Source organism: Chitinophaga oryzae (assembly GCF_012516375.2).
GTDB classification, from domain to species: domain Bacteria; phylum Bacteroidota; class Bacteroidia; order Chitinophagales; family Chitinophagaceae; genus Chitinophaga; species Chitinophaga oryzae.
This window is the reverse complement of record NZ_CP051204.2, coordinates 2,536,566-2,651,908: the sequence shown is the minus strand read 5'-3', so window position 1 is coordinate 2,651,908 and position 115,343 is coordinate 2,536,566. Positions and strand designations below refer to the sequence as shown.

98 protein-coding genes (2 of these 98 cut by a window edge) are annotated in these 115,343 nt (G+C 52.1%); 39 read left to right on the top strand and 59 right to left on the bottom strand.

Annotation, left to right across the window (positions count from 1 at the left end; genetic code table 11):
* The 14 genes from nuoF to HF324_RS11085 form a co-directional block, all read right to left on the bottom strand.
* A protein-coding gene (gene nuoF / locus HF324_RS11150) for an NADH-quinone oxidoreductase subunit NuoF (RefSeq protein ID WP_168802536.1) crosses the window boundary here: on the bottom strand, positions 1–9 show its 5' portion. The gene continues 1,272 nt to the left of window position 1, outside the view; the window shows 9 of its 1,281 coding nt (coding positions 1–9); its start codon is at positions 7–9; its stop codon lies beyond the left edge, outside the window.
* A gap of 17 nt (positions 10–26) precedes the next feature.
* On the bottom strand, positions 27–491 hold the full coding sequence (gene nuoE / locus HF324_RS11145; RefSeq protein ID WP_168859798.1) for an NADH-quinone oxidoreductase subunit NuoE: 465 nt from the start codon (positions 489–491) through the stop codon (positions 27–29).
* A 190-nt stretch (positions 492–681) separates the two neighbouring features.
* Entirely contained in the window at positions 682–2,427 is a 1,746-nt protein-coding gene (gene nuoC, locus HF324_RS11140) for an NADH-quinone oxidoreductase subunit C/D (RefSeq protein ID WP_168802534.1), read from the bottom strand.
* 92 nt (positions 2,428–2,519) lie between these two features.
* Entirely contained in the window at positions 2,520–3,158 is a 639-nt protein-coding gene (locus tag HF324_RS11135) for an NADH-quinone oxidoreductase subunit B (RefSeq protein ID WP_168802533.1), read from the bottom strand.
* Between the two features lie 46 nt (positions 3,159–3,204).
* Positions 3,205–3,681, bottom strand: a complete 477-nt coding sequence (locus HF324_RS11130) for an NADH-quinone oxidoreductase subunit A (protein ID WP_220100724.1) — start codon at positions 3,679–3,681, stop codon at positions 3,205–3,207.
* A 225-nt stretch (positions 3,682–3,906) separates the two neighbouring features.
* Entirely contained in the window at positions 3,907–4,350 is a 444-nt protein-coding gene (locus HF324_RS11125) for a CBS domain-containing protein (RefSeq protein ID WP_168802532.1), read from the bottom strand.
* Between the two features lie 376 nt (positions 4,351–4,726).
* Positions 4,727–6,535: a glycoside hydrolase family 35 protein gene (locus tag HF324_RS11120; RefSeq protein WP_168859797.1), complete on the bottom strand. Its 1,809-nt coding sequence runs from the start codon at positions 6,533–6,535 to the stop codon at positions 4,727–4,729.
* A 112-nt stretch (positions 6,536–6,647) separates the two neighbouring features.
* Entirely contained in the window at positions 6,648–8,345 is a 1,698-nt protein-coding gene (locus HF324_RS11115) for a GMC oxidoreductase (protein ID WP_192023246.1), read from the bottom strand.
* Between the two features lie 124 nt (positions 8,346–8,469).
* Positions 8,470–10,167 carry a GMC oxidoreductase gene (locus HF324_RS11110; protein ID WP_168802530.1) on the bottom strand — a complete coding sequence of 566 codons (1,698 nt, stop codon included), beginning with the start codon at positions 10,165–10,167 and terminating at the stop codon, positions 8,470–8,472.
* Between the two features lie 76 nt (positions 10,168–10,243).
* On the bottom strand, positions 10,244–10,819 hold the full coding sequence (locus HF324_RS11105) for a gluconate 2-dehydrogenase subunit 3 family protein (protein ID WP_168802529.1): 576 nt from the start codon (positions 10,817–10,819) through the stop codon (positions 10,244–10,246).
* 180 nt (positions 10,820–10,999) lie between these two features.
* Complete coding sequence (locus HF324_RS11100) at positions 11,000–11,749, bottom strand: L,D-transpeptidase family protein (protein ID WP_168859796.1); 750 nt, start codon at positions 11,747–11,749, stop codon at positions 11,000–11,002.
* A gap of 274 nt (positions 11,750–12,023) precedes the next feature.
* On the bottom strand, positions 12,024–12,842 hold the full coding sequence (locus HF324_RS11095; protein ID WP_168859795.1) for a hypothetical protein: 819 nt from the start codon (positions 12,840–12,842) through the stop codon (positions 12,024–12,026).
* A 409-nt stretch (positions 12,843–13,251) separates the two neighbouring features.
* Positions 13,252–14,379, bottom strand: coding sequence for a 4-hydroxyphenylpyruvate dioxygenase (gene hppD / locus HF324_RS11090; RefSeq protein WP_168802526.1), 1,128 nt, complete (start codon positions 14,377–14,379; stop codon positions 13,252–13,254).
* 73 nt (positions 14,380–14,452) lie between these two features.
* Positions 14,453–15,610: a homogentisate 1,2-dioxygenase gene (locus tag HF324_RS11085; protein WP_168802525.1), complete on the bottom strand. Its 1,158-nt coding sequence runs from the start codon at positions 15,608–15,610 to the stop codon at positions 14,453–14,455.
* Between the two features lie 480 nt (positions 15,611–16,090).
* On the opposite strand from HF324_RS11085, the gene HF324_RS11080 reads away from it, so the two are divergent.
* From HF324_RS11080 to rpe, 6 genes are all read left to right on the top strand, one after another.
* Positions 16,091–16,750 carry a hypothetical protein gene (locus tag HF324_RS11080; protein ID WP_168802524.1) on the top strand — a complete coding sequence of 220 codons (660 nt, stop codon included), beginning with the start codon at positions 16,091–16,093 and terminating at the stop codon, positions 16,748–16,750.
* Positions 16,751–17,381: 631 nt separating this feature from the next.
* Positions 17,382–19,826: a bifunctional aspartate kinase/homoserine dehydrogenase I gene (gene thrA / locus HF324_RS11075; RefSeq protein ID WP_168859794.1), complete on the top strand. Its 2,445-nt coding sequence runs from the start codon at positions 17,382–17,384 to the stop codon at positions 19,824–19,826.
* 76 nt (positions 19,827–19,902) lie between these two features.
* On the top strand, positions 19,903–20,829 hold the full coding sequence (locus HF324_RS11070) for a homoserine kinase (protein WP_168802522.1): 927 nt from the start codon (positions 19,903–19,905) through the stop codon (positions 20,827–20,829).
* Between the two features lie 19 nt (positions 20,830–20,848).
* The gene (gene thrC / locus HF324_RS11065; protein WP_168859793.1) at positions 20,849–22,144 is read left to right on the top strand and encodes a threonine synthase; all 1,296 of its coding nucleotides are present in this window, start codon (positions 20,849–20,851) and stop codon (positions 22,142–22,144) included.
* A 23-nt stretch (positions 22,145–22,167) separates the two neighbouring features.
* Positions 22,168–23,175, top strand: coding sequence for a tetratricopeptide repeat protein (locus HF324_RS11060; protein ID WP_168802520.1), 1,008 nt, complete (start codon positions 22,168–22,170; stop codon positions 23,173–23,175).
* A 61-nt stretch (positions 23,176–23,236) separates the two neighbouring features.
* Positions 23,237–23,902, top strand: a complete 666-nt coding sequence (gene rpe / locus HF324_RS11055) for a ribulose-phosphate 3-epimerase (protein ID WP_258539488.1) — start codon at positions 23,237–23,239, stop codon at positions 23,900–23,902.
* Here the strand turns inward: rpe and HF324_RS11050 are convergent.
* Positions 23,883–24,272, bottom strand: a complete 390-nt coding sequence (locus tag HF324_RS11050) for a response regulator (protein WP_168802519.1) — start codon at positions 24,270–24,272, stop codon at positions 23,883–23,885. The two genes, rpe and HF324_RS11050, sit on opposite strands and share 20 nt — an antisense overlap.
* Positions 24,273–24,280: 8 nt before the next feature.
* Complete coding sequence (locus HF324_RS11045) at positions 24,281–26,929, bottom strand: PAS domain S-box protein (RefSeq protein WP_168859792.1); 2,649 nt, start codon at positions 26,927–26,929, stop codon at positions 24,281–24,283.
* Positions 26,930–27,260: 331 nt separating this feature from the next.
* Here HF324_RS11045 and purE point away from each other — a divergent pair, with 331 nt between their 5' ends.
* The 4 genes from purE to HF324_RS11025 all read left to right on the top strand — a co-directional run bounded on the left by purE (position 27,261) and on the right by HF324_RS11025 (position 30,224).
* Positions 27,261–27,671: a 5-(carboxyamino)imidazole ribonucleotide mutase gene (gene purE, locus HF324_RS11040; protein WP_246269491.1), complete on the top strand. Its 411-nt coding sequence runs from the start codon at positions 27,261–27,263 to the stop codon at positions 27,669–27,671.
* Positions 27,672–27,766: 95 nt separating this feature from the next.
* Positions 27,767–28,726, top strand: coding sequence for a PhoH family protein (locus HF324_RS11035; protein ID WP_168802516.1), 960 nt, complete (start codon positions 27,767–27,769; stop codon positions 28,724–28,726).
* A 243-nt stretch (positions 28,727–28,969) separates the two neighbouring features.
* Positions 28,970–29,449, top strand: coding sequence for a DUF4878 domain-containing protein (locus tag HF324_RS11030; protein ID WP_168802515.1), 480 nt, complete (start codon positions 28,970–28,972; stop codon positions 29,447–29,449).
* A gap of 235 nt (positions 29,450–29,684) precedes the next feature.
* A complete protein-coding gene (locus HF324_RS11025; RefSeq protein ID WP_220100723.1) occupies positions 29,685–30,224 on the top strand; it encodes an inorganic diphosphatase in 540 nt (179 codons plus the stop codon).
* A gap of 95 nt (positions 30,225–30,319) precedes the next feature.
* Here HF324_RS11025 and HF324_RS11020 read toward each other — a convergent pair whose 3' ends face one another.
* Entirely contained in the window at positions 30,320–31,096 is a 777-nt protein-coding gene (locus tag HF324_RS11020) for a C40 family peptidase (RefSeq protein WP_220100722.1), read from the bottom strand.
* Positions 31,097–31,187: 91 nt separating this feature from the next.
* Between HF324_RS11020 and HF324_RS11015 the strand changes: the two genes are divergently transcribed.
* From HF324_RS11015 to HF324_RS11000, 4 genes are all read left to right on the top strand, one after another.
* Positions 31,188–31,757, top strand: a complete 570-nt coding sequence (locus HF324_RS11015) for a sigma-70 RNA polymerase sigma factor region 4 domain-containing protein (protein ID WP_168802514.1) — start codon at positions 31,188–31,190, stop codon at positions 31,755–31,757.
* Positions 31,750–32,868, top strand: coding sequence for a tetratricopeptide repeat protein (locus HF324_RS11010; protein WP_193114991.1), 1,119 nt, complete (start codon positions 31,750–31,752; stop codon positions 32,866–32,868). The genes HF324_RS11015 and HF324_RS11010 overlap by 8 nt, the downstream gene beginning before the upstream one ends.
* Positions 32,869–33,024: 156 nt before the next feature.
* Positions 33,025–33,606: an RNA polymerase sigma factor gene (locus HF324_RS11005; RefSeq protein ID WP_168802512.1), complete on the top strand. Its 582-nt coding sequence runs from the start codon at positions 33,025–33,027 to the stop codon at positions 33,604–33,606.
* A gap of 17 nt (positions 33,607–33,623) precedes the next feature.
* Positions 33,624–33,971 carry an anti-sigma factor family protein gene (locus tag HF324_RS11000; protein WP_168802511.1) on the top strand — a complete coding sequence of 116 codons (348 nt, stop codon included), beginning with the start codon at positions 33,624–33,626 and terminating at the stop codon, positions 33,969–33,971.
* Between the two features lie 110 nt (positions 33,972–34,081).
* On the opposite strand, the gene HF324_RS10995 is transcribed toward HF324_RS11000, so the two are convergent.
* On the bottom strand, positions 34,082–34,561 hold the full coding sequence (locus HF324_RS10995) for a nucleoside deaminase (protein ID WP_168802510.1): 480 nt from the start codon (positions 34,559–34,561) through the stop codon (positions 34,082–34,084).
* Positions 34,562–34,675: 114 nt separating this feature from the next.
* The gene (gene clpB, locus HF324_RS10990; RefSeq protein ID WP_168859789.1) at positions 34,676–37,276 is read right to left on the bottom strand and encodes an ATP-dependent chaperone ClpB; all 2,601 of its coding nucleotides are present in this window, start codon (positions 37,274–37,276) and stop codon (positions 34,676–34,678) included.
* Positions 37,277–37,482: 206 nt separating this feature from the next.
* On the opposite strand from clpB, the gene HF324_RS10985 reads away from it, so the two are divergent.
* Both HF324_RS10985 and HF324_RS10980 read left to right on the top strand, forming a co-directional pair.
* On the top strand, positions 37,483–38,994 hold the full coding sequence (locus HF324_RS10985) for a right-handed parallel beta-helix repeat-containing protein (RefSeq protein WP_168859788.1): 1,512 nt from the start codon (positions 37,483–37,485) through the stop codon (positions 38,992–38,994).
* Positions 38,991–39,839 carry a serine protease family protein gene (locus tag HF324_RS10980; protein ID WP_168859786.1) on the top strand — a complete coding sequence of 283 codons (849 nt, stop codon included), beginning with the start codon at positions 38,991–38,993 and terminating at the stop codon, positions 39,837–39,839. The genes HF324_RS10985 and HF324_RS10980 overlap by 4 nt, the downstream gene beginning before the upstream one ends.
* A 134-nt stretch (positions 39,840–39,973) precedes the next feature.
* Here HF324_RS10980 and HF324_RS10975 read toward each other — a convergent pair whose 3' ends face one another.
* The 4 genes from HF324_RS10975 to HF324_RS10960 are packed head-to-tail and all read right to left on the bottom strand — an operon-like array spanning position 39,974 to position 43,996.
* Positions 39,974–40,819: a glycine betaine ABC transporter substrate-binding protein gene (locus HF324_RS10975; protein WP_168859785.1), complete on the bottom strand. Its 846-nt coding sequence runs from the start codon at positions 40,817–40,819 to the stop codon at positions 39,974–39,976.
* An 8-nt stretch (positions 40,820–40,827) separates the two neighbouring features.
* A complete protein-coding gene (locus HF324_RS10970; protein WP_168859784.1) occupies positions 40,828–41,661 on the bottom strand; it encodes an ABC transporter permease in 834 nt (277 codons plus the stop codon).
* Positions 41,662–41,672: 11 nt separating this feature from the next.
* Complete coding sequence (locus HF324_RS10965; protein ID WP_246269490.1) at positions 41,673–42,878, bottom strand: quaternary amine ABC transporter ATP-binding protein; 1,206 nt, start codon at positions 42,876–42,878, stop codon at positions 41,673–41,675.
* 14 nt (positions 42,879–42,892) lie between these two features.
* The gene (locus HF324_RS10960) at positions 42,893–43,996 is read right to left on the bottom strand and encodes a hypothetical protein (protein WP_220101296.1); all 1,104 of its coding nucleotides are present in this window, start codon (positions 43,994–43,996) and stop codon (positions 42,893–42,895) included.
* A gap of 398 nt (positions 43,997–44,394) precedes the next feature.
* Between HF324_RS10960 and HF324_RS10955 the strand changes: the two genes are divergently transcribed.
* Positions 44,395–45,681, top strand: coding sequence for an OmpA family protein (locus HF324_RS10955; RefSeq protein ID WP_168802505.1), 1,287 nt, complete (start codon positions 44,395–44,397; stop codon positions 45,679–45,681).
* 103 nt (positions 45,682–45,784) lie between these two features.
* On the opposite strand, the gene HF324_RS10950 is transcribed toward HF324_RS10955, so the two are convergent.
* On the bottom strand, positions 45,785–47,686 hold the full coding sequence (locus HF324_RS10950) for a DUF3858 domain-containing protein (protein WP_168859782.1): 1,902 nt from the start codon (positions 47,684–47,686) through the stop codon (positions 45,785–45,787).
* Positions 47,687–47,689: 3 nt separating this feature from the next.
* Complete coding sequence (locus tag HF324_RS10945; RefSeq protein ID WP_168802503.1) at positions 47,690–49,699, bottom strand: DUF3858 domain-containing protein; 2,010 nt, start codon at positions 49,697–49,699, stop codon at positions 47,690–47,692.
* Between the two features lie 76 nt (positions 49,700–49,775).
* Here HF324_RS10945 and queG point away from each other — a divergent pair, with 76 nt between their 5' ends.
* Entirely contained in the window at positions 49,776–50,696 is a 921-nt protein-coding gene (gene queG / locus HF324_RS10940; RefSeq protein WP_168802502.1) for a tRNA epoxyqueuosine(34) reductase QueG, read from the top strand.
* Here queG and HF324_RS10935 read toward each other — a convergent pair.
* Positions 50,693–51,490, bottom strand: a complete 798-nt coding sequence (locus HF324_RS10935; protein ID WP_168859780.1) for a DUF4350 domain-containing protein — start codon at positions 51,488–51,490, stop codon at positions 50,693–50,695. The two genes, queG and HF324_RS10935, sit on opposite strands and share 4 nt — an antisense overlap.
* A 417-nt stretch (positions 51,491–51,907) precedes the next feature.
* Here HF324_RS10935 and HF324_RS10930 point away from each other — a divergent pair, with 417 nt between their 5' ends.
* Together HF324_RS10930 and HF324_RS10925 are read left to right on the top strand one after the other, a co-directional pair.
* Positions 51,908–52,453: an RBBP9/YdeN family alpha/beta hydrolase gene (locus HF324_RS10930; RefSeq protein ID WP_168802500.1), complete on the top strand. Its 546-nt coding sequence runs from the start codon at positions 51,908–51,910 to the stop codon at positions 52,451–52,453.
* A 155-nt stretch (positions 52,454–52,608) separates the two neighbouring features.
* Positions 52,609–54,465, top strand: a complete 1,857-nt coding sequence (locus HF324_RS10925; RefSeq protein WP_168859779.1) for an alkaline phosphatase — start codon at positions 52,609–52,611, stop codon at positions 54,463–54,465.
* Between the two features lie 92 nt (positions 54,466–54,557).
* Here the strand turns inward: HF324_RS10925 and HF324_RS10920 are convergent, their stop codons facing one another.
* Together HF324_RS10920 and HF324_RS10915 are read right to left on the bottom strand one after the other, a co-directional pair.
* Positions 54,558–55,217, bottom strand: a complete 660-nt coding sequence (locus HF324_RS10920) for an NUDIX hydrolase (RefSeq protein WP_168859778.1) — start codon at positions 55,215–55,217, stop codon at positions 54,558–54,560.
* 64 nt (positions 55,218–55,281) lie between these two features.
* Positions 55,282–55,935 carry an HAD family hydrolase gene (locus HF324_RS10915; RefSeq protein ID WP_168859777.1) on the bottom strand — a complete coding sequence of 218 codons (654 nt, stop codon included), beginning with the start codon at positions 55,933–55,935 and terminating at the stop codon, positions 55,282–55,284.
* Between the two features lie 120 nt (positions 55,936–56,055).
* Here HF324_RS10915 and HF324_RS10910 point away from each other — a divergent pair, with 120 nt between their 5' ends.
* The gene (locus HF324_RS10910; protein WP_168802496.1) at positions 56,056–56,856 is read left to right on the top strand and encodes an alpha/beta fold hydrolase; all 801 of its coding nucleotides are present in this window, start codon (positions 56,056–56,058) and stop codon (positions 56,854–56,856) included.
* A 26-nt stretch (positions 56,857–56,882) separates the two neighbouring features.
* Positions 56,883–57,722 carry a hypothetical protein gene (locus HF324_RS10905; RefSeq protein ID WP_168802495.1) on the top strand — a complete coding sequence of 280 codons (840 nt, stop codon included), beginning with the start codon at positions 56,883–56,885 and terminating at the stop codon, positions 57,720–57,722.
* Between the two features lie 11 nt (positions 57,723–57,733).
* Here HF324_RS10905 and HF324_RS10900 read toward each other — a convergent pair whose 3' ends face one another.
* Positions 57,734–57,919: an ATP-binding protein gene (locus HF324_RS10900; protein WP_373997299.1), complete on the bottom strand. Its 186-nt coding sequence runs from the start codon at positions 57,917–57,919 to the stop codon at positions 57,734–57,736.
* Positions 57,920–58,036: 117 nt separating this feature from the next.
* Positions 58,037–58,213 (bottom strand): hypothetical protein, encoded by a 177-nt coding sequence (locus HF324_RS10895; protein ID WP_168859775.1) that lies wholly within the window; start codon positions 58,211–58,213, stop codon positions 58,037–58,039.
* Between the two features lie 75 nt (positions 58,214–58,288).
* Here HF324_RS10895 and HF324_RS10890 point away from each other — a divergent pair, with 75 nt between their 5' ends.
* The 5 genes from HF324_RS10890 (at position 58,289) to HF324_RS10870 (ending at position 65,584) form a co-directional block, all read left to right on the top strand.
* A complete protein-coding gene (locus HF324_RS10890; protein WP_168811560.1) occupies positions 58,289–58,903 on the top strand; it encodes a TetR/AcrR family transcriptional regulator in 615 nt (204 codons plus the stop codon).
* 406 nt (positions 58,904–59,309) lie between these two features.
* Positions 59,310–60,821, top strand: coding sequence for a TolC family protein (locus HF324_RS10885; RefSeq protein ID WP_168859774.1), 1,512 nt, complete (start codon positions 59,310–59,312; stop codon positions 60,819–60,821).
* A gap of 10 nt (positions 60,822–60,831) precedes the next feature.
* Positions 60,832–61,881 (top strand): efflux RND transporter periplasmic adaptor subunit, encoded by a 1,050-nt coding sequence (locus HF324_RS10880; RefSeq protein ID WP_168802492.1) that lies wholly within the window; start codon positions 60,832–60,834, stop codon positions 61,879–61,881.
* Between the two features lie 11 nt (positions 61,882–61,892).
* Positions 61,893–65,018 carry an efflux RND transporter permease subunit gene (locus HF324_RS10875; RefSeq protein WP_168859772.1) on the top strand — a complete coding sequence of 1,042 codons (3,126 nt, stop codon included), beginning with the start codon at positions 61,893–61,895 and terminating at the stop codon, positions 65,016–65,018.
* 62 nt (positions 65,019–65,080) lie between these two features.
* Entirely contained in the window at positions 65,081–65,584 is a 504-nt protein-coding gene (locus HF324_RS10870) for a hypothetical protein (RefSeq protein ID WP_168802490.1), read from the top strand.
* 98 nt (positions 65,585–65,682) lie between these two features.
* Here HF324_RS10870 and HF324_RS10865 read toward each other — a convergent pair whose 3' ends face one another.
* Together HF324_RS10865 and HF324_RS10860 are read right to left on the bottom strand one after the other, a co-directional pair.
* Positions 65,683–66,357, bottom strand: coding sequence for a hypothetical protein (locus HF324_RS10865; protein WP_168859771.1), 675 nt, complete (start codon positions 66,355–66,357; stop codon positions 65,683–65,685).
* A gap of 8 nt (positions 66,358–66,365) precedes the next feature.
* Complete coding sequence (locus HF324_RS10860; protein ID WP_168859770.1) at positions 66,366–67,235, bottom strand: aldose 1-epimerase family protein; 870 nt, start codon at positions 67,233–67,235, stop codon at positions 66,366–66,368.
* A 105-nt stretch (positions 67,236–67,340) separates the two neighbouring features.
* On the opposite strand from HF324_RS10860, the gene HF324_RS10855 reads away from it, so the two are divergent.
* Positions 67,341–68,057, top strand: coding sequence for a 3-ketoacyl-ACP reductase (locus HF324_RS10855; RefSeq protein WP_168802487.1), 717 nt, complete (start codon positions 67,341–67,343; stop codon positions 68,055–68,057).
* A gap of 143 nt (positions 68,058–68,200) precedes the next feature.
* Here the strand turns inward: HF324_RS10855 and HF324_RS10850 are convergent, their stop codons facing one another.
* The 3 genes from HF324_RS10850 to HF324_RS10840 all read right to left on the bottom strand — a co-directional run bounded on the left by HF324_RS10850 (position 68,201) and on the right by HF324_RS10840 (position 70,463).
* Positions 68,201–69,187: a hypothetical protein gene (locus tag HF324_RS10850; protein ID WP_168859769.1), complete on the bottom strand. Its 987-nt coding sequence runs from the start codon at positions 69,185–69,187 to the stop codon at positions 68,201–68,203.
* Positions 69,188–69,190: 3 nt separating this feature from the next.
* Positions 69,191–69,547, bottom strand: coding sequence for a hypothetical protein (locus HF324_RS10845; RefSeq protein ID WP_168802485.1), 357 nt, complete (start codon positions 69,545–69,547; stop codon positions 69,191–69,193).
* Positions 69,548–69,644: 97 nt separating this feature from the next.
* A complete protein-coding gene (locus HF324_RS10840) occupies positions 69,645–70,463 on the bottom strand; it encodes an alpha/beta hydrolase (RefSeq protein ID WP_168859768.1) in 819 nt (272 codons plus the stop codon).
* Between the two features lie 101 nt (positions 70,464–70,564).
* Here HF324_RS10840 and HF324_RS10835 point away from each other — a divergent pair, with 101 nt between their 5' ends.
* A complete protein-coding gene (locus HF324_RS10835) occupies positions 70,565–70,975 on the top strand; it encodes a hypothetical protein (RefSeq protein WP_246269489.1) in 411 nt (136 codons plus the stop codon).
* 99 nt (positions 70,976–71,074) lie between these two features.
* Here HF324_RS10835 and HF324_RS10830 read toward each other — a convergent pair whose 3' ends face one another.
* From HF324_RS10830 to HF324_RS10790, 10 genes are all read right to left on the bottom strand, one after another.
* A complete protein-coding gene (locus HF324_RS10830; protein ID WP_168802483.1) occupies positions 71,075–72,412 on the bottom strand; it encodes a TldD/PmbA family protein in 1,338 nt (445 codons plus the stop codon).
* A gap of 3 nt (positions 72,413–72,415) precedes the next feature.
* A complete protein-coding gene (locus tag HF324_RS33380; RefSeq protein ID WP_220100719.1) occupies positions 72,416–73,315 on the bottom strand; it encodes a TldD/PmbA family protein in 900 nt (299 codons plus the stop codon).
* Positions 73,312–74,049, bottom strand: coding sequence for a PmbA/TldA family metallopeptidase (locus HF324_RS33375; RefSeq protein ID WP_220100718.1), 738 nt, complete (start codon positions 74,047–74,049; stop codon positions 73,312–73,314). The genes HF324_RS33380 and HF324_RS33375 overlap by 4 nt, the downstream gene beginning before the upstream one ends.
* Before the next feature lie 41 nt (positions 74,050–74,090).
* The gene (locus HF324_RS10820) at positions 74,091–75,425 is read right to left on the bottom strand and encodes a TldD/PmbA family protein (protein WP_168802482.1); all 1,335 of its coding nucleotides are present in this window, start codon (positions 75,423–75,425) and stop codon (positions 74,091–74,093) included.
* Between the two features lie 10 nt (positions 75,426–75,435).
* Positions 75,436–77,073, bottom strand: a complete 1,638-nt coding sequence (locus HF324_RS10815) for a TldD/PmbA family protein (RefSeq protein ID WP_193114990.1) — start codon at positions 77,071–77,073, stop codon at positions 75,436–75,438.
* 167 nt (positions 77,074–77,240) lie between these two features.
* Positions 77,241–78,680, bottom strand: coding sequence for a hypothetical protein (locus HF324_RS10810; RefSeq protein WP_168859767.1), 1,440 nt, complete (start codon positions 78,678–78,680; stop codon positions 77,241–77,243).
* Positions 78,677–80,818, bottom strand: a complete 2,142-nt coding sequence (locus tag HF324_RS10805; protein ID WP_168859766.1) for a DUF4175 family protein — start codon at positions 80,816–80,818, stop codon at positions 78,677–78,679. Before HF324_RS10805 ends, HF324_RS10810 begins: the two co-directional genes overlap by 4 nt.
* Entirely contained in the window at positions 80,811–82,115 is a 1,305-nt protein-coding gene (locus HF324_RS10800; RefSeq protein WP_168859765.1) for a BatA domain-containing protein, read from the bottom strand. Before HF324_RS10800 ends, HF324_RS10805 begins: the two co-directional genes overlap by 8 nt.
* Positions 82,116–82,144: 29 nt before the next feature.
* A complete protein-coding gene (locus HF324_RS10795; protein WP_220101295.1) occupies positions 82,145–83,029 on the bottom strand; it encodes a DUF58 domain-containing protein in 885 nt (294 codons plus the stop codon).
* 5 nt (positions 83,030–83,034) lie between these two features.
* Complete coding sequence (locus HF324_RS10790; RefSeq protein WP_220100716.1) at positions 83,035–84,018, bottom strand: AAA family ATPase; 984 nt, start codon at positions 84,016–84,018, stop codon at positions 83,035–83,037.
* 175 nt (positions 84,019–84,193) lie between these two features.
* Between HF324_RS10790 and HF324_RS10785 the strand changes: the two genes are divergently transcribed.
* From HF324_RS10785 to HF324_RS10775, 3 genes are all read left to right on the top strand, one after another.
* The gene (locus HF324_RS10785; RefSeq protein ID WP_220101294.1) at positions 84,194–84,790 is read left to right on the top strand and encodes a DUF4159 domain-containing protein; all 597 of its coding nucleotides are present in this window, start codon (positions 84,194–84,196) and stop codon (positions 84,788–84,790) included.
* Between the two features lie 1,038 nt (positions 84,791–85,828).
* On the top strand, positions 85,829–88,912 hold the full coding sequence (locus HF324_RS10780; protein ID WP_168859763.1) for a SusC/RagA family TonB-linked outer membrane protein: 3,084 nt from the start codon (positions 85,829–85,831) through the stop codon (positions 88,910–88,912).
* A gap of 11 nt (positions 88,913–88,923) precedes the next feature.
* A complete protein-coding gene (locus HF324_RS10775; protein ID WP_168859762.1) occupies positions 88,924–90,399 on the top strand; it encodes a RagB/SusD family nutrient uptake outer membrane protein in 1,476 nt (491 codons plus the stop codon).
* Between the two features lie 46 nt (positions 90,400–90,445).
* Here the strand turns inward: HF324_RS10775 and HF324_RS10770 are convergent, their stop codons facing one another.
* Complete coding sequence (locus HF324_RS10770) at positions 90,446–91,606, bottom strand: aldose epimerase family protein (RefSeq protein ID WP_220101293.1); 1,161 nt, start codon at positions 91,604–91,606, stop codon at positions 90,446–90,448.
* A 120-nt stretch (positions 91,607–91,726) separates the two neighbouring features.
* On the opposite strand from HF324_RS10770, the gene pepE reads away from it, so the two are divergent.
* From pepE to HF324_RS10755, 3 genes are read left to right on the top strand one after another with little or no spacing between them, the layout of a single operon-like run.
* Positions 91,727–92,434 (top strand): dipeptidase PepE, encoded by a 708-nt coding sequence (gene pepE / locus HF324_RS10765; protein WP_168859761.1) that lies wholly within the window; start codon positions 91,727–91,729, stop codon positions 92,432–92,434.
* Between the two features lie 41 nt (positions 92,435–92,475).
* Positions 92,476–93,063 carry a TetR/AcrR family transcriptional regulator gene (locus tag HF324_RS10760; protein WP_168859760.1) on the top strand — a complete coding sequence of 196 codons (588 nt, stop codon included), beginning with the start codon at positions 92,476–92,478 and terminating at the stop codon, positions 93,061–93,063.
* A gap of 10 nt (positions 93,064–93,073) precedes the next feature.
* On the top strand, positions 93,074–93,412 hold the full coding sequence (locus HF324_RS10755; protein ID WP_168859759.1) for a hypothetical protein: 339 nt from the start codon (positions 93,074–93,076) through the stop codon (positions 93,410–93,412).
* 11 nt (positions 93,413–93,423) lie between these two features.
* On the opposite strand, the gene HF324_RS10750 is transcribed toward HF324_RS10755, so the two are convergent.
* The 4 genes from HF324_RS10750 to HF324_RS10735 are packed head-to-tail and all read right to left on the bottom strand — an operon-like array spanning position 93,424 to position 96,996.
* On the bottom strand, positions 93,424–94,314 hold the full coding sequence (locus HF324_RS10750) for a HipA domain-containing protein (RefSeq protein WP_168859758.1): 891 nt from the start codon (positions 94,312–94,314) through the stop codon (positions 93,424–93,426).
* A 3-nt stretch (positions 94,315–94,317) separates the two neighbouring features.
* Entirely contained in the window at positions 94,318–94,650 is a 333-nt protein-coding gene (locus HF324_RS10745; RefSeq protein ID WP_246269488.1) for a HipA N-terminal domain-containing protein, read from the bottom strand.
* Positions 94,651–94,708: 58 nt separating this feature from the next.
* Positions 94,709–96,037 carry a DEAD/DEAH box helicase gene (locus HF324_RS10740; protein WP_168859757.1) on the bottom strand — a complete coding sequence of 443 codons (1,329 nt, stop codon included), beginning with the start codon at positions 96,035–96,037 and terminating at the stop codon, positions 94,709–94,711.
* A gap of 47 nt (positions 96,038–96,084) precedes the next feature.
* The gene (locus tag HF324_RS10735; protein ID WP_168859756.1) at positions 96,085–96,996 is read right to left on the bottom strand and encodes a DUF6528 family protein; all 912 of its coding nucleotides are present in this window, start codon (positions 96,994–96,996) and stop codon (positions 96,085–96,087) included.
* Between the two features lie 34 nt (positions 96,997–97,030).
* On the opposite strand from HF324_RS10735, the gene HF324_RS10730 reads away from it, so the two are divergent.
* A complete protein-coding gene (locus HF324_RS10730; protein WP_168859755.1) occupies positions 97,031–97,495 on the top strand; it encodes a hypothetical protein in 465 nt (154 codons plus the stop codon).
* Between the two features lie 50 nt (positions 97,496–97,545).
* Complete coding sequence (locus HF324_RS10725; protein ID WP_168802468.1) at positions 97,546–98,520, top strand: DUF6268 family outer membrane beta-barrel protein; 975 nt, start codon at positions 97,546–97,548, stop codon at positions 98,518–98,520.
* 67 nt (positions 98,521–98,587) lie between these two features.
* Here HF324_RS10725 and HF324_RS10720 read toward each other — a convergent pair whose 3' ends face one another.
* From HF324_RS10720 to HF324_RS10680, 9 genes are all read right to left on the bottom strand, one after another.
* The gene (locus tag HF324_RS10720) at positions 98,588–100,990 is read right to left on the bottom strand and encodes a TonB-dependent receptor (protein ID WP_246269487.1); all 2,403 of its coding nucleotides are present in this window, start codon (positions 100,988–100,990) and stop codon (positions 98,588–98,590) included.
* A gap of 188 nt (positions 100,991–101,178) precedes the next feature.
* Positions 101,179–102,006: an NAD(P)H-binding protein gene (locus tag HF324_RS10715; protein WP_168859754.1), complete on the bottom strand. Its 828-nt coding sequence runs from the start codon at positions 102,004–102,006 to the stop codon at positions 101,179–101,181.
* A 213-nt stretch (positions 102,007–102,219) separates the two neighbouring features.
* Entirely contained in the window at positions 102,220–103,722 is a 1,503-nt protein-coding gene (locus tag HF324_RS10710) for a sulfatase-like hydrolase/transferase (RefSeq protein WP_168859753.1), read from the bottom strand.
* An 11-nt stretch (positions 103,723–103,733) separates the two neighbouring features.
* A complete protein-coding gene (locus HF324_RS10705) occupies positions 103,734–105,257 on the bottom strand; it encodes a sulfatase family protein (protein ID WP_258539482.1) in 1,524 nt (507 codons plus the stop codon).
* A 10-nt stretch (positions 105,258–105,267) separates the two neighbouring features.
* Entirely contained in the window at positions 105,268–106,902 is a 1,635-nt protein-coding gene (locus HF324_RS10700; protein ID WP_168802464.1) for a RagB/SusD family nutrient uptake outer membrane protein, read from the bottom strand.
* Between the two features lie 17 nt (positions 106,903–106,919).
* Positions 106,920–110,252 carry a SusC/RagA family TonB-linked outer membrane protein gene (locus tag HF324_RS10695; RefSeq protein ID WP_246269486.1) on the bottom strand — a complete coding sequence of 1,111 codons (3,333 nt, stop codon included), beginning with the start codon at positions 110,250–110,252 and terminating at the stop codon, positions 106,920–106,922.
* Positions 110,253–110,500: 248 nt separating this feature from the next.
* A complete protein-coding gene (locus HF324_RS10690; protein WP_168859751.1) occupies positions 110,501–111,706 on the bottom strand; it encodes a FecR family protein in 1,206 nt (401 codons plus the stop codon).
* 70 nt (positions 111,707–111,776) lie between these two features.
* On the bottom strand, positions 111,777–112,364 hold the full coding sequence (locus tag HF324_RS10685; protein WP_168802462.1) for an RNA polymerase sigma factor: 588 nt from the start codon (positions 112,362–112,364) through the stop codon (positions 111,777–111,779).
* A 224-nt stretch (positions 112,365–112,588) separates the two neighbouring features.
* Positions 112,589–113,797 (bottom strand): erythromycin esterase family protein, encoded by a 1,209-nt coding sequence (locus tag HF324_RS10680; protein ID WP_168802461.1) that lies wholly within the window; start codon positions 113,795–113,797, stop codon positions 112,589–112,591.
* Between the two features lie 176 nt (positions 113,798–113,973).
* Here HF324_RS10680 and HF324_RS10675 point away from each other — a divergent pair, with 176 nt between their 5' ends.
* Together HF324_RS10675 and HF324_RS10670 are read left to right on the top strand one after the other, a co-directional pair.
* Entirely contained in the window at positions 113,974–115,065 is a 1,092-nt protein-coding gene (locus HF324_RS10675; RefSeq protein WP_168802460.1) for a sensor histidine kinase, read from the top strand.
* Positions 115,062–115,343: the beginning of a LytR/AlgR family response regulator transcription factor gene (locus HF324_RS10670; RefSeq protein WP_168802459.1), read on the top strand. Its footprint extends 396 nt past the window's final position; 282 of the gene's 678 nt are visible here — the first part of the coding sequence; it begins with the start codon at positions 115,062–115,064; the stop codon falls past the right edge of the window. Before HF324_RS10675 ends, HF324_RS10670 begins: the two co-directional genes overlap by 4 nt.

Sequence of the window (115,343 nt, the reverse complement as noted above, 5' to 3'; positions counted from 1 at the left end):
TCTTTCCATTGTATACCAGATTGGTTTTAATGATATTTTTCCAGTATTTGTTCGAGATCTTCCGGTTGGAGGTCCCGGTATAAGTCTTCGTCTATCATCAGTGCCGGCGCGTGATCGCAGGTGCCGAGGCAGGCGTTGGGCAGCAGGGTAAACCGTTCGTCGGCCGTTGTCTGTCCGTAGCCGATCAGCAGTATTTCGTGCAACCGCTGCCGTAGCGCCGTATATCCCATCACGTAGCAGCTGATACTGTCGCACAGCAGGATGATGTGCCGGCCTACCGGTTTGCGGAAGATGAGATTGTAAAAAGTCGCCACGCTGTCCACCTCCGCGGCGCTCATCTCCAGCATCGCAGCGATATCGGCCACACTTTCGTCAGATACCCAGCGCCGCTCCTGCTGCACTATTTTGAGCGCTTCGATGCAGGCAGCCTTCTTCACCGGTACATGCCGGAGCTCGTGTGAGATTTTCTCTATTTCGATGGCGGACAACATATCATTTACGGATTTTGAAATTTTGTTATTTTGATATTTTATTGCGTGTGCATTTTGTAGTTCTAATACAATATTTCTATAGCCGAACAGTCATATTCCGGTAAGCAGATAGCTTCATCGCCAAGTCCCGCTCCCCCAAATCCCAAAATTCCAAAATCCCAAAATTCCAAAATCCCAAAATCTCTAAATCTCACCGGTCTATATCCGCCAGCACATAGTCCATCCCTCCCAGTATCGACAGCAGGTCGGCCACGGTATACCCTTTACTGATGAGCGGTATCATCTGCATATGAGGGAATGACGGCGTGCGGATACGGGTGCGGTAGGAACCGGTATTTCCGTCGCTGACGAGATAATAGCTGTTCCAGCCTTTGGTGGCTTCGGTGCATACCATGGCTTCGCCCGGCGGGATGACCGGTCCCCAGCTGACGTTGAGGAAATGGTGTATGAGTGTTTCGATGTCGTGCATGGTATGTTGTTTCACCGGCGGGGTAGCCAACGGGTGGTGCGATTTAAAATCGCCGGCAGGCATATATTCCAGGCACTGCTGTACAATGCGGAGGCTCTGCCTCATTTCTTCCACCCGTACTACCGCGCGGTCGTAACAATCACCATTGTGAGCGACCGGGATCTCGAAAGCGAAGTTTTCGTAGCCGCCATAGGGTCTTTTCTTGCGCAGGTCCCATTCGAGGCCGCAGGCGCGCAGCCCCGGTCCTGTAACGCCCCACTCTATGGCTTCTTCGAGCGTATAGATACCAATACCTTTAGTGCGTACTTTAAACAGGTAGTTTTTCATGACCATTTTGTCGTACTCCCGCAGTTTGCGCGGGAAGTAGTCCACAAAATTTCTGACCAGCGTGTCCCAGCCTTTGGGCAGGTCCTGTGCTACGCCTCCTATGCGGAACCAGTTGGGATGCATGCGGCCGCCGCAAATGGCTTCGATGATCTCGAATACCCGTTCCCTGTCGGTGAACATGTAGAATACAGGCGACAGCTGGCCGAGGTCCTGGGCAAAGGTGCCATACCATACAAGGTGGCTGGCGATACGGAACAGTTCGCAGAGCATAATACGGATCACCTGGGCGCGCAGCGGCACTTCGATGCCGGCGAGTTTTTCCACGGCCAGCAGGTAAGCGAGGTTGTTGTTGACCCCGCCGAGATAGTCAATACGGTCGGTATAAGGGATATAGGTATGCCAGGACTGCCGTTCGCCCATTTTTTCGGCGCCGCGGTGGTGGAAGCCGATATCGGGTACCGCGTCGATGATATTTTCACCGTCCAGCTGCAGGATGATACGTAATACGCCATGTGTGCCGGGGTGCTGAGGGCCGATATTGAGGAACATAAAGTCGGCGTCGTCGCTGTGCCGCTTCAGTCCCCATTCTTCGGGGCTGAACTGCAGTGCGTGCTGTTCCTGGTCCACTTTTTCATCGAAAAGTTTGAAAGGTCCCATTTCGGTAGCACGGGCGGGATGCTCTTTGCGGAGGGGGTGGCCCTGCCAGGTGCGGGGCATCAGGATACGTTGCAGATGGGGATGGCCATTGAACCGGATGCCAAACATGTCGTACACTTCCCTTTCATACCAGTTGGCGGCAGGCCATAGGTGGGTGATGGTGTCCTGGGAAGGGAATTCGCCGTGGAGGCCGACTTTCAGGCGCAGAAACTGATTTCTGTCGAAGGAGAAGAGCGTGTATACCAGTGTGAAATCGTAGGGCTTGTGGCCGTTCTGCTCTTTTTTGTACGCACGCTCATCGATGGCCGTAAGGTCATAGAGCATACGAAAAGGCATTTTTATTTCCGACTTAAGGTATTGTAGTATGGCCACAATCTTCTCCTGTGGCGTCCTGAGGGTGGGCGTCTCATCCCGTGTGGTTAGCGGCTTGATGGTATCTTCGCCGAAACGGGAGCTTAATTCCGCTACAATGCTCTCTGGCATGGCGTATTAAGTTTGACTGTGAGGGGACAGGTGATTATTGATCCGTTACTTTAAGTATTATTCATATATCCGTTACTGTTAGTAAATAGATTTTATATTTCGTCAGGTGTTTTAAATTGTGTCATTTGTTGTCTTTGATCGTGCAGCCGTTCCCGTTGAGATGTTTTTTCCGGGCGTATCACGCCCTGGTCGCCGATGACCCAGCTGAGCGGCCGTTGTTCTTTGCCTACACTGTCGCGCAGCAGGAGCAGGCCCTGCATGAAAGCGTCCGGCCTTGGCGGGCATCCGGGCACATACACATCTACCGGCAGGAATTTATCCACGCCCTGCACTACGCTGTAGATATCGTACATACCGCCGGAGTTGGCGCAGGAGCCCATAGAGATGACCCAGCGGGGTTCCATCATTTGTTCATAAAGGCGTTTGATAACGGGCGCCATTTTGATGAATACGGTGCCTGCAATGATCATAACGTCCGCTTCGCGGGGGGTACCGCGGATCACTTCCGCGCCGAAGCGGGCGAGGTCGTATTTGGGTGTCATGGCGGTGGCCATCTCCACAAAACAACAGGATAATCCGAAGTGAAAGGGCCACATGGAATTTTGCCGTCCCCAGCCGAGGAGGCGTTCTACACTGGTAAATACTACGCTTTGCTGCACCACGTCTTCCATGGAGGTGTTACCAGCTACTTTTCCAGCGGGGTCCCCGGCTTTTGTTAACCACCATTTCATATCATGCAGGTGTTACTGTTGAACAATGAGCACGGAGCATACGGTGTTAGGTCATGGCCTGTTGCTGTTGGAGCGGCGTAAAAGCATCGTTGTGTGCCTGGCTTTCCTTTTTGCGTTTCTTGTATGCGCGTAAAATTTTCCGGCCATCCGGACCGAAGTCCAGCGCACCATTCCGCCACTCGTATATCAACACGGCCAGTAGGATGAGCATAAATACAGATACGCCTGCGAAGCCTACCCATCCCACTTCCTGGTAGGCGATGGCCCAGGAAATGATCAATACTGTTTCAATGTCAAAAATGACAAACAGCATGGCTATCAGGTAGAATTGAGAGGGGAAGCGAAGTCGTGCGGAGCCCGTGGAAACGATACCGGATTCATATGCTTCACCGGTAGCACGGTCTTTATGACGTTGTCCAAGCACATACGACAATGCCAGTATGAGACTTACCAGTATCAATACTATGCCGCCATATGCTACAAATGGCCAAACAGGGATGGTATCATTAACAGCGCTTTGCAAGGTGTTCGCCCTCCCGAGCGATTGACTTTAAAGTTCCGTTTATTACCAATCTTTTGAGTCTGCTTCTGAAGAATTGTGTCTTTAATCAAAACCGTTTTGGGGCAGGAAGAAAATATTGTTTCATAGTTAGTTATCATAACGTCAGAAACCTCATAACGGTATAGGCTATATGTTTATCTGAAATTACAAACAATCCGGCAATAAAACAAAAATGATTTTGCCTGATCATGTATGTGTGCCGGTAATATAACATTCAAGACTGGTGATGATATGGCGCTGATCGTCTATAATAAATTTCACCACGTCTCCAATAGAAATAAGGCCGATCAGTCTTCCCTGCGCATCGGTAACAGGCAGGTGACGGATACGTTTGTCTGTCATCTTCACCATACAGTCTTCGATGGAATCTTCTTCTGTAACAGTGATCGGGCGTTCCGTCATGATTTCACGGATCAGTGTTTCCTTGGAAGCGCGACCTTTTAAAATCACCCTGCGGGCATAATCCCTTTCAGAAAAAATCCCCAGGAACCTGTCATCTTCATCTACTACGGTGAGTGCGCCTACGTTACGGTCAACCAGCATCTGCAGGGCTTCAAAAACAGTGTTGTCTGGTCGGATGGAGTAAACTGCATGACCCTTGCCCTGCAGGATATTGCGTACTTTTCCCATGGCAAGCCTAATTTAGAAAGTTAGAAAATGTGAAAAACCAACTTTACCTAAGTTAAGCAATTTAACCGGTAAAATCAAGGGAGAATTCTCACAGGGCCGTAGTACCGGATTGCAGCCGAAAGGATGAAATATGCCTGCGCTCTCGGGGGCAAAGGGGGTAGCGCTTTCCGGGGGGCAAAGGGTCCAAAGGGTTCTTTCCAGCATTCCAGGGTTCCCCGGGCTCACGCCCGGGGCAACGATGTTATTCAGGCTGTTTTTGGGGAAAAGGGAAATGGAGGTATGTTTGTTTTTTCAGAGGAATGGAGGCGTGAATGTTTCATGGCAAGGCCCGGACCATAAAATAGCCCGGGCCTTGCTACAACCATTCGGTATATTGTTAATATAGTGTTTCCAGCCCTTTTACTATTGCTGGTTTATCCTGGTGCAGGTCCATCACCACAATCTCATTATTCCCTTTCTTCAGCCAGGAAGCCGGGCAATAGAGGCGGTGCTGAGGGCCTATTTCCCAATAACGGCCCAGGTTATGCCCGTTCACCCATACGAGCCCTTTTTTCCAGGCGGATACGTCAATGTACGTGTCGCCGGTTTGGTCCAGGGAGAAGGTGCCTTTAAAAAACTGTCCGGCTTTGCCGGTATTGCCGGACGAGGCGGTAAGCCCGGCTATGTCCTTTTCGGTCAGCGGCAGCCCGTACACGTCCCAGTTCATCAGCGTCATACCGTTGAGCGTCACCCTTTCTGTAATGCCTTTCCGGTCAATAATACCGTCGGCAAAATTGATACGGCCCATGCCTTCCACCAGCACTTCCAGTACCGGATTGGCCACGCTGGTTTTGGGCAGATCAATGGACTTCTCCCCCAGCCTGCGGTCTATTTTACCAACGTACTGACCGTTGAGGAACACCGTGGCATAGTCATGCAGGTCCCTGATCAAGAGTTTTCCGCTTTTATGGCCGATGAGGGTGGTTTTATACAGCATAAAGCCATAGTCCTGGCCATAAGCCTCGAAAGGACGGGGCTGTACGTCATGTACCGCCTGCGGAAGATGGTCCCACACGCTGGTAAAGGGCGTTAAAGTCACTTCCGGGAAACTGATCGCCGGAATGGGGGCCGGCACAGGAGGTAATTTTTTTCCCTTCGGGAGATAAGACGCCAGCAGCTGGCGCAATGCTTCGTATTTGGGGGTGGCCCTCCCCTGCTCGTTGATGGGCGCATCATAATCGTAACTGGTCACGTCCGGTTCATATCCTTTGCCACCGGAATTGGCGCCGGCGGTGTAACCGAAATTGGTCCCCCCATGGATCACGTAGAGGTTAAAGGACCGTTTGGTGTCCATCAGGAACTTCACCTCTTTCACAATACCTTCCGTCCCCGGGCGCTGCCAGCCTTCGCCCCAGTGCGTCAGCCAGCCGGGATAAGATTCGCTGCTGAAGGCCGGTACGTCCGGATTTTGTTTCCTGGCCGCCGCAAAGTCAGCTTCCGAGCCGCCGGAGTCCAGGCCTATAGCGGCGCCGTCTACGGTGCCGGCTTCCAGCATGTAAGCGGTAGGACCGTCAGCCGTATAAAAGGGGATATCGATGCCATTCTTTACCCACAGATCTTTAAGTGCGTTCAGGTAGTTTTTGTCGTTACCATAGCTGCCGTATTCGTTCTCAATCTGCATCATCACCACCGGGCCGCCCTGTGTTACGAGCAACGGCTTCACTTCGGCGGCAAGGCGCGTCACATACCGGTCCACCGCTTCCATATAGCGCGGGTCCATGCACCGTACTTTGATATCGGGCGTCTGCAGCAGATACGGCGGCAGCCCGCCGAATTCCCACTCCGCACATACGTACGGACCGGGGCGCAGGATCACCCACATCCCTTCCTGCTGCGCGATACGGATAAATTCAGCAATGTTGTGATTGCCGCTACTGAAATCGAACTGCCCTTTTACCGGCTCATGGTAGTTCCAGAACACATAGGCGGCAATAGTATTACAGCCCATCGCTTTGGTCATTTTAATGCGATGACGCCAGTATTCCTGCGGGATACGTGCCGGATGCATCTCCCCGCTGATCATCTGATAGGGTTTACCATCGAGGAGGAATTCCGATTTGCTGAGCGCAAAAGTGTGTTTTTGTTGTGCTGAAACGGCCTGTCCTATGCAACAGGACAAAGCGAGTGCAAGTATTGTTTTTTTCATGGTTCACTTATATCAATTACGAATTACGAATTACGAATTGGGAGTTAATTCGCTGCCTGGCATACTAGTAACCTCGTAATTCGTAATTCGTAATTCGTAATTCGTAATTCTATTAAATATTTCCTTTCTTCAGTTCACTCACCGCATGGTCGCAGGCTCTTGCTGTCAGCGCCATGTAGGTGATGGACGGGTTTACACAGGAAGAGGATGCCATACAGGCGCCATCGGAGATGAACACATTTTTGGCGGCATGTACCTGGTTAAAACCATTGAGCACGGACGTTTTAGGGTCTTTCCCCATCCTGGCGGTGCCCATTTCGTGGATACAGTGGCCCGGGGGCGGTGCCGAGTCGTAGCCGTGAACATTTTTCAGTCCGGCTGCTTCCAGCATTTCTTTGGCGCTCTCCTGCATGTCTTTACGCATAGCTTTTTCGTTCTCTTTGAATTCGCAGTCGATATCGAGGGTAGCCAGACCGTATTTATCTTTTTTCTCTTTATTGAGCGATACTTTGTTTTCGAAATAAGGCAGGTGTTCGCCCCAGGAACCGATGCCCATACTCCATTTGCCGAGGCCTGTCTGTGCTTCCTTCAGTGCCACGCCGATGCCCTCGAAGCTTTCGCCTCTGCCTCTGCCGGCGCCGCCCTGGTAACCGAAACCGCGGACATAGTCTTTCTGCTTCGTTTGCTCGTTTACGTTACGGAAGCGGGGGATATAAATACCGTTGGGTCTGCGGCCGGCGCCATGGTATTGGTCTTCGAAGCCGTCGAATTCACCACCGGCGCCTACACCGAAGTGGTGGTCCATCAGGTTGTGGCCCAGTTGTCCGCTGTCGTTGCCGAAACCGTTCGGGAAGCGGTCGGAGACGGAGTTGAGCATGACCCAGGTGGTACCCAGCGTAGAAGCGTTCAGGAAGATGATATTAGCGTAGTATTCCACTGTTTGCAATGTATGGGCGTCCATGACCCTTACACCGGTCGCTTTGCTTTTGTCCTTATCGTACAGCACTTCCAGTACGATGGAGTCCGGGCGCAGGGTAAGGTTGCCGGTAGCGGCGGCAGCCGGCAGGGTAACGCCGTTGCTGCTGAAGTAGCCGGTAAAAGGGCATCCGCGGGCGCACATGCTGCGGTACTGGCAGGGGCCGCGGTTATTCAGCCCTTTGGTGAGGTGGGCGGCACGACCGATGGTCATGATGCGGTCGTTATATTTCTCTTTGATACGGGCGGCTACGTGTTTTTCCAGGCAGTTCATCTCCATGGGAGGCAGGAAAACGCCGTCGGGCAGTTGCGGCAGGCCTTCCGCCTGTCCGCTTACGCCGATGTATTTCTCTACGTAGCTGTACCAGGGAGCGATGTCTTTGTAGCGGATCGGCCAGTCGACGCCGTGACCGTCTTTGGCATTGGCTTCAAAATCAAGATCGCTCCAGCGGTATACCTGGCGGCCCCACATGATGGAGCGGCCTCCTACGTGGTAACCGCGCAGCCAGTTGAACGGCTTTACCTCGTTGTACGGATTTTCTTTATCGTTCACCCAGAATTGCTGGGTAGCTTCGTCAAATGCATAACACCGGCTTTGGATCGGGTGGTTTTCCCGCATCTCGTTGCTGGTCTGCAGGTGGTGTTTAAATTCCCAGGGGTCCATGGTAGCGGTGGTGTAATCCTTGATATGCTCCACGTTGCGGCCTCTTTCCAGCACCAGCGTCTTTAGGCCTTTCTCAGTGAGCTCTTTGGCGGCCCAGCCACCGCTGATGCCGGAGCCTACCACGATGGCATCGTAGGTATTTTCCTTTGTCGCTTTAATATTGAGATTCATGATAATGTTGGGTGTAGTACGGAATTAAAAACTGAAATGCAGCGAGTGACACCGCTGCATTTCAATTTTCCCTAAATTTTACTAAATCAAAAAATAACCAAATATCTAAATAACTAAATGGTTCCTAGATGTTGCCTTTCTTCAGTTCTTTTACGGCATAGTCAGCAGCACGGGCGGTGAGCGCCATGTAAGTGAGGGACGGGTTTACGCAGGCCGCAGAGGTCATGCAGGAGCCGTCTGTTACGAACACGTTTTTCACTGCGTGCATCTGGTTGAAGCCATTGAGCACGGAAGTTTTCGGATCGTGACCCATACGGGCGGTGCCCATTTCATGGATAGCCATACCCGGATAAGAGCCGTTATCGTATGTTTTCACGTTTTTGAGACCGGCCGCTTCCAGCATTTCGGCAGCGTCGTTCATCATGTCCACGCGCATTTTCTTTTCGTTTTCCTTGAATTCGGCATCGAATTTCAAGACTGGTTGTCCCCATGCGTCTTTCACGGAGGTATCGAGGGTCACTACGTTGTCTTCGTATGGCAGACATTCGCCGAAGCCTCCGAGTCCCATGCTCCATTGGCCCGGTTCGGTGAGCATTTCCTTGAAGTCTTTACCCACGCCCATTTCGGCGATGCCACGGCTCCATCCGCCACGGCCGGCGCCGCCCTGGTAACCGAAACCGCGGAGATAGTCGCGTTTGTCGTTACCGATGTTGCGGTAGCGGGGCACATAGATACCGTTGGCGCGGCGGCCGAAGAAGTATTTGTCTTCGTAGCCTTCCGCGGTACCGGAGGCGCCTGTACGGAAGTGATGGTCCATCAGGTATTTGCCCAGTACGCCACTGTCGTTGCCGAGTCCGTTCGGGAAGCGGGAAGAGGTGGAGTTGAGCATCACAAAGGTGGAACCGAGGGTAGAACCGTTGATGAAGATGATCTTCGCGTAGTATTCCACCATTTCTTTGGTGTGTTTGTCGATCACTCTTACGCCGGTGGCTTTGCCTTGTTTTTCGTCGTAGATCACGGAGTTGACGATCGAATCAGGACGAAGCGTCAGGTTACCGGTAGCCATGGCAGCCGGCAAAGTTGACGACTGGGTGCTGAAGTAAGCGCCGAACGGACATCCGCGGCTGCACAGGTTACGGAACTGGCAGCTTTCGCGGCCGGGCAGCGGCTTGGTGATGTTGGCCACACGGCCCATAGTGATGATACGGCCTTTGTATTTGCTTTCAACGGCCGCTTTCACGTCTTTTTCCACGCAGTTCATTTCCATGGCGGGCATGAACTGGCCGTCGGGCAGCTGGGGCAGCCCTTCTTTCGTACCGCTGATACCAGCGAATTTCTCTACATAGTCGTACCAGGGGGCAATCTCTTTATAACGGATCGGCCAGTCGACAGCGATGCCGTCTTTCAGGTTGGCTTCAAAGTCGATGTCGCTCAGGCGATAGGACTGACGGCCCCACATGATGGATTTACCGCCTACGATGTCCGGACGGTACCAGTCGAAGCGTTTTACCTCGTTGTACGGACTTTGGGAATCGTTGATCCAGTATTTTTCGTTGTGTTCGCTATAAGGGTAATCGCGGCTGAGTTTGGGATGGGTTTCGCGCTGGTCTACGGTAATGCGGCCCCGGTGGGTAAATTCCCAGGGATCTTTAGTGGCCGTTTCATAGTCCTTCACGTGTTCCAGTTTCTTGCCACGGTCCAGCATCAATACCTTCAGTCCTTTTTCTGTCAGCTCTTTGGCAGCCCAGCCACCGCTTACACCGGAGCCGATGACGATAGCATCGTAGGTGTTCTGCTCCTGTGCTTTGATATTTAAGTTCATGGTAAATCGTTATGGGTTTGAAAAGAAAGATACAGGCCGGCACCTGCCAGCCATTCCGTTTGTCTGCAACCGTCGCTTAAACGGCCCAGGCTTTGTCGCCTTTTTTATAGGGGATGCAGCCTTCATATTTACCGGGTACCGGCACATAGCGCAATGCCTGTGTAGCGCCTTCTTTGGAAGTAAAGTAACCCAGCAGGGTCAGCTCCTTCAGGTACTGGAAATAATGGGTAGGATCGCCTTCTTTCTTGTCTTTCCGTTTGTTGTACTCCACCCGCTCCTTGTCGATCTGGGTCAGTAATTCGGTGCGCTGCTCAGGGGTGATGTCCATAAAGTTCTTTTTGAACTGTTTCTGGCTGGCGGCATCGATTTTCTTCAGGCCATCCAGGAATACGTCCTGGTCGCTTTTCTTGTAGCAGTCATTCATCATGACCACAATGAATTCGTCGACCTTGGCGGCTTTGGCACCAGGAGTACTGGTAGTGGGTATAATGGTTTCCGCTATTTCAGCCAGTAACGCTTTCGTTTCAGGCTTGTGCAAATCATAGTTTTTCGGTGCGGAACCGGTGCAGCTTTCTAATGCTGATAACGTGGAAGCGGAAATGGCAGTCCCCAACAAAATCGCCACATTCCTGATTGCGTCTCTTCTGTGCATAAAATAGTATATTGATTTGACCTTCGGACAAGTTTCAAAAAAAAAATCTAAAAAACAAATAGAATAATGATGAAATACGCGTGACAGATAGCGGATCGTTGAAAAAAACGAAGATCCGGGCAATTTATTATATGCCCGGATCTTCGTTTTATGGATCAATGGTCAGGATAGCTTCCCGGCCTACATAATATATTTGCCTCTGTCGTCTACCATTACTACGGGCAGACGGTGGTGCCGCTCAAAATAGTCGTACGCTGTTTTCAGCTCCGTCCAGAACTGTTTGGAGGAGTTATCTGTCAGGGAGAAGTTGCCGAGGTACTCCATAGACCGGTTGTTGCCGAATTTTACGGGGAATACGTGTACAGGTATAAAGTCCTGCCCTGCATTTTTGGCATTTACGGCCAGGATGTACACTTCATCGATAAATTCGTTGGTCAGCGGTATACACCCTACCGTGATACAGTCGCCATGGATATAGATTTCGCCACCCGGCTTCTTCGGATCGCTCAGGATGCGGTCGGAAAAGTTAGGGTAGTTGATACCGAGCGACAGGTGATAATTGCTGTTCGGGTTAAAGTCGTTGATATAATAGAACCCTTCCGGCACCTGGCGGTCGCCCTCTTTTCTCTTAGGTCCCATTTTCCCGGACAGGGTACATACCCGGTACGATTTAAACAGGCGGAAGGTATCGGTCACACTGTTTTTCACCCAGACTTCCATTTCACTGTCCAGCTTGAAAGAACGGACAAAAATGTATTTGGCGGGATAAGTGAGTCCTTTTTTCTCAAACTCCTTTTTCAGCAATTCTTCTTTTTCCCGGTAAGCCTCCCCTACTTTGGGGAACATTTTCTGATTATCCAGGAAAGACTGTTGCGCAGAGAGGGTACCTGCCCCCAGCAACAACATAGCCAAAACAACAAGTCTCTTCATATCAGATTTCACAAAATTTTAAGAATTACACCAGATTTATATAGGCAAGATAAAACAATAAGAGCGATAAAATGAAATATATCACTATGCTTATTTTCCTGTTGGCGATCTTCAGTATATAGTGCTTATGTCCCTGGTAAATCAATATGGCCGTGAATGCCTGAAAAATCCCACCCAATAGAAACAGTATGCCAAACAGCGTTTGTATGCTCATAAAAAACGAAACAGTTAATAAGAATATTGTTCCCGTAAAGTTACGCGAATATTGTTATCCTCAGAGCTTCGTCCATTCCAGTTTAACAGTTCCTTCGTCCATTCCGTTGCGGAAGGTGCCCCGTACCGGATACTTGCTGGCGTTGTAGGCGTAGGTATAGGTATGGGTATAGCTGCGGGACGCGTTTGTTGTGCTGATGGTTTCGGACAGCACGTTGTGGGCGGACAGGTTCGCCGGGGTGATGTCCATCAGGTAGGCCAGGTCCGGGCAAAGCTGTTGCGGGTTCTGCCGGCGGTCATAGGTGTAGGTGACGGCAGAGGTCAGCCGGAAGCTGCCGTATCCCGGTACTTTACCATAGTTCTCCATTTGTGTCACATTTCCCTCATTATCCCATGTATACAGCTGATAGCCGCTGGTTTCCAGCTGTCTTTTTACAGGGTTGACTGTCTGGTGGTACCGGGCGGTGATCTTTCCTTCCGCACTGTATACTATGGAATCGGTCGTGTACACCGCGTTGTTGCGGTAATAGTGAATCAGTTGCAGCTGATTACCGCCGGGAGCATAACTGTAGGTAGCGTCCAGGTCGCCTGTCTGCGCAGTAGCATCATCCGTGGAGAGCGTTTTAACAAGACGGCCGTTTTCATATACCGGCAGTTGTATGCTCAGCCAGGATTCCCCTCCTGACTGGTGTACCTGCGTGATTTTACGGAGCGTTTTGTCCGAATTGTATTCCAGCGTGGTTTTGCCCGCCGGAGAGGATATCTTAGAGAGATAAGTACCGCCCGGGATGTCTTTATCTGCCCGGAAAGCGGAGGCCAGCACTACTGATGCAACCAGTAAGGCGCAGGTGGTCATTTGTGTTTTTACATACTGTATCATTGTCTATATATTTACATAATAAAAATTAATAATTTATTTTTCATGGAATCAGTAATTCACATTAAAAATAAAATAAATAATTAAATATTATATATGTTTTAAGGTAATAAAGAATAACATTGTATAATCCAATACACAACCATCTATTTATAGGAATGGGAAACCACTCGACAACAGCCGTTGGTTTAATTTTTCAAAACCGCCAGAAGCGGCAGGTAAACAAAATATTATTAATAGGTTAACAAAAAGGAATAGCTCTGCTGTGTTCACCAGGGGCCATAAAAAAACCGCACCGCGAAAAACGCGGTGCGGTACAGGTGGCTGAATGTGTTGTTGCTTTCAGCAATTTAACAGTGCTCCATAGCGGGTTGTAACCAAAGCCGGGCAAGTGGGCCGAGCCCTTTAGAACTTATAAATTTCCGCGCAGGGCCTGTTCTCTTTCGATAGATTCAAACAAGGCTTTGAAATTGCCTTTACCGAAAGACTGGGCGCCTTTACGCTGGATAATTTCAAAAAATACGGTAGGCCTGTCCTGGATAGGCTTGGTGAAAATCTGCAACAGATATCCTTCGTCGTCACGGTCTACCAGGATACCGAGCTTGCGCAGGGGTTCAATAGATTCGTCGATCTTTCCTACCCTTTCCAGCAGCGTGTCGTAGTAAGAACCAGGTACTGTCAGGAACTCAACGCCGCGGGCCTGTAAATCAGAAACGGTCTGGATAATATCGTTGGTAGCGATGGCTACGTGCTGTACGCCCGGGCCACCGTAGAAATCCAGGTATTCTTCGATCTGGGATTTTTTCTTTCCTTCTGCCGGTTCGTTGATCGGAAATTTCACACGGCCGTTACCGTTACTCATAACTTTACTCATGAGTGCCGAATATTCGGTGGAGATATCGCTGTCGTCGAACGAGATAAGGTTTTTAAAGCCCATGGTGCGCTCATAGAAAGATACCCAGGTATTCATTTCGTTCCAGCCTACATTGCCCACGCAGTGGTCCACATATTGCAAACCGGTATCTGCCGGGTTATAGACGGTTTTCCATTCTTTATAGCCGGGCAGGAACGGACCGTTATAGTTTTTGCGTTCAATGAAAAGGTGCACGGTATCGCCATACGTCCGGATACCGCTGCGTACCACTTCACCGAATTCATCTTTTTCCACTACGGGCTCCAGGTAAGGAGTGGCGCCACGTTTAACGGTTTCCTCGAACGCAGAGCGGGCGTCGTCTACCCAGAGCGCCAGCACTTTTACGCCATCGCCGTGTTTGGCTACGTGACGCGCGATGTCGGTATCGGGCAACAGGGAGGTGGTAAGTACGAAGCGCAGTTTGTTCTGTACCAGCACGTAGGAAGCCCGGTCTTTTACGCCGGTTTCAGGGCCGGCGTAGGCCACTGACTGAAAACCAAAAGCGGTCTTGTAATAGTGGGCCGCCTGTTTTGCGTTGCCCACATAAAACTCAACATAATCGGTACCATTCAATGGCAGAAAGTCCTGACCGGTCAGGTTGGAAGCGTTTACTACTGCGGTTTCCATAATTCAGTGTTTTAGATTTTTGTTGTTTAAGTTGTTTTGGTGTTTATCTGTTGATTGTTCTATTGTACATTGTTTATTCTGCCCAGCTCATCACATATCCTTCATCTTCGATGCCCAGTGCTGCTTCGGTGATCTGCAGCGGATGGAAAGTGTCCACCATCACAGCCAGCTCTTTGGTTTCCTTGGCGCCAATGCTTTTTTCCACGGCTCCGGGATGCGGGCCATGCGGGATACCGGCCGGATGCAGGGTGATCATGCCGCGGGTAACATGCTTACGGCTCATAAAGTCGCCATCCACATAATAAAGCACTTCATCGCTGTCGATATTGCTGTGGTTATAAGGCGCCGGGATCGCCAGCGGGTGATAGTCGAATAACCGCGGGCAGAAGGAGCACACGACGAAATTGTTGCCTTCAAAGGTCTGGTGCACCGGCGGTGGCTGGTGTACGCGACCGGTAATAGGCTCAAAATCGTGGATGGAGAAAGCGAAAGGATATTCGCAGCCATCCCATCCGATCACATCAAACGGGTGGTGTTTATAATGAAGCGGGTAAATTACCCCTTTCTTTTTTGCGTTGATCACGAAATCCCCCTCCTGGTCGATGGTCTCCAGGTTTTTCGGCTGGCGGATATCGCGTTCGCAATAAGGCGCGTGTTCCAGCAGTTGCCCGTATTTGCTCAGGTATCTTTTTGGGTACCGGAGCGGGCTGAAAGATTCTACGATAAAGAGGCGGTTATTTTCCGTTGTGAAAGCGATCTGGTAAATGGTACCACGGGGAATCACGAGATAGTCGCCGTAACCGAATTCCAGTTGCCCGTATTGTGTTCTGAGCAAGCCGCTGCCTTCATGCACAAAGATCATCTCATCAGCGTCTGCATTTTTGTAGAAGTAGGTCTCCATGCTTTTACGCGGCGCGGCCAGCACGATATGCAGGTCGCTGTTGACCAGCACTGCTTTACGGCTTTTCAGAAAATCATCTTCCGGCTGGATGTTAAACCCCTGAAAGCTGCGGTGTTTCAGCATTTTTTCTTCCGCCACTTTGGGGGCCACGGAGTACGGTTCATCCACTTTTACGATTTCGGTTGGCGGGTGACAGTGGTACAGGAGGCTGGAATGAGAAGAAAACCCTTCGGTGGAAAACAATTGTTCCGAATACAGTCCCCCGTCCGGTTTGCGGAACTGGGTATGTCGTTTATGCGGGATTTGTCCTAGTTGATGATAATGTGGCATAACGCGTATGAATTAAAAGATTGTTTTGGTGTATGTAAGCTGAATTGGTGTATGATCCTGCAAAAAATTTGCTGTATTGGAAATTATCACGCAGCGCAATTGAAGGCTGATGCTAAAAGACAAATTGCCGGTAAAACGAAGTGCGCACATGCAGCAATAGCGATAAAGAAATGCCATTACAAAGTTACGCGATATAAACAGGAAAAGCAGCCGGAAGGGGCTGTTTCGGAAGGGTTATGCCAAAGCCGAATCCATGGCGAGGGTAGCCATGAGAAAGTAGTAGTTAAGCTGACTGTTGCTTGTATATTTCAGTGAAACGGACAAGTGGCAAATAATTTAGTCAGCTAAAGTTAAGGATATTTTGTTTCCTTCCAAGCAAATTATTGTTTTAGCAGGAAAATATAGGGACCTGAAACCGTATACGGCATTTTAACGGCAGTTATCCCAAAAAAACTATCTTAGCGGCAACATATATATACTATGAAATATCTGCTGCTATTGATTTTGTTACCCATCGCTGTTCATGCACAGACTGCAGACACCCGGCCGCCGTTCATTCCGGCCGGCTATCAAAAAATAGCCGAAGCCGCCGGCGATCTTGACAAAGACGGAAAAGACGAGCTGGTATTGGTTTACGACACCGAACCTGATAAGAATGATGACTTTGAGAGGATTCTTTATATCTGCCGGTATACGGACGGAAAACCGGGCCTCTGGCGTAAAAAAGTGTTGTCCGTTCTGCCTGCCCATTCCATGCCCCAATACACCAGGCTGCAAGACCTGAAGATCAGACGCAATTGTATTATACTCAAACAGGAAGAATTTCCCGGCGGCCGGAACCTGACATTGTACACTCATATTTTCCGTTTCCAGCAAAATGACTGGTACCTGATCGGTTCAAAAACCTCGCTGAACACCAACTGCTATGGTGCGCAGATCTCCGAAGTCAACTTTTCCACGGGAGATGTGGTCGTTGCGTTCGAGCCTGATGGCGGTTGTGACGGAGAGGATAACCCGCAACCGGCCAAAAGCCGCCGGCAATACAAACATACGTTTACCACCCTTCCCCTGTTAGACCAACTGAAATTCGGGGAGAACAGCCTGAAGATCCCAGGTTGCAAGGAGACAATCTATTATTGATCCGTATTCATCCCGGCGTTAGTATTTCATCCTCCCGGAAGCAACATCATCCATCCTCCCGGGATACCTCCCGGGGCATACGGCCCGTGCCATGATGTTATCCAGGCTGCTATGTTCCCATTGGTAATAACACTCCGGGAGCCCGTTATTTGTCATTAGTTTCATGACAATCCATTTGCCTTGTTTTGCCGCTTTTTGACATCTTTTTGTCATGAAAATGTCTTTAAAAATAGTTTTTTATTAAAACCAGAATGCTGCAACACCGTCATCCACATCAAAGAAAATCGCAGTAAACCAATCATAATTTTAATAAAAACAATGATTGTTAGACATTTTCAAAAACAAACAACATTTATTAAATTATTTGAAAATATCCACCTCAGGCTTTTATTTACCGGCAGAAATCCAGACTTTTGTTACACAATCGTCATAAAACAATAGTGCAAGCAGTAGCTACATATCATCTCTCCTCCTCCACTTCCTCCTTCCAGGGGAAATGCCTGAGCACTATTATTACGACCACCACCATTACAACCCCACTGCGGGGTTAGTATACACATATCATCCAGCGACCACAGCCGTGGTAACCACCGGGAACCCGGAACATCCATTCGTATAAACATTATTCACTATGCAAGTACTTAAGTTTGGCGGCACTTCTGTCGGAAGCGCCAAAGCCATAGAACAGGTTTGTCAAATCCTCAAAAACAATAAACCAGCCGGCCGTTATGCCATCATTGTATCAGCGCTCGGCGGCACTACGGACAAGCTTATACGTTGCGGTCAACTGGCCGGCGAAGGCCAGGAACAATACAAGTCCGTACTACAGGAAATAGAAAACAGACACCTGGACACTATCCGCGAATTATTCCCTATCACTGCGCAAAGCAGCATGATCAGCCAGCTGAAGAAAAAACTCAACGCCCTCGAAAACCTGTGTGACGGCATCTTTCAGGTAGGAGAACTGAGCGCCCGCTCGCTCGATAAAATCATGAGCTATGGTGAACTGATCTCCTGCGTTATCGTTGCGGAAAAGCTCAAACAACTGGGTTTCTTCGCCACCTGCAAAGACAGCCGGGAACTGATTGTGACCGACAATAACTACGGCCATGCGACTGTTAACTTTCAGGCCACCAACCACCTTATTACAGAATATTTCGCACAGCATCCGGCGGATTACGTGGTGCTGCCCGGCTTTGTGGCGGCCGCTCCCAACGGCGACACCACCACCCTCGGGCGTGGCGGCTCGGACTACACTGCCGCCATCATCGCCGCCGCCGTACACGCGGAGCTGCTCGATATATGGACGGACGTAAGCGGCATGATGACCGCCGATCCCCGCCTGGTGTCCCAGGCCATTCCCATCGCCCACATCTCTTATGAAGAAGCGATGGAACTGTCCCACTTCGGCGCCAAAGTCATTTATCCACCTACCATACAACCGGTCATGGATAAACGCATCCCCATCTGGATCAAAAACACTTTTGCCCCGGATGATTACGGCACCCTCATACAGGACAGCGTGGAACGCGCTTTCCCGGTGACCGGCATCTCCGGCATCCAGCATATATCCCTGCTCACTCTCGAAGGAAGCGGCATGGTAGGCATCCCCGGCTTCTCCAAAAGACTGTTTGAATCGCTCTTACAGGAACGCATCAACGTTATTTTCATCACCCAGAGCTCTTCGGAACACTCTATCACCGTCGGCATCCACGAAGCAGACATGCTGAAAGCCAAAACGGCGGTCGACAGTGAGTTTGCACAGGAGATACAGGAGAAACGCATCGACCCCCTGCAGGTGGAGAAAGACCTCTGCATTGTGGCTGTTGTGGGCGACAAAATGAAAAACCACCACGGCACCAGCGGCAAACTGTTCGGCACCCTCGGCCGCAACGGCGTCAATGTGAGGGCCATCGCACAAGGCTCTACGGAGAAAAACATTTCCGCCGTGATTAATAAAGCCGACCTGAAAAAGGCGCTCAACCTGATACACGAAACCTTTTTTGAAGCGCCGCTGAAACAGGTCAACCTGTTCATTGCCGGCGTAGGCAACGTAGGCGGCAAACTGCTGGAACAGCTGCAGCAACAGCAAACCTACCTGCAGGAAGAACTGGGACTGCAGATAAGGGTAGCCGGCCTGGCCAACAGTAAAAACGCCCTGTTCAGCCCCTACGGCATCGGTCTGCACGACTGGAAAAACCAACTGGCGCAGGGCGACGCGATGGACCTGCCGGCTTTCGTGGACAACATCAAATCCTTAAACCTGCGCAACAGCGTATTCGTGGACAATACCGCCAGCAGCGAAGTGGCCGCCGTTTACCATGAGTTCCTGCAGCATGGCATTTCGGTGGTGACCTGTAATAAAATCGCCTGTTCATCTGACTATGCCTACTACAAACAATTAAAAGACCTGGCCCGTAAATACAACGCCTCTTTCCTTTTTGAAACCAATGTAGGCGCCGGACTGCCGGTCATCAATACCCTCAATGACCTTGTCAGGAGCGGCGACAGGGTACAGAGCATCGAGGCGGTACTTTCCGGCAGCCTGAACTTTGTGTTCAATCATTTTGTGAACGGCAACAGTTTCCGCAGCGTGGTCCAGGCCGCGCAGGACGAAGGTTACACCGAACCGGACCCGCGTATTGACCTCAGCGGCAAAGACGTGATGCGTAAAATCCTGATCCTGGCCCGTGAAAGCGGCGCCGCTATCGAAATGAACGACATCACCAACCACTCCTTCCTGCCGGAAGCCTGTCTGAATGCACCCTCCGTGGCCGATTTCTACGAAACGCTGGATGAACATGCCGGCCATTTCCAGCAGCTGTACCAGGAGGCGGCCAGCGCCGGCAAGAGACTGAAGTTCGTGGCCCGCTACGCAGATGGCCAGGCCTCTGTAGGCCTGCAGTGCGTAGCGCCGGACCATCCTTTCTACCAGCTGGAAGGCAAAGACAACATCGTGCTTTATACCACCAACAGGTACCAGGAGCAACCGCTGATCGTAAAAGGAGCCGGAGCCGGCGCAGACGTGACCGCCTCCGGCATTTTCGCCGACATTATCCGGTCAGCCCGTTTATGACCGGCTGTTAAATCCTTGTAACCTCGTTGCGGAGACGACACCAAATGATTAAATTAATGAACATAACCCTTCCAGTATGGACAGCATAAAAGTATTCGCCCCCGGCACTGTTGCCAACGTAGCCTGTGGTTTTGACGTTATCGGCCTCGCCATGAACGCGCCCGGCGATGAAATGGTCGTACGCCGCACCAGCCAGCCCGGCATCCGTATCAAAGCCATCCACGGCGCCGACCTGCCCACCGACCCCGCCAGGAACGTGGCCAGCGTGGCGGTGCAGGCGCTGTTGCAGAAATACGACCAGCCCGATACCGGCATCGAGATAGAGATCTTCAAACATATCCACCCCGGCAGCGGCATCGGTTCCAGCGCCGCCAGCAGTGCCGGCGCCGTGGTAGCGGTCAACCACCTGCTGGGCGAACCCTTCACCAAAAAACAACTGGTCCGCTTCGCCATGGAAGGAGAAAGACTGGCCTGCGGGTCGGCACATGCCGACAACGTGGCGCCCGCCATCCTCGGAGGCTTCACGCTGGTGCGCAGCTATCGCCCGCTGGACATCACCACGCTGCATACGCCGGCAGAACTGTGGGTGACCGTTATCCATCCGCAGATAGAAGTCAAAACATCCGACGCCCGCGAGATACTGAAACAGAAAGTGCTGATGACCGACGCCATCCGCCAGTGGGGCAATGTAGGCGCCATGGTGGCCGCGCTCTACCAGGAGGACTATGACCTGATCAGCCGCTCACTGGAAGACGTGATCGTGGAACCGATACGTTCCATCCTCATCCCCGCCTTCCAGGAACTGAAGCTCAGATGCAAAGAGGCCGGCGCTCTCGGCGGCGGCATCTCCGGCTCCGGCCCGTCTGTATTCATGCTCAGTAAAGGCGAAACGAACGCCCGCAAAGTCGCTGAAACCATGAACAGCGTATATGCGCCACTGGGAGTGGACTATAAAATATACGTGTCCCGCGTTAACACCGAAGGCGTTAAAATCATTGACTAATTTTTACCAATCCATCCGCATGCAGTACTACAGTTTACAAGATCCACAGCATAAAACATCTTTTGAAACCGCCGTCATACAAGGTATCGCGCCGGACAGGGGCCTGTACTTCCCGGAGCAGATCCCGTCCCTCGACCCTGATTTTATCGCACACCTGCACAACTATTCAGACCAGGAGATCGGCTATGAGGTGATCCGTCCCTTTATCGGTGATGAGATCCCGGCAGCCGCTTTGCAAAAGATCGTAAACGATACGCTGCATTTCCCTTTTCCGATACAGAAAGTCACCGGTCACACCTATGCGCTGGAGCTCTTCCACGGCCCCACCCTCGCCTTTAAAGACGTGGGCGCCCGTTTCATGGCCGGATGCCTCGGTTATTTCCGGCGCAACAGCGACCGGCCGGTAACCGTGCTGGTGGCCACCTCCGGCGATACCGGCGGCGCCGTGGCCAGCGGCTTTTATAACGTTCCCGGCGTAGACGTCGTGATTCTCTACCCTTCCCAAAAGGTGAGCACCTTACAGGAAAAACAGCTGACCACCCTCGGCGGCAATATCCGCGCGCTGGAGGTACAGGGCACGTTCGACGACTGTCAGCGTATGGTAAAAAGCGCCTTCCTCGACGCCGAGATACAATCACGCCGGCAGCTTACCTCCGCCAATTCCATCAACGTGGCCCGCTGGCTGCCGCAGATGTTTTATTATTTCCTCGCCTACAAACAGATGAAGGCCGCTCATCCAAAGCTGGTGTTTGCCGTGCCCAGCGGCAATTTCGGCAACATCTGCGCCGGTATGATGGCTGCTGCCATTGGCTTGCCCGTAGCACATTTTGTGGCCGCCACCAATGTCAACGACACCGTGCCTCGCTTCATGCAAAACGGCAAATACGAACCGGGCAAAGCGGTGCCTACCCTGTCCAACGCCATGGACGTGGCCGACCCCAGCAACTTCGTACGGGTGTTACAGTTATTCGGCAACAGCCTGCCGGCACTGAAAGAGAAATTTACCGCCTACGCCTATACGGACAAGGACACCGCGCGCACGATGGAACAGGTATGGAAAGAACATCACTATATGCTGGACCCGCACGGAGCGGTAGGCTATCTCGGACTGCAGCAGTTCCTCGCCGAAGCGCCCGATCTGACCGGCGTATTCCTGGAAACCGCCCACCCCGTGAAGTTTGAAGACACCGCCCCCAAAAGCGTACGCGATGCCATTCACACGCCGCCCCGCGTCATGTCGCTCTACGGTAAAGAAAAAGACGCTACGCTGCTGCCGGCAGATTATGATGCGTTCAAAAACTGGTTAATGCGATAAGGATTGCTTAGTTTTGGCGGCGTATGAAATATTTACCTATCCTGGTGGCCATGGCAGGTGTCGTGGCCTGCAACAATGACCATAAAAAGCCCGGCCGGCAGAACGGCGCTGATTCCGCGCTGTACAGCGATATCATACGGCCGGTCACAGACTCTATCCAGCAGTATCCGGACCAGGACGCGCTGTACTATCGCCGGGCGCTGTTGCTCTTCAATACCAATCCCCGCCTCGCGCAGCAGGATTTTGAAAAAGCCGCCAGCCTGAAGCCGGCCAACCCCGACTATTGGGCCGGCGCCGGTGAAGCCGCGCTGGTAGACAGCCGTTACAACGAAGCGGAGCTTTATTTCAGCAAAGCGCTGGCTAACGCTCCCACCTATACGTACCTGCAGTACAAACTGGCCACCGCCATGCTGGAGAACAAACATACCGCACAGGCAGACAGCCTCGCCAATGTGCTGGCCGCCACCGCCGACGGACGTGATAAAGCATTTTACCTGAAGGCGCGCATGGCGGAAGACCGACTGGATACCGCCGCAGCCATTGAACATCTGAAAACGGCCGTTGCCGCTGCCGGTCCGCACGCTGAATACGAAGCCGTCATGGAACTGGCCGACCTGCTGCGCGCCCGCAAAGCACCGGAAGCCGTCCGCTATTATACGGCCGCATGGCACCAGGACTCGCTCAACGCCGCGCCTCTCTATGACGCGGGACAGGTACAGGAAGAACTGGGCGATATTAACGCCGCCATGAACACCTACCGGAAGTGCATCGTGGCCGATCCCGGGTTTGAGCCGGCCTATATGGCGCTGGGCAACATCCACAGCAGCCGGCGCCAGTGGCAGGAGGCGTACAACTTCTACAATCTTGCCGCCAAAGCCGCTCCCACCGATGCACTGGCCTATTTCCAGCGCGGCAGGGCGCAGGAACAGCTGGGCAATAAAAAAGAGGCGATAGCCGACTACGCCAAAGCCGCCTCTTTCAGAAAAGACTATAAAGAAGCAAAGGAAGCCATGCAACGGTTGAGCCGCTAAAGCGCTGCCCGTGTTTATATCAACCGCATTGCTTACTTTTAATACATAAAACTGATTACTATTGGAAAACGCTCCTGTAATGATAGCGCCGTCCTTACTGGCGGCCAATTTCCTTGAACTGGGGAAAGAAGTGGAAATGGTAAACCGCAGCGAAGCTGACTGGTTTCACCTGGATGTGATGGACGGCCGTTTTGTGCCCAATATCAGCTATGGCCTGCCGGTGATCGCGCAGATCAAAAAGCTGGCCCGTAAACCCTGTGACGTACACCTGATGATAGAGGAACCGGAGAAATATGCAGCAGACTTTAAAAAAGCCGGCGCCGATATCCTCACCGTACATGCAGAAGCGTGTGTGCACCTGCACCGCAACATTCAGCAAATTAAAAGCCTGGGCATGAAAGCCGGCGTAGCGCTCAATCCGCATACCCCGGTGGTAGTGCTGGAAAACGTGATCCGTGATATCGATGTGGTACTGGTAATGAGCGTCAACCCGGGGTTTGGCGGACAGACCTTCATAGAACAAACTTACCAGAAAATAAGACAGGTGCGTCAGCTGATCAAAGACAACCAGGCGAGCGCCCTGATAGAAGTAGATGGCGGTATCAGTGCAGAAAATGCCGGCCAGCTGGTGCAGGCAGGCGCGAATGTGCTGGTGGCAGGCAGCTCCATCTTTGCTTCAGCAGATCCCGAGAAAACAATTGCCGCTCTTAAGCGAGGTTCTCTATGATCTCTTTGGACAGGGGTTTGGTAAGATAGCCATTTACCACCGGGTAGTGACGGACACGCTCTTTGTCTTTCTCATCGATAGAAGAAGTCAGCACGAAGATGCGGATCTGCTTGGGCAGCTGGTCGTGAAAGACGCTGTATTCATCCAAAAACTCCCAGCCATCCATAATCGGCATATTGAGGTCCAGCAGAATAAGGTCGGGCAGTTCGTCCACCTTGTCTGCATGCTGCCGGATATGGTCCAATACATCCTGCGCATCTGAGAACACCCTAATATTGGTGCATATCCCCTGCCGTTCTATCATGATTTTAGCAATTTGCTGGTGAATTGGGTCGTCGTCAACTATAAAAATCATATTGATCAGCTTCATAAAAGGGATTATTCCGGCCTAAATGTAATAATAAATTTGGTACCCTGCCCCGGCCTGCTTTCAGCCCTGATACTTCCACCCATTGCTTCCACCTGAGTTTTGGTGATAAACAACCCGATACCTTTCGCATCTTTGTTACGGTGAAATGTTTTCCGGAAACCGAACAGCTTGTTACCGAAGCGTTCCATATCAATACCGATGCCGTTGTCCTGCACCGTAAGTACAATGTTGTCGTTTTCTCGCCATGTCTGTAAATGCAGTTCCGGCTCCCTTTCCGGTGAACGGTAGCGGATCGCATTGGTGATAAAATTCTGGAGGATACTGTCGAGATATACCCGCGGATACTCTATTTGCGGCGCCTGTTCAAAATCATAGGTAATTTTGATATTACTGGTTTCTATATCTACCAGCAGGATATCCTTCACCTTTTGTACCCGTTCGGCAAAGAGCAGCTTTTCTTTTTCCACATTCACGTCTTTCCGTATCTGTACCACTTCCACGAGATCGTTGAGGGTTTCATCTATCTTTTTGATCACCTCATGCAGCATGCCCAGGTACAGTTCCCGCTCCTGCTGGGACGACGCCTCGTTATGCATCTGCATCAGCGCGCGCAGGTTGGCGATGGGCGCCCGCAGGTTGTGGGAAGTGATGTGGGCGAAATCTTCCAGCTGTTTGTTCTGGTTGACCAGGTTTTTGTTCAGGTTAGACAGCTGGTCATTTGCTTTGCGCAGCTCCTTCTGCATTTTACGGCTTTCCGTGATGTCGCGCATGAAGACCGAGATACCGCCGTCCTGCATGGGTGTGAGCAGGAAGTCGTACCATTTGTCCGGTTTGGAGAAATAGATACCGAAAGACTGTGACTGCCGCTGCTGTATGCACTCCTGCAGCCTGGCATAGAAAACGGTACCTGACAGCCGGGGGAACACTTCGAAAATATTGCTGCCCATTTCCACTTTCTGGCCGATCATTTTCTCCGCTTTCTGGTTGAGAAAATTGAGTTTGCCGTCTTTTTCCATGGCTGCATAGCCCATGTCCACCGTATCGAAGAAGAGGCGCATCAGTTCCGTGTTGCGGGTAAGCGCTTCCTCGATGGCCGATTGTTCCGTCACATCCTGTACCACGCCGAAGATGCGCGTCCGTTTGCCGTTGACATATCCCGGCTGGCCAATACAACGCACTCTTTTGGTTTGTTGTTTGGCGGAGATCAGTGTCAGCTGTGCATCGAATGTTTTACCGTTCTCAATGCATTGTTTGACCAGTCCTTCCAGCACGGGTTTTGATTCCGGGGAGAAAAAGCGCATGGCTATTTCGTAATTGATGGGCGTATCCGGTTCACAGTCATGTATTTTATAGGACTGGTAAGACCAGCGGACCCTTTCTGTTTCGAGGTCCATCTCCCATCCGCCGATTTTCCCGATATCTCCTGTTTGCAGGAGGAATTCCTGGTTTTTGACATTTTCCAGTTCCTGCATTTTTTTATCGGTGATATCGTTCACGAGGGCTACTACGATCATCTCTTTGTCCACCGGTTCAATAACGGGAAAGATGGTGAGGTCGAGGTATACTTCGCGGCCGACGGTGGTCCAGCGTTCATCCTGGCTGAAGTCTATTTTCTTTTCCACGCGCAGCGGGTTGCCTTCTTCGAGTGCCCGGAGGAACAGTTTGTCCAGTTCGAAGCGGGTGGCCAGTTCATCGTTCATCACGTTGAAATTCCGGCGGGCAGCGGGATGCGGGGAGTTGAAGAAGAAACGTTGTGTTTGATTGATGCGGCGGATAAAGCCGAAGTTATCAAACTGGATGTAGCCGATGGGCAGGTTTTCGATGATATTGTCGAGCAGTCTTTCGCTTTTCTGGAGGCTTATTTCCGCCACTTTCTTTTCGGTGATATCGTCGAGGATCAGGAAGTAGTTGGCCATTCTGCTGTGGCGGTCTGTCACGGGGAAGATGGTGGCTTCATAGTACAGCGGGAAAAGGCGGGTGACGTTGCCGTAGTTTTTTTCCGCGTAGTTAAGCAGTATTTCCCGTTTCAGTGTTTTGCCGGTATCGCGGGCTTCTTCGAACATGCGGGCGAGGCCGTTGAGCCGGTAGAACGGGTCTTGCAGCCATTTATATTCCGTATTGCCGAGGAAGGCGTGCTGGGCGCCCCATATCTGTCGCTGGCGACTGTTCATTTCCACGCTGATGCCTTCGGGTGTGAACTGTTGCAGGCCGATAGGGAGGTTTTCGAGTATCTGGCGGAAATATTGTTCATCTTCCATGAGCCGGAGTTCGGGCAGTTTACGGTCGGTGATATCGATGCCGATGAGGAGGCATTCGGTGAGGTGACCGTCGTTGTCCATGACCGGATGGATAGCTGATTCCAGCCACAGCTGGGTATTTCCGTGCAGCAGAAAACAGATTTGTTCCTGTATGGACTGGCCGGTCCGCAGCTGTTGCCAGATGCGGGCCCACTGTGCTTCGTCGGCGGGCAGGAGTAGTTCCCTGAAGTAGCGTCCGGAGACGAGTTCCGGCGGTTGCTGTAGGGCGTTGGCCATTCGCGGGTTCAGGGTAGTAATGCATTCAGCGGCATCCAGATTCACAGACAATGCGCAGGCATTGATGGCAGCCTCCAGATGCTGCAGATGCCGGTAATGCTGTTCCAGCATAACATCCTTCATTATTACTAGCGGGATTCTAAGATCGTTGTGTATTTAATAAGCTCAAAATAGGCATTATATGACAAAAAAGCGCCATTACAGTAGTAAAAGGTACGATTTCCGGCTTTATTTTTCCTTTTTTAAACCGATTTATCTTTCGGTAGTGTTTGTTCTCCAGGGAATTATCCACCCATTGTGGATTTTCAGTTTTCTGATTTTGTTGATTGATCAATATCTTCGCGTTCATTTCCCGGTAGAGCAGGGCCACAAATAAACAAATTTTCAAATAAAAATAAAACATCAATTAATGAAGGTTCTGATTATCATGGGATCCGAGAGTGACAAACCAATAATGGAAGAATCACAAAAATATCTTCAATACTTTGGCATTGAAGGGGAAATGGTTGTAGCATCTGCGCACCGTCACCCTGAGCAGGTACGTGAGTTGTGTATAACTGCGAAGGAGAAAGGTTTTGGCGTGGTGATTGCGGCAGCTGGTATGGCGGCTCATTTACCCGGCGTAGTATCTGCGTTCACTTCTTTACCCGTATTGGGGGTACCTTTGGAAGGGGGTTTGCCCGGAGGCATTGATGCACTGTATTCCATTGTTCAGATGCCGTCAGGCGTACCGGTAGGCACTTTGGCCGTAGGCAAAGCAGGTGCGCGTAATGCTGCGGTGCTGGCAGCGCGTATGTTTGCACTGACCAACGACGCGATTGCCGCCAAAGTGGAAGCCTTCAAACAGAATGGCTACAGAATTTAGTGATTGCTTAACAATACTGCTCTCCAGGTTGTGGTTAAATTCATATATTCGGAGTGAGAATTCAGAATTTTCCTGGACTTTAAATCATTGAATCATTGACTGAATCCATCATTAATTTAGATAGTATTAATCCCATTGAGTTTTTCGGCGTTAACAACGGAAAACTGGATTTGCTGAAGAAAAAATTCCCGCTGTTGAAGATCCTGTCCAGGGGTACCCAGTTAAAATTGAGTGGGGCACCGGAAGAAGTGGCCACTGCGGAGGAAAAAATCAGTCAAATCGTAAAATATCTCGAACGTAATGGTAATCTGACAGAGAATTACTTTGAGCAGATTCTTGGGGATGAAGAGGGAACGGCGGTAGATCATTTCAGCGACCGTAATCCCAACGAGGTACTGGTATTTGGTCCGAACGCCCGTACGGTACGGGCCCGTACTGCCAACCAAAAAAAGATGGTAGCGCTGGCGGACAAAAATGACATTGTATTTGCGATCGGTCCGGCGGGTACGGGTAAAACCTATACGGCGGTAGCATTGGCGGTACGTGCATTAAAAAACAAAGCTGTGAAGAAAATCATCCTCACCCGTCCGGCGGTGGAGGCAGGTGAAAGCCTGGGCTTCCTTCCCGGCGATCTGAAAGAGAAGATCGATCCCTATCTGCGGCCATTGTACGATGCGCTGGATGATATGATCCCTGCGGAGAAGCTAAGTTATTATATGACCAACCGCATCATAGAAATAGCGCCGCTGGCTTATATGCGCGGACGTACGCTGGATAATTCCTTTATTATCCTCGACGAAGCGCAGAACGCCACTGACCTGCAGCTCAAAATGTTCCTGACCCGTATTGGCGCTTCTGCCAAAGCCATCATCACCGGCGACCTTACACAGATCGACCTGCCGAAAAACCAGAAGTCGGGCCTTGAAAAAGCCAACCGCATCCTGCGTAATATCGACGGCATTGGCTCTGTGGAGCTGGATGAAGAGGATGTGGTGCGTCACCGCCTGGTGAAAGCCATTATCCGGGCATATGATGCGGATAAAGAAAGAGATTAAAAAATTTACGATTTTTTGATTTAGGGATTTTTTGATTTGAACACAAAATCATCAAATCCCTAAATCGAAAATCAAAAAATATTTTAATATTAACGCTTTTTTAACGGTCTTTGCAGTAAGTTACCTGTTTTTTCAAGGGGATAATTCAGTCCGGAAGCCTGTGATACAGCATTGCGGTGATAGTACTTTGCAGATTTGAATGTTTAACCCTATTTTTGTTGTGATATAATAATTATCGACCGCATGACCAATTATCGTCGAATTCTGACACTGGCAGTGATGGGAATGCTGCTGCTGAGCAGCTGTAAGAAACGGGCCACCCCTCAAGAGGTAGCGCTGGCATTTATGCACGCTATACAGGATTCGAACTTCGACCAGGCAAGGGACTATGCCACCAAAGAGTCTCAGCAGGTAATACAGATTTACTCTATTTTTGACGGGCGCCGCAGCGATGCGGAACGGGATAAGATCCGTAAAGCCCAAATAAAGGTTGTCGCGGTGGAAGAAAACGACAACAAAGCTTCCGTGACCATCCAGAACTCTTCCGCCAACCAGCAGGAGGTGTTGCAACTGGTGAAAGAAGGCGGTCAATGGAAGATTTCACTGACATTTGAAAGTATCATACCTAACTATATTCCGCCGGCCAGCCAGGGCCTGGACTCCACTACTGTACTAACGCCGGACACTACTGCCGGCGGCGTGGCAGTTCCTGCAGTTAAATGATTTTTGCCGCTTCACTGCGCTTTTTTGTGCAGTAAAGGGATAATTTTTAGCTATTGATCATCAGTTGCCTTAAATTTGCCGATGCAAGAATGGGCAGGGGTGATTGATTTCCAAAGGCCAACAACGGAAACCGCTGACCATATCTTCATGAAAAGTGAAGTGAATAAGGCATTCACTTTTCTAACACTAATACAATATTGAACAATAAACCTTAAAAGCAGAAAAGTAGATTATTATGATGACAAATCCCTGGCACAGTGTGAGTCCCGGATCAGAGGTGCCACACATTGTAAATGCCATTATCGAGATTCCAAAGGGATGCCGTGCCAAATATGAACTGGACAAAGAGAGCGGCCTGCTGAAACTGGACCGCGTTTTATATTCCTCTGTATATTATCCTGCCAACTACGGTTTCATTCCACAGTCTTATTGCGACGACCATGATCCGCTGGACATCCTGGTGCTGTCTCAGGTGGAGTGCGTACCTATGTGTATCATCGAAGCGAAAGTGATCGGTGTGATGCAGATGGTTGACGGCGGCGAAGCGGATGACAAAATCATCGCGGTGGCAGCCAATGATATGAGCGTAAACCACATCAACGATATCTCCGAACTGCCCCCTCATTTTATCGACGAAATGAGACACTTTTTCGAAGAGTACAAAAGACTGGAAAAGAAATCAGTGATCGTGGAAGAGTTCCAGAACAAGGAAAAAGCTGAAAAGATCATTATCCAGAGCTTTGAAGACTACAGAAAGATCTTTAAACAGAGCTAAATAAATCATTTTCTGATTTTCGATTTTTTGATTTTGAGATTTTGCCGGATGTCTCCTCCAAATTCCAAAATCAAAAAATCGAAAATCAGAAAATTTTAGAAGAATCTTTTTATAATCCGCAGCTGATGCGTTCTGATGTGGGTATCGGCGTTAATGATGCCCTGGTTATCGATCGGATCTATGCGTACCTTGCCGGAAGAATGGAGGATTTCGTGATCGTTGAGCAACAGGCCCACGTGGGTGATCCTTCCTTCGGGGTTATCGAAAAATGCGAGATCCCCCAGCCGTGCTTCCTGCAGAAAGTCGACCGTGGTACCTTGCGTGGCTTGTTGTGATGCATCCCGGAGCAATGGTATCCCCGACAGTTTGAAAACATTTTGTACAAACCCGGAGCAATCCACCCCAAAGACATTCCTGCCGCCCCAGAGATAAGCCGTATTCAGAAATTTCATTGCATCTGCCAGCAGATGTTTCGCATTTACCGGACTTCCTGCAGCGGGCAATACATGGGGTTTTTCCAGTAAGGTCACCTGTACATTTCCCCATTTTGCGGAAAGGTTGGTATACCCTTTCAGGAGGCAGCCAAAGGGTAAGATCATAGGTTGGCCGTTGAGCAGTATTTCATTGCTCCATTCCGGCAGGTAGTGAGTAGCCGGCGCGTGATAAATGTCTTCGGATACCTCTTCGAGGTGAGAGAGAGAAGCCCAGCCGGTATAGCCGTCGTACTGGTTTATCACCTCCACCCATCCGTCGGGGGCGGTGTTGATGATTTCCACTCCTTCGCCCCAGAGCAGCTGGGAAATCATCTCACTTCTGTGTGCGGCGGTAGCCCTGAGCGGCGCTACAGGCACCACAACGATCGCGTATGGCATATTAATTGTATAATTCCGTTTTATAATCCAATATTCTCGCGTCTGAATGAACTTTTTCCGCTTTTATACGTAAATATAGAGTAATAAGTTTATGCACCAACAGTTAACCAATTTATCAGATAAGGAACTTATATCCCGTGCCCGGAAACAAGACCGGGAAGCAGAAGGTGTACTAATGGACAGGTACAGTCATTTACTGGTCGCCATTACACTGCCTTATCTGAATAAAGCCCCGAAGCCAGACCCCAACGTAGTCTTTCCCACCCTGTTGCAGCGGCTCAGCGCCAGTCTTAAAACCCAAACGATCTACAAAGCCAACGAATGGATATTGCATATTCAGCAAACATATTTCAATAGTCCGGACAAAAATATTCCCTTCTACCCGTCACGGGATGGCAGGGACCTGTTGCATATTGAGAACAAAGTCGAAAAAGCAGGTACCAACATCATCGACCGCCAGGACCTGGCCGTAAGGCTCGAACAGGCCCTCGGACGCATGAATGCCGACGACCGTGATCTGATAACGCAGTTCTATATTGATAATAAAAGCTTTGCCGATCTGACCGCTGCCAGGGGATTAACACGTGAAAAACTCAGGAACCAGCTGAAAGCAGCCAAAGGGAAACTTGCCAAGCTATATATGAATCAGGGTTATGTTTAGTAGTAAGCCAAACAATGAAAAAATTTTAAAGGTATTTTCCGGTATCCGTTGTCTCAGCAAAGATCAGTTGCCCCGTTATATGGAAGGGAGACTGACAGACGTTGAAAAACATCTCGTGGAACAGCACCTTACTGATTGCGACCTGTGCTTTGGCGCCTTGCAGGCACTGGAACAGGAAGCCGGTAATGAGCAGTACCAGGACCTGACCGGAAAACTTCAGCGTTATATACAGGATAGTATACAACCGGTATCGCATGTCCATAAGGTAGCTCAATACACCAAAAAGGAAAAGACCAAGGAAAGCCTGCTGGTGTATTTCTGGCTGGTCGCCTTTCTCGTGATCGGGGTAGCCAGCGTATATGTTTTACGCGGCCACCTCCGCAACCAGCCGCCGCCGCCACCCCGCATGCTGGCGTCTGCCCAGCCACCGGCCGCCGATTCCGCCACCGCCCCTGCCGGGGAAGTGGCCAGTCAGCCTATTGTGACCACGGAACAGCCCGCACCGGCCCCCGGCCATCAAACGGCCGCCACACCGGTTTCCGCGAAGCCCGCAGCTACCACGACACCTAATACCCTCGCGTCGGCCAAACCAACGCCGGTACCGGTACCGGCCGCCACAGCAGATTCCATCGCCAAAGCTAAAGCCGCTGCACTGAAAGCGCAGCAGAAAAAGCTGGCCGCCGACAGCATCCGTAAAGCGCAAGCGCTACAGAAACAACAGGACTCTCTGAAAAAAGAGAAAGAAAAGGAAAAAGAAAACAACGATAAAAAACCGGAACCGGCGCCAGCCCCCAAACAGGAGCCGAAAGAACCGGCCCCCCAACCGAAAAAAGAAAGCCAGCAGCCCGGCGAGCCCATCAACAGCGACGAATACCTTTATAAAGCTGCCATGGTCTATCAGCAACAGGGCAACCTCAGCGAGGCGATTGACAGGTACAAAAGAATTGCCTCCAACAGCTCCGGCAAATACGCGGAAATGGCCACCTATCAACTGGCGATCTGCTACCGCAGTAAAGGCCAGATGGCCAGGGCCCGCCGTATGTTCCGCGAAGTCATCCGGATGGACGGCTCCCTTAAAAACAGCGCGCAACAAGCACTGGACAGCATGTAAAATCAATTACGAATTACGAATTACGAATTTGGGGTTATTTAGTAACTTGGTTGCCTGATAACCTGGCAATTCACGTAATTCGTAATTCGTAATTCGTAATTGATTTTGTGGAATTTATGGCTGTCTGCATCTTACAGACAGCATTCTTTTTAGCCTGTGAATAATTCAGCGATACAACAACTGACGGACCAGGAGTTACTGCAACGGTTCAAAACTGATCAGAACAGTGAATGGATAGGTGTGCTTTTTGACCGCTATGCCCTGTTATTACTGGGTATGTGCATGAAATACCTGAAAAACGAAGAAGATGCGCGCGATGCCGTGCAACAGATCTTTCTCAAGGTGTTGTCTGACGTCAACAAACATGAGATACAGTTTTTTCGCGCCTGGATATACCAGGTCGCCAAGAACTATTGCCTGATGCAGTTGCGGCAGCAGCATCTGAAATACCGGGAAGAGATTACCGATAAACATGCGGGGGAGCTAGCCGCTGATCCGGAAGACCAGCGGTCACACCAGGAAAAGGATGTGCTGCTCAACAGCATGGAGCAGGCCCTTAATTTCCTGAACCCGGAACAGAAAGTCTGTGTAGAACTCTTCTACCTGCAAAAAAAATCCTACCAGGAAATAGCTGACCAGACCAGCTTCAGCCTGTTGCAGGTAAAAAGCTACATCCAGAACGGCAAGCGTAATCTTAAATTAATACTGGAAAAACAACAACGCGCAAACAAGCGTTAATTTGCATCAATAGCGATATGAACGAGCATTTCAATGATATCTTTGTCACTACGGGCTGTCCTACACAACAGCAGCTACTGGACTATGTGCAGGGCAAGCTGTCTGCTGAAGAGCGGCACGAGGTGGAAATGCACCTGACGGATTGTGAATTTTGCAGTGAAGCACTGGAAGGCCTGTCTGATATCAAAGACAAAGAAAAGATTCCCGGCTGGCTCAGCGAAATGAGATGGGAAGTCCTGAAAAAATTACGGAAGAAATACCGCACCCGCCGGAAAACAGAAAATTATATATCCCTTACCGTTATCATTCTCTGTATCATTTTCCTGGTACTGGCGTTATTCTGGGCTTACCACTTTTCTCATTGAGGGATTTTTGGATTTAGGGATGTAGAGATTTGAAATGCAGCGAGTGATGACAGTGGATAGATTCCAACATCAAAAATCTCAAAATCCCAAAATCCCGAAATCTCAAAATTTCAATAGAGTGTTTTATTATTCATCGCTTTCCATTCCTGAAATACTTTCAGCGCATCAAGATCCCGCAGTTCAATCAGCGGGATTTTTTTTTCATCATGCGGCACGGTGATTTCCCGGTAAATGAAGGAGTCGTCGAAGTTAATAGCGGCAGCGTCTTCCTTGGTATTGGCGTAATACACTTTTGAAGGCCGCGCCCAGTAGATCGCGCCCAGGCACATCGGGCAAGGTTCGCAGGAAGTGTAGATTTCGCAGTCTGTGAGCTGGAAGGTACCTAACTTTTTGCAGGCATTGCGGATAGCCATTACTTCCGCGTGGGCGGTAGGATCATTTTCGCACAGCACCTGGTTCCATCCTTCTCCTACGATCTCCTCTCCTTTTACTACGATAGACCCGAAAGGGCCGCCGTCGCCCTGCTCCATTCCCCTGCGGGATAACGACACCGCGTATTGCATGAATTTCCGTTCTCTTTCCCCTATCATAGGACAACAATATTGGTTCATTCAAATTTACCGAAAAGAAGGCATAAAAAAACCCCGCGAAGAATCGCGGGGTTTATCGTTAACTATGTATCGTCGTATTTAGAATTGCTTGTATTATTTGTTTCTGATCACTACCACACCGTCGAACACATCGATCAGTACGGGTTTGGATTTATCAATGTCCCCTGCCAGTATCTTTTTGCTGAGCAGGTTGATGATTTCTTTCTGGATTAATCTTTTCAGCGGCCTTGCACCGAACTGCGGGTCATAACCCTGTACAGAAAGATATTCCATTGCATAGTCAGAAAATTCCAATATCATGCCATTTTTTGCCACCATGTCTTTCAGTTGTTGTAACTGAATGTTAATTATTCCTTTAATTTCATCGCGCATCAGTGGCTGAAACATGATCACTTCATCCACCCTGTTGAGGAATTCCGGCCGTATGGTGGTCCTCAGCAGTGCCATTACTTCTTCTTTGGTTTTATCTACTACTTCCTCTCTGTTGGAATCGTTAATGTTTTCAAAATTCTCCTGGATAATATGGCTGCCCATATTGCTGGTCATAATGATGATGGTGTTCTTGAAGTTCACCACGCGGCCTTTGTTGTCTGTCAGACGGCCATCATCGAGCACCTGTAACAAAATGTTAAAGGTATCCGGGTGTGCTTTTTCGATTTCATCGAGCAGTACTACGGAGTAGGGTTTACGGCGTACGGCTTCGGTCAGCTGACCGCCTTCATCGTATCCCACATATCCCGGAGGCGCGCCCACGAGGCGGCTTACGGAATGTTTCTCCTGGTATTCGCTCATGTCGATGCGGGTCATCATCTGATCATCATCGAACAGGTATTCCGCCAGTGCTTTGGCCAGCTCTGTTTTACCCACACCGGTGGTACCCAGGAAGATAAAGGAGCCGATCGGACGACGCGGGTCCTGCAGACCGGCGCGGCTGCGGCGGATGGCGTCGGACACGGCGATGATCGCTTCTTCCTGTCCTACCACCCTGCGGTGCAGTTCTTCTTCGAGGTGCAGCAGTTTGTCTTTTTCGCTCTGCATCATTTTCGCCACCGGGATGCCTGTAGCTTTGGCCACATTTTCCGCGATGTCTTCCGCATCTACTTCCTCTTTAAGAAGACGTTTATTGTGTTCGGATATTTTACTCAGTTCATCGGTCAGGTCCTGGACCAGCTTCTCCTGTTCTTTGACTTTACCGTAGCGTATCTCTGCCACGCGTCCGAAGTCGCCGTTACGTTCCGCCTGTTCGGCTTCCAGTTTCAGGTTTTCGATCGCTGATTTAGCCGCCTGGATTTTGTCCACTACTTCTTTTTCTGCCTGCCATTTGGCTTTGAACGTATTCCGTTCTTCGCCGAGGCGGGCTATCTCTTCACTCAGTTCCCTGAGTTTATCTTCATCATTTTCTCTTTTGATCGCTTCTTTTTCAATTTCCAGCTGACGGATCCTTCTTTCCAGTTCATCCAGTTCTTCCGGCATGGAGTTCATTTCCAGGCGCAGTTTAGCTGCGCTCTCATCGATCAGGTCAATGGCCTTGTCGGGCAGGAAGCGGTCGGTGATATAACGGTGAGACAGTTCCACGGCTGCGATGATCGCTTCGTCTTTGATCAGCACATGGTGATGGCTTTCATATCTTTCTTTCAGGCCGCGAAGGATGGAGATGGCGTCTTCTACGCTGGGCTCGTCCACCAGTACTTTCTGGAAGCGGCGTTCCAGCGCCTTGTCTTTCTCGAAATATTTCTGGTATTCATTGAGCGTGGTAGCGCCGATGGCACGGAGTTCACCGCGGGCCAGGGCCGGTTTCAGGATGTTGGCGGCGTCCATTGCTCCTTCCATGGCGCCAGCGCCGATCAGGGTATGGATCTCATCGATAAAGAGGATGATGTCGCCGTCGCTGTCCGTCACTTCCTTTACCACTGCTTTCAGTCGCTCTTCGAATTCACCGCGGTATTTGGCGCCGGCCATGAGTGCGCCCATGTCGAGGCCGTAAATGGTTTTTGATTTCAGGTTTTCCGGCACGTCCCCATTGAGGATGCGGTGTGCCAGTCCTTCTACGATAGCGGTCTTACCTACGCCGGGCTCCCCTACCAGTATCGGGTTGTTTTTAGACCTGCGGGAGAGGATGTGCAGCGTTCTGCGGATTTCCTCATCGCGGCCGATCACCGGGTCCAGCTTGCCTTCGCGGGCCAGCTCGTTCAGGTTTTTGGCGTATTTCTGTAAGGTGTTGAATTGGGTGCCGCCGGATTGGGAGCTCACGGTTTCGCCCTTTCGTAATTCTTTGATGGCTGCTTTCAGGCCTTTCTCGGTGAGACCGGCGTCTTTCAGCAGTTTGGAAGTATCATCGCTACCGCCCAGGATGGCCAGCAGCAGATGTTCCACGCTTACAAACTCGTCTTTGAATTCCTTGATGGTAGCGCCGGCACGCAGTAATGCGTTGTTGGCGTCGCGGCTCAGTACCTGTCCGGCTTCACCGCCTACCATTTTGGGATATTTCTGCAGTTGCTCATTGAGTTTGGTATTGAGCAACGTGGTATTAACAGCGTTCTTTTTCAGCAGGTATTCCACCGGGCTGTCATTATCTTCCAGCAGCGCTTTTAAGATGTGCCCTGTTTCGATCGCCTGGTTTTGATTGTTGAATGCCAGTTGCTGAGCATGTTGCAGTATTTCCTGCGATTTTATAGTGAAATTATTCAGATTCATATACTGATATTTTGCTCCTTTTTTAGTGATTTACAAACGTGCTGTAGTATTAACAAAGCCTGCACCAATGTTGTTTTCCGGAAATTATGTCATATTAGCTATAAATTTTCTGCATTTTTAGCAGAAGATAAGGTTATTAACTGCTAAAATAGCATTAACGCCATCGAATCAACGCCGTATATTAGCGTTTATCTAATATGTGAGCGATGAAAGTAATCCGCCTCTATGTCCTTCTGTTAGCGGCCCTGACGGGCACACCGGGCGCCACGGCACAGGAACGCCTGTCTAACGACACCGTTTATATCCCGGTAGGCACCCAAAACCGCCACAGCACGAAGCTGTACGGCAACGTATACACGGCAGCCCGGTTGCAGGGCGTTCTTCGGGAGAACCGGCAACGTTACCCCGGAAAAACGCTGGCCGTAGTATTTATGGAACCCGGCGCCTATTACCCCGACAGCACGCTGGTCATTACCCCGGAGCTGGCTAACGGTAACGGTGCGGTGGTGATCATGCCCGCCCACCCGGGAGACATGGTTACGCTGAGTGGCGGCCAGCCTGTTAAAGTAAAATGGCGCCGCTGGAAAAACGGCATCTATAAAGCCAAACTGGCGCTGCCCTATACGTTTGATCACTTATATATCAACGACATACAGCAGATACGCGCCCGTTATCCCAACTACGACAGCAGCGCACAGCATTACAACGGCAGCGCCGCCGACGCTGTCAGCCCCGAAAGGGTAAAGACGTGGAAACATCCGCAGGGCGGCTATGTACATGCCTTGCACAAGGGAGAATGGGGCGGCTATCATTACCGCATCACCGGGGTGAACCCGGACTACAGCCTGCAAATGGAAGGCGGCTACCAGAACAACCGGCCGATGGGAATGCATGCTTCCCGCCGTTTCGTGGAGAATATCTTCGAAGAACTGGACACTGCACGGGAATGGTACTACGACCAACCGGCCCAAACGCTGTATTATAAACCCGCGCCGGGCACGCGGCTGTCCGGGGCCAGCGTGGTGGTGTCCAGGCTGCCGCAGGTCATCGCGCTGAAAGGCACCGCCGACAACCCTGTCCGGAATGTGACGATCGCGGGCCTGCGCCTTGCACATACCGCCCCCACGTTTATGGATACACGCGAACCGCTGCTGCGCAGCGACTGGACCATCTACCGGGGCGGCACTATCCTGCTGGACGGCACCGAAAACTGCACCGTCCGGGATTGCGAATTTGACCATAACGGCGGTAACGCCGTATTCGTGAGCAATTATAACCGTCACGCTACCATCAGCGGGTGCCATATCCACGACGCCGGCGGCAGCGGCATCTGTTTTGTCGGCAGCCCGGACGCTGTCCGTTCCCCGTTATTTGAATACAACGAATCGCAGCCCCTGGCAGCCATCGACACCGTACGCGGCCCCAAAACCAGTCACTATCCTGATTCCTGTACCGCCTATGACAACCTGATTTACCGCACCGGCACCATCGAAAAGCAGACCGCCGGCATTCAGCTGTCTATGGCCATGAACATCAGCGTGCTGCACAATAGCATCTATGACGTACCGCGTGCAGGCATCAACGTGAGCGAAGGCACTTTCGGCGGCCACGATATTGCGTACAACGATGTATTTAATACCGTGCTGGAAACCGGCGACCATGGCGCCTTTAATTCCTGGGGCGGGACCGGTACTGGCATCCGGACCGCAGCGTCATGAACGACCTTACAGAAGCCCATCCGGAACTGATCCTGCTGGACGCTGTCCACACCACGCGGCTGCATCACAACCGCTTCCGCTGCGATCATGGCTGGGACATCGACCTGGACGACGGGTCCTCCAATTATTATATCTACAACAATGTGTGCCTCAACGGCGGCCTTAAACTGCGAGAAGGTTTTTACAGGACCGTGGAGAACAATGTCATCCTCAACAACTCCTTCCACCCGCATGTATGGTTTAAAAACAGCCATGATGTCTTCCGGCATAATATCGTAACGGGGCCCTACAAGCCCATCGGCATCCGTTACTGGGGCGATGAGCTGGACTTTAATCTTTTCCCGGACAAAGCCGCCCTTCCGGCGGAAACGGACCGGCACTCCGTTGCCGGTGATCCCGGGTTCGTTAACCCGATAGGTGGCGATTACCGCGTAAAAGCCGCGTCTCCCGCCCTGCGGATGGTATTCAACAATTTCCCGATGGACAGCTTCGGCGTAGTATCGCCTGCGCTGCGTTTGCTGGCGAAAAAAGCGCCGTTGCCGGTACTACAGCAACAGCACCTGATCGGCACCTCCGAAACCACCTGGCTGGGCGCCCGCGTCAAAAACATCGAAACACTGGGAGAACGCTCCGCAGCGGGCTTACCGGACAATAACGGCGTATATCTTATCAGCATACCGGATAATTTTCCTTACCGGCTACAGGCGGGAGATGTTATCTTAAAAGCAGGAAATACAGTTGTAAAAAATGTGGAAGATCTTCTAAAAGCGTATACCCGTGAAGGTGATAAGCCCGCGACACTGACTATTTTCAGGGACCAGCGGCAAATCATTTTGGGATTTTGAGATTTTTTGATTTACGTATTTTGGAATTTTTGGAATAATAAAAGCGAAGAACAAAGTGAGTAAATTAATACGCTTTGTTCTTCGCTTTTATTATTCCAAAAATCTCAAAATCAAAAAATCCTAAATCAAAAAATTCACATCCATTCTTTCACCAGCGCTTCGTGTTCGCTGATCCATTGTTTCACGGCCATTTCTTCCCTGCCGTCAGCATCCGCCATTGCATTCATGAGGGAGCTTAACGCTTCGCTGTTGAGTTTGAATTTACGGAAGAAGTTGACTGCTGCCGTGTCTTTTACGGTGAATTCGTTGTTAGCGATCGTCATGATTTTCTCCATTTCACCGAACACCATTTTAGGGTCTTCCAGGAAACGGAGCTTATAACGGGCGAACATATGGTGGGGCGCCCAACCGGTAACCACCACCGGCGTTTTTTCATCGATATTTTTCTTCAGTGTGGCCATCATGGCGGCTTCGGAGGAGGATTGCAGCTCGTAGTCCAGTCCGTACGCGCGGATGGCGTCTTCTGCTTTGGCCATGATACCGGCGCCGGCGTCGATACCGACTACTTTACCGTCAAAAGCCGTCTTGTATTTATCCAGGTCCCCGATCGTACGGGCGTCTACGTAGTCAGGCACTACCAGGCCTATCCGGGCGCTGTCGAAGCTGGTACCGAGCACGGTGACTTTATCGCCGAAGGTTTCCATATAAGTTTTATGGGTAACGGGCATCCAGGTGTCCATGAACACGTCTGCGTCGCCGCCGGCTACGGCCGCAAAGATGGGCGCCACGTCTGCATTTTTAAGTGTTACCGTGTATCCTTGCTGTTCCAGGAGCACCTTGGCCAGGTTGGTCATGGCTACACCTTCCGCCCAGTTGACATATCCGATGGTAATTTTCTTACCGCTTTTTTTATCGCCCTGCTGGCAGGCAGCGAAGGTCAGCGTTACCGCCGCCAGGGCAACGAGGAAAATCTTTTTCATACGTATATTTATTTAGCGTTTTTCTTTTGTTTCTTTTTACCGAATGATTGTGTAATGCGGTCGAGAATGATGGCCAGTATCACTACGGCGATACCGCCTTCGAAGCCGAGCCCTATCTTGAGCTGGGTGATCCCTTTCAGCACTATTTCCCCAAGACCGCCGGCAGCGATCATTGCAGATACCACCACCATAGACAGTGACATCATGATGGTCTGGTTAACACCCGCCAGGATGGTAGGCAGCGCCAAAGGCAGTTCCACCTTAAAGAGCAGCTGCCGTGGCGTGGCGCCAAAAGAGCGGGTAGCTTCCACAATATCTTCCGGCACCTGGCTGATACCCAGGGTAGTCAGTCTTACTGCAGGCGGCATAGCAAAGATAATGGTCGCGAACACGCCTGGCACTTTCCCCAGTCCGAAGAAGAGCACTGCCGGGATGAGGTATACGAAAGCCGGCATAGTCTGCATGAAGTCGAGCAGCGGGCGCATAACGCGGCCGGCTGTTTTGCTTCTTGCCGCCCATATGCCCAGCGGGATGCCGATGATCAGGGCTATAAAAGCAGACACCAGTATCAGGGAGAGCGTTTCCATGGTAGGCGCCCAGTAGCCCATCATGTAGATGAGCGTCAGGCCCAGCGAAGTCACCACCCCAATGCCCCATCCGGCCCTTCTCCAGGCAAGAATGGCCAGCAGCGCGATCACCACGTAGAACGGCAGGATGGTGAACAACCCAACTACGCCATCTACCATTGTTTCCACGCCCGCTTTCACCATCTTAAAGAAGGGGCTGAAATTGTGCGTGAGCCAATTGATAAATTGTTCAATATATTTTCCGATTCTAATCATACAAAATTCGTTTATGCTTGCGGGTTAGCCTGGCTACCCGTGGTTTCAATAATCAGGGAAGTTTGGGATATCAGCCCCAGCAGCTTGTTATTGGCGGGGTTCACCACCGCTACCGGTTTATCTGTTTCTGCAATGAAAGGCAGCATTTGTTCCACGGTCGTATCGGGATGCGCCACCGGCACATCCCGATGGATCACCGCTTCAATTGTTTTATCGCCCCGTTGTTTTACTTCCAGTACTTCGTGGAGGTATACGAAGCCGAGGAAGTGTTTATCAACCGTTACCGCCGGCAGAATTTTCAGGCCGGTGGCCCTCATCTTACGCAGGCTGCCTTCCGGGCCGTCTTTGCGGAACACCGCCGTGGTAGGCTTGGTGTCCATCAGGGAAGAGGCAGTGATGATCGCCTTGCGGTCCACTTTTTCCACGAACGAGCTAACGTATTCGTTAGCGGGCGCGGTAAGGATTTCTTCCGGGGTACCGATCTGGATGACTTCTCCGTCTTTCATGATGGCGATACGGTCGCCCAGGCGGATGGCTTCATCCAGGTCATGGGTGATAAAAACAATGGTCTTATGCATTTTCTCCTGGAGGTCCAGCAGTTCGTCCTGCATCTGTGTGCGGATCAGCGGATCAAGTGCCGAGAAGGCTTCGTCCATGAGCAGTACTTCCGGCTCGTTGGCCAGCGCACGGGCCAGCCCCACGCGTTGCTGCATACCACCCGACAGTTCTGCCGGCAGCATATTTTCGTATCCTTTGAGGCCTACCAGTTCGATAACGTTACGTGCTTTCTCCAGCCGTTCAGCCGCCGGCATGCCTTGCAGTTCAAGTCCGAACGCCACGTTCTCCAGAACAGAGCGGTGTGGCAGGAGGCCGAACTTCTGGAATACCATGGCAATTTCCTTACGGCGTACCTTTTGCAGGTCCGCGTCCGGGAGGGCCGTGATGTCCACGTTGTTGAGCAACACCTTGCCGGCGCTCGGTTCTATGAGGCGGTTGAGACAACGGAGCAGGCTGGATTTACCGCTGCCGGAGAGCCCCATGATGACAAAAAATTCTCCCTTTTCAATTTCGAAGGAAGCGTTTTTCACTCCCACCGTAGCGCCGGTGCGTTCCAGTATTTCCGCTTTTGACTTACCCTGTTGGAGCAGCTGCAGCGCTTCCTGTTGTTCGCGGCCGAAGATCAGCGTAAGGTTATCTATTTTAAGTTTAGGCATCATCGTGATTTTAACGTTTAGAAATAGTACCCGATGTTCAGGTTCAGGCGGCTGTGCCAGCGGGCATCGGGTGTGCCGGCGGCCAAAGCCTCATTCCACACAGGCCCCAGCCAGGGATGGTTTTTACCGGCGGCCCAGTCGACATAGGTAAAGACGTGGCCGGCGGTGATCATACATCCCAGTACATTCATCCGGGAGTCGTGGGCGCCTTTGACCTGTTTCTGCATATAGGAGTAGTCGTTATAAAACGTCAGTGCACTGACGGGGCCCCAGTGTACGGGTTGTGTATATGACAGCGAGGCAGTGTGCAGGAATGCTTCTGACGCTACCTGGTAAGACGCGCCATAGGCCGCCATGTCAACATATCCTGCCAGCTGTGCGGAGTCGGCAACGTTGTAACGGTAGTACATGGACTGCAACTTGAGGTTCCAGCGGCCTTTGTTAAGATTACCGTGTACCGCGGCCGCCCAGTGGCTTCCCATGTTTCCTGAGGGGATGTTGTACAATCCGCCCAGCATAACGGAAGCGCCTATACTATTATCCCTGTCCAGGAAATATTCCGCACGGGCGTTTCCCTGGTTGACTTCTTTGTTACGGCCTGCGGCGTCGTAGGAGTAGCGGCCGGGGTCGGTGGCTGATTTATCGCCGAAATTGAGTTCTTCCGCATTTTTAAAGAACGCCAGCTGGTAAAGCCAGCGGTTGGCGCGGCGTTGGAACTTGATACCCATATCATAATCATCTTCCTTGCCCACATAATATGGCAGGTTAAAAAACCAGCTGTGGGAGTTGTAGGTCACATTGCCGAAGGGTACTTGTGTGAGACCGATGTCCACATGCGTACTATCGTTGAAGTTATACCGTACATATCCTTCCTTGAGGAAGCTACCGCCAAAATCTTTCGAGTAGAAGCGGTATTCCGCGTGGAGGGACAATTTTTTCCAGGAGGCGTCCGCGTTGACGCGGAACATATCGAAGCCGAAGTCACCGCCTCTTTTCATCTGTTCCTTTTTCCACGAGGAGAGGTTATAGTTGAAGCGCAGCGCTCCGCCGATGTGAAAAGTGGGTTTGTCCGTATTTCTGGTATCCGTACTATCCTGTGCAACAATGACCAAACTAGGCAAGAGAAGCAATAAGCATAGCAACAACCAATGCAATGATCTCATCATAGCCATTAATTATTTAATATGTTTAAGCTGATCTGTTCCTGGGCGACATAGGGGACCTATGAGCATGCCACTGTACTGTTGACAGCGAGCGTAAAAGGAAAACCGGGCGCGAAACGGCCCGACAAATGATCAAATTTCCAATAAATATTGACCGTTATAGCGTAATGCGGTGTGCTCGGAAGGCACTTTAAACAGTCGGATTTTGCGTTAAGCTTTGCAAAAATACGAAAAAAAGGCTCAGTTGCCAAGCATTTTTTGAAAAACATCAAACAACCCGGCAGAAGAGATTGTTATAAGGGCAGTTGAATTCCAATCTGTTCCAGCAAATTTCTTCATCATTAAACCCTACAATTATGTCATTTGACTTACTTGAAAGTGCAAAAAGTATTTTTAACAGTAGTGTCGTTAGTCAGGCTTCCTCACAACTGGGAGAGAGCGAAGGCGGCATTCAAAAAGCATTAAGTGGGATCATACCGGTTGTATTAACGGGGCTGCTGAACAAAGCCGGTTCTGGTGGAGATGCCGGTGGTTTACTGAATATGATCAAAGGGGTAGCCGGCGACGCCAATCCATCTGCCGTGGCGGGCGCCCTGCAAAGTGGCGGCGGCGGCCTGCTGGCCAAAGGAGGCGATCTGCTGCGCAGCCTTTTTGGCGATAAGATCAGCTCCATTACTGGCATGTTATCTTCTTTTGCAGGCATCAAGGAATCATCTGCCAGCACCCTGCTGCAAACAGCCACTCCTGCCACGCTGGGCGCGGCGGGACAATATGCGGCACAAAACAACCTTACTCCCAATTCATTCCTCTCTTTCCTGAACACACAGAAAGACAGCATATTGAACGCCGTACCGGGCGGCCTCAACCTCGCCGGTGTCCTCGGTCTTTCCAGCCTGGGCGATCTCGGTAAAAAACTGGGCGGCATCGCCGCCGGAATTGGCGGAGTGGGTATCGGTGCTGCCAATGCGGCCGTTAACACGGTTAAACAAAGCGGTGGCGGCCGCTGGATATGGTCACTGCTCCTGTTGCTGGTCGCCATTATCCTGCTGTGGTATCTGATGAAAGGCTGCGGCGGCAAGAACCCGGAAGGCACTACTGTCACTGATAGTATCACCACCAGCCAGCTCGCTGATTCGGCAGCAACACATGTCACTAACGTAGAACCGATGAACTCTGCCCGTGAAAGCATACAGGTGACCCTGCCCGACGGCACTGTACTGCAGGCTTACAAAGGCGGCATCGAAGACCAGCTGGTGACTTTCCTGAAAGACGACACCCGCCCCGCCGGCAAGGATGTTTGGTTTGACTTTGACAACCTCAATTTCAAAACCGGCAGCGCCGTGATCACAGAAGAAAGTATGACGCAGGTAAAAAACATCGCCGCGATTCTCAAAGCTTTCCCTAAATCCAAAATAAAAATCGGTGGTTATACCGACCGCACCGGCGATAGTACGCAGAACCTGAGACTGTCACAGGAACGCGCCGCCGCGGTGGAAAATGCGCTCAAAAACGAAAAGGCTGATATGAAACAGCTGCTCGGCGCAGAAGGCTATGGTTCTCAGTTCGCCAAAGCTGCCGCCACCGCACCTGATGAAGAAAGGAAAAAAGACAGGCATATTTCCGTGAGCGTACGGGAGAAATAATTACGAATTACGAATTACGAATTGAGGGCTGCTTTATAGGACGGTTACTAAATAACCGCTTTGTAAAGCAGCCCTCAATTCGTAATTCGTAATTCGTAATTGTCTATTCCTGTTTTACCAGCACCATCCGGTTGCGGTCTGCCCGGTAAATGGTGGTATAGAACTTTGCGAACTCATTATAGTCTGTCTTGGGAAAAGTACCGGCTTTCCTTTGCAGTTTACGGATGTAGGTGATAGTATTCCCCTTCATTGTGGCCACGGCGCTGTAGCTGCCGAATTTGGTCTGCAGCGCCACCGGCGCGGGCAGCGCTTCTGCTCTATATCCTTCCGGCACCGTGATGGTAACAGAGTCTGTATGCATGAACGCGTATTTCAACACCAGGTCGGAAACCCTGTTGCTATCGGCATCCAGTTTACGGATGCTCCGGTTCAGGATATTAGGCACCACAAAAATCCGTTTACCCGTTACCGTTGCATAAGCGTTACAGCTAAGGTCCAGCTGCTCTTCTATCTCGGGAACGAGCGCAGGCTTCTCCCTGCATTCGTACTTACCAACATCATAACTGGACAGGTCCAGGGATTTACGCATTACCTCCAGCTGCTTGTCTTTACTGAGCACATGCAGGATATGATGCAGGTCTTCCTGTTCTTCCCCGCTGCGCAGAGTTACGGAAGAAACCTTCAAATTACCGTTGTCCTGCATCACGGCATTGACCGTACGCACCTGGCGGTTGTCCTGCATACCCATCGCCGGGGTATGCACCAGTTTTCCGCCTTCTTCCGTGAGGAGCAGCACGGCCCTGTCTGACGTAAAGCCGCCGAGGTATCCTGCGGGGAGCGTACCGCTGGTACATTCCAGCCAGGTAGTGTCTTTATCCGGCACACACAGGATTACGTGGTTGAAGTCGTCGTCCGGGAATTTTTCGTTGAGATATTTCTCACCATCCCCGGCTTTCACCCAGGCGCAATACGATTTAATACCGGCTTCTTTCAGCAGCGCCATCATATAATTGGACAAAGCCTTACAATCGCCATAACCTTTGGCGGCCACGGTTTTGGCGTCGAAGGTCTGTAGTCCGCCGATTCCCAGCTGGATGCTGATGTAACGGTAGTTTTGCTGCAACCATTTATAGAGCGTCTGTATCTGCTGTGCTTTGGAGGACTGCCCGGCAATCAGTTCATGCACCTTCTGTTTGATATTGTCCGGCAGCTCGTCGCGTCCGGCATTGATGGTGTAACCGAATTTGCCCAGCCCTTCCCAGGTGGCGCCGTTGCCTTCGTAATCATCAATTTTGAAAGCGGAGGGCGATATGAGCACATTGGCGCTCAGTTCCACGAACTCTTTGGAATAAGGCTCGTCTGCCAGTGCAGGCACGTTCTTTACTTCCCAGGTGTACACCAGTTTCCCTTTCTCGGTCACCGCCGGTTTGTCGCCCACACCGGAAGCCAGGTAACGCAACTGATAGTCCGCCGGCGTTACCACTGTGAAGCGGGAAGACTCTACGGTACAGTCTTTTTTTGCCTGCGGCATCCATGAGCGGAGGTTGTAGGTGTTATGTAGCCGCTCCTCCACTTCATACTCCACCGTATAGGGGTAGACGTTATGATAGAACCGGTGTACTTTGTAGCGGGTGTCAGTCATGAGGCTGCCGTCGCCATCTACGCTCAGGTCTTTGATATCTGACTGTTTCAGTTTTTTTATCAGTTTACCGTCGGCGTCATACAACGCCCCGCTGATGGACCTTACATCGACCTGTTTACTATAGCTTCTGACGAGCATAGTGGCATCGGCCCCTTCCTGGTCCAGTACCGTCAGCACATACCGGGTTACCACGTTCACTTCCCTGGGTCCGGAGATGGTTTGGGTAATTTCCTCAAACCGTTTCACCAGGTGGGCGTTTTGCTGCATGGAGTCCGGGATAGCCTTTGCGGGATACACCGGGTCGCCGGCCATCAGCCTGGTACAGCAGAATAAAGCGGCTGCAAGGGATGACAATAATTTCATGGGTTATTTTTTCTTTTTTAATACAATCTGTTCTGCCTGTTTTTTCACTACCAGGTCAAAGAACTCACGCAACGAAGGATAATCTTCCGGGGCGAAGTTGGCTTTATTCAGTTTCACCCGGGAGCGCAGCTGTATGTGGCCATCCTGCTGCTGGACCAGGTACTGGAAGAGTCCCTCGTCTTCATTGTATTTGGCCATGGCGGATTTAGGCAGTTCCTCCACCTCATAGCCTTCCGGCACGTCCATGTTCATGGAATAAATTTCGTCATATACCGCTTCCATTTCCACCGGGAATTTGCGTTCCGCCGATTTGAAGACATTCGTGCGGTTGTTTTCGGTGAGCATGGGGTTGAGATAGATCATCTCGTCATTATCCAGTTTGATTTTAAAATCGAACTTCAGCATTACCGGGGACTCCAGTGTTTTCAGGTCTTCCACTTCCTTGTTGGCCAGCTCTACTTCCCCAACAAAACCTTTACGTACTTTATCGAAGAACTCATCCTGGTTCTTTTCCTGTACTATTTTGCGGACTTTGTAAGATTCAAAGTAGGTGGGTCTTTGCTGGAAAGAGCCTTCCAACATGCCATTTTCGATCTTGCCAAACATCACGCTGGTAAATTTCTGTTCGCGCAGGGAATCGGCTTCGTAAGACACGCCGTTAGCGTTTTCGTCCACGATACGGGCGGGCCCGTTGTAGCAACGCGGAGAGAGGCGGGCAAATCCCAGCAGCGGATCAGACGCGTCGAGGCTGACGAACTTCTCGTCCAGCTTTACACCGGTGATGGTATAGTTAAAGCGGGACAGCAACGGATAGAACGGGTAGATGTGACCATTGTCCCGGGTACTGAGGAGTACCGGGTAGGCATCCAGTTTGGCCCGTTTCAGCATGGCAGTCAACAGCAGGTTGATTTCCGCGGTCGTACCGTTTTTGCTGTTGAAGATGGTTTTCAGGCTTCTGAAGATCCATACGCCGGATTGTTCTGTGCAGGTGAAATTGCTTCTTACCCAGTGATAAATGGCGGCGGCTTTTTCAGCGTCTGTTTTAGCGTCTTTCGTAAGACCGTCTACCACGTCGCCGAGGAAGCCGTTGTTATTACCGAGGGCGGAGCCGAAGTTTTCATCTTTCATCAGTTCCTCCATCAGTTTGGGCCAGGTGCTTCTCACCGGCTTGGACGGCTCGTTGGGCCAGTTGATGGAAGACAGCTGGAACTCCATCCGGTTGATATAGTTATCGGTGGTGGTGATGTAATCTTCATCACGGATAGCCGGCACATCTTTCAGGTACCATTTATAAATGGTGACGGAGGGCGTTACGGTGATTACCTCTGACTGGCCCGCGTTGTGGCTGTTTGTCCGGAAGCTCATGGTAGTGCGGCTCTGTTCTTTGGAGAAGACGAACTTTTCATATCCCTGGGGGATCTGCATGTAATCGAAGTATTCGGGGATGCCTACGCTGTATTCGCTGTAGCGCACGGGGTATTCTCCCTGGAAGTCCCAGGCCCGCAGGTACTGGAAATAAGGAGAGAGCACGGTATAGGAGTATTCGATGATAGAACCTTCCTTTACTGCCGGTATGGCAAATTTCTTCACCACCATATTTTTATCCTGTTTGTCGGTGAAGATGTTTTTGCTATCCATCTTCGTTTCCACTACTTCCCCGTTTTCGAGGCTATAAGCGGCGGCTTTCAGGTTCTGCAGTTTTTCCTCATCGGAGCTTCCTTTATACAGCCCGATTTTGACCGTAGCCAGGTCGTAGGCGTTTTTATCGATGATTTTAATGCGGGTATGCACTTTATAGACCAGGCGAAGCCCGCTTCCATCCGATTCAAAGCGGGAGGACCCGATCTTTGAGAGGACGATCGCATGTGCTCCGGAATCTCCGGCGACAGCAGCCACATTAAAGTCTTCTTTGGAAATTTTACCATATTTGATTTTGGCAGCATCCTGCGCCAGGGTTCCAATGGTACACAGACAACCCAGAACAAAGGTTAATAAACCGGATTTAAAGTTCATACAGGGATAAGGGGATTTGGGCACGAAGATAATGGAAATTACCGCTCGCGTTTATGTTATCCGTAATTTTGCAGCAATGAACAACACCTTATATATCAAACAGCTGGCGGCAGAACTGGGCTTTGACCATTGCGGCATAGCGCGGGCGGAGCAATTGGACGACGACGCCCGACGGCTGGAGCGCTGGCTCAATAAGGGGATGCATGGCAACATGCAGTATATGGAGAACCATTTCGACAAGCGGATAGATCCCCGGAAACTGGTAGAAGGTGCGCAGTCAGTGATTACCCTCTTATTTAATTATTTTCCTTCGGAGCGGCAGCGGCCCGACGCTCCTCAAGTTTCCAAGTATGCTTACGGGCAGGATTACCACGAAGTGATACGGGCGCGGCTTAAGACGATGTTACTGCGGATGCAGGAGCATATCGGGCCGGTACAGGGACGCGGCTTTGTGGACTCCGCTCCGGTGCTGGAGCGAAGCTGGGCGCGGCGTAGCGGCCTTGGCTGGATCGGCAAGAACGGCAACCTGATCCACAAGCAGGCCGGCTCTTTCTTTTTTATTGCCACCCTGATCACGGACATCCCCCTGGAATATGACAGCCCGGTAGGTGATTACTGCGGTACCTGTACCCGTTGCCTCGACGCCTGTCCCACCGGGGCGCTGGTATCCCCCGGCGTGGTAGATGGCAGCCGTTGTATCTCTTATTTTACGATAGAGCTGAAAGAGCAGCTGATCCCCGACAACATGCAGGGGCAGTTTGACGGCTGGATGTTCGGGTGTGACACCTGCCAGGACGTTTGTCCGTGGAACCGTTTTTCCCAAGCGCATTCCGAGGCTGCTTTCACCCCGGTGCCGGCTATCCTCAACTTCAGTACGCAGGACTGGGAAGACATGACCGAAGAGGCTTTCCGGGAGATCTTCCGGCATTCCCCGTTAAAACGCAGTAAGTACGCCGGTATCCGCCGGAACCTTCAGTTTCTGAACACCAAACCCTAACGTTTTGCCGGTACCTGTTTTTTAAGCCAGGCGGTGAGGGCAGCCGCCGCGGCGTAGTTGCGGTAGTCTGCCGACAGTCTTTTACCATCCACATATTCGTTGTAGAACCAGGGATCTCCGACGGCGAAGACGGTTCCCTTCCCTACTTTGGCCACCGCCATAATATTGTAGCCATTATCCTTAAATACCGCTCTGGCCGGGGCTTTCAGCGTCAGTGTAGAGAGTTCCTTAATGTATACTTTCCCGACGCCGGGGAAAATTTCATGGTCCTGCGGCAACACGAAAGCGCCCTGTTCCCAGTTGCGGCCCTGTACGCGGTTGCGGCTGTCGCCGTTAAAACGAATACCAAACTGTTCACTGAGTATGTTGAAGTGATCAAACTCCGCATTGAGGGAGTCGTTCTGCAGCAGCACCAGTACGCCGCCGGCTTTTACCCAGTTGTAGATAACTTTAGCCGCTGCGGGGGTCATGTAGTGAGGGTCAGGCGATTCTTTGTCCGTGTCCGGGTCGATGATCATATAGATATCAGAGTGCCGGAGGTTGACGGCTGTAGGTGCCTCATGAAGGGTATCCCGGCGGATGCCGAGCGAATCGAAAATATGGCCCCACAGGGACAGTCCGCCGCTGTCATCTTCATCCCAGATATAGTGCCAGCGGTTGGTGTTGCCCGCTTTGTCCTTTTTGTGTTCGTAGTTATAGTGGTAATCAAGCGTCACCACCGGCTGCCGCTGGGCATTGGCGGCGAAAACGGAGAGCAGGCAGCCTGCTGTGAGGAAAAGAAAACGTTTCATCATTAACATGGAATTGGGCGATAAAATACAGCATATTTCTGTAAAGCGTGATAGTATCGTATTAAATTATCCCCATATATTGTTAACAAGATTCATTTATCTTTTAACAAAATAATATCTGCTAAATACTTGACAATGGATTTAGCATCACCTACTTTTGTACCCGGTAAACGCTTTTAATCAATTATATATAACCCGGCTTTGCCGGAAGGTAACTGATTCAGCTTTTTATGGACCTGAGTGCCATAACGTGGAATTTTAGCGATAAAGGTCGAATTCTTTCGACCTTTTTTCTTTTTCGGGATATAACCATAGCGGCTATACGCGCCGGAAGAAGTTTTCCGATGGGGAGTATTTCCGGAAATGATGCAAAAGCGCTATCTTCAGCAACCAACTTAAACACTTCTCAACCGTTTTACCATGGAAATAAAAGTATTGACAGCTCCCGGCCTGGGCAGTTCTGGTCCGTTGCACTGGCAGTCCCTGTGGGAGCAGTCCATACCCGGTACGCAGCGGATAGAGCAGCGTTCCTGGGACCATCCCGTCTGTGCCGACTGGGTGGCGGCCATTGAAGCTGCCGTGGCGAAAGCCGGCCCGCAGGTGGTGGTTGCGGCACATAGCCTCGCCTGTATCGCTATGGCGCACTGGGCGCAGCAGACCCGTCTGCACATCACCGGCGCTTTGCTGGTGGCGCCGGCAGATGCGGAGAGGCCCGGCTTCCCGCCGGAAGCGACCGGTTTCGCGCCTATCCCCTTGCAAAAGCTGCCTTTCCGCAGCATTGTGGTGGCCAGTACGGATGACGAGTATTGCACTATTACCCGGGCTTCCTTTTTCGCTTCACAATGGGACAGCCGGTTTGTCAATGCCGGAGCCAAAGGCCACATCAACGCCGTTTCCAACCTGGGCGAATGGCTGGAGGGCCAGCGGCTGCTGAAAGAACTGGTACAAAACTGGCCTACCCTGTAGCCTGTTTTTTTACCGCTATCTCCTAAATCGATTTTCTACAGGCAATCAAGGTGGACAATTAACATAAACATAAAACAGGGGGCCCTGCAGAAACCCTTTCAGCAACTACCTTTGCCCCTTCTTTTTTCCTGGTTAAGCCGTTAAAATTCAGACAATTGAAAAAAATTCTTCTTTTATGCAGCGCGTGGTTGTCGGTTAACACCTACGCCCAAACGAAAACCTACACCCTGGCTAACGCCCACTCCCATAACGACTATGAACGTAAAACGCCTTTTTACCAGGCTGCGGCCCTGCAATTTGGCTATATCGAGGCCGACATTCACCTGAAAGACGGCGAACTGTATGTAGCCCATGACAGCAGAGACATCAGGGCCAACCGCACATTTAAAACACTGTACCTTGAACCGGTGGTCCGGCAGTTTATGCTGAACGACGGTAAAGCTTATGCAGACGGCACTCCGCTGCGGCTGCTGATAGACCTTAAAACCGCCGGCGTTCCTACATTGCAGGCGTTGCAGACCTTACTGCAGCCCTATCGTCAGTACTTCGATCCGTCTGTCAATCCCAATGCCGTACAGGTGATTCTTTCCGGCAACATCCCGCCGGTGAGCGCCTGGGGAGACTTTGACAAACTCTTTTACTTCGACGGCCGTCCGGACAGCACCTATCCCGCAGCTGCAAAACAGCGCGTGGCGCTGGTGAGCACCGACTTTCACCTGTACAGCAAATGGAACGGTAAAGGCACTTTCCTGCCGGCAGAACTGGAAAAAGTGAAAGGCGTTATCTCCAGGGTACACCAGCAGGGCTTTCCTTTCCGCTTCTGGGGCGCGCCATCGGCGAAAACATGCTACTATAAGCTGATGGACCTGGGCGCAGATGTGATTGGCACCGACTATCCCGAAGAATTGGCGGACGTGTTGCGCAACACTGACCGTACCAGCACCGGCCACCTGCCCGCCCATCCTGTATATACGCCGACCTATGCGTCGGACGCCACCCGTGTGAGATCCAAAAACGTGATCCTGTTCATCGGTGACGGTACCGGCCTGGCCGAGATGTTCGCCGGTTACACCGCCAACAAAGGCGATCTGAATTTATTCCGGATGCGGCAGCTGGGCTTATCCAAAACTGCTTCCACCGATAATTACCATACGGATTCCGCTGCAGGCGCCACGGCGCTGAGCTCCGGCAGCAAAACCAATAACCGGGAAATCGGTATGGACAATACCTACCACGCCATTCCGGTGTTACCGGAGATCCTGGCTGCCAAAGGCATTCCCAGCGGCGTGATTGTGACCGAAGAAATCACCGGCGCCACGCCGGCCGGCTTTTACGGTCACACTGCCGACCGTGACAACACGCAGGTGCTTCATCAGCAGCTGATCGACAGTAAGCTGCATCTGGCTGTCGGCGGTGGCAAAGAGGACTTCGCCCGCGATGTAAAGGGCGACCTGCGGCAGACGCTTGCCCAGTCCGGCATCCGCTTCTACGATGATCTTAGCGCCTGGGACACTGCCACACAAGGCCGTACCCTGGTCATCCTTTCCGACAAAACCGTTACCTCTATGCGCGACGGCCGCGGTTCATATCTCAAAGACGCACTGAAAAAAGCGTTGCAACAGCTCAGCGCGTCCGGCAAAGGTTTTTTCCTGATGGTGGAAGGTTCCCGCATCGATCATGGCGGTCACCACAACGATCTTGACTATCTCGTGCGTGAAATGCTCGATTTCGACGATACCATCGGAGAGGCGCTGCGTTTCGCGGATAAAGACAAACAGACCACCATCGTTGTAACGGCAGACCATGAAACCGGCGGCCTTGCGCTGATGGACGGCAGCATTGCCGACGGTACGCTGCGCGGCCACTTCGCTACCAACGACCATACCGGTATTCCGGTGATGGTGTTTGCTTACGGGCCTAACAGCCAGGATTTCCAGGGTGTATATGAGAATAATGAAATCTTCAGGAAGATACTAAAAGCCATGGAGGTTTCTCGCCAAGCGACTAAGTAAGCAAAGATTTTTAAGATAAAATAAGCAAACAAAGGAGGGGAGATCGTCGTTGATCTCCCCCTCCTTTGTTTGCTCTGCTCCCTTATATTGCCTTAGCGCTCTTTGCTTACTTTCTCCCTTTGCGTGTAGTAATACGCGCCCCGCTTCGAGCTCAGTTTCTCTTTATCCGCTTGTTTCACCAGCAGGCCGGTGGTGAGCATTTTACGGCTGAAGTTCCGTTTGTCGAAGACCTGTCCGTGTACGGTTTCGTACAGGTGTTGCAGTTGCGGGATGGTGAATTTCGGCGGCAGCAGTTTAAACAATAAGGGAGGAACGGATGAGTGGTACCGGATATATTGTAAGGCTTCCTGCAGCATGCTGCGATGTTCCGCGGGAAGAACCGGTAATTCGCGGAAGAGATGCCATTGGGGGTGGCAGTTGTGCAGGGGAAACAATTTTTCCCCGCGGATATGCATCAGTGAAAAAAATACGACGGATGCAGTACGTTCACCGGCTGTATGTCCGGATGGGCCGAAGGCGCCCAGCTGTTGCCGGTGGACTTTCCCGCGGCCGGTGAGTGTCTGCTGAATGCGGGCAGCCGTCTGGTCAAAATACTCGGAGGCTTGCAGCCGGTCGCCGGGCAGACACCACCTGTTTTTCGGCGGACCATCAGGGTGCTTTACCAGCAGTAGTTTCAGGTCCTGACCATCGAAGCCCAGGATAATATGCACGACGGTCACCAACAGGGAAGACCTCCCGGTAGGATGTTTCATAACAGTTTAGCAGTTGTCGGCGGCAATTTATGGCACCCTGATGATATTAAAAAAAATCATTGGATTATACCGTCAGCAGTTGCTGCAGTACCGGATCGTGATAGTCAGCCACAAAAGCCCGGATATTGTTGTAACGGGCAAACTCATCCCGGGTGTGCATAGTGGTTAACGCGATGGCCTCCATTCCCGCATTCAGTGCAGCTTCCACGCCTTTGGGCGCATCTTCGAACACGATGCAGTCCGCCGGGGCAACGTTTAGCGCTGCAGCACATTTCAGGAACACTTCCGGATCAGGTTTGCTGGTCGTTACGTCTTCCGCGCTGACAACGGCTTTGAAAAAATGGCGCAGGTGCAGGTTATCGAGTACGTAGCTGATGTTAAAGTTGTTGGCTGCAGAACCGATTCCCATAGAGATGCCTTTGGCGGCGGCTTCCCGGAGAAAATCCGGCAGTCCGGCTATCAGCTCCAGGTGAGGGCGGAAAGCCTCCTGGTAGGCGACCTCTTTCTGATGGGCGATGTCGAGCATTTCGGGCAGGGTAAAACGGTCTTTTCCGAAAATGCGCACCAGCAGTTCTTCATTCTTGCCATACATATGGCCTCTTACTTCTTCCCGGCTCATCCCGGCGCCCAGCTTGTTTAACATACTGTGCCAGCCGTCCAGGTGAAACTCCATGTCGTTGATCATGGTCCCGTTGAGATCGAAAATAAACGCTTTCATGGCCGCAAAGATAATAATAGTTCCAAACGGAACTATTTACTTATATTTGAAAAGGTGACAGACCATTGTTATGAAAGCTGCTGCCGCGAGGCATCGTAAAAGACAAGCGCTAATTCACAAATGGACCTCAGCAAGAAACATAATATCCATTTCACCGGTAACCCTCAAGCCGGTAAAACACTCGTATTTGGTCACGGTTTCGGCGTAGACCAGCAGTCTTTTTCGCAGATCGTTCCCGCTTTTGAACACGACTACCGCATTATCCTGTATGACAATGCAGGCGGCGGCCAGTCCGATCTTTCTTCGTATAGCTATGAGCGTTATGAAACGCTGGAAGGTTATGTAACAGATCTGACAGCCATCATGGCGTTAGCCCAGGGAACGCCGGCCACTTTCATCGGGCATTCTGTGAGCGGTATGATAGGAATGATGGCAGCCAACCGACAGCCGCATCTTTTTGACAAACTGGTGCTGATAGGTTCCAGCCCGCGCTATCTCGACGACGCGCCCGCCTCCTATACCGGCGGGTTCGACGAAGCGGCCCTCCAGGCATTGTTTGACGCCATGCAGACCAACTACGAAGCATGGGTAATCGGTTTTTCCCCACTGGCGATGCGCAATGAGGACAGACCGGAACTGGCAGAGCAGTTTGCCCGTTCCCTGCAGGCATTAAGGCCGGACATTGCGCTGGCGGTGGCCAGGGCTATTTTTTTCCTGGACCACCGGATGGAACTGCCACGGGTAACACGGCCAACGCTTATCATCCAAACGGCCAACGACATTGTTGTTCCTGCGGTTGTCAGTGAATACATGGAGCAACATATCCCCGGCAGCAAAAGAATCAAAATAAACGCACAGGGGCATTTTCCGCAGATCAGCGCACCAGGAGAAATCATCACTGCGCTGCGATCATTTGTATAGCTTATTCAGTCTTTAATCTTTATACCGTGATTAAATGGGAAAGTAAAGCACTCGATTTTATCAACCAGACCAGCCGCTGGGACAAGGAGAAACACATTTCCTCCTTTCTGGCTTTCAGTATCTCCCTGGTCAAAAATCTCCTGCTGGCAGATGTGGCGCTGCAGCTGGAATTTGAAAACGAACACTCCGCCAAAGTAAAAAACGCCTCTCCTAATTTCCATAACGGCTCCGTGGTGAACCCGGACCCTGTACGGAAACTGCTGTACCACAATGCTTTCAAAACAATTTACTGGCCTGAGCTTCCGGCCGACAATCCACTGAAGGACCAGCTGCAAGACCTGCTTTGCGCTGTGATCATCCCGATCAATACAGAGCCGCACAACAGCCTGTTACTCCTGGGATGGTCAGACCCACAGGACTTTGACGCCGGTTTCCAGGATTGCATTGAAACGATCCGCCTGCGGCTGAAGGAAATACTTACCCAAACACAGGAACGCTTGTATTTCCAGGGCATCGCCGTGAGGTTTGCCGCCATTCTGCACAGCCTGCCCCACGCGGTGATATTTATCAACAATGACGGCTATGCGGGCTGGGTGAATCAGAAAGCGGCGGATATACTGGAGCTGGCAGGCCCGGGAGAACAGCTGCCGGCCATACTTTCAGATGCGATGACTCATCTGCGCAACAAAGCCGTGAATACGGAAGATATTTATAATACCGCCATACAGCTGTTTGCATCGCCGGAGAACACGGTTAGCGGATGGGAATGGAAAATAGATGGCGAATCGCCGAAAACGTACCGGGTGTCCTGCCTGCCGGTGGCCTCCCAGCGCATCAGCGGCCGGCTCTGGATCTTTGAAGAATAGCGGTTCAGACTTTACGCCACAGGAAGTAAAAGATGCTGATTCGGCCCACATCTTGCCCCCAGCTCTTCCACCAGCATTTTAAAAATATTCAGGCCGATACCGGAGCCCTCTTCCTTACCATGGTAGTCCAACCGCTCAAACAGGCGTAACACACGGTCTGTGTCCCGCTGTTGCATGCCCGTGCCATTACCTTTCACATAAAATTCGTAAAACTCACCACGGTCTGTGGCCTCTACGGCAATCCGTCCATCTATTTGATGACATTGAAATGAGGTTCTGCAATATCCATTGCAGCTTCAGCCTGTTGGCCGTAATCACCGGCAGCTGCCCTTCCGTTGCAATGCGGATATCAGGAAGCGCGAACAGCAGCCGGCAATATCGATAATGAGAATATTCACTTCCACTGTTTCGGTGGCACCGCGCGCGTAGCCGCTATGTTTTACAAACAAAACCAGTATACATAGTACATTCACAACCAGCCACTTACGCATACACCCAACAAATTTCTACATTTTGATTTGGAAAATAAACACCGTTCAGTATATTTGCAGCGTAAACATTCCGACATGGGCATTGCAGAAAGAAAAGAGCGTGAGCGGGCAGATATGCGCAGGCGCATTGTGGACGCAGCGATCAAAATGTTTGTGGAAGAGGGTTACGAGAAGGTATCTATCCGGAACATTGCGGACAGGATAGAATACAGCCCTGCCACTATTTACCTGTATTACAAAGATAAAGACGAGCTGTTATACGACGTTCAGAAGGAGGCTTTCCTCACGCTGGCGGACCATTTTGCGCGTAATCTGACGGCGGCCGACCCGCTGGAGCGGCTGGAGCAGCTGGCCTGGGCGTATGTCGGTTTTTACCGGGAAAATCCGGAGCTGTACGACCTGATGTTTATCATCAAGGCGCCGATGAATGCCGAGCATGAGAAAGAGAAATGGGAGAATGGCGACCGTGCATATGATGCGTTGTATAACCTGGTAGCAGAGTGCGTGAAAGCGAAAAAGATACGCTTTACGGATGCGACAGTTGCGGCGATGTCTATCTGGGCTTTTGCGCATGGCCTGATTGCCCTGGACCTCCGTTCGCGGCTGAAGGTATGCAAGTTGCATGACAACGAGCTGAACATAGGTATGGATGATTCGATCAAAGCGTATCTGGAGGTGATCAAGCGGTGAGGGAGTGAGAAGCGGTGAAGAAGTGGGAAGCAACGGGGAATGAGAAGCAACGAGGGAGTGAGAAGCAACGAGGGAGCGAGAAGCAACGAGGGAGCGAGAAGCAACGAGGGAACGAGAAGCAACGAGGAGCGAGAAGCAACGAGGAAGTGAGAAGCACGAGGAAGTGAGAAGCGGCGAGGAAGTGAGAAGCGGCGAGGAAGTGAGAAGCGGCGAGGGAGCGAGAAGCGGCGAGGAAGTGAGAAGCGGTGACGTGGTGGAAAATACGCCAGTGAGAACAAAAGCATAACCAATAAAGGCCTGTGGGCCTTTTTAAAGCAACAGCATTAAACACTATTTAGTATATAAACATTGACAATTACAAGCCCTTCGGGCTTATTTTTTTCAATACAAATAAACACCGTTCATTATGTCAACAATCATCACAAAAGGAGCAATGTTAATCCCATTGCTGGCAGCGGGATTCAGCGTGATGGCCCAATATACGGCTAAGGGTACTCCGCCTGAAAATGCGCTGATGGCTGCATCCGGCATACTGCGTCAGACGCCGTCCGGAACCGTGATGGCCCGGTATGACGGCGCCGCAGCCGCACCCTCTCCCGCTGTCCGGAATGACCAGGGCGTCAACCTGCTCGATAGCTATATCCAACAGGCATTCACCAACAATAAAGGCCTGAAGGACCAGCGCTTTCAGCTGGACAAATCCCTTGCAGCGCTGCAGGAAGCCCGAAGCCTTTTTGGGCCGAATGTCACCTTCCTTGGCAGTTATACCAAAGCCGGCGGCGGCCGCACCATCGATATGCCCATTGGCGACCTGCTGAATCCTGTATATTCCAGCCTCAACCAACTGACCAACAGCCACCAGTTTCCGCAGGTAGACAACGTGTCTGTGCTGCTGAACCCGGACAACTTTTTCGATGCTAAGTTCAGAACCAGTCTCCCTTTGATCAACGCGGAAATCTACTACAACCAGAAGATCAAAAAGGAGCACCTGACACGGCAGCAGGCAGCGCTGAACGTATACAAGCGCCAACTGGTGCAGGATATCAAAACCGCCTACTTCCAGTATTACCAGGCGTCGCAGGCTGTGGCTATTTACCGCAACGCGCTGTCACTCATACAGGAGAGTATCCGGATCAACGAGAGCATGGTGCGCAACGGCGTCCGCAACAATACCGCCCTGTACCGCTCGCAGACGGAGAAAGAGAAGACGGATGCCTCCATCAGCAAGGCATTGAACGAACAACAGAATGCCCGGGCATATTTCAACTTCCTGCTTAACCGTGATTTACAAACAGACATCGCGCTGGACAGTAATCTGCTGGCTCATCTGCCGCCGGCCCTTACCGCCGATGCCAGCATCAGCGCCCGCGAGGAGCTGCAGCAATACAAAAGTGCGGCTACCGCTTACCGGTTGAACGAAAAACTGGAGAAAGCCTATCTCATTCCCCGCCTCAGTACTTTCCTCGATCTCGGCAACCAGTCCATGGGCCTGCATTTCGATGATAAATCCCGCTACTACCTTTTTGGTGTCAATCTCGAATGGACGTTGTTTGGCGCGCATAAATACAAACACCGTATCCGGCAGGCCACGCTGGACGTGCAGGCCATCGAAAACGCCACCGCGCAAACGACGGACGCGCTGCAGCTGCAACTATACCAGGCTGGAAACAACTATCGCACCGCGCTGCGCAACCTGGTCACCGCAGAAAGCCAGCTGTCTTTTGCGCAACGTTACTACCGCGATCAGCTGAAAGTATACAAGGAGGGGCAGCTGCTATACATCGAACTGGTAGATGCACAGAACCAGCTTACGCAGGCACAGCTGCAAATGGCCGTATCACAGGCAGCCGTGCAAACCGCTTATGCCGGTGTGGAACGTGCCCAGGCCTCTTACAATATTGAATCCGTACAACCATAAAAATACTTCCATGAAAAATAGTTTTCTTTTGCTTCCGCTCTCCCTGCTGCTTTTCGCCTGCGGCGATAAAAAGCCTGCTGCCAGCAACGCAGACAGCACCGATGTGATCCCGGTAAAAGTGATGCCGCTGGAAAAAAGCGGCAGCGCCTTGTCCATCCACGCATCCGGCCAGTTCACCACGGATGATGAAGTCAACCTCTCTTTCAAAACCAACGGCATCATTCACAACATCCTCGTCAAAGAAGGCGATGCCGTCCGTAGCGGGCAACTGCTGGCCACGCTCAACATGACGGAGATCGATGCACAGGTACAACAGGCGCAGCTGGGATTTGAGAAAGCGCAACGCGACTACCAGCGTACGCTCAATCTGCATAATGACAGCGTGGCCACCCTGGAACAACTGCAGAACAGCAAAACAGCGCTGGACATGGCCCGGCAACAGCTCGGCACTGCGCAGTTCAACAGGAGTTATTCCGCCATCCGCGCCACACAGGACGGCTACGTACTCCGCAAGCTCGCCAATCCCGGCCAGTTTGTATCCGCCGGCACGTCCGTATTACAGATCAATGGCGCCCGCAATGCCCACTGGCTGCTCCGTATAGGCGTTACCGACAGAGAATGGGCGCAGGTGAGCACCGGCGACAAAGCGACCGTTGAGACCCCTTCCCTGCCGGGTGAAACTTTCACCGGCACCGTTACACGCAAATCCGAAGGCATTGACGCCGCCAGCGGCACCTTTGTGATAGACGTACAACTCAGCGGCAGCAAGCCCGCCGCCATTGCCACCGGTATGTTCGGCAGATGCCATATCACTACGGGCGGTACCGGCGGCGGCACTGCCTGGAGCATCCCCTACGCAGCCCTGCTCGATGGCAACGGCAACAGCGGCTATGTGTTTGTCACCAACGACAATCAAACCGCACAGCGCATCCCCGTTACCATCGCCGGAATGGAGAAAGACCAGGTACTCATCAGCCAGGGGATGGAACAGGCCCGCGCCCTGATCATCTCCGGCAGCGCCTACCTGAAGGACCAATCCCGCATCCGTATCATCCAATAATCACTACCATCATGAAAATATCCGGTTATGCCGTCAGGAACTACCAGTTCACCCTCGTCATCTTCCTGATGATTATTGTGCTCGGCATCACAACCATTCTCAATATGCCCCGCTCCGAAGACCCGGAGATGCAGGCGCCTCAGTTTACCGTAGTGGTCATCTATCCCGGCACCAGCCCCAAAGACATGGAAGACCTCGTGGTAGACCCACTCGAAAAAGATATCTACGGCCTCGCGGACATTAAACGCCTGCGCACCGCTATCAGCGATGGCGTAGCCGTACTCCGCGTGGAATACAAATACGAATCCAACGTAGACCAGAAATACCAGGAACTTGTCCGGGAAATCAATAATAAAAAAGCTTCCCTTCCCGCAGACATCTACAGCATAGAGGTTAAAAAACTGGAACCCTCCGATGTAAATGTTTTACAGGTAGCACTGATATCTGAAAATGCTTCGAGAGATAAGTTGCGATACTATGCCGAAAAATTACAGGAAGACCTGGAAAAAGTTTCCAGCCTTAAAAATGTGAAGATACACGGACTCCCCGATCAACAGGTAAGGGTGGAACTGGCGCTGGACAAAATGGCGCAGCTGCATCTTCCTGCAAGTACCGTGATGGCCGCTATCCAGGGAGAGATGGCCAATATACCCGGCGGCAGTATCGATGCAGGCGACAAAAGCTTCAATATCAAAACCAGCGGCAACTACAAAAACATCGACGAAATCAGCAACACGATCGTTACTGCTGCCAATGGCAAAAACATCTTCCTGAAAGATATTGCCAGGGTGTATTACGGTTTTGAAGATGAGAAATATTTTACACGGCTCAACGGCCATCGCAACGTCAGCGTATCTGCGGCACAGAAAGCCGGTGAAAACATCAGCAAAACGCAGTTACAATACAAACCCGTCATCGAACAGTTCAAAAAAACACTGCCAGCCAACATCGATATGGTGCAGTACTTTGACCAGGCAGATGCGGTGAACCACCGGTTGGGCGGACTGGGCAAAGACTTCCTCATCGCTATCGCACTCGTGGCGTTTACCCTGTTGCCATTAGGCCAGCGGCCAGCCCTCATTGTAATGATCTCCATCCCGCTGTCGCTCTCCATCGGTATCGTGCTGCTGCAGCTATTCGGCTACAACCTCAACCAGCTCAGCATTGTAGGCCTCGTGGTAGCGCTTGGCCTGCTGGTAGACGACAGTATCGTGGTAATCGAAAACATTGAGCGGTGGATGCTGGAAGGACATTCCAGGATGGAAGCCACCCTGAAAGCCACCTCTCAGATAGGCATGGCCGTTATAGGCTGCACTGCCACGCTCATCATCGCCTTTATGCCGCTGGTATTCCTGCCTGAAGGCAGCGGCGACTTTATCCGCAGCATGCCGCTGGCCGTGATCTTCAGCGTGCTGGCCTCTATGGTGGTTTCGCTGACCATCATCCCCTTCCTCGCCAGCCGGCTGCTGAAAGCACACACCGGTCACCCGGACGGCAATATCTTCATGCGCCTGCTGAAAAGGCTGATCCATGGCAGCTATGCCAGGCTGCTGGACAAAGCCCTGCATCGCCCGGTGCTGACCATCCTGGTGTCCCTGGTGCTCTTCGGCGGTTCTATGGTACTCATGAAAGCGGTAGGCTTTGGCCTCTTTCCCGCTTCAGAGAAACCACAATTCCTGATCAACGTGCTCACCCCTCCCCAGTCCAATCTCGCTTATACCAACAGCATCGTGGAAAAACTGGAGAAAGAACTGAAGCAGGAAAAAAGCATCCGCTTTATCGCCAGCAATATCGGGAAAGGTAATCCCCGCATCTATTACAACGAAATACAGGAAAATGAACACAGTGATTACGCACAATTGTTCATTCAGCTGGATCCCCATACCAGCCCGGCCGATAAGATAGCCCTGATAGAAAAACTCCGCAAAAAATGGACGCCTTATCCCGGTGCAAAGGTGGAGGTGAAGAATTTTGAACAAGGGCCTCCGATTACGGCTCCTGTAGAGGTACGCCTCTTTGGCGACAATCTCGATACACTGCGTATGCTGGCCGGACGGGTGGAAAAAATGCTGGAGAAAACACCCGGCACTATTTACATCAACAATCCTGTCAGCACCTTAAAGTCAGATATCCGTGTCAGCATAGACCGGGAGAAAGCACAACAGCTGGGTATTCCGACAATCAACATTGACCGGGCTGTACGTTTAGCCATCGCCGGTATCAACCTGGGCAGGTACAACGACGAAAACGATACCGACTACGACATCCTCGTCACCAAACAAAAAAACGGCAAACCCACCATGGACGTATTCAGGGACCTGTACGTCAATAACGCTGCCGGTACCGCCATTCCGCTGTCGCAGGTAGCCAGCGTAAAACTGGAAACCTCCCCGTTAAGCATCAACCACCAGGAGAAAAACAGGCTGGTGGCGGTGGGTGCCTTTGTAAAGAAAGGATTTCTGCCCGACCGCGTCATCAACGACGTTATCCGGCAGATGGACCAGCTGCAGCTGCCGAAAGGGTACTCTTATGAAATGGGAGGCGAAGTGGAAAGCAGGAACAACTCCTTCGGTGGTTTTATGAGCATCATCATTGTGACCATCTTCCTGTTCATTGCAGTGCTGGTACTGGAATTCAAGACCTTCAAAAGCACGCTGATCGTGTTGTCCGTGATCCCGCTGGGTATCGTGGGCGCTGCTGTGGCGCTGTGGCTCACCGGCAATTCGCTTTCCTTTATCGCCATTGTGGGACTGATCGCCCTTGCCGGCATTGAAGTGAAAAACACCATTTTGCTGGTGGACTTCACCAACCAGTTACGCGCGCAGGGCAAAACGCTGGAAGAAGCCATCCGGGAGGCCGGCGAGATCCGGTTCCTGCCGATTGTGTTAACATCGCTGACCGCCATCGGGGGACTGATACCCATCGCCATCTCCACCAATCCCATGATTGCGCCGCTGGCCATCGTATTGATAGGAGGCCTTATCAGTTCCACGCTGCTGTCGCGGGTAGTTACGCCGGTGGTATATAAGCTGATGCCGCCGAAGATAACCGTAGAGCAGCCAGTGTCACCAGACAATAACGGCAACGGGCATGGGCGCCAGCTGTCTATTCCGAAGGAAGCGGTGCTGAATTCGTAATTCTTCCTTATTTTTGGGGCTATTACGTTTACTACCACCATTTCCTCTGAAAATTTGTTCTTATGAAAAGAAACATCCTGGCGTTTATCGCAGTCATGTTGACGGTATGCATCGGTGCCCAGCCATCACAGGCACAGTTAAAACGATTCAGTATCGGTCCGTATGTGGAAGCTGGTTTTCCTACCGGTGATTTCAGCAACTTCCACAAGCCTGGCTTTGGCGTTGGGCTTGGCGCTGACGTAAAACTCGTGGCCGGCCTGACCGCCGTAGGTTCTGTCGGATTTATGTATTTCAAAGGCAAAACCGACAACAACATCAGTTATGCTTCCGCGAAAGTAATACCGGTAAGACTCGGTCTCCGTTACACACTGGTATCTATCCTGTATGTGAAAGCAGAAGGTGGTACGGTTAACTTCACCGGCGATTACAACAATGGTACCGGCGCGCTGTTTGCTCCCGGCATCGGCATCCGCCTGCTTGGCCTGGATGTGGAAGGTAAATACGAAGCCTGGTTTAAAGATGGCACCCATGGATTCTGGGGCCTGAAAGCAGGATATAATTTTTAATTTACGGATTTTTTGATTTACGGATTTCGGGATTTGGTGCAACCAGCATACCATTATCATCAAAACATAAATTCCAAAATCCGTAAATCAAAAAATCTCTAAATGAACCTTGGTACAAACCCACCCTGTGTACATCCCGGCACGGGTATGATGTTATCCCCGCTCTGATCTACGTTTGGCAGGTTCATAATATTGGGATACCACTTTTTGCGCAATGCGGGGTCTAATGCTGCCAGTTCCACCAGCACATGATAGCCACCCCTTGTTTCCATCACTGTGAGACAGGACGGGTTCACAAATTCTTTTATTTTCTCCAGGATAGCAGGGTCTTTTGCATCCACGTCGATGTCTATGTAGTATTTATTGCTGCAGGACTGCTGGATGGCGCTCATTACTTCCTGATGCGGATTTTTAGCGCTGGCATTGGCCTGGATATTCTGCGCGAAGGTCACCAGCGAGGCGAACGTGGCTTTCCAGAGGTCGCGGGGATTGACGCTGATATACAGCGCCAGCGCTTCCTGCGGAATGGGCATACCGCGCTGGGTATAGGCGCCAATGGCGCATTCCAGCTGACGGATTTTTTCCAGCATCCCTTCTTTCGTGCTGGTAAAACGCTTCAGCTGTTGTTTGTCTGACTTAAAGCCGTGGCCTTCCTCCAGGTATTTGGTGCGGGCCAGCAGGGACAGGTAGTACTGTTCCTGTTCATTACACACAGGGAGCCAGTTGATGAAGGCTTTCAGGGCTTCTTCATCATGGATGATTTTATAATTCATGGTATCGGTTAAAAAAAGGTGGCAGTCCAGGTACGTTCGAAAGCGGCGCCCGGGGCCAGCTGATTGATGCCTTCTTTCTCCGCCAGTTCCCCGGTAGCGGCTACATTGTCTGCGATACCGCACCACGGCTCTATACATACGAAATCTGCGTTTTTCGCGGCCCAGATGCCCATAAAGGGAAATCCGCCGAAGGTCACGCTGAGGCCGTGCGGTGTTTTACCGCTGTTGATGCTGATGGTGTCGGAGGCCAGCTCTTTGAAGACGAGCGCGTCTTCGAGGAACAATGATTTTTTCAGGGGCAGGTGCTGTGTATGGCCCAGCAGGGGGACGGATTGCAGCTCTATCTGTCCGCCGGGAGACAGCGGATAGCGGCCTGTGGTTTCGGTTTTATTGAATGTGAGGAAGTAATCTTCATAATCAGTACCGGCTACGAGCGGTACATTAAACGCCGGGTGGCCGCCTACCGAGAACAGTAACACTTTACTGTCCGTATTTTGTACGTGGTAGGTCACTTTCAGGGTATCGCCTGCCAGGGAGTAGCCAACGCGGAAATCGAACCGGAACGGGTATACGGCCCTGGTAGCGTCGTTGTCTGTCAACCTGAAGACCACTTCCGTAGCGGATTGTGTCAGTACTTCAAACACCTGTTCACGGGCGAATCCATGTCTTCCCAGCGTGTAGTTGTTGCCGTTATAGGTGTAAGTATTATCTTTTAATCCGCCTACTATCGGAAACAATACCGGGCTTTTTTTGCCCCATATGGCAGGATCGCCGCCCCATAGGTATTCCAGTCCGTTGTCTTTGCGGATAATATGTTGCAGTTCAGCGCCGGCGGCAGCCAGCGACACCGTCAGCTGATCGTTGGAAATAGTTATCATACGTGTAAAGCCTTAGAAAAACGAAGATAAACAAAAATTAACGCGTTAGGCTGCCTGCTGTTCGCTTCATCCATGTTATCTTTGTGCTCTTAAAAGCAGTTTCATATGGAATCATTACAAGGAAAAAAGGTGCTGATCACCGGTGGCGGCAAAGGTATCGGCCGTGCTGTAGCGGTGGCGCTGGCACAGGAAGGGGCAGACATTGCTTTAATAGGACGTAGCGAAGCACCGTTACAGGAAGTTGTTGCCGCTCTTGCCGGTACCGGCGTAAAGGCGGCCTATGCCATTGCTGACGTGGGCGTCATGGAAGAAGTTGACAAAGCAGTGGCCAGTCTCACGCAACAACTGGGCAGCATCGACATCCTGATCAACAACGCCGGCATCGCGGCTTTCGGCGGTTTCATGGAGCTCACGCCTGCACAGTGGGAAGACATTATCCGGGTGAACCTGCTCGGTGTGTACTACGTTACCCGTGCGGTATTACCTGCTATGATCGACCGTAAATCCGGTGATATCATCAACATATCTTCTACTGCCGGTCAACGCGGCGCTCCGCTTACCAGCGCTTACAGCGCCTCCAAGTTCGGGTTGCTCGGCCTCACTGAATCGCTGATGCTGGAAGTGAGAAAACACAATATCCGCGTGAGCGCGCTGACGCCCAGTACCATTGCAACGGACATGGCCAAAGAGCTGAACCTGACAGATGGCAACCCGGAGAAGGTATTGCAGCCGGAAGATCTTGCGGAGCTGATTGTAGCCCAATTGAAAATGAACAGAAGGGTGTTGCTGAAAACAGCGTCTATCTGGTCTACCAACCCTTGACTGTAATTACATGATGAATACTGGTCCGCCTGACAGGCGGCCGGTATCAAACATACGAAGGCCGGCCCCTCTGGGGCCGGCCTTGCTTTTCAGGTTATCATCTCCCCGGGATTTGCCAGGGAATGATATATATAATGGGTTAGTCAGTGACTGTTGTTAAGGCGTACGATTTCTTTTGACAACGCAAATTTAATGCCCAGAATAGCGAGGATGTTGTCCATTTTATCGAAGTTTTTGCCGAAGGCGGCTACTGCATAGAAGCTGTCGCTGATCATAAAGTTGGTTACGAGCGCGAGGCGGTCGTAGCTTTGTCCCTCTTTAAGATCGCGGCGGTTCACATATTCTGCAGAGAGATCGAAGCGGCCTTTCTGGTAGTTAGCGGAAAGGCCGTAGTCCAGCAGCTGGCTGTTATAGGGGAAGCTGCCGATGGAGGCATCCTGGCTATTCCAGATGTAACGGCCGAGGGCAATGAAATCGAGCGGGAATTTGCCCGGCGCCCAGCGGATGTTGGTCCATATACCGGAACGGCTGGCGGCGAGGTCCTTAAACCGGTTGCCCGGTGCACTACCGGCCAGGGCGCCTGCCAGTTCCACGATGACGAGGCCTTTGTTGCGTTGTACGTCGAACATCTCCCGCAGCGCTGCGTTTTTTTCGGCCAGCGCCACGGTATCCAGCTGTGACGGATCTTCCACGGCCAGCAGGGCTTCTATTTCTTTTTTCTTTTGCAGCATGGCCTCGCGGTTGCGGCGGTAATAGAACCGGAACACCTGTGTGCGGAAGCCTGCGGAGAGGCTGGTGCTGGTATCTGTTCTGAACGTGGCCGCAGAGACGTTGAATGTTTGCAGCAGGGGAAATTTATTATTCAGGTACCGCTCAAATGTGAGGTTGGGTTTGTTCCTGAGCCAATAAGGCGTAACATCCACCGCACCGCCCTGCCAGAGGTTGATCAGGCTGATGCCAAAGGCTTTGGGGTTGGTGGGTTTATCGATGGCCGCGGGCGCTTTATCAGCCAGTACCAGTCCGGGTGACGACGGCATGGTCATATCGGATATCTTCAGGGAATCCTTTAACTGGGCGTAGCCGGGATGGGCGGTTGCCAGGAGCAACACCCACCAGAATAACTTTTTCATGGTTTACTTAAAATTAAAGTCCAGCAAAAAAGACATGATATCCCCGTCTGTTTTTACTTCATCCTGATACAGGAGGACAGAGGGGTTACAGGCGCTGATAGCGTAGGTAACAACAATGCCGTTGGTGAGGCTGTTGGTGTCCAGTACGTTGGTGGTCACCTTCAGCGTTTTCCCTTTCAGGTCTGCCGCTGTTCCCAGCCGGAGGTTACGGATTTCGCCCTTGGCCAGGGCAACAGGGTCTTTGTCGAAGCGTACCACGCTGGCGCCGATCTGGGCATTACCGATGGTAATGTTAAGGATAACGTCCGATCCCGGGTTAACGGTGAGGTCGGCACTTTCCTTTCGTTTTCTGATGGCCATAGGATATTCAATTACAAATTACGAATTACGAATTGGGGGACTCCCTTAGGGAGGTGGTTAATACGAAGATAGGTCGTTACTACGCAGGGTATCTGCATTAGCGCAAAGCGCTCAGCCATCCGGCCACAAAAAGCAGTACTTCCTGCCGGTTTAATTCATTATGCAGTTCGTGATAGTCGCCCGGCCACTCCCGGTAAGTCAGCAGGCTGGCAGGCGCCCTTTCGGCGAAAATACGGGAGCCTTCTACCGCGGTGAAGGCATCGTCGCCCCCATGGATCAGCAGGGAACGGATCTTCAGCGTGGAAGCCTGTTCCAGGCACCAAAGGCCGTTCTGAATCATATCATGGGCCAGCCGCACGCTCATTTTATCGTGCCGGAGCGGGTTTTGGCGGAACTTCTCCACCTCGTCCGGATCGCGGGATACTTTGGTGATGTCCAGTCCCTGGTTTAGCCGCAGGTTGGGCGCGACTTTATTCAGCACCCGGAGCAGTCCCCGCAGAAATGCGCCGGGACGTTTACCCACGATCAGCGCAGGCGCCGAGATCACCGCTCCGAGGATATCGGGGGTGCGGTGCAGCAGGAAGCCGGTCAGCAGGCCGCCGCCCATGCTATGCCCGTACATGACCACCGGTTGCTGGTACAGCTCTTTTGCATAGGCGAGAAAAGCCGCTTCATAATCGAACATGTATCCGAAGCCGGGCGTAGCGCCCCGTTTGCCATCGGTTTTACCATGGCCGTAATGATCGATGCCCAGTACCGCGTAGCCCTCTCCGTTAAAAAAGCGGGCCACATGATCGTACCGTCCCACGTCTTCACCGATGCCATGCACGATGATCATCACCCGGCTGAAATGCTCAGGTATCCAGCTGATGCCGTGAAAGCGGGTATTCCGGAATGACCAGTAGAATTCGTTCATGCCAGCGAATATAAATCATTTATTCCTATGCAGAATTTCCAGCCGTTGTGCAGCTGTTTTTATATTTTTGCGGTCTTATCAACTTAAATCTGACACACAGCATGAGTCAAGCTGACAAAGACGCCCCGGTATACCGTATCCCCCTGAGCTACCGGAAAATGGAAAACCTCCATATCGTATTCTGGTTATTAAAAGATATCAGCTGGTGCATGATCTGGAAACCGCTGGGCGTGGCCATGATCTTTCCCACGCTCATTATCTCCCTGATAATTGCCTGGCGCACCAGGCAGTTCATGTCGGAGTTATGCCATAATGTGGCTATTTCGCTATGGATATCGGCCAATTCCTACTGGATGATCAGCGAGTTTTTCCACTTTGACACGCTGGTGATATGGGGGGAGATCACCTGTAAACATGTGGCATTGGTCCCATTTGTGTCCGGCCTGCTCATCCTGGCATACTATTACATATGGTACCTTCCCAGGCATAAAGAAACCAGCGAATCCATTTAGGAATTACGAATTACGAATTAAGGGTTCTCTTATAGAAAGGTTACTAATAAACCGCTCTGTAAAAGAACCCTTAATTCGTAATTCGTAATTCGTAATTTCCTAGATAGCGTCAGATAAAGAGGTGAACGTAAAATCACGCAGCTTCATGGGCGGGAGGATAGCGCTCTGGTTGCTTTCTCCGCTGACGGCCCTTTCCGGCCTGCCCAGCGTTTCCACGTTGTTCAGCATGATCACCGGGCTTTCGTTGAACCGGAAATTTTTCACCGGGTGTTTGATCACGCCGTTCTCGATGTAGAAAGTCCCGTCACGGGTAAGGCCCGTAAACAACAGTGTCTGTGGATCTACCGGGCGGATATACCAGAGGCGTGTTACCAGGATGCCTTTTTCCGTGCTTTTGATCAGGTCTTCCAGCGAAGCAGTGCCGCCTTCCATGATAAAGGCATCCGGGGAAGGGATGGCTTTTACGTTGGCTTTCTGTGCCCAGTAGCGGGAATAGTACATATTTTTCACCGTTCCCTTTTCGATCCAGGTTACTTTTTCCTGCGGGCGGCCGTCGTTGTTGTAGCAGGAGGTGGGCATATCGGGATGCCAGGGATCAGAATAGATGGTCACCTGGTCGTCCATGAGTTTTTCTCCCAGCTTTGTTTTGCCACCGGCCTTGCTGAGGAAGCTCCTGCCCTCTTCCGCACTGCGTGCGTCCATGCTGCCGATGAGCTGTTCGATCAGTACGATGGAAGCTGCCGGTTCCAGGATAACGGTGTACTTACCCGGTTCGATGGCTTTGGCGCCTTTGGAACCAGTGGCTTTCTGCGCCGCGATGCCGGTATCTTTAGACACGTCCAGTTTCCGTACATCGTTGTAGGCTTTGGAAGCGTAACCGGAGCCGGTGCCGTCTTCCGAGCGGACAGTGATGCTGAAATTGATCTCCGTTGAACTGTTGTACGCGAACAATCCTTTGGAGTTCATCATGGCAGAGGAGGCCACGGTGTTTTCCAGGAAGCCGGCGGCCACCAGTTTATTTTGTTTGGTGATGGTAAGGCTTTGGGCCACAGCGTCTGCGCGGAAGGCAGGATCGATGGCTGCGGTGTCTTTGTTATAACCACCCGAAGCTTCGCCATATTGTTGCGGTCCGAGGATGGGCATATATTCCGGGTTCTCCGGCGCCAGGCGGGCCAGTTCTTCCGCTCTTCTGACTACTTTTTCGAGCGAGGCGTCATCAAACTCATTGATGGTGGCGGTGCCCAGTTTTTTCCCGAAGGCGGAAGAAACCACCAGCATGCTTTTGCTATTGGCGCCGCTGGTAGACACTTCGTTACGGGCATAACGCACATTGCCGGAATCGCCACTGTAAATAGACACTTCGCACTCGTCTGCTTTTGAATAGGCAAGCACTTTTTTCAATAATGCCTGTGCTGCTTCTTTAGTGAGTATCGGCATATATTAAATTTTTCTAGCTGTATTAATAACGTTTACGCCATTGAAGCGGGCGGTCGCTGAACCGTGGGATACGGCGCTCACCTGTGAGGGCTGGCCTTTTCCGTCGAAGAAGGAGCCGCCGAGGCGGTAGTCTCTCTTGTCGGCGATTGCCTTACAGGAATTCCAGAACTCCTGCGTATTGCTTTGGTAAGCCACATCTTTGAGCATGCCTACGATCTGGCCGTTTTTGATCTCATAGAAAAGCTGTCCGCCGAACTGGAAGTTGTAGCGTTGCTGGTCGATGGAGAAGGAGCCGTCGCCGGCGATGAAGATGCCTCGCTCCACGTTTTTGATCAGCTCTGCCGGGGTGAGGGAAGCAGCGCCGGGTTGCAGCGATACGTTGGCCATACGCTGGAACTGCACGTCGGACCAGCTTTGCGAATAACAGCAGCCCTGTGATTGTTTCAGGCCGATAATATGCGCCTGATCACGGATCGCCTGGTAGTTGACCAGCACGCCGTCTTTGATCAGGTCCCACTTCTGCGTGGCCACGCCTTCGTCGTCGTACCCTACGGCGCCGAGGGAGCCGGGTTGTGTTTTATCAGCGACGATATTTACCAGCGGGCTGCCGAACTGGAATTTTTTGGACTCCCATTTGTCGAGCGTGAGGAAGCTGGTGCCGGCGAAATTCGCCTCGTAGCCCAGCACGCGGTCCAGTTCAGTAGGGTGTCCTACCGATTCGTGGATGGTCAGCCAGAGATGGGAAGGGTCCAGTACCAGGTCGTATTTGCCTGGTTCCACGGATTTGGCTTTCAGCTTCTCACCCACCTGCGTACCGGCGAGGCGGGCATCTTCCAGCATATCATAACGATCGCGGTACAACGTAGTTACGCCGTGGATTTTATCTGATTCACGCGGGATCATGTATTCATAGCCCATTCCGCGGGGGAGCTGAGGGCGTTGCGTGTTTCGAACTTGCCGGTGGCCTTGTCGATTTTGGTGATCTGGAACGTAGGCCAGATACGGTGTACGTCCTGATCGATATAAGAGCCGTCGGAAGAAGCGAAATACTTCTGTTCGTTCACGAGGAACATAAAAGAGCCTACGTAGTCAGCGCCGCCTTTCATGGCCACATCGCTGACAGAGAGCAGCAGGTCTGCTTTTTCTTTGACGGGTACGTCAAATGCATTTTTTTCGATGGGGGTTTTCCAGCTGACTTCTCCGTAACCTTTTTGCGGGGCGAGTTGTACGGGAGTGGTCAGCAGGCGGGCATTTTCTTTGGCGATCGCCACGGCGGTGGCGGCAGCGCGGGCAATGCTGTCTTTGTCCATCTGGTCGGTGGAGGCGAAGCCCCAGCTACCATTGGCCAGCACCCGGATGCCGATACCGTAGGATTCTGTGTTGACCACATTCTCCACTTTGTCTTCCCGGGTGATGATAAACTGGTTGAGATAACGGCCTATGCGTACATCGGTATAGGTAGCGCCTTTGCTGCGGGCGGCGTTGAGGGCCACGTCAGCAAGTTCTTTTTTCTTAGCCACGTCGATGGTATACCAGGGGGCTTCCAGCGGAACGGCTTTTCCGATGATCGGTATCTGGGACAGCAGTCCTGCGCCCAGCCCGAGGCCTGTGTAATGGAGGAATTCTCTTCTTTTCATTATAGCAGGATTAAAGGATGTGAATGGGGTATGATAACCTTTTAGATAGCGTCGGAAAGAGACGTAAAAGTGAAGTCCCTTATTTTCATCGGCGGAATCAGAAAACTCCGGTAAGACTCAATACTGAGGCTCCTCTCCGTTTTCCCCAATGCCTCTACGTTATTGAGCATGATCACGGGGCTTTCGTTAAAGCGGAGGTTTTTAATCGGGTATTTGATCTCACCGTTTTCGATGTAGAAGGTCCCGTCACGGGTAAGGCCTGTGAGCAGCAGTGTCTGCGCGTCTACGAGGCGGATATACCACAGGCGGGACACCAGGATGCCTTTCTCTGTGCTTTTGATCAGTTCCTCCAGCGATGCGGTGCCGCCTTCCATGATGATATTGGATGGCATAGGTACTGGTTGAACGCCTTTATTTTTAGCCCAGTACTGGGAATAAGCGAGATTTTTAACAACGCCTTTATCGATCCATGTTGTTTTTTCCAGCGGGAATCCTTCGCGGTTCCAGGTGCCGGCGGGAAGATCGGGATGGAAGGGATCGGAGTAGATGGTCACCTTGTCATCCATGAGCTGTTCCCCGATACGGTTGCCGCCACCGGGTTTGCTCATAAAGCTGCGGCCTTCGTCGGCGTTACGGGCGTCGAGGCCGCGGAACATATTTTCCAGCATATAGGTCGCTGCTACCGGTTCGAGGATGACGGTGTATTTGCCCGGCTCTATCGCTTTGGCGCCGGCGGAGCTGTTGGCTTTAGCGGCAGCTGTTTTGGTAGCGGAGAGCGTATCGAGGCGACTGACATCGTTGAACCCGCGGGCGGCAAAACCGGAGCCGGTACCGGCGCTGTTGCGGGTGGTGATGGTAAACACCACATTGGTATCTGTCTCGTAGGCAAAAAGTCCTTTGGAGTTGAGTATCGCGGAGAAACTGGTGGTATTCTCAATAAAACCGGCAGCTTCCAGTTGAGCTTCTTTGGCCACCTGTATGCTTTGGGCCACGGCATCGGCGCGGGTATCGGGCGTGATGGCGGCGGTAGCCGGCACATATGTTTTGGATTCTTTAAAATCCACCGGTCCGCGCAGCGGCATATATTCCGGGTTTTCCGGCGCCAGGCGGGCCAGTTCTTCCGCACGGCGCACTACCCTTTCGAGGGCGGCATCATCAAACTCGTTGATGGTGGCCGTACCGGAACGTTTACCAAAATAGGAGGTGACGGAGAGGACCGTGTTATCGATATCACCTGCGGTAGAGATAGCGTTACGTGCATAGCGGATATTGCCCCCTTCTTCCCCCCGCAGCGACACTTCGCATTCATCTGCTTTGGAATGGGCCAGCACTTTTTGCAGTAATGCTTTTGCTGCTTCTTTTTTAAGTATAGCCATGTGCGTTAGATCAGATTTTTCTTGCTGTGTTAATAACATTTACACCATTAAAACGGGTTGTGGAACTGCCATGGGACACGGCGTTGGACTGGCCGGGCTGTCCCTTGCCGTCGTTGAAGGCGCCGCCGAGACGGTAGTCGCTCTTGTCCGCGATGGCGGTACAGCTGTTCCAGAACTCCTGCGTATTGGCCTGGTAAGCCACGTCTTTCAGCATACCGGCAATCTTTCCGTCTTTGATTTCGTAGAACGTCTGTCCGCCGAACTGGAAATTGTACCGTTGCTGATCGATGGAGAAGGAGCCGTCACCGATGATGTAGATGCCTTTTTCCACGTTTTTGATCATATCGTCCACGCTGAGTTTTTCTTTTCCGGGCTGCAGCGATACGTTGGGCATACGCTGGAACTGCACGTCCGCCCAGCTTTGGGCATAGCAGCATCCCTGGGAATGATCGAGGCCGATGATATGCGCCTGATCACGGATAGCCTGGTAGTTGACCAGCACGCCGTCTTTGATCAGGTCCCACTGGCCGCATTGCACGCCTTCATCGTCATAGCCTACGGCGCCAAGGGAGCCGGGTTGCAGTTTATCCGCCACTACGTTGACCAGCTTGCTGCCAAACTGGAAATTGCGTGACTTCCATTTGTCGAGGGTGAGGAAGCTGGTGCCGGCGTAATTGGCTTCATAACCCAGTACGCGGTCCAGTTCCGTGGGGTGTGCTACCGATTCGTGGATGGTGAGCCAGAGATGGGAAGGGTCCAGTACCAGGTCGTATTTACCCGGTTCTACGGATTTGGCTTTCAGTTTCTGGTCTACATCTGCGGTAGCATTTTTTACGTCTTCCAGCATATCGTACCGGTCTTTGTAACGGGTAACGACACCTCCGACTTTATTGTCTGCTGTGGGCGTCAGATATTCGTACCCCATGCCTACGGGAGAGCTGAGTGATTTGCGGGTTTCGAATTTGCCGCTGGCGCGGTCTATTTTAGTGACCGTAAAAGTAGGGAACAGGCGATGAATGTCCTGATCGATATAAGAGCCGTCAGTAGACGCGAAATATTTCTGTTCGTTGATAGCCAGGATGGCAGAGTTGACAAAGTTGGCGCCGCCTTTCATGGCGATGCTGTTCACATTGAGCAGCAGGTCAACTTTATCTTTCACCGGTATGGTGAAGGCGCTTTGTACGATAGGTGTTTTCCATGACACCTCGCCATAACCTTTCTGCGGGGCCAGCTGCACCGGCGTGGTAGTTACGCGGGAATTGGCTTTTGCTACCGCTACCGCTCTTTCCGCCGCTTTCGCGATGGCTTCTTTGGTGACAGTGTTGGTAGCGGCAAAACCCCAACAGCCGTTGGCGATCACGCGGATACCCACGCCAAAGGATTCCGCGTTGGCGACGTTCTGTACGCGGGCTTCGCGGGTTACGACAAACTGGTTGAGATACCTGCCGATGCGTACGTCTGCATAGGTGGCTCCTTTACTGCGGGCGGTGTTAAGCGCCACATCTGCCAGTTGTTTCTTGAGTTTTACGTCCATGCCATCATTGAGAAAGCGTGATGGGTCGACGGGTGTGCCGAAAGCAGAAAAATTCGGCAGGACGAGTGCTCCCAGCCCCATAGCGGATAGCTGGATAAAGTCTTTACGTTTCAATGGGAAGTCCTCCGGTTTAGTTTGGTTTAGATTCTAGTTGACAGCGGGTATCTGTGATTCCATGCACCATTGACAGCATGGTGATGCAATTCTCATGAGCATAAAACCCCGTAACCCCTAATAGCATTCTAAGCTAATTTTTTTTCCTTACATTTTTCAGCCACTCGTCACATTTTCTTTTCCCACCATAAAAAGATGAGCGCGAAGAACAAGGGCAACAGCCACCACAGGGGGGACAACGGCACGAGGTTTGTCTGCCGCGGCGGCGCGGGCGCCGGGGAATAGGCCGTAGCCTGTAAATTTTTCCAATCATCTTCCCGGAAGATATAATTCCAGGAGACGCCGGTACCGGTGCGGATCTGTTGCCAGCCGGTCTTCAGCGGCCACCAGGTGCCGCTATAGCGGTAAGGCAGCCAGGGATGCTGCGCCAGCGGCAAAACAATGCCGCCCGCCTGTACCGCCGGCGTGGCAGTAGTTTCCAGTTGTATGTCCAGTGGCCGGTATACCCGCGCGATGGCCGGAAGTACGGTTATTTTTTCGGCAGCAGCCTTTTTCCGGGCGGCCGCCTCCAGAACGGCGGACCAATATTGACCATAGGCAGCGGATTGCCCTTCCAGCTGCCAGCTGTAGGTGTTGAAGAGATGGGTACGTACCAGTTTACCTCCGCCGGCGAGCGATACCGTTACATAAGCGCGATGCAGGCTGTCTGTTACCAACGGCAGCTGACCGCCGCCCGCGGGCAGTAGCTGTCCCGGACCGGTGGACAAGGCCGGCAAGCGGCGTCCTGAGCGGAGTTTCAGCCGGACGGGACGCGGCTGTGTTCCGGCGCTGTCTGCTTTAAGCACCAGTCCTATGCCCGCCTCTTCAAGGCGGGTACGGGTATTTTTATCGATAGCGCCGGCCTGAGCGATCACCACATCAAATTTATCGAGCAGGGCCGGCGTAAGCACATCGAGCGACTGTTGCGGGAAATTGGAGAACCGTAGCAGGTATTTGTTTTTGGCCACCAGTGTGCGCATAGCCACTGCATTTCCCTGTTGCACCAGCCAGTCGGCCAGGAAGCGGTTTTCAAAATCGGGGGCCTGCGCCAGGAAAAGCACTGTCAGCGGCGTGACGGGCGTGACCTCCAGCGGCAACGGCTGTTGTTCCAGCGTATCGTTTCCCGCCATAGCGGTGATGCGGTACACTGCCCTGCCCTGATGCAGGGGCAGGGCGCTGAGGGAAAAGGAGGAGTCCTGCTGAGCCGCTATCACCAGAGAATCCAGGGTAGTATCAAAACCGGCCAGCCGTAAAGTAACGGGGCGGGCAGTATTATTCCGGTATCTTCCCTGCACCACCCATTCGCTGCCGGCAGACAGACGGCGGGGCCAGTCACAGGCGACGATGCCCGCTGCCGGGGCAGTGACTTTCACAGCAGGAGCCGGCGGCGTTTCGCTGCGCGGGACATACACGGGCCATCCCGCCAGCAGCAGGCATATTATCGCGACCAGCGTAGCGATGATGCGTGCTGCCAGCCGTTGTTTTTTCGGACGGCGCACCTCCTGTGTGATCAGCCAGCCGGCTATGATGACGCCGATCACCAACAAAAAGTAGTTCCAGCTGGTCATGGCGTGCCGGTTTTAAGGTTATGAAAATAATGTTGCGGCAGCGAGGGCGCAACCGGCGCCGGTGTGCGTTGCGGTTGTAACGGCGGTGCTTTCAGCATTTTCTGCAGCCCCTGTTGCGCAGTACGTATATCCTTCTCCGTGCCTTTCTGCATTTGTATGCGGCGCATTGCTTCCAGGGCCGGCAGGTAGACCGCCGGCGTAGCAACCGCCTGTGTCGCCAGCAGCTGTTGCGCTTCCCCGAGCACCGCCGCATGGCCGCTGGTATCACCGGCTTTCATAGCGTCGAGAACGGCTAACGCCTGCCGCACATTCAGCAGCTGGTCCTGGTAAGCGACCGTTTCTTTTTGCTGCCGTGGCTGAATCTTATCCTGTTCGCCGGTGAGCCGCTTCTCCGGCTTCAGCGGCGTGGTTTTAACGCCTGTCTTGGCGACGTACACGCGGGACTGCTGCTGAAGGTCTTTCAGCAGGCGAAGCGCCTTATAGGCGAACGGCAATGCCTCCTGTGGCTTATACAGCCGGAGCTGTAACTCCGACTTCCACATCTCCGTCAGGGTGGCTTTCAGCTGTTTTTTGATCTCCGGATCAAAGAAAGTGGCGTCTTCCGCGTTGTCATGTTTATCCGTAAACTCATCCAGTACTTTGGCGGCGTTGCCAAAGTCTTTGGGGTCCACAGCCCCCTGTTCTTCTTTGCCGTGATGATCGTGACCATGGTCATGATCATCATGCCCTTCTTCCGCCGCCACGCGGGGATCTCCCACGTTGGACTCCGATTCTTCGCCGAGGAATTTACCATAGCGCAGGCGCAGCAGCTTCTGATCGGTGCCGAGGTCGTTGCTGCGGCTGTTGAATTTTGCCGTACCGATGCTGTCTTTCTCCCGGAGCAGCTGTTCCGCGTCGAGGATGATCTGGCGCTGACTGCGGAAGTATTCCGGCTTAAAGGCCACGCCGGTCACCATGCCTTCCATACTGAAGAGCTGTGCGGTATCCGGCAGGGTGATGATATACACGTCCGAGCGGTTTTCCTGCCGGCGGGTATCGGTCACGCGTATATGAAAATACAGTTCATCGCCGGGTTTCAGTCCCATGGCAGAGAGGTCCAGCGTTTTGCTCACCTGGTATTGCGGCAGCTGAGCGCTGAAGCTGTTATCGAATGACAGTTCCTGGTCTTTGAAGCGAACGGCCTCTCCGCTGCCGCTGGTGATGGTTAGCGCTATGCGTGTGTCCCGGATGCCATAGTCATCTGTCAGGGCTGCCTGTACGTTCACTTTGGTGGATTGCCCGAATTCTATCGTTGTAAGGGGCTTGGGGTTGGTGATACGTATCACCGGCAGCTGGTCGGGCAACAGTTGTAACTGGTACAGCTCCGAGAGACTGCCGTTCATGGATACCTGGTAGAATCCTGATTTGCGGACAGTCCGTATAGCCGTCCACGTAGTATGCGCCGCATCCGGCTGTAAGGTCAGCCGGGTGCTGTCGTTGAACAGCAGGGCCAGTTCCTGTACTTCTTTATTCGTATGTATTTCCCATTTTACCAGGGAGCTATCAGGCGTAGTGATATTGAATGCTGACTGGGTATGGGCTGAACGGCGCATATAAGCCGGCGGTTGTAACGTGATCTGTACGCTTTTGATGCCGGGCAGTACTTTTTCAGGCCGTGCGGTTGCACCCGGGGCGTTGTTGGCCGTTACCGGCAGTTTTGCCAGATAGTTGTTCAGCATATGCCAACCTATCGTGAATGTTACCATAAACAATGCAACCAGGGCAGCCTGGCGTAGCGGGCGGTAAAATTTACCGGGCAGTTGCAGGTTGTCCAGTACGGGACTGATCTTCTCCGTTTGCAGCGTTTCCAGCAGGTTCCGGCCGGCCGCCGGCTTCAGCAGCAACGCAGCGCTGTCTTCCAGCTCGGGGAACGTCTGGTCCAGGTAACGGGCCACTTCTTCTTCCTGCAGGCGCCAGGGTTGATGCCACCACAACTGCACTGCCAGTGACAAAATGCCCCCGATAACAGCCGGGATAGCGCCAAACAGCGCCAGCGGCGCCGCCAGGGCTATGGACAACAAGCCATACCGCAATAGCTGGCTTTGCACCCAGCGGGTGCGGATACCGGCTATTTTCATATGACCGTTGACGTTATTCATGGGCTATTCCCGTTTTGAATGAGAGATATCGTTCTGCGCAAAATACCAGCAACAGGATACCCCAGGTTATTTTCTCCAATGGCGTTTCCTGCAGAGGGTTGACGGCCGGTTTCGCTACGGCCGCGTGCACCGGCAATACGAGTTGCCGGGCGTCTATGCTACGGCGGTCATGTTGTTTATCAACAGCGGCAGGATATAACAGTTCCAGCAACTTTTGGGGAAAATCGCCGCTCCAGGGCAGTTCATTCCATGCCGGGTGAAAGTGCGTATAAAGCTGGTCCCTGGCGAGCAACGGGTTACCGTAGCTGTCGGGCCATGCGGCGCCGGTGGTATCTTTTACCGGCAGGCGCTGAAAGACGCGGATGTTAGTACCGGCGACGGTGGCTGCCACGGGCTGTGGCGTACCGGTAGCATAACGTATTACCCGTCCGGCCTTGATGCCGGCCGGCACGGGGTTGTCGGACAGCCACCAGAGCCAGTCCTGCGAAGCGGGTATGACGGCAGCCTCTTTTACCAGCAGCAGGTTGATTTTCCGGTGGGTATATTGCTGTACCGCTTTCAGCGCGGCCGCGAGGTAGCGGGCGTCTTCCTGGTATTTATCGGTATAGATGGTATAATGCAAAGTGGCCGTATCAGCAGCGCCGGGCAATGTATCGACGAAACTGAAAGTGGTGCCCGACGGAGTGCTCCTGCCCTTCCGGATACGGAGGCTGTCACTATCCGCCAAATACGTATAGTCATTCCAGTTATCAACCGAATCCGGCGGCGTCATTGTCTGCCAGTGAAGGGATAAACCCACCGCCGGCATGGGCCCTGAGAAACGGGCGAGCCGGTTGCCCGTAAAAAGATATACCGGCAGATCTGCCGGCACCTTTCGGGAAAGTGCCCATAGCAGTGCCCAGTAAGCGGCAGCAGGGGTATCGGGCGGGAGGTTTTCCGGCCGGTGCAGGCGTGCCAAACCGGTATCGGGGGCATGTAATTGAAATCCCTGCCGCAACAAAGAATCGATTTGCATGCGGAAAGCGGGATATGCCGTCTTTTCCGCCACCACCCAGCCTTTTACGGTGTGGGCCGTCAGCGGCCGGCGCCAAACCGGTTGAGACAACAACAACGCCAGCAGGATGATCAGCAGGCAGCGCAGCAGCAACAGCCACCAGTCAGACACCCGCCAGCTGCGGGCATGTCGTACCGAAGCGGCCGTGAGCAGTTGAATGCTGCTGATCCGGAGTACTTTTCCCGGGCGGCGATGCCACAAGTGGATAAACACCGGAACGGCTATTCCGGCGGCAAGCGTCATCCATATGGGTTGTAGCAGGTGCAGCAAAACTATTTTCTCATTTTATTACGCTGGTTCAGAAAATCGCGGAGGGCGGTATCCAGCGGCTCCTGCAGCAGCAGTTGCCGGTAATAGATACGCCGCTGCAGCAATTGTGTACGCAGGTGATCGTTGTATTGTTCAAGCCTTGAAGGATAGTTCGTATCAGCAATGCCCGTCAGTTCCAGCCGCTGGCCTGTTTCCAGGTCTTCTACCGCATCGTAGCCCCTGAAATCGCCGGTGCATTCCTTTTCTCCGAGCAGGTGAAACACCAGTATTTCGTGCCCCAGGGCCGATAATGTTTGTAACAGGGTGGTGATTTCACCCGACTGCTCATAATAATCCGTGATGAAGATGAGCAGCTGCCGGTTATGCGGACCGCTGAAGAGATCGCGGTATTGTACAGGCGCTGTAAAAGTACCGCCTGGCTGTATTTGCTCCAGCTGGTAATACAGGCGTGCCATGTGCTGGGCTTCTCTTCTGGCCGTCATGGTAAACAGGCGGCCATGGTGCAGCACCGCCAGTCCGGCTGCGTCGCCCTGGAGATGCGCCAGGTAAGCGAGCGAAGCCGCGAGGTAACGGGCGTAATTTATTTTAGAGATCCCGTCTTCCGTATGGAGCATGGAATTGCTGGCATCTACCAGGAAACTGATGTCGATGCTGGTTTCCATTTCCGACTCCCGGATATAATACCTGTCGGAGCGGGCATACATCTTCCAGTCGAGCCAGCGGAGATCATCTCCCGGCTGATAGCTGCGGTACTGGCTGAATTCCAGTCCGGCTCCTTTTACCCTGCTGGCATGCATTCCGGCCATAAAGCCATCCACCGCCGTTTTAGCGGCGAGCGGCAGGTCTTTGATAGCCAGCAATACTTTCGGGTCCAGCAGGTTACTCATATTGATCAGGATAAGCGGGTAGGTGTTCTTTCTATTTGTTGCAACAATTTCTCCGTTACCTTATCCGGGTGTACGCCTTCCGCTTCTGCTCTGAAATTCATGAGGATGCGGTGACGCAGCACGGGATAAGCCATAGCGGTAATATCTTCTGTGGTAGCGGCGTAGCGGCCCTGTAGCAAAGCATGGGCTTTGGCAGTGAGGATCAGTGCCTGGCCGGCCCGGGGGCCTGCGCCCCAGCGCACCCATTCCTTTACATAGTCGACGGTGGTGGTATCTGGACGGGTGTTGCGTACCAGCCGGCTTACCCAGGATACCAGGTCTGCATCGATGGACACTTCGCGTACCAGCTGCTGTAACTGCCTGATATCATTAGCATCCAGCACCGGTTGCACTTCAACTTTACGAGTACCGGTGGTACCGGACAGGATAGCGGTTTCCTCCTGTTCAGAGGGGTAACCGATTTTGACGTACAGCAGAAAACGGTCGAGTTGCGCTTCCGGCAGCGGGTATGTACCGGACTGTTCTATCGGGTTCTGGGTGGCGAGGATAAAAAACGGCCTGTCCAGCGCATAGGTTTGCCCGGCATAGGTGACTTCAAACTCCTGCATCGCCTCCAGCAGTGCGGATTGCGTTTTAGGCGGCGTACGGTTGATTTCGTCCGCCAGTATTATATTAGCAAATAAGGGCCCTTTGTTGAACTTAAAAAAACGTTTGCCTGTTGCATGATCTTCTTCCAGCACTTCCGTGCCGATGATATCGGTGGGCATCAGGTCGGGAGTGAACTGAATCCTGCGGAAGGACAGGTGCAATGCCTGTGACAGGGTGCGCACCATCAATGTTTTGGCCAGCCCGGGCACGCCTTCCAGCAGGCAGTGGCCTCCGGCCAGCATGGCTACCAATACCTCGTCCAGCACGGCTTCCTGGCCAACAATAACTTTCCTGATTTCCTGTTTAAGCAGCGGTAACTTTTCCAGCAATTGTATACCCATTTGATTTTGTTCTGATTTTGGCATCGGGTTATTAAATTTCCCGCAGGTTTATTCTCACACAAAATAACCAAATAATAAATTAGTAAATAACGAAATAAAAATATGAAATTGAAGAAAAATTAGACTGACGGCAACAGCCAATGATAAACGCATGCAAGGGAATACATTTACATTTGTGAGATTAAGATACCGGTCGGGCGACTGGGACACTGATCAGCGGATGCCTTCCAACCTGCTCAATTCATTGATTGAGTACACTACTATACCGGTGGCCATGCAGGAGAAGGTGATAGATCTCAGCAGCAGCGAGCTGTTTCAATATCCGTTTTGTTATCTCAGCGGGCATAAGCTCGTGCAATTTGATGCGGCCGAAGCGGCCAACTTTAAACAGTATGTTAACAGGGGCGGTTTCGTTTTTGTGGACGACTGCAACCATGATATCGATGGTTTGTTTGCCCGCTCCTTTGAAACGCAGATGGCGCAATTGTTTGGTGCGCATGCGTTAAAGAAGATACCTTCCACTCATCCTGTCTACAGTAGTTTTTTTCATTTCGAGAAGGGACCACCCAATACTTCTTTTGAGCTGAACGGCTGGGGAGATGATCTTGTGCATGACTATCTGAAAGCTATCGAAGTCAACGGCCGCATTGGCGTATTGTACAGCAACAAAGATTACGGCTGTGAATGGGATTATGATTTCCGCAACAAACGTTTCCTGGCGGAGGACAATACGAAGTTCGGCGTGAATATTATTGTATACGCACTGCAATAGCCGGTGTCATCAATCCTGTTCCGTATGGACGGAAGGGAGGTTCCGTTTTTTTATGAATGGCAGCGGCATCTGTGATGACCCAAAAAGAAGCGTTGCGGCCGGGATAACGGTGTAGCATATACGATACTTGCTTTAGGGATGATCGTTCATATTTCAGGGGTACAGCAATAAATGTACAGAAAGCGCGCTACATTTCAAATACTTTCTTCGGGGATGCAGATTATCAGGTAATGAGTAATGGTATAAGGCGGGATAAATGTATAGGTATTGATATTGTATCGGAAACCATCCTTAGAAACAAGACATGATAAGAACCAACACGGCAGGCTCCTAAACGCTTCGGCATTTGCTCAGCAAGCGTACAGGGAACGCTTTCATGGCATACGGCATAACAGGGAAGAGGCGTCCCAATGCGTCCACCGGATCATCCGACAGGGTCCGCGACGTCTGGCAACAGACGTCTCATGAACATATTATATGTTGCGTACGAGACAGGCAACCAAGCGGGCAACAGCTTTCGCCTCCTCTATTGAACATATTTAATACAACAACTTTCTATGGCCTGTTTTATCCATTACAGGATGACACTTTCCCGGATGTCCCGGAAACATGCCAGCAGGTAACCTGTTGAAAACCCGGCCGCTTGTAAAGCAGGTAATATTTTCCCGTCAACTGTTAATAGATAATTAACATGCCGTAGCCTGTTGAGAAAAAACTATACGCTTAATTTACATAATTCATTAACTTGTCTAAAACTAAAACAGTATCGACCAAGAAGAAAAACCAACAACTGTATTTTCCACTAAAACTTTAGCGCTTACATTTTCAGAGAGATGTTAAAGCGCACCTCTTTAGCTAAATCGATATAGTTAAGGACCAGGGAGGAGCGCGCGTCATGTGAAAAACATATTTATGCAAACCTTTGCTAAACAATAAAACTTATTTATCCCAAAGACAAGAAGCAAACAACCAACTGAGACAGAAACAATCATTGATCACGCTTACAAACAGTTTTCATTCACCGCTCATTTATTCATCATGAAGTTTTCCTTTCTTAGAAAAACGGGCTTTCTGCTGGCCTTTCTCTGCGCTATAGCGTCAGTGGCCATGGCACAAAGAACGATCACCGGTAAAGTAACCGGCGCTCCTGACGGCCAGGGACTGCCGGGTGTAACCATCACCGTGCCCGGCACCAGTACAGGCACCAGCACAGACGCTAACGGCGTGTATAAATTACCGTTACCTGCAACAGCACAAACGCTCACCTTCTCCTTTCTCGGCTATGAGCCGCAGACGATCACCATCGGCAACCGGGAAGTCATCAACATCGCCCTGCAGTCCACCAGCAAGGGACTGGGCGAAGTAGTGGTGGTAGGCTACGGTACCCAGACCCGCCGCGACCTGACCGGCACCATCTCCTCGCTGAAGGGCTCCGACATCAAAAACCTGCCGGTCAGCGATGCCGCACAGGCCATGCAGGGCCGCGTTACCGGCGTAGACATCGTACGGTCGGACGGTCAGCCCGGCAGCACGCCCAGCATCCGTATACGCGGCACCGGTACCATCAACAACGCCGAGCCCCTGGTGATCATCGACGGGGTGCCCGCCGGTGGCATCAGCGACATCAACCCGAATGACATTGCCTCCATGGAAGTGCTGAAAGACGCCTCCTCCTCTGCCATCTATGGTACGCGGGCGGCCAACGGCGTGATCATCATCACCAGCAAAAAAGGCAACTACGGCGAAAAGCTGAAAGCGTCCGTGAACGTATACAAAGGCGTATCCAATGCCATACGGTATATCCCTTTGCTCAGCGCGCCCGATCTCGTGATGCTGAAGAAAGAACGTTATACCAACGACGGTAAACAAATAGATCCTATCTGGAACGACCCTTACTATGCCGAACAGCGGACCGACTGGCAGCGCGCCCTGCTTGGTTCAGGCCAGGTGACCAACGCCGATGTGAGCCTCCGTGGCGGCAACAGCAGCTCCAACTATCTTTTCAGCGCCGGTTACTATGATGAAAAAGGTATCGTAGAAAACACTTTCTTCAAACGGTACACCGTTCGCATCAACTCAGAACATAAACTGGGCAAACGCCTGAAAGTCGGTGAAAACCTGCAGCTGACCTATCGTCAGAATAAAGGCTTCGACACCTACTCCTCCCAGACGGGCCTTATCTTCAGCGCGCTGCGCTTCAACCCAGCCATCCCGGTATTCAATCCCGACGGCAGCTACGGCTCCTCCAAAGCCAGCAATGAACTGGGTGACATCAACAACCCGGTATTTACCGCGCAAACTACCGACGGCTGGGCCAAGAACTACCGTATACTGGCCAATGTGTACGCAGAACTGGAAATCCTCGATGGCCTCACCCTCCGCGGCAACTACGGATATGACGGCAGTATCTTCAACCAGTCCAGCTTCGTTCCTAAAGTACTGGACCAGACACGCGCCCGCGACCATGCCGAACTGTGGAACCGCAGCGAATCCAACAGTTCCCAGTTGAGCGAAGTATTCCTCACTTACAACAAATTCTTCCACCAGCACCACGTAACCTTCACCGGTGGTTACTCCCAACAGGTGGCTAAAGGTTACTTCTTCAAAGGCGAGCGCTGGGGCTTTGCCGACGAATCGCCGGACGTACGGGTGCTCGACAACGGCAACGACATCCACGACGCCAGCGGTAATTTCAACCCGCAGAACGCTATCGCGTCCGGGTTCGTAAGAGGTTTCTACGGCTTTAAGGAAAAGTACCTGCTCACCGTCACCTTCCGTGCCGACGGCTCCTCCCGCTTCGCCCCGGGCAGACGCTGGGGCTACTTCCCCGCCTTCTCCGCCGGATGGCGCGTATCGGATGAGAGTTTCTTCAAAGACAACGTGAAGTTTATCAGCAACCTGAAAATCACCGGTGGCTGGGGACAGCTGGGCAACCAGAACGTACGCGATTTCCAGTACCTCGCTCCTGTGAACAAAGACAGGCGCTACAACTTCGGCGAAAGCCCTTATGTGGGCGTATGGAACTCCCGCCTTGCCAACCCCAATATCACCTGGGAGAAAGCCGAGATGACCAACGTGAGCCTGGAAGCCGGCTTCTTCGACAACAGGCTGAATGCGGTGATCACCTGGTTCAATAAGAACACCAAAGACATGCTGGTGCCCGCAGCAGCGATGGACCTGCATGGCACCTCCGCCATCCCCGACCAGAACATCGGCCAGATGAACAATAAGGGATGGGAGCTGGAAGTCAGCTACCAGGGCGGCAATGAGCGGTTCCGCTACAATGTCTCCGCCAATGCTTCCCTTATCAAAAACACCGTTACCCGCCTGTATGAAGCCGGCTCCTATATCTCGTCCACCAACTATGGCCGGCAGAACCAGGAAATCTCCCGCACCTATGAAGGACAGCCGCTGGCATCTTTCTACGGCTGGAAAACAAACGGTATCTATCAGACGCAGCAGGAAATTGACAGCGATCCTTCTATCGCCAAAGATCCCAACAAGGAGCATATCAAACCCGGCGACGTACGTTTCGTGGACATCAACGGCGACGGTATCGTCAATGAGCTGGACCGTACCAACCTCGGCGATCCCAATCCCCGTGTGACCTACGGCATCCAGGCCGGCGCTCAGTACAAAGGATTTGATCTGAGCCTCTCCTTTGCCGGCGTAGGCGGCGTGAAACTGTACAACGCCGATAAGATGCAGGGCATGGACCCCACTTATCCGTACAATATGTATGCAGAGGCGCTGCAGCGCTGGCATGGGCCCGGCACCAGCAACAGTGTGCCGCGGATGAGCCTTTCCAGCGACAACAGTAACAACCGCACCTCCGACCGTTTTGTGGAGAAAGGAGATTACTTCTCGCTCCGCAATATCGCGCTCGGCTATACGATCCCCGCGAAAGTATGGGGCCGTACCGGTATCTCCGATGTACGTGTATACGTGGCGGCGCAGAACCTGTTCATCCTCACCTCCTATTCAGGGCTCACGCCGCAGCTGGGTTATACCGGCGACGGCAGCGGCAGCGGCACCAGCGACGGTAACCGCCAGCGCGGCGTAGACGTGGCCGCCTATCCGCAGGCAAGAACATTCACCTTCGGCGCTACGCTCAACTTCTAAAACTGACGACCATGCAACCAATGAAACATATACTGCTGGCGGGCCTTACCGCCGCCACCCTTTTATCCGGCTGTAAAAATGTACTGGACGTACAGCCACAGGGCAACTTCACTACAGGCAACTACTGGCGTAACCAGGACCAGGCCGTAGACGGTATCACCGGCATTTACAATATCCTGCTGGAAGAAGATTATACCGGTTTCAACGAATTCGTTTTCGACAACTGTTCAGACGACCAGGTACGCGGCGGCGATCATGACTATGACGATGCCATAGAAGCGTTTACCTACGATGCTTCCACCCCTACCGTACGGGCAGGCTGGAGATGGAAATATGAAATGATCAACCGTGCCAACAGTGCGCTGATCAATATCCCGAAGATCACCAGCATCGACGCCGCCATCAAACAGCGTTGCCTCGGCGAAGCTCATTTCCTCCGTGCTTTCGCCTACTGGCGCCTGTTGCTGGTATATGGTGAAGTACCCATCATCACCGAAGATGATGTCATTAAAGTCAATTATAACAAACCCAAAGTAAGCGCTGACGAGCTGCGTAAACAGATAGAGGCAGACCTGCTGCTGGCCGCCGACGAGTTGCCCGAAACATACAGCGAAACCGATAAGGGCCGTGTCAGGAAAGGTACCGCATGGGGACTGCTCTGTAAACTGTACATGGAATGGGGACAGCTGGACAAAGCCATTGCGGTGGGCACCAAGGTGACCAGCAACGCCAATTATGCGCTGGCGCCACGGTACAGCGATAATTTCAGCGTAGCCACCGGCAACAACTCCGAGATGCTGTTTGCCGTACAAACAGTGGACGGTTATGGTTATTCAGACTTCATCACCTATCACGCTCCCCGCAAGTGGAACGGCTGGAGTTTCTTCTACCCTACCAAAGGGCTGGTGGATGAATTCGAAGCAGGAGATCCGCGTAAGGAAATCTGCATCATGGCCCCTGGTGACAAAATCAATGTAGGCACCAGCATAGAGACTGTTACGCCCGACCTTTCCTGGTCCGGCTACCACTACAAAAAATTCTGTGCCTGGAAGCCTTCCGGCGGTCTGAACTACTCATTGAAAACACCGCTGATGCGCAGCGCAGATATTTACCTGCTGGTAGCAGAAGCCAAGATACGGTTGAACGGCCCCGGCGCCGGCGATGCTGAAATACAGGCAGTGCGTACCCGCGCCTCCGCAACGTTACCGGCGGTACACAATGCCGGCATGAAAGAGCTGATGCATGAGCGCAGGGTAGAGCTGTGCGGAGAAAACGAAAGGCAGCAGGACCTGCTGAGATGGGACAAAGCGAAGCTGATTGATATCGTGGCCATTAACAATCAGCCTAAGCTGGCTTATGATGGCAGCGTGATGAGCAGAGGCGGTTCGCCGCGGAAATTCATACGGCCGAAGCATTATTATTTCCCGATGCCGCAGACGGAGATAGACAAGAGCAAAGGTACGCTGGTACAGAATCCGAACTACTAAAAAACAAACCGGTGTTGCGGCTATCTGCTGCAACACCGGTTATTCATTATTTGGTGGAGAACTTATACACCGTTGTTTGTTGATAGGTTTCTCCCGGTTTGAGGATCACATTGGGGAAATCCGGCTGATTGGGAGAATTGGGAAAATGCTGCGCTTCGAGGCAAAGGCCTGCGTGTTGCACATATTTCTGTCCGCCGCGGGTATTGGACAACGTTCCATCGAGGAAGTTCCCTGAATAGAACTGCACGCCTGGTTCAGTGGTAGACATCTCCATAAAACGGCCGCTGGCCGGATCATAAAGCGTAGCCACTGTTTCGAGGCTGCCGGCTGCTTTATCGAGCACGAAGTTGTGATCATATCCTCCTTTCACCGCAGCGATATCTTTTCCTACTTTTTTAGGCGTCGTAAAATCCATCATGGTACCTTTCACAGGGGCCAGCTTCCCGGTGGGGATGAGTTTATCATTCACCGGCGTGTAGCGGCTGGCTTTCAGTTCCAGCTCCTGGTTGAGGATAGTGCTGTCTTTTCCGCCGGAGAGGTTGAAATAGCTGTGGTTGGTGAGGTTGACCGGTGTGGCTTTGTCGGTGGTAGCGGTGTAATGGATCTTCAGGGCATTATCAGGCGTGAGCGTGTATACCACGGTCGCTTTCATAGTACCGGGATAGCCTTCCTCCCCGTCTTTGCTGGTATATTCCAGTTGCAGGGAGCTGTCGCCCGCCTGTGTGGCTGCCCATACCACTTTATCGAAGCCTTTGACGCCACCGTGCAGCGTGTTGCCGTGATCGTTAGCCGCCAGCGTGTAGTCTTTACCGTCAAGTTTGAATTTAGCATTCGCGATGCGGTTAGCATACCGGCCTACCAGTGCTCCGAAATAGGGTTGTCCTTTTTGCTGGTAGCCGCTGAGCGAGTCGTAAGACAATACCACGTTGGCTTTCTGCCCTTGTTTGTCGGGTGTGATGATATCGGTGACGATACCGCCGTAGTTTAAAATTTTCACTTCCATGCCGGCCGCATTGCGGAGCGTGTATTGCAGCACTTCCTGGCCATCGGCCTGTCCGTAGCTGTGAGCGGCGGCAGTAGCGATCACGGCCGCCGTGTCAGCGCCGGTTTTGCTGTCTTCTTTAGGTGCGTTCGTGCCGTTGCAGGCGCCCAGCAGGGCGGCGCCAGAGATCATCAGGGCCGAGAGCCCCCTGAGGTTCATTTCCATAACGTATATAAGGTTAAGTGAATAGTATCGTTAAATATCGGGATAATTAGGGAAAAGAAGAAATGGGGAGATGTTAATCCCGCCCGAACCCTTAATTTTGGCGTTCGAGAACAACGTAACATGAAACATATTGTCCTGGCCAGCACGTCTACCCTTTACGGAGAAGGTTATCTGGCTTATTTAACACCGGTGATGAAGACGCTGTTTGCCGGCGTCACTGAAATTATCTTTGTGCCTTTTGCCCGTCCGGGCGGCATTTCCCATGATGAATACACAGCGAGAGCTGCGGCGGCTTTTGCGCCTTTACAGATACAGGTAAAAGGTCTTCATACCTTTGCCGATCCCGCGGCAGCTATCCGCGGGGCACAGGGCTTTTTCACCGGTGGAGGAAATACTTTCCTGCTGGTGAAGGAACTGCTGGAGCGCGGCCTGATGGACGAGCTGAAAGCAGCCGTGGAGGCAGGCCGTCCGTATATGGGCTGCAGCGCCGGCAGCAATATCGGCGGTGTTTCCATGCAAACGACCAACGATATGCCGATCGTATATCCGCCGGGCTTTCAGACGATGGGACTGGTGCCTTTTAACCTGAATCCCCATTACCTTGACCCCATCCCTGATTTGCCACATATGGGCGAAACGCGTGAAACGCGCATCAAAGAATTCCATACACAGCACAACACGCCCGTGCTGGGCCTGCGGGAAGGCGGCTGGATACTGGTAAAAGGCGATAATATTACACTGGAAGGCAAGCCTCCCGCCCGTGTGTTTGAAGCCGGTAAAACACCCTACGAAATAGACCCCGGCAGCAGCCTGAATTTTCTGCAGTAAACAGTAAAACGAACAATTATTCGCTTTATCTTTACCGGGTTATGCGTGTAAAAGACGAGCAAAAAGCGGCCCTTATCCGGGAAAAAGCCATCGAAATGATCGTCCGCGAGGGTTTTGATGGCCTCAGTATGCACAAACTGGCCAGAGCGGTAGACATCTCCGTGTCTACCATCTACATCTATTTCAAAAACAGGGAAGACCTGCTGAACCAGCTGTATATTGATGTGATGGCGGTATTTGTGCGCGAGACGATGCTGAATTTTGACCCCGGGATGGATTTTGAAGCCGGCCTGTGGCTGCAATGGAACAACCGTTACCGTTATATCCGGCAATATCCGCTGCATTACCAGTTTACGGAACAGTTCCGTAACTCGCCGCTGATCCTGCACCCTGCCGTAGGGAAAGATGAATTTAAACAGGCAATGGTACAGTTCAACGACAATGCCGTGCGCCGCCAGCAGATTGTGGAACTCCCCACGGAGGTGTACTGGGCGCTGGCCTACGGCCCTTTTTATACGCTCGTCAACTTCCACCTGCAAAACAGTTCTATCGCCGGCAAACCGTTCAAACTGAGCGAAGCGCTGCTGAGACAAACATTTGAGCGGACCATCATAGCATTAAAAAAATAGTTAACCCAATATGACCACCACCTTATACCGCCCTGTGGGCGAAGCAGAATTGCTGCTGATCGAACAATCCGGCTGGAAACGGTTTCCGCCGAGGCTGCCGGAACAGCCCATCTTCTACCCTGTCATGAATGAAGCATATGCCGTTCAGATCACCACCGAATGGAATGTGCCGGCTTATGGCAAAGGATATGTGACGCGGTTTGCCGTCAACACCGACTTTCTGAAGGCCTATCCCGTGCAGAACGTAGGCGGCGTTATCCATGACGAATTATGGATACCTGCGGAAGACCTCGAAGCGATGAACGACAATATCGTGGGGCTGATCGAAGTAACGCACCGGTATGAATAGCAATGCTTACATTAAGCCAGGATTTTCTGTTGCCGTTCCCAGATCCGCAGGTAGTTTTCTTTATCAGCTGCATGCAGGAAAGAAGCATTGATCCACACTTCTACCTGGTGATTCAATGTTGTAAACCGATGAAATATTCCATCCCGCGTGGCGGGGGAAATACCCAATCGTTCTGCCAGCGTTATAAAATCTGATAACCTGAGCTTACGTTTGCGGGCATTCAGCGTCAGGCCCAGTTCTTCTGTGTCCGCGGGGTTGATCAGGTGGATGTTCAGCAGATCGTAGGCTGGCGCCAGCGTGATGGTATGCTGCCGGTGCAATACAGAGAAATTTTTCAGATGCATATCGCTGTTGCCGGTCAGGTAGGAGAATAACACCAGCTCAAAGAACCGTTTCAGGTCTGTGACCGGATCGCTGCAATATTTAGCCAGCAGGCGGCCGATTTTTTCGTACGACCCGTGGTACTTTTTGTCTGCCGGTTGTTCCGCCAGTTGGCAGCAATCCTCCATATGCAGCTGCTGATCTCCGTTTCGGTCCATCCTGGCGGCGAGGTACGCCCAGCTTCCATCTGCGGCCGTCACCAGCGCATGCCGGCATACATCGATACCGAACAACGTGGCCAGATGCATGGTCAGGTCTTCATTTTCAGGCATCGAAGGAAAATGCGGATGCTGCGGCTTAAAGATATGCCGGCGTTGCAGGGCGCCGGCTGTCAGCGGCAGTTTAGGTTGTACGCCCGTTACCGCAATATGCTGTGCGATCACCACTGCGGCGGCCTGTTCCCACCCTCCTTCTCCGGGTAAGAACACAGGTACCTGCGGCTGACCGAAAAATGCTTCGCAGCAGTGTGGATGCCAGGCTTCGGTACCGGCATCCTGGTAACAAAAACAACAGTTGGCCATTGCTCAGGAGATGGGAGGGTGAGGAATAATACTGACAGCACCAATGGCGTCCTGGCAGGTATGCAGCAACAGCGCGAAGCGGTCATAGGTTTTCAGGCCCCAACGCTTTGCTGCCATGTCCAGCAGCCAGCCTTCGGGGATCAGTCCATCAAAGAAAGGGAAAAGCTGCTGACTGAAGTAAGCCCCTTCCGTAAGCGGCAGGGTAAGGCTGACAGGGAGCGCCTGCGGATGACGGAGATAGACCGCATCATAGGTAAAAGTATAGCCGTTGGCGGTAGCTGCGATAACACCGGCCAGCTGCCGGTTATAGAAGACATTTCCCGAGGTATACATCATCTTGCGTTTAAAGGGATAAAAAAAGGCCGGAATCACTTCCGGCCTCTTACTATTGTTTTTACTTTGCGACTTCTATCTTCACTTTCTTGTTCTTTATCCGCTCGTCTTTAATGAGCTGCAAAGTATGAGAGGCTTTGGATTTCACAATGGCCACAAAAGAGAAGAAGTCTTTCACTTCTATCAGTCCCACATCTTCTTTCTTCAGCATGCCTTTTTTGGTAAGAAAACCGACGATATCAATTTTATTGACCTTGTCTTTTTTTCCTGCGGAGATGTACAAGGTCGTCCATTTGGGTTTCTGCGGTAAAACAGCTGTCTCCGGCAGTTCGATGGTTTCTATGTCTTCGGTGACATAAGGCATCAGTTTTTCATCCGGCGCGAGGATGACGATGGCGGTGCCGCTGGCTTCCATTCTGGCGGTACGGCCGTTGCGGTGCGTCCAGCTGTCTTCCGTATGCGGCAGGTGGAAATGGACAATGTACCGGATGTTGGGGATATCCAGTCCGCGGGCAGCCAGATCGGTGGTAACGAGTACGTTGACCGTCCCGTTACGGAATTTGCACAGGGCGGCGTCGCGGTCCCGCTGTTCCATTGCTCCATGGTAGAACTCGTTGAGGATGCCTTTTTCGCTCAGCATGGTGCTGGTGCGTTCTACCGCGTCGCGGTGGTTGCAGAACACGATGGTGGAACGGTTGCCCAGGTGGCAGATCAGGCGGAAGAGGGTATCTACCTTGTCATTTTCCGGCGACAGCACCTGTTTGTAGGCCAGCCGGGCCTGCGGGGTACCGTCTTCCGGCAGGAAGTTCAGCTTCTGCGGCTCGTTCAGCTGTACAAAGTCAGGTATTTCCACCGCTTCGGTGGCGGAGGTGAGTATCCTTTTATTGACATTCGGCAGCGATTCGACGATAAAAGCCATTTCTTCCTGGAAGCCCAGCTCCAGGCTTTTATCGAACTCGTCGAGCACCAGCGTCCGGATAGTATCGGTGGTGATATTGCCTCTGCGGATATGATCGCCGATACGGCCGGGCGTGCCTACAATGAGCGCCGGCGGCTGTATCAGGTTGTTTTCCTCTGTTTCCCGGAGGTGGCCGCCATAGGTGGCGGTGATTTTATGGCCGGTGCCCATCTGTTTAAACACTTTTTCGATCTGTAATGCCAGCTCGCGGGAGGGCACTACGATCATGGCCTGTGTTTTCTTCAGGTCGGGGTCCAGCCGGTCGAGCACGGGCAACAGGAAAGCGAGGGTTTTACCGGAGCCGGTGGCCGACAGCAGGATAACGTCCTGCGGTTGCTGGTTGGCCGCTACCGATGCCTCCTGCATTTCGTTGAGCGCGTCGATCTTGAGATTGGAAAGAATATTTCCTAATGAGTATGTTCCTTTTTGCATTTGCGGCAAAAGTACGAAAATTAAAATTGGGGCCCGCTTTACCGTGACTATTCACTGAAAGGGTCGTCCAATACCCAGCGGGCCTTATAGATTTTAAGTCCCGGCTGCATAAACACCCGGTTGCCCTGTGCATCCAGCACCTCGTCCGTCCACCAGGACACTTTTGGCCTGCAGATGATCACCGGATACCCCGCCGGGCCGGAAGACACGCTCTTGATGTTTTTCTGTATAACCGGCGCGGGCGACAGTTGCCGGGTAGCGACATCAAAACGGTACACATGGGTCGTATTCGTCAGCCATAAGCTTTGAGTGCCATATTCCGGGTACAGGTCATGCGCCTCCGTACCGGGCAGCAGCAAAGCGGTATCACGCAGCAGGTCCGGCGCCGCCTGGTCGTAATTGTAGCGGTACACGATCATGCTGTCCATCGCCGCGGTCCAGAGCCATTTGTGCGAAACGTCCCATACCACATTATGCCCGAAAGCCACCGGTATTTTTTTCGTATAGCCATTGGCATTATAACCTGTGGTGTCTGTTTTAAACACCACCAGGTAATTGCCCGTGCTGGAAGCGCTGACAATATTACCATCCGGCAGGATGGCGGCAGAATGGGTATTACCGCCCGCATATCCGTAAAAGACCGTCTTTTTATCGGCGATACGGACCAGGGCCACGCCACCGCCGGAAGCCGCCATCAGGATATATTTCCCTTTGTAAACAGCCTTGGCTTCGCTGGGATTATTGAACCACTTCACATGCTCCGGCAGCACGCCGCACAGTGCAGGCTTCCACTCCCAGATGATTTTTCCGGACGTGACATCGGCGATGGCTATACGATGTTCCGCCTGTTCTGCCAGCACGATACAACGTTGACAATTATTAACAGCCGTATCGGACGAGGCGGCACATATCCCCCGTAAAAAAAATAACAGGCATAAAACCCTCAGAAATTTGGTCATTTGGTTATTTTTAATTTTTCAAACGTTAAATTTTATGAAAACACTTCCCTTCTTTTTGTTCGTGGCCGCTGTGGTGACCTCCTGCAGCCAATCGGGCAGCCAAGCTAATAAAAATACTGACAGTTTAAAAACAGACGTGACCAGCGGCAGCAGCGACGGCTGTTTTCTGAAGACCAACGGCAAAGACAGCGTGTCGCTACAGCTGCATATCCGGGACACCAGCATCAGCGGCGACCTTAGCTATCGTTATTTTGAAAAAGATAAAAATACCGGTACTATCAGCGGCAACATCCGCAATAATATTATCCATGCGCAGTACGCTTTTATGAGCGAAGGCGTACAAAACACGCGCCCGGTTGTATTCAAACTACAGGACGACAAAATCTATGAAGCTGTGCCGGACAGCATCAACCCCGAAGGCATCCCCGTTTTCACCAATAATGACGCAGCCCTCAAATTTGATGTGGAGCCGCTTTCAAAAATTTCCTGCAAGGAATAGGGGTAGAAGATAAGTAAGGTGTCGATATCGAAACTGAATATTTTTTCGATATGGTACACCTTCTTTCCTGCATTCAATCACGACTTACCAAAAAGCCGTTTAATCATAAACCTGCATACTGGCTGCTGCCGGGCCTTTTACTGTTGTCAGGCGCAGTCAAAGCGCAGCTGGGCGCCAGCAGCCTCAATGGCCCCGGCATTGCGATCAACGCAGATTATCAGCCCTCCAGCCATTATATCCGTCCGGAAGATTCCCTCAAAATGCCCGCCACCAGTGCACAACGTCGCTTCTCTATGGGCGCCGGTTTCCTGTTGTCGCAGAAAATTGACACCGCTACCGGCAAAATGCGCATCTGGAACCTGGGCGTCATGGGCAGTTACACCCGCTTTTCCAATAAAGATTATGAAGAGAATATCTTCCCCAAAGAACTGTTTGGCGGGGAAATAGCGCTGCAGCATATGCGTTCGCTCAATCCCAAATGGAGCCTCATGGGCGTACTGTCTGTAGGACTATATACAGACATGGAGAAAATCACCTACGAAGATGTTTTTATCACCGGCGGTGTGATCTTCATCCGCAAAATCAACCCCAAATTAAACCTTGGCGTAGGCGCCGCCCTCACCAACAGCTTTGGCGCGCCCATGGTATTGCCCGCCCTGCTGGTACAGTGGCGCACAGGCAACCGCTTCAGGGTGGACATCAACTTCCCCGAAAAACTCAGCGTGAGCAGCTCCCTCAGCAAATACGACGACCTGGCGCTCGCTTTCCGCTTCAACGGTGGCGCCTATGACGTGGAAAACAGGAAAGACGGCAAACGTTTGATGGGCTACCAGGAAATGAGCCTCGGCCTGGAAAACACGCTGCATCTCAGCAAAAAAATCGACTTCAATCTCGCTGGCGGTACGGTATTATTACGTTCTGCGACGTTCAGGGATAAAAAGATATCGGACATCTTCTCCACCCGCCCTGAACACCGGCTGGCGACCAACCTGTACATCAGCGCAGGCATCCGGTGCCGGTTTTGATCTAACAGGTAAAAAAAAAGAGGCTGCCCCCCGGGACAGCCTCTTCGCTAACTATAAAAAGTACCCATTAGAATTTGTAGGAAACAGTGCCCACAAACTGGGTAGGCGGAATCGGGTTGATGCTGTAGTTCTCATGCACGTAGAAGCTGTAAGTGTTGGTAACGTTAGACACTTTACCCATTACCGCAAAACGTTTGAAAGCATAACCAGCGCTGAGGTCCAGCGTGCTGTAACCCGGTACGGAGATCATGCGGTTAAATTTCTGTGTCTGACCTACGGTATTGTTCCAACCGGCATAACGCTGACCGATATAGTAGAAACCAGCGCCCAGCTTCAGACCTTTCACGGCTGACTGCTGGAAGGTATAGAACACGCTGGCGTTGGCAGTATGGTTAGGATTACCTACCAGACGCTGACCAGCGATCACAGAACCTTTGGTATTGGGGGTATTCTCCACCGTCATGCTGTTGTAGCTGTAACCGCCGATAACATCCAGTCCAGGCAGAGGATGACCAGCGATGTCAACTTCAATACCCTGGCTAAGGGTTTCACCGATCAGGGATTTTACGTTAGGATCCGTGTTTTCAGTAATACCGTCTGCTTTCAATGGCGCTGTTTGCGCGTAGTTGTTATTGCGGATGCGGTAAGCTGTTACGTTAACAGACAATAGCCCCTTAAAGAAATCATTTTTTACACCTACCTCATACTGATTGATGATAGAAGGTTTTACTGCTTCTCCATAAATATCCTGGCCGGTATTGGGCGTGAAGGAAGTAGAGTAGCTGGCAAACAAAGCAGTAGTAGCAACAGGCTTATAGACGATGCCAAAACGCGGGGAAACTGCGTGATCATATTTAGAAGCAGCTTCTTTTCTGGCACCATTTACAAAGTTGTAGTTAACCGGTGATTCGTTCTGCAGATAAGATACACGTACACCTGCCAGCACTTTCAGTTTTTCGGAGATGCTGATCAAATCCTGGACATAAGCACCCAGCCTGTTGATAGGCACGTTGTTTACCGTTAACAGCGTATCTACAGGCATATCCGTACGGCGGGTGTATTTAGCAGGATCAAACAGGTTGATACTGTCGTAAATACCGGTAGACTTAGGTTTTACGGTAGGAAGACCATAAGCATAGGTGCCGGTCATGTAACGGTCAGCGTCCACGCCAGCGAGTACAGTGTGACCTACACTACCTGTGTTGAATTTACCAGTGAGATCTACCTGCGCAGCATAATAATCTTCGTTGGTCGCATTTCTGCCCAGCGGACGATTCCAGTCACCTGCGGAGTTAGCCTGTATTCTTTCAATGGAATAATAATCGCGGTTATACTTTGAATAAGATATCAAACCATTGATAGACCAGTTCTCGTTGAATTTATGTTTGATGTTGGCAGAAGCGGTGGCCTGTTGCGTATGGGCATATTGCCATGGCGCTCCGTAGAAAGTGTTACGGGGTGCTTTGTTGATCAGCGTATCGCCGAAGGAACCCAGACCGAAATCCGGTGTAAAGTCATGCTTCAGGTAATCGCCTTGTAACACTAATTCGGTACGGTCGCTCAGTTTAAACAACAGCGACGGGTTTATATAATATCTTTTGGAATGTACCTGATCGCGGTAGCTGTCCGCCGTTTCGAAGGTACCGTTCACGCGGTATGCGATTTTGGAAGAGATAGGGCCGTATACATCGAACGCAGGCTTCAGCAGGCCATAGCTGCCGGCTCTCAGGCTCACCTCGCCACCGAAGTTAAATTTCGGTTGTTTGGTCACCATGTTCATTACTGCGCCCGGAGCGACGTTACCATACAGGATGGCAGCGCTGCCTTTGAGGATTTCCACTCTCTCGAGGGAGCTCATTTCAGGCATAGCGCCGGAGTTGACGCGGGTACCGTTTTTAAACATATTGGTGCTGGAGAAGCCATAACCGCGGGCGTTGAAAGTTTCCTGTGTACCGGCGCGCTGGGAAGCCATATAAACGCCGTTCACGTTTTTTACCACATCGCTGAGGCGTTGCGCCTGTTGGTCTGCCAGTACTTCGTGCCCGATAATGGCCACACTCTGGGGCAGGTCCATCACCGGTACCGGCAGTTTGCCGATGGATACCGGTTTGCGGTTGATAGTACGGGTACGGGTACCGTCTACCACTACTTCATTCAGCTGGCTGGCGGTATTGGCCAGGTCCAGGTGGATTTCCACAGACTGGTCCGGTGCAACGGTAACTGTTTTTTGGACCGGCTGGCAACCAGTGCAGGATATCACGAGGGTATATACGCCCGGCTTCACGTTCTTAACGGTAAAAGTACCGTCTTCATTGGTAATAGTGCCTCTTTTGGTGTCTTTCAGTCCAATAGTCACGAAAGCAGCCGGTTCACCGTCGGCTGTATTGATTTTACCTTTGATAACGCCGTTTTGTGCCATGGCAGCAAGGCTCATCAAAACAAAACCAACAGAGAAGTATATTTTTTTCAACGCTCAATAAATTTTGCGCAAAGAAACGCCGGGTTCGGTTCTTATACCCGGCGAATCGGGAAAAGCATTTACGCAATACGGAAAATCTGCTGCTCGATAAGTTAATTATACTGATATTGAACTATTTATGCATACTAAAAATATCAGGAACCAAGGATCAGCCCCTGATATTTTTCCGTATTTGATGACTATTGCCGGGCCCAGATCCCCGATGCTGCAGTCTCCCGGACATAAGCTTTGAAATCACGGGGGGCCCTTTTTAGCGCGCGTTGTACGCCGTCAGCCAGGCTTTCATTCCTGCCGTCGAGCACTTCTGAGAAAAGATAATTCACCAGCCAGATATGATCATCCGGCAAACCATACTCTTTCAGCATCCCGGCATATTCTTCGGCGCTCACCTGCTGATACTGTATCGGTCGACCGGCAGCATCGGCCACTTCCGCCACCGCTTCCGCGAAAGTCATCAGCCGGGGCCCGGTAAGCTCGTACAGCTCTCCTGCATGGCCCTCTTCCGTCAGCGCCGCCACGGCTACCTCCGCGATGTCGTCGGTATCGATGAAGGGTTCGCGCACATCACCGGCAGGAAGCGCTACAAATCCCGCCTGCAGCGGCTCCAGCAGGTACCCTTCGCTGAAGTTCTGGCTGAACCAGGCGCAGCGCAGGACCGTCCATTCCATTCCGGCGTTGCTCACGATCTCTTCGCAGGCTTCCGCTTCTTTTTCGCCGCGGCCAGACAACAGCACCAGCCGCTTCACCCCACTTTCCGCCGCCAGCTGTGTGAGCGCACGAATAGCGTCTGTAGCCCCCGGAACGGCGAGATCAGGATAATAGCTGATGTATACCGCGCCAACGCCTTCCAGCGCAGCAGGCCAGGTAGCGGGGTCTTCCCAGTCAAAAGCCGGTGAACCGGAACGGGAGCCTATCCGGAAAGGCCGTTTTTTTTCAGCTAATAATTGGGCGACTCTTTTGCCGGTTTTACCGGTACCACCTAATATTAAAACGGGTGCTGTTTTCATGGTTTGTTTGTTTTTATATGTCAAAACTAGCACGCCGCCGGCGCGGAAAATAGAACAAAACCGACACGGGGTCATTTGGGGATTTTTTGATTTACGATTTTTTTGATTTCACAGATTGATAATGACGAAGACCAAATCAGGTAGTGAATCCGCTTTGGTCTTCATTTTTTATTCGTGAAAATCAAAAAATCGTAAATCAAAAAATCGTAAATGCTATAACACCGTGGCCGGCAGCCGGGAGAAATAAAATATACCATGCTGCAGTTGCCCGTCGCAGGCTTTTGTCAGCTCCCGTTTGAGCGAATCCACCTTTTGAGGGTACTGAGCGGATAAGTCTTTCATCTCCCTGTAGTCTGTGGGCAGATGGTATAGCTGGAAAATGTTTTTATTGTCCAGCAGGCAGGTGCGTAGTTTCCAGCCGTCGCGGGTGACCAGCGCCGGCCCCATGAACGAGGAGAACACCACATTATCACGAGGGACGGACTTCTTCCCCAACAGCGACGGCAGATAGGAACGGCCATCTTTCCGGTCGGGCACCTGTACCTGCAGCAGGTCGGCCATAGTGCTCAACAGGTCGTAGCCGGCCACCAGGTTGCGGTTGACCGTACCTGCCGGCACTTTCCCCGGCCAGTAACAAATAAACGGCACCCTCACGCCGCCTTCCCAGTTGGTCTCTTTCAGGCCTGCCAGCCCGTTATTGCCATTGAAAACATCTGCTCCATCATCGCTATAAAAGCGGGTGGTGATGTTGTCATATCGCGGCTGTTTACCTTCATAGTACAACCAGTGTCCGTTGTCGGACCCGAAAATGATCAGGGTATTTTTGCTCAGGCCCAGCGAATCCACCAGGTGCATGAAGGCGCCCACGTTGTCGTCCACCATTTTCACCATGGTGGCATACATCTTCTGCCGTTCGGTCAACCGGGGATTGTTGGCAAACACCGGATCGATGGCCGGTACGGACACCGGTCCATGCGGCAGGTTGGTAGGATAATACAGGAAAAAGGGCTTGTCTTTATTGCTCACGATAAAGCGACGCGCTTTGTCCATGAACAGGTGTTCTGCATACTGCGGTTTTTCTTTTCCGTTCCGTAAAGCGGCGCTGTCCGGATACGAGTCCGGCCGGGTATTGCCTGCGATGCGCACCGGTTCCCCGTTTTCGAACATCACCATCGGATAGAAGCCGTGGCACATGCGATGATCGAGGTAGCCATAGTAGTAGTCCCACCCGTGAGCGGCCATCTGCCGGCGCGATGTGGCAAAGCCCCATTCCAGCTTACCTATTTCACCAGTCACATAACCGGCTTTCTTAAACACCTGCGGCAGCACCATGCCCGGATGTTCCGACTGCTCAAAGGGCGCCAGGCGTTCATCTACTTCCGGCAGCGTGAGTTTTCCCTGCAGGTAATTGATATAGATGCCTGCGCGGTTGAGCGTAAATTTTCCTTTCCGCACATCGCTGTAACCGGTAAGCATACTGGCCCTGGCGGGCGCGCAGTACATGCTGCCGTAGATATTGTCGAAGCGCATGCCGCCATGCGCCAGCTTGTCGATGTTGGGCGTTGGGACAATCTGTTGTCCATACTCCGACAACATACCTCGTCCCATATCATCGGTGTAGATGAAGATAACATTGGGCCCGGGCGCTTTCCCTTGCTGCGCCTGCACGGTAGCAGCAACGAGGAAAGCGCTCAGGCATAACAAATACTTTTTCATGGCCGGTACTTTTAGCGGCTGCGGCCACTGGTCCTGATGGTTTCCAGCATGGTAGCCATCTCTTTTACCATTTCGGGATGGGTGGCTGCCAGGTTGTTCTTTTCTCCCAGGTCGGCTTTCAGGTTGTACAGCTGCGGGATGGTGTCCAGCCCGGATTCGATGTTCACGTCTTTCAGCAATTTGGGACCATGCTGCGGTACAATGTATTTCCAGTCGCCTTTTACCAGCGCCAGCGTGCCGGCTTGTTCCACCATGCTGCTGCGGCCCTGTTGCGATTTGCCGAGCAAGGCGCCCAGTATGTTCCAGCTGTCGGGTGCTTCATTTTCTTTCAGCGGCTGGCGGAGCATGGCTGCAAAAGACGCCAGCAGGTCGATCTGGTTCACCAGTGCGCCGGAAACGCCGGGTTTCACGGTGCCGGGCCAGCTAAGGATAAAAGGCACGCGGGTACCGCCTTCGAGGATACTGTATTTGCCGCCACGCATGGCGCCGGCGGGCTGGTGGCCGCTTTGTTGGGCAACAGCGCCGTCGATGTACCCGTCATCCAGCACGGGGCCGTTGTCGCTGCTGAAAATAACGATGGTGTTTTTGGCGATACCGAGGTAGTTGAGTGTTTTCATGATCTCTCCTACTGACCAGTCCAGCTGCATAATCACATCGCCGCGATAGCCCATTTCGCTCTTGCCTTTGAAGCGGGTGCCCGGCATGCGGGGCACGTGGATATCGCTGAGCGAGAGATACAGGAAGAAGGGTTTGCGGTGGTGTTCTTCGATGAAGAGCTGCGCCTGGTTGACGAAGTCGCCTGCCAGCGACTCGTCTGTCCAGCGGGCACGTTGTCCGCCGGTCATCCAGCCGATGCGGCCGATGCCATTCACGATCGTCTGGTTATGGCCCTGTCCCGGGGTGGAATGCATTTTAAGCAGTTCCGGGTTTTCTTTGCCGGTAGGTTCGTTACCGATTTTCTGGTGGTAGTTGACCTGTATGGTATCTTTCGGATCGAGGGCTACTACGCGGTGGTTTTCCACATATACGGTAGGCACCCTGTCGGCCGTGGCGGGAAAGAAAAAGGCGTAGTCAAAGCCTGTTTCCAGCGGACCTGGTTTCAGTTCCCCGTTCCAGTCCGGCTCTCCCTGAGCGCCGATGCCGAGATGCCACTTACCGATGCAGGCCGTGCGGTAGCCGGCGCGCTGGAACATGTTGCCCAGCGTGGTGCGGTCGGTGGGTATGATCAGCGACGCGTTGCCGGGGAGGATATTGGTGCCTTTTTTACGCCAGGCGTATTCACCCGTGAGGATGGAATAACGGGAAGGTGTACACGTAGCTGCGGTGGCATGACCGTTCGTGAAGCGGATACCTTCCGACGCCAGCCGGTCGATATGCGGTGTTTTCACGCGGGTGGCGCCGTTGCAGCTGATATCCCCATAACCCAGATCATCTGCATAGATGATGATCACATTGGGCTGTTGTCCTTTCTGCTGGCCTTTTACCGCCGTATGGGCCACGCCCGCCAGGATAGCGGTAAACAATAATTTTTTCACGTAATGCATGTTATCTCAGATTAGGGTTTATGTCCTGTTCACTTTGCGGCACGGGCCACTTTTCATCGGTACCGGCGCGGAAAGCCTTGGTGGTGACAAACCAGCGGCTATATGGATCTGCGGAGGAACCTTTCTTGCGTAAATTTACGGCACCGGGGAATGGTGCGCCATAAAAATCTCCGTTCAGCACCTGCGCGATGTTGCCCCAGCGCAGCAGGTCCCAGTAGCGGAGACCTTCGCTGGCCAGCTCGTTTCGGCGCTCGCGGCGCAGGATGGTCCGCAGCGCTACCGGGTCGACGGTGGTCACCTTCGGCATTGCCACGGAGGCGCGGCCTCTCACCTGGTTGATGGTAGCGTCCAGCAGCGCCTGGTCCACAGGGCCGCCGGCTTCCAGCTGCGCTTCGAGGTAGCTGAGCAGCACTTCTGCGTAACGGACCACCGGCATGTCGATGCCGGAGTTCTGTAAATCGCCGGAGAAATTGTCGGGCAGGTACTTACGGATACAGTAGCCGGTACGGGTAGCCTGACGGGTGAGCGTCAGCTGATCGACAGACTTGGTGGAATCCGGATGAGATACATAAGTACGGCCGTTGAATGTCTGCATGTTATAGAGCACGTTGTAACCCAGCCTCGGATCGCGGTTTTCACCGACATCTTTCGGGTTATAACGGGGATCGGTAAACGAAAAAGGCGTTCCATCTTTAAACTCATAGCTCTCTACAAGACTGCCCAGTGGGTTCATCAGGTGCCATCCGCTGTTGATGGCCGGGAAGAAATGCTGCAGCATCCCGTTGGGCACCAGGTTAGGCACATACTGGATGGCGAAGATCAGCTCTTTGCTGGTTTCGTTGGTACCATCGAAAAGGCTTTTGTAGTTCGCGTCGATGATATTGTCATTATAGTCGATGATGGTTTTGTAGGTAGCAGCCGCATCGCCATATTTTTTCTCTGCGAGCTGCAGGCGGCCCAGGAAGGCCAGTGCGGCCTGTTTGCTGGCGCGGCCTCTTTCCGGCGCGGAGAGGTCTTTGTACCTGGGCAGGTCCGCCACGGCGGCGGTCAGTTCTGTCATCACAAAATCCACCACCTGTTGTTTCGTTGCTTTTTTAATGGTGTTGGCTTCATCTACCGTCATGGTTTTGGTGGCGAGGGGCACACCGCCGAAATACTGGGAGAGGTAGAAGTAGGTAGCAGCCCTGATAAAGCGGACCTCCGCCGTCATTCTTTTGATTTTATCGGGAGATGCCGGCACCTTGTTGACATTTTCCAGGAAGTAGTTGCAGCGGGCGATGCGGGTATAGCCGCCGCTCCAGTAGTTGGTGATCTGGGAGTTGGTGGCTGTCAGCCCGCCGCTCGTCAGTTTGTTCACGTCGGAGTTGTCCCCTCTCCTGTCGTAGAGGTTGTCGGTAGACATGTCCAGGAACACGATGCCCACGTAAGACCACCAGTCGGACAATGTAAACTCTGTGCCGCCGGTGATATTGCCACGGTAAACCGCCGCCAGCGCCAGCATGGCGTCGCCCTCGGATTTCCAGAAGTTCTCGTTGGAGAACTGAGACAGGGGCGCTTTATCCAGTTTTTTGCTGCAACCGCTGCCCAGTAGTAGCAAGAGGCAGGCAGCTATTATATATCTGTAAGGTATTCGCATTTTCAGTCATTTGAAGATTAGAAACTAACATTTATGCCCAGGGTGTAGTTACGCAGGATGGGATAGTAGGCGCCGCCGGTATTGACTTCAGGGTCCCACCCTTTACGGTAACGGCTAAACGTAAATAAATTCTCTGCTGCCAGGCTTACCCGCAATCCATCGATGCCAATGCGGCGGATAGCGGCGGGCGACAGGCTGTAACCCAGTTGGATATTTTTAATACGCAGATAAGAACCATTCAGCATCCAGTAGGAAGACTGCACCGTATTGCCGGTACCGGTGTTAGGCACCAGTTCCATGCGCGGGTATTTGGCGTTGCGGTCGGGGTTCTCCGGCGTCCAGCGTTCGTCAAACTGCCAGCGCTGCACGGTAGCGGTATTGTTCAACGCAATACCGGCATAGCCCTCCAGGTAACCTTTTACGCCGGCCACGCCCTGCATCAGCACATTGAGATCGAAACTGCGGTACTTGCCGCCGAGATTAAGCCCGAAAGTATAACGCGGGATACGGCTGCCCAGCACCACCCGGTCGTAAGCCGGGGTGATCTTACCATCCGGTTTTCCGTCGGGGCCGCTGATGTCTTTGTAGCGGATATCGCCCGGTTTTTTCTGGGAGCCCAGCGCGGACTGGTCCGGCCAGGAAGCGCCTTCGCCGGCATCTACAAACAGACCGTCGGCCACATACCCATAGTAGAGGTTCACAGGATAACCAATGAATAAAGGTGATCCGGCGTTGCCCACATTGCCTATCAGTCCGTTGGGTTGTAATACATTGCCCACGCCTACATCCAATACTTTGTTGTTGATGATGCTGAAATTAGCGTCGATGTTGTAGCTGAACTTGCCCACGGTATTGCGGTGCCCCAGGGTAAATTCCCAACCGGTATTTTTCAGTTTACCGGAGTTTTTCACACCCACGTTAAAGCCCAGTACCCTGGACACGCTGCCACCGGGGCTGACGAGGATGTCATAGGTATATTTATCGAAGTAGGTGGCACTACCGGTGAGCAGTCCGCGTAAGAGCGTGAAGTCCACCCCTACATCGGTAGAGCGGGTAGACTCCCAGCGGAGCGTAGGATCCGCGAGATCTACCAGCGTCACGCCCGTAGCCACCTGGTCGCCGAAGCTGTAATTGTATTTCGTGCCTGCGTTCATGATGTTCTGCCAGCCGTAGTTGGCGATGTTCTGGTTGCCCAGCGTACCACGGGAGGCTTTTACTTTCAGTTCATCCACCCATTTTACATTATCCTTCATAAATGGTTCTTCGGAGATGCGCCAACCGAGCGCCATTGCGGGGAAGAACGCATATTTTTTGGTGGCAGGAAAGCGGGAAGAGCCATCATAACGCAACACCCCTTCTGCGAAATATTTACTGTTGAAGTTGTACTGCAGACGGCCGAAGAAAGAAGACAAAGCCCAGGCAGCAGCGCCGCCGTCATTGGTCTGACCGTCGGCAGATCCCAGGTTGATGGACGTCAGCGTATTACCGGGGAAGTTCCGGCGGAAAGCGCTCACAGAGTCGATCACAAACTCTTCAAAAGAGTAACCACCCAGCACGGTAAAGCTGTGCTTATCCAGCCGCTTATTGTATTCCGCCAGCGCCTGCATGGTTTTATAATTGGAATTGCGGTTGCCCTGCGTTAAGGTAGACGGTCCTAATGTGGTGATGTTATTGAGATACTGTGAGGCGAGGAAACGTTTGTTATCGCCGTAATTGATATATCCGCCGCCTACCGCAGAGAGTTTCAGTCCCTCCACCACGTTCCAGTCCAGCCGCAGGTTACCGTTCAGGTCTATTCCTTTTTCCTTGTAGAAAGACTCACTTTCCAGGTTGGACACAGGTGTACCTTTGCCGTTGATGCCCACGCCCCAGTCGCCGTTGCTCATGCGGATGGGATATATCGGGGAATACCGCACTACCTGGCCGATCATGTCGAGCATGTTGTTGAAATCCAGCGTGGCCGGTGGCGCCGGCTCGTTGGTGGTGGACAGCGAAGAGGCGATGCGCGTAGTAAGCTTCAGCTTACGGGTGATATTGGTGAGCAGGTTTAAGCGCACGTTATAGCGGTCGTAGCTATTGCGGGCCACGATGCCGTTCTGCCGGATATACCCGAAAGACAGCTGGTATTGGCTAATCTGGTTGCCATTGGCCAGGGAGATATTATGGCCTGTTTGGATGCCATAGGGTTTAAAGAAGTCCTTGTAGAAATTGGAGTTGGGATAGTTATCCGGATTGCTGCCATCTTTAAACTGTTGTATCTCCGCTTCAGAATAGGACCCTGGCACAGCTTCATTCATGGCCTGTGCAAACTCCCATGAGTTCACCGATTGCGGCAATGCCGTCGGCTTCTGCGTACCCACGTAACCGTTATAGTTCACTTTCAGTTTACCGGTGGCGCTGCCGGATTTGGTGGTGATGAGTATCACCCCGTTGGCCGCGCGGGCGCCATAGATGGCGGCGGAAGAGGCGTCTTTCAGCACGGACACTGCTTCCACATCATTGGGATTTACATCGTTGAAGGAGTTGACCGGTATCCCATCCACGAGGATGAGGGCGCCGGGGCCTGCGCCGAAGGAGCCTACGCCGCGTACCTGTATTTCGCCGCCGGCGGCGCCGGGCCTGCCGGAGCGCTGTATCACCGTTACGCCGGGCATCTGGCCGGTGAGGGCGTTGGACAGTTGCGGTACCGTCCGGTTATTGACTTTTTCCGCGTTGATCTGCGATACCGATCCGATGAGCTGTGATTTTTTCTGCGTGCCGTAACCTACCACCACCACTTCGCTGATAGCGCTGGCTTCGGGATGCAGCACTACGTTGAGCGTGTTGTCTGTCCCTACCTGGACGGTATAAGGCTTGTAGCCGAGGATGCTGAATTTCAGCGTTTCGCCGGCGTTGGCCCTGAGCACAAAAGCGCCTTGGGCGTCGGTAATGGTGCCGCGGGCGGTGCCCACTACACCGACGGACACGCCGGGGACGGGGTTGCCCTGTTCGTCTTTCACCGTACCGCGGATATCGGCCGGCACGACTGTCGTTACAGCGGGAGCGGCTGGTGGTTCCGGTTTGCGGGCGACAACGATCATTTTATCTTCGATCGTGAAGGTAAAGGGCTGGCCTTTCAGGATAGCGGTAAGCACGTCCTGGAGGGAGGCCTTGCGGAAATCAGCGTCTATGGGCAATGATGTTTTCAGTTCCCGGTAATCGTAAAAGAACCGGTAATTGCTCTGGTGTTCGATGGCCCTGAAAACTTTATCCAGCGGCATCTTCTTTCCCGAGAGGCTGATGGACTGGGAATAGCCGGTGGCATTTACCTGTAAAAAGGCCACCAGTAGTAACAGTGCGGTCAATTTCATAATAAGCAGACTTTTACTGACTAAAAGCCCCTTTGGTGGCGAAGCTTTTGCATAACGAAGGGAATGCATACATTTGTTGTGTTAGGGAATTAAATAATCAATTGATCTTAGCGGAAACATTGGTTGATAATCTCCCGGCAATAATCCACCAGGGGCGGGTCCAAGCGCTCCTGGTTTTTTATTTTCCGGGCAGTTCATTGTTCACGGGCTTTTGTTCATAACTGCCGGTTTGGTTGATGTTTTTTTATTTAAGAGACGACAATAATTTTCCTTCCTTCCACTTTAAAGTGTACATGACTTAACTCCAGCAGGCGCAATACTTTCGACAGCGGTTCCTGCCGGCTGATGGTGCCCACGAACTCGCGGGCGGTGGGCGTACCTTCGAAGGCTACCTCCACATCGTACCAGCGGGCTACCTGCCGCATAACGGCTTGTATATCTGCCTTATCAAAAAGAAAATACCCGTTTTTCCAGGCCAGCACTTCTTCTACGTTGGCAGGCACCACTTTAAAGGCGGCCGCGTTGTTGTCCAGGATGCCCTGATCGCCGGGGCGGATCAGGGTGCTGGCGTTGCCCTTCACCAGTTTCACCGATCCTTCGGTGAGGGTGGTCCTGATAGCCTTTTCGTCGCTATAGCCAGCGATATTGAAGTGGGTGCCCAGCACTTCCACGGCCATATCGCCTGTTTTCACGCGGAAAGGGCGTTTGTGCGTGCCGCCGTTTTTTGAAGCGGCGGTAATGCCGGCGATTTCAAAATAAGCTTCTCCGCTGAGCTCCACCTCGCGGCTATCTTCCCGGAAACTGACCGGGAAACGCAGGGAGGAAGCGGCATTGAGCCACACTTTACTACCGTCGGGCAGTACCACCTGGTACTGGCCGCCGCGGGGCGTGGCGATGGTGTTATATAACACCTTCACGTCGGCCGCCGTTCCGGCGCCGGTGTAGGCCAGCTGACCGTTATTGAGTTTGATGACCTTTACTGCACCCTGCTGACCGATGGTGCCGTTGGCCGCATCGTCCAGCACCACAGTGCTGCCGTTGGCCAGCGTGAGCACCGCTTTGTTGCCGCCAGGGGCAATATCGTGCCGGGACAGCTGGTCCGCCTGTTCAACAGTATCCGTCGCTTTGTGTCGGCTGTTCAGAAAATACCATCCGGTGGAGAACACGCCCATCAGTACGGCAGCCGCCGCGGCGTAGCGCCACCAGCCTATTACCGGTCGGGGTTCCGTTTCCAGCACAGCTATTTTCTCCCTTACCTGTGCCAGCAGCTGCAGGTCCGGCTCCGGAGTGGACGGCGCCAGTAGCACCACCTGCTCGTAGCGGTCCATTAGCGCACGATATTGCTCTTCCGGCAAGGTGGCCATGTATTGTGTAAAGGCCTGTTGCTCCTGCTCCGTCAGCGTAATGCCGGCGGCAAATTTCTCCAGTAAGGCTGTCATTTGTTCCTGTTCCATAGTGCTGTTACTAATAAGACTGCCCGGAGTCCGGAAAGGACACCTGCGAAAAAATATTTTTTTTGAGCGGTTATTTCAGGGAGGTGAAGAGGAGCGCCAGCAGGGCTGCATCGAGGCCGGCATGTTTTTTCAGGTAGGTCTTTACATCGCGTACCGCTTCGTACAATTGTTTTTTTACGGCGAATTTGGAGATATGGAGCTCCATGGCGATGTCATCGAGTGAAAGGCCGCTTTCATTGCGGAGCAGAAAGATCCGGCGGCGCTGCGGCGTAAGCCCGGCTATGGCCTTGCGGGCTATTTCATGGTATTCGTTGAATTGCACTTTTTCCTGTACATCGGTGTGGGCGTCGTCCTGTTGCAGCGCCAGCACGTCCCGGGCTTTCGACTGCCGGGCGGCGGCCATGCGGAGGTCGTACAGCCGGTTTTTGGCCATCATAAAAAGATAAGCCTGCAGCGACTGCACCGTTACCAGTGTTTCTTTCCTTAACCACAGCTTTACAAAAATATCCTGGACCACCTCGTCGGTGTCCTGCCTGGAAAAACCCGTCAGCGGGAAGACAAAAAGGAACAGTTTTGGTTGATAATGTTCGTACAGCCAGGTAAATGCATCCCCGTCTCCCGCCGCCAAGCGCTCACATATGACAGTTTCTGATGGCATGCTGCTCATGTAGCTTCGATCATTGTTCCCCGTAAAACTAAGGAGTTGACGGCAAAGAATCATAAGGAGGCCGGCAGAAACAGCGATTTTTTTTTGCCGCCGGAGGGAAAACGGCCGGCAGAAAACAGTCCCGGAGCGGCGGCCGGTAGGTCATACAAAAACAATCCGTTCCGGGAAAGCCTCTCCGGAACGGACCATACATCAAACTATAATTTTTTACGATATCAGGGCAGGTAATCAGGCGCGCTGGTATATTCCAGGAAAAGATACCCATCGAACAAATCTTTTAAACGAACGGGATCGCTGTAAGAGATGGACGCCGGCGGTCCGTAACCCACAAGCCGCAAAGGCCGGAGCGTAGTGTCAGCGGACGCCTTGTGCAGATCTATATAAAACGCAGGGAGCGCCTGCTGATGGAACAAACTGTCCCAGCTGGGGGCAGTAACAGCCGGCAAAGCATAAGCCTGCATTACATTCTGTTTGGTATCGAAGCGGTCTGCCGTTCCGCCGTAAGTGCCGGCAGACATTCCTGTGCCCAGCGCGTAATAGGCCGGCACTTTCTTTTTAATATATCCGCCGCAGCCGCCTACCGCATGGTCGTTAAACGGCGACCGGAGCGCCAGGTGAACGGCGTGTGCCCATACGATCATTTTACTATTGCCAGCGATGCTGACCGCCATATTCGCCATACCGCTGTCCCGGTTGTCTTCCCCGCTGGTCCAGCAAAGGCCGTTCAGCAGCGCGCGCTGAAATGTTTCAGAAACGGGGAGCGTGTCTGTTTTCACCAGGCTGTCAACCTGGTGTAGTTTACTAGTCCCATGGGTAATGACCGAGATAAAATCCTTGCGGCCTACGCCTTTCATCTGGCAGTTCCAGATGGAGTCAAACGTCTGCGCGGTGAGCTGCAGTTCCTGTGTCCACTGCTCCAGCAGCGGGTGCTGCAGGGGCTTTGCTTGCTCCCGGAGCAGGGCTGCCGTATTGCCGAGGTAGTTAAAATCCATCCCGGCGATCGTTATTTTGTCGGCATGTTGCCGGTTAAACCGCCGCACCCATTCGAATAATCCTTCCAGTTCGCGGGTTTGCCAGAGGGCAATCAGGTACTGTTTCATGCCTTCCCTGACCGGCTTGTTCGAATTCAACCACTGGTTGAAATAATAGGTGTCGCCGAAAGCGTTCTCAAAACACAGGACGCGGAACCCATTCTTTGCTACCAGTTCTTTGATAATAGCGATCCTGGTATCGTTCCACTCTTTGGTGCCATGGGTGCCCTCTCCCAGTCCTACGATACTGTGCTTTGCCATTTCTGATACCAGGGGCTGCAGCTGCTCAACAGGGAGCTGACCGTCTTTTATTTTTAAGGGGCGGATTCCGGGCTGCGCCCACAGGCTGGCGGAGGATAGCAGGAGGATAAATAAGCTGATAAATCGGTTCATATTTTTGTATTTAGCGTAATCACAAAACTATCTCCCGCAGCTGCCGTGGGCAACTTTATGCTTTCAATGGCCTGTTTTCCCCGATCAAAAAGGGTGGCCTTCCATTTCATCGCAAAAGGAGGCTGTTTCATCGCAAAAGGTATTACATGCCTGTATTTTGAATAGATTTACAGCATATGAAACCGCAGGAGGCTACCAACAGACGTAAACTTTCACTGATCTATGAGCTGACCATCTGGCTGTTATATGCCGGCGCCTATAAATACGCCTGGTATCTTAACATGCCGGAAACGGGCCAGGCGACCGGCTTATTTCCGCATCCGGCTATCGTGCTGTACGCCATCGCTTCCTCTTTATACTGGTTGCTATACTACCGGCTGGCAGTTCCCTGGCTGCTGCAGCATAAAAAATACTGGCTGCTGTTTCCGGTTATCATCTTTTTTGTTTTTATACTTTCTATCCCCAATAACTACCTCGTCAGCCGGATTTTCATGCAAATAGCCGGCGACGGCGGTCTGCAACAATTCTATACAGCAGAATTCACCGTAAACACCCGGCGGATGGCCTATTGGAAGGGGTGGTCTTTTGGCATCCTGGTGCCCGACCTGGTAGCTTTCAGTTCCATCGCTTTCTGGCGCTATGCTATAGAAAGCGAATACCGGAGCTGGCAGATGGAGCGGCAAAACTACCAATTGAAAATAGATTCGCTGCGGGCGACCATCAACCCGCATTTCCTGTTTAATACGTTGAACAGCGTTTATGGCATGACGTTACTGGGGAAAAAAGAAGCGCCGGACTTCATTCTTCAGATGTCTGACGCTATGCGTTACATCCTGTACGAAAGCAATGCAGAGAAAGTGCTGCTCGAAAAAGAAGTGGCCTTCATAGAAAGTTACTTCGCCATAGAAAACCGGCGCCTGGGGAATGTGCATATACAGTTTTCCGCAGAAGGCGTGGACAGCACGACGATGGTAGCTCCCCTGCTGCTGTTGCCTTTCATCGAGAATTCCATTAAACATGGCGCGCATCATTTCCGGGAAAGCGCTCACATAAACGCTACCATCGTTTTAAAAGACAAGCAATTATATTTTGAAATCGTCAATGATGTACATGCCCATCCCACTCCCCTTCCCCGCAGCGGCGGTGTGGGGATCGAAAACGTGAAAGCACGGCTGGCGCTGTATTATCCCGGCAAACACACTTTAAAGATGGATGAAGGGAATGGTACGTACAAAGTATATTTATCAATTGACCTGACAGCCTCATGATACACTGCCTGATCATAGATGACGAGCCTATTGCTCACGAAATCCTGGAAGAATATGTAATGCGGTGCGGCCGCATCGCTATTGTGGGCCATTGCCGCAACGCCATGGAAGCTATCGCCATGCTGGAAACGTATTCCGTGGACCTGCTTTTTTTAGACATACAAATGCCTTTGGTGAGCGGACTTACTTTCCTGAAAAACCTGGAACATCCGCCGCAGGTGATCTTCACCACTGCCTACCAGGAATATGCGCTGGACGGCTTCGAACTGAATGCGGTG

Coding starts and splice junctions, on each gene's coding strand:
- HF324_RS10805 (WP_168859766.1), bottom strand. CDS start 80,818: ATGAATAACGTCAACGGTCATATGAAAATAGCCGGTATCCGCACCCGC.
- HF324_RS10795 (WP_220101295.1), bottom strand. CDS start 83,029: ATGAGTAACCTGCTGGACCCGAAAGTATTGCTGGCTATCAAAGACCTG.
- HF324_RS10860 (WP_168859770.1), bottom strand. CDS start 67,235: ATGATAACTATTTCCAACGATCAGCTGACGGTGTCGCTGGCTGCCGCC.
- HF324_RS10915 (WP_168859777.1), bottom strand. CDS start 55,935: ATGAAAGCGTTTATTTTCGATCTCAACGGGACCATGATCAACGACATG.
- HF324_RS10790 (WP_220100716.1), bottom strand. CDS start 84,018: ATGGGTATACAATTGCTGGAAAAGTTACCGCTGCTTAAACAGGAAATC.
- HF324_RS10820 (WP_168802482.1), bottom strand. CDS start 75,425: ATGGCTATACTTAAAAAAGAAGCAGCAAAAGCATTACTGCAAAAAGTG.
- HF324_RS11045 (WP_168859792.1), bottom strand. CDS start 26,929: ATGAAGGATGTTATGCTGGAACAGCATTACCGGCATCTGCAGCATCTG.
- HF324_RS11080 (WP_168802524.1), top strand. CDS start 16,091: ATGAAATATCTGCTGCTATTGATTTTGTTACCCATCGCTGTTCATGCA.
- HF324_RS11020 (WP_220100722.1), bottom strand. CDS start 31,096: ATGCCATACGCGATCGTTGTGGTGCCTGTAGCGCCGCTCAGGGCTACC.
- HF324_RS11015 (WP_168802514.1), top strand. CDS start 31,188: ATGCACCAACAGTTAACCAATTTATCAGATAAGGAACTTATATCCCGT.
- HF324_RS11105 (WP_168802529.1), bottom strand. CDS start 10,819: ATGCACAGAAGAGACGCAATCAGGAATGTGGCGATTTTGTTGGGGACT.
- purE (WP_246269491.1), top strand. CDS start 27,261: ATGGAAGAATCACAAAAATATCTTCAATACTTTGGCATTGAAGGGGAA.
- HF324_RS10965 (WP_246269490.1), bottom strand. CDS start 42,878: ATGATGCCTAAACTTAAAATAGATAACCTTACGCTGATCTTCGGCCGC.
- HF324_RS11050 (WP_168802519.1), bottom strand. CDS start 24,272: ATGAAGCTGATCAATATGATTTTTATAGTTGACGACGACCCAATTCAC.
- HF324_RS10755 (WP_168859759.1), top strand. CDS start 93,074: ATGACCACCACCTTATACCGCCCTGTGGGCGAAGCAGAATTGCTGCTG.
- HF324_RS11000 (WP_168802511.1), top strand. CDS start 33,624: ATGAACGAGCATTTCAATGATATCTTTGTCACTACGGGCTGTCCTACA.
- HF324_RS10750 (WP_168859758.1), bottom strand. CDS start 94,314: ATGGCCAACTGTTGTTTTTGTTACCAGGATGCCGGTACCGAAGCCTGG.
- HF324_RS10810 (WP_168859767.1), bottom strand. CDS start 78,680: ATGACCAGCTGGAACTACTTTTTGTTGGTGATCGGCGTCATCATAGCC.
- thrA (WP_168859794.1), top strand. CDS start 17,382: ATGCAAGTACTTAAGTTTGGCGGCACTTCTGTCGGAAGCGCCAAAGCC.
- hppD (WP_168802526.1), bottom strand. CDS start 14,379: ATGGAAACCGCAGTAGTAAACGCTTCCAACCTGACCGGTCAGGACTTT.
- HF324_RS10835 (WP_246269489.1), top strand. CDS start 70,565: ATGAGTCAAGCTGACAAAGACGCCCCGGTATACCGTATCCCCCTGAGC.
- HF324_RS10730 (WP_168859755.1), top strand. CDS start 97,031: ATGAAAACACTTCCCTTCTTTTTGTTCGTGGCCGCTGTGGTGACCTCC.
- HF324_RS10745 (WP_246269488.1), bottom strand. CDS start 94,650: ATGATGTATACCTCGGGAAATGTCTTCTATAACCGGCAGCTGGCCGGT.
- HF324_RS33375 (WP_220100718.1), bottom strand. CDS start 74,049: ATGAAAAGAAGAGAATTCCTCCATTACACAGGCCTCGGGCTGGGCGCA.
- HF324_RS33380 (WP_220100719.1), bottom strand. CDS start 73,315: ATGATCCCGCGTGAATCAGATAAAATCCACGGCGTAACTACGTTGTAC.
- HF324_RS10775 (WP_168859762.1), top strand. CDS start 88,924: ATGCAACCAATGAAACATATACTGCTGGCGGGCCTTACCGCCGCCACC.
- HF324_RS11030 (WP_168802515.1), top strand. CDS start 28,970: ATGACCAATTATCGTCGAATTCTGACACTGGCAGTGATGGGAATGCTG.
- queG (WP_168802502.1), top strand. CDS start 49,776: ATGAACAACACCTTATATATCAAACAGCTGGCGGCAGAACTGGGCTTT.
- HF324_RS10955 (WP_168802505.1), top strand. CDS start 44,395: ATGTCATTTGACTTACTTGAAAGTGCAAAAAGTATTTTTAACAGTAGT.
- HF324_RS10770 (WP_220101293.1), bottom strand. CDS start 91,606: ATGGAAATGAACCTCAGGGGGCTCTCGGCCCTGATGATCTCTGGCGCC.
- HF324_RS10885 (WP_168859774.1), top strand. CDS start 59,310: ATGTCAACAATCATCACAAAAGGAGCAATGTTAATCCCATTGCTGGCA.
- HF324_RS10685 (WP_168802462.1), bottom strand. CDS start 112,364: ATGCCATCAGAAACTGTCATATGTGAGCGCTTGGCGGCGGGAGACGGG.
- HF324_RS11095 (WP_168859795.1), bottom strand. CDS start 12,842: ATGATACAGTATGTAAAAACACAAATGACCACCTGCGCCTTACTGGTT.
- HF324_RS10975 (WP_168859785.1), bottom strand. CDS start 40,819: ATGAAAAAGATTTTCCTCGTTGCCCTGGCGGCGGTAACGCTGACCTTC.
- HF324_RS11135 (WP_168802533.1), bottom strand. CDS start 3,158: ATGAAATGGTGGTTAACAAAAGCCGGGGACCCCGCTGGAAAAGTAGCT.
- HF324_RS10680 (WP_168802461.1), bottom strand. CDS start 113,797: ATGAACCGATTTATCAGCTTATTTATCCTCCTGCTATCCTCCGCCAGC.
- HF324_RS10840 (WP_168859768.1), bottom strand. CDS start 70,463: ATGAACGAATTCTACTGGTCATTCCGGAATACCCGCTTTCACGGCATC.
- HF324_RS10995 (WP_168802510.1), bottom strand. CDS start 34,561: ATGATAGGGGAAAGAGAACGGAAATTCATGCAATACGCGGTGTCGTTA.
- HF324_RS10985 (WP_168859788.1), top strand. CDS start 37,483: ATGAAAGTAATCCGCCTCTATGTCCTTCTGTTAGCGGCCCTGACGGGC.
- clpB (WP_168859789.1), bottom strand. CDS start 37,276: ATGAATCTGAATAATTTCACTATAAAATCGCAGGAAATACTGCAACAT.
- HF324_RS10895 (WP_168859775.1), bottom strand. CDS start 58,213: ATGCGTAAGTGGCTGGTTGTGAATGTACTATGTATACTGGTTTTGTTT.
- HF324_RS10740 (WP_168859757.1), bottom strand. CDS start 96,037: ATGCAAAAAGGAACATACTCATTAGGAAATATTCTTTCCAATCTCAAG.
- HF324_RS10710 (WP_168859753.1), bottom strand. CDS start 103,722: ATGAAAAAGTATTTGTTATGCCTGAGCGCTTTCCTCGTTGCTGCTACC.
- HF324_RS10880 (WP_168802492.1), top strand. CDS start 60,832: ATGAAAAATAGTTTTCTTTTGCTTCCGCTCTCCCTGCTGCTTTTCGCC.
- HF324_RS11125 (WP_168802532.1), bottom strand. CDS start 4,350: ATGGGAAAAGTACGCAATATCCTGCAGGGCAAGGGTCATGCAGTTTAC.
- HF324_RS10780 (WP_168859763.1), top strand. CDS start 85,829: ATGAAGTTTTCCTTTCTTAGAAAAACGGGCTTTCTGCTGGCCTTTCTC.
- HF324_RS10760 (WP_168859760.1), top strand. CDS start 92,476: ATGCGTGTAAAAGACGAGCAAAAAGCGGCCCTTATCCGGGAAAAAGCC.
- pepE (WP_168859761.1), top strand. CDS start 91,727: ATGAAACATATTGTCCTGGCCAGCACGTCTACCCTTTACGGAGAAGGT.
- HF324_RS10875 (WP_168859772.1), top strand. CDS start 61,893: ATGAAAATATCCGGTTATGCCGTCAGGAACTACCAGTTCACCCTCGTC.
- HF324_RS10735 (WP_168859756.1), bottom strand. CDS start 96,996: ATGACCAAATTTCTGAGGGTTTTATGCCTGTTATTTTTTTTACGGGGG.
- HF324_RS10890 (WP_168811560.1), top strand. CDS start 58,289: ATGGGCATTGCAGAAAGAAAAGAGCGTGAGCGGGCAGATATGCGCAGG.
- nuoE (WP_168859798.1), bottom strand. CDS start 491: ATGTTGTCCGCCATCGAAATAGAGAAAATCTCACACGAGCTCCGGCAT.
- HF324_RS10675 (WP_168802460.1), top strand. CDS start 113,974: ATGAAACCGCAGGAGGCTACCAACAGACGTAAACTTTCACTGATCTAT.
- HF324_RS10690 (WP_168859751.1), bottom strand. CDS start 111,706: ATGGAACAGGAACAAATGACAGCCTTACTGGAGAAATTTGCCGCCGGC.
- HF324_RS11120 (WP_168859797.1), bottom strand. CDS start 6,535: ATGAAAAAAACAATACTTGCACTCGCTTTGTCCTGTTGCATAGGACAG.
- nuoC (WP_168802534.1), bottom strand. CDS start 2,427: ATGCCAGAGAGCATTGTAGCGGAATTAAGCTCCCGTTTCGGCGAAGAT.
- HF324_RS10830 (WP_168802483.1), bottom strand. CDS start 72,412: ATGCCGATACTCACTAAAGAAGCAGCACAGGCATTATTGAAAAAAGTG.
- HF324_RS10910 (WP_168802496.1), top strand. CDS start 56,056: ATGGACCTCAGCAAGAAACATAATATCCATTTCACCGGTAACCCTCAA.
- HF324_RS10845 (WP_168802485.1), bottom strand. CDS start 69,547: ATGGCCATCAGAAAACGAAAGGAAAGTGCCGACCTCACCGTTAACCCG.
- HF324_RS11070 (WP_168802522.1), top strand. CDS start 19,903: ATGGACAGCATAAAAGTATTCGCCCCCGGCACTGTTGCCAACGTAGCC.
- HF324_RS10980 (WP_168859786.1), top strand. CDS start 38,991: ATGAACGACCTTACAGAAGCCCATCCGGAACTGATCCTGCTGGACGCT.
- HF324_RS10850 (WP_168859769.1), bottom strand. CDS start 69,187: ATGAAAAAGTTATTCTGGTGGGTGTTGCTCCTGGCAACCGCCCATCCC.
- HF324_RS10865 (WP_168859771.1), bottom strand. CDS start 66,357: ATGAATTATAAAATCATCCATGATGAAGAAGCCCTGAAAGCCTTCATC.
- HF324_RS10700 (WP_168802464.1), bottom strand. CDS start 106,902: ATGCGAATACCTTACAGATATATAATAGCTGCCTGCCTCTTGCTACTA.
- HF324_RS11060 (WP_168802520.1), top strand. CDS start 22,168: ATGAAATATTTACCTATCCTGGTGGCCATGGCAGGTGTCGTGGCCTGC.
- HF324_RS10945 (WP_168802503.1), bottom strand. CDS start 49,699: ATGAACTTTAAATCCGGTTTATTAACCTTTGTTCTGGGTTGTCTGTGT.
- HF324_RS10930 (WP_168802500.1), top strand. CDS start 51,908: ATGGAAATAAAAGTATTGACAGCTCCCGGCCTGGGCAGTTCTGGTCCG.
- HF324_RS11025 (WP_220100723.1), top strand. CDS start 29,685: ATGATGACAAATCCCTGGCACAGTGTGAGTCCCGGATCAGAGGTGCCA.
- HF324_RS10695 (WP_246269486.1), bottom strand. CDS start 110,252: ATGAAATTGACCGCACTGTTACTACTGGTGGCCTTTTTACAGGTAAAT.
- HF324_RS10855 (WP_168802487.1), top strand. CDS start 67,341: ATGGAATCATTACAAGGAAAAAAGGTGCTGATCACCGGTGGCGGCAAA.
- HF324_RS10970 (WP_168859784.1), bottom strand. CDS start 41,661: ATGATTAGAATCGGAAAATATATTGAACAATTTATCAATTGGCTCACG.
- HF324_RS11115 (WP_192023246.1), bottom strand. CDS start 8,345: ATGAATCTCAATATTAAAGCGACAAAGGAAAATACCTACGATGCCATC.
- HF324_RS11100 (WP_168859796.1), bottom strand. CDS start 11,749: ATGAAGAGACTTGTTGTTTTGGCTATGTTGTTGCTGGGGGCAGGTACC.
- thrC (WP_168859793.1), top strand. CDS start 20,849: ATGCAGTACTACAGTTTACAAGATCCACAGCATAAAACATCTTTTGAA.
- HF324_RS10935 (WP_168859780.1), bottom strand. CDS start 51,490: ATGATGAAACGTTTTCTTTTCCTCACAGCAGGCTGCCTGCTCTCCGTT.
- HF324_RS10920 (WP_168859778.1), bottom strand. CDS start 55,217: ATGAAACATCCTACCGGGAGGTCTTCCCTGTTGGTGACCGTCGTGCAT.
- HF324_RS11085 (WP_168802525.1), bottom strand. CDS start 15,610: ATGCCACATTATCATCAACTAGGACAAATCCCGCATAAACGACATACC.
- HF324_RS10870 (WP_168802490.1), top strand. CDS start 65,081: ATGAAAAGAAACATCCTGGCGTTTATCGCAGTCATGTTGACGGTATGC.
- HF324_RS11010 (WP_193114991.1), top strand. CDS start 31,750: ATGTTTAGTAGTAAGCCAAACAATGAAAAAATTTTAAAGGTATTTTCC.
- HF324_RS10725 (WP_168802468.1), top strand. CDS start 97,546: ATGGTACACCTTCTTTCCTGCATTCAATCACGACTTACCAAAAAGCCG.
- HF324_RS10800 (WP_168859765.1), bottom strand. CDS start 82,115: ATGACGCTTGCCGCCGGAATAGCCGTTCCGGTGTTTATCCACTTGTGG.
- HF324_RS11110 (WP_168802530.1), bottom strand. CDS start 10,167: ATGAACTTAAATATCAAAGCACAGGAGCAGAACACCTACGATGCTATC.
- HF324_RS10950 (WP_168859782.1), bottom strand. CDS start 47,686: ATGAAATTATTGTCATCCCTTGCAGCCGCTTTATTCTGCTGTACCAGG.
- HF324_RS10715 (WP_168859754.1), bottom strand. CDS start 102,006: ATGAAAACAGCACCCGTTTTAATATTAGGTGGTACCGGTAAAACCGGC.